The sequence below is a fragment of the Nostoc paludosum FACHB-159 genome, from assembly GCF_014698835.1.
GTDB classification, from domain to species: domain Bacteria; phylum Cyanobacteriota; class Cyanobacteriia; order Cyanobacteriales; family Nostocaceae; genus Nostoc; species Nostoc paludosum.
This window is the reverse complement of the sequence record NZ_JACJTU010000010.1, coordinates 115,344-217,896: the sequence shown is the minus strand read 5'-3', so window position 1 is coordinate 217,896 and position 102,553 is coordinate 115,344. Positions and strand designations below refer to the sequence as shown.

Below are 102,553 nucleotides of genomic sequence, written 5' to 3'. Positions count from 1 at the left end.
GGATGGGGAAGTGTGGGGGGATGGGGAAGTGTGGGGGGATGGGGAAGTGTGGGGAGAAAGAGAATTTATGCCCTCGTCTCTTCCCACACCTCCCACACCTCCCACACTCCTGTTTGCCCAATGCCCAATGCCCAATGCCCCATGCCCCATGCCCCATGCCCTTAGAGATCGCTCATCTTAATTCTTCTGTTGTTGTGGGATAATCCCGTTTAAATAATCATGAGATTTTCGATCTGTGTTCTGCTAAGAATGCTGCTACAGTTTGGTTAAATGGCTCTGGTTGTGTCAAAAATGGCCAATGATTGCCGGGAACTTGGGAAATGCGTAAGTTTTTCAGATAGGTTTTGTAGGGTTGAATTTGCCAATTTTGGCGGTTGAGTCCCTGTTCTGGTTGGATGAAGAGGGCAGGGGTATCAAGGGGAATTGTAAAACCAGGCACTTGCATTACTGCTTCAAAAATTCCATCGCGGGCGGGAATAGTAAATTTGCTCCCCCAACTACCATCGGGTTTTTGCTCAATTCCGTCTTGGAAGACTTGCTGTTGTAGAAAACTCCATCCTTCATATTGCTTTAATTTTTGTGCTTGCTGTTCGGCTTCTTCCTGACTGGCAAAGGGACCCATGCTTTTAAGAAAAGGCAAGAAGCGATACAACATTGGAAAAGTTAGCCTGAAGATGCTGGGCATTTTCCAAATAAAAATTGGATCGATTAAAACCATACTTCGTAAACGCTTTGGGTTTTGTCTTGCCCAAATGGCGGCTAATTTGCCTGTCCAAGAGTGACTAACAATATGGGCAAAAGTCCATCCGAGGCTCTCCATGAGTGCTTCCAGGTCTGCGATCGCACTCTCAAAGCTATAATCTTTATCTGGTTTACTACTTTCGCCATGTCCACGCATATCTGGTGCGACTATGTGGTAATCTGCCGCCAAGTAATCTGCCAAATTAGACCACACAAGAGCATGGTCACCTAAACCATGTAACAACAGTAAAGGTTCTTGACCCTGGTTCCACTCTAAATAAGAAAGTTGGATATCAGGTTTTGATAAAGTCTGACGTACAGGCATCATTGCACATCCATCTGTGGCGAGATATCTTTGCGTTTATATCGTACTGCGAAAGAAGGGATATGGGGCATTGGAGGCAGGAGGCAGGAGGCAGGAGGCAGAAGGCAGGAGGCAGGAGGTAGAAGGCAGAAGGCAGGAGGCAGGAGGCAGAAGGCAGAAGGCAGAAGGCAGAAGGCAGGAGGCAGAAGTTGTTTAATTTTGAATTTTGAATTGATTTGTCTCCCCATGCCCAATGCCCAATGCCCCATGCCCCATACCCAATTCAGTTACCAAATACCACTTTGTGAGTCTGAGGATTGTACTAATTGACACGAAATAATGAGACTGATGAATGCCAAGATCAAAGATAAGGATGCCCTAAGGATATTAAAAGTACTATGCCAGAATTACACCAATCAATTGCTCAGCATTATCACGAACGGACTAAATACGACCCTGAGACTCTGGCTTTGAAAACTCAAAGGTTAGACTGGGCTAAGCAGCCAGTACCTTTCAAGGAATACAAAATTGGCTCTACTTACGATCTCAAACCTTATATCCAAGAAAAACCAGAGGCATTTGCTAATAATCGAGATGCTCAATGGTGGCAAAGACTGTCGCGGTTGCTGTTTCGCAGCTATGGACTAACGGCGAGAATGCCTTCTATGGGAAGTGCGGTTTATTTACGTGCGGCTCCAAGTGCTGGTGGGTTGTACCCTGCGGAGGTGTATTTAGTTTCCCGTGGTACGCCGTTATTACCTCCAGGCCTGTATAATTACCAGTGCCGGACTCATTCGCTGATGCATTATTGGGAAAGCAATGTTTGGCAAACTCTACAAGAAGCTTGTTTTTGGCATCCTTCCCTAGAAACTACGCAATTGGCAATTATTGTGACGGCGGTTTTTTATCGTTCTGCTTGGCGCTATGAAGACCGGGCTTATCGTCGGATTTTTCTGGATACGGGTCACCTTTTAGGTAATATCGAGTTAGCTGGTGCGATTACTGATTATCGCCCTCATTTAATCGGCGGTTTTGTGGATGAATCAATAAATGATTTGCTTTATATCGATTCACAACATGAAGGTGCGATCGCTATTCTACCTCTGGCAGATTTGTTAGATATTAATCAAAATCTGCCTTTGGGATGCACTGCTTTACCTTCTGCCACTGAAACAAGTTATCCACAAATTCCCGATGGCGAACTGCTGACGTACTTCCACAAACACACCCAAATTCAACCAGGTGTAACTGGCAAACTCAATTTACCAACTATCAAACAAAAAAAATCTTTGGAGGATAAATATAATTTTCCTTTCTGTTTGAAAATTCCCACCACCACTACACCTATACAGTGGGGAGAAAAACTTTCAGACTTGGAAATGACTATGTATAAGCGGCGTTCTACCCGCGCTTACAATGGTGATGATTTAACTTTTGATGAACTGAAAAGTTTACTTGATTTCACTTATCAACCGCAAAGTTACATTGACCAAAATTTAGATATTTCTCCAGATTATTTTGACCTGAATTTAATAGAAACATTTATTGCTGTTTGTGGAGTCAAAGGACTGGAAGCCGGTTGTTATTATTACGCGCCCAAAGCTCAAGAATTACGCCAAATTCGGTTTAAAAATTTCCGCCGAGAGCTACATTTTCTCTGCTTGGGACAAGAATTAGGACGAGATGCAGCAGCGGTGCTGTTTCATACAGCCGATCTTAAGGCTGCGATCGCTCAGTATGGCGATCGCGTTTACCGTTATTTACATATGGATGCCGGCCACTTAGGACAACGGCTGAATTTAGCTGCAATGCATCTAAATATAGGCGTTAGTGGCATCGGTGGATTCTTTGATAACCAAGTAAATGAAGTTTTGGGTATTCCTGCTGATGAAGCTGTTTTATATATCACTACATTTGGACGCCCAAGATAGAACTAACCGCTCCCACCAGAGGTGACAGAAATTTTCTGATTTCTTTGCCTCTGGAGCGGCTCGATTTCGTCGCCAAATTTTTGGTGGCAAATATTTTTGTATATCATTTTACTTTTATTTTTCTCAGCACCTTAATACCTTGATAATAGGCTGATTTTTGTAATATAAATAACTTTGTAATACCTAAAAAGTACTGATGAAGATTGTTTGTTTTTTTATAAAAGTTGTTTAACTGATTAAAAATTTATTTATAATCAAGTACAATTAATATTTCAGAAAGGCTCTAGAGCATAAATTATTAATTTTTCAAAAAGTATATTAATTAAAAAGTAATATACTTTTTAATTAATATAAGACAATAAAATAAGTATTTTATAAAAAAAATAATTACGAATTAAAACTGATTTTTCAATTTGATTATATCCAAATCAAAGATAAAAAAGGTCTTTATAAATAAAAATTGATGCTATCTGCTGAAAACGAAAGTCAACGATTAGAAGTACTTAATCAGTATCAAATTTTAGATACACCTCCAGAAGCAGTTTTTGATGGACTAGCTCAACTAGCTGCTAACTTTTGTGAAACACCAATTGCTTTGATTACTCTAGTGGATGCAGAGCGCGAGTGGTTCAAATCAAAAATTGGAGTAACTACATCGGAAGTGGCTCGAAATATTTCCTTTGGTAATTATACAATCTTGGAAAGTCAAATATTAATTATTCCCGACACTTTGCAGGATGAACGGTTTGCCACAAATCCCTTAGTAACATCAAATAATGGTTTTCGCTTCTATGCAGGAGTTCCTCTAATTACCTCTGATGGCTTTGCATTAGGTACTCTTTGTGTGGTTGATTTTGCTGTAAGAAACTTAAATCTTAAGGAGCAAGTAGCTTTAGAAAATTTGGCTCGACAAATAATTATTCATTTAGAGTTACATCGGCAAAAAATTATTGATGATAACTCAATAAGGTTTAATCTTATTTTTACTAAAAATCCTAATCCCATGTGGATATTTGACGAAAATAGTCTGCGATTTTTAGATGTAAATGAAGCTGCTATTGTCCACTATGGTTATTCGCGAGAAGAGTTTTTACAAATGCGAATAACTGATATTATTTTTTCACAATATGTGCCGATAACGTCGGAATATTGCGACCAAAAAGATTGTAGTTTCGATTTTAGTGAACAATTGCAACATCGTCAAAAAGATGGAAACATCATCGATGTAGAAATTGCCTCACATCCAATAGACTATGCCAATCATAAAGCTCAGTTAGTTAATATAAAAGATGTTACAGAACATAAACGAATAGAAAGAAGTCTTCAAGAAAGTGAAGCTAGATTTCGAGCTATTTTTGAAGCTATTCCTGTTCCATTAATTATTTCCCGTGTAGCTGATGGTTTAATTTTATATGCTAATCAGGAATTAATTCAAACTTTTCAATTTTCTCCAATAGATTTAATCAACCATAAACATTTATTGGATTTATACCAGAATTTAGGAGATTTTAGAACACTGTTAGAAGTGTTAAATAAACATGGTTATATTCGGAATTATGAACTTGAATTAAAAAGAGCAGATGGTACTTATTTTTGGGCGATCGCTTCACTACAATATTTAAATTTTAACAATGAAGCAGCAATCTTAACAGTACTTTATGATATCAACGATCGCAAAAATATTGAAACAAAACTTCAAGAAAAAAATGAATTCTTGCGGTTAATTTTTGAAAATATACCGTTGATGATCGCACTCATTAATCCTAATGGTAAACTTCAGTGGGTGAACCAAGAGTGGGAAAATGTTCTAGGTTGGAAATTCCAAGATTTTCAAAATGCTGATGTTCTAGAAGTCTTATATCCTAATCCCGAATATCGTCAGCATGTGATTAATTTTATTCAGTCTGCCCAACGCAATTGGGGTGACTTTAGAGTTCGGCTGCGGGATGGCCATTTACTAGATACGTCTTGGACTAATGTTAACCTGCCAAATGGTCAAATTATCGGTATTGGGCAGGACATCACAGAACGTAAGCAAAGTGAACTTGCGATTATTGCTCAAGCCGAACGAGAGCAATTGATGAGGACTGTTGCTCAAAGAATTCGTCAATCTTTGAATTTGCAAGATATTCTCAATGCAACAGTTGAAGAAGTGCGAGATTTGCTCAAGGTTGAACGAGTAGTGGTTTATCAGTTTAACCGAGAGATGATCGGCACAATTATGGCAGAATCTGTAGAGCCTGGATGGACGGTTTCCTTAGGTGTAGAGATTCATGATACTTGTTTTCAAGAAGGCGCAGGAGTAGAGTATTATCAAGGACGCAAACGAGCGATCGCTAATATTTATCAAGCTGGACTAACTGAGTGTCATATTGAGCTATTAGAACGGTTTGATGTCAAAGCAAATTTAGTTGTACCCATTTTACTAGAAGTAAACTCTCAAAACCCTGGTTCACGCATTTGGGGTTTACTAATCGCTCACCAATGTTCTCGCTTTCGGGAGTGGGAAGAAAATCAATTAGATTTGCTCGATCAAGTTACAGTACAGTTGGCGATCGCCATTCAACAATCTAGCATCTTTGAGCAAGCTCAAACTGAACTTATTCAAAGACAAAAAATTGAAGTCAAGCTCAGAAGCGCTTTGGCTGAAAAAGAAGTTCTCTTAAAAGAAGTACATCATCGAGTTAAAAACAATTTGCAGATTGTCTCTAGCTTATTGCAACTCCAGTCTCACACAATTAAAGATCCAGAAGTTATTAAAGTTCTCAGAGAAAGTCAAAACCGCATCGAGTCAATATCTCTAATTCACAAAAATTTATATACTTCTACTAACATTGGGCAAATTGATGTTGGTGAATATATCCATAATTTGGCAGCCAGTCTGCTAATTTCTTATCAAATAATTCCCGGTAGAATTACTTTAGAAACTGATATAGATTCAGTTAGTTTGAATGTTGACCAAGCTATTGCCTGTGGGCTAGTGATTAACGAATTAATCTCCAATGCCCTCAAGCACGCTTTTCCTAACCAACAAGCAGGCACAATTCATATTACTTTACGAAATCTTAATAAGAGTATCGAGATGACTATCCAAGACAACGGTATTGGTTTACCGGATAATTTAGATTGGAGAAATACTGGTTCTTTGGGCCTCTCTTTAGTGTATGACTTAGTTACAGAACAACTCGAAGGTGAGATTACTCTAGAACGCGATCGTGGAACAGTATTCAAAATCCAATTCACCCAGTTAACTTTGGATTAGTAAATATCAAATGCCTCAAGCTAGGATTTTAGTCGTTGAAGATGAAGTGATTGTGGCTAGAACTATTGCCAGCCAACTCAGCCAATTAGGATACACCGTCACAGGTACAGCTTCCTCCGGAAAAGTTGCCATTGCTAAGGCGTGGGAAACTCAACCAGAACTAGTACTAATGGATATTATCCTCAAAGGAGAAATGGATGGTATTGCTACTGCTGCTCATATTCGCGAACAGCTAGATGTTCCCGTGATTTTTCTCACTGCCTATGGTGATGAAAATACTCTAGACAGAGCAAAAGTTACTCAACCTTTCGGATACATTGTTAAACCATTTACGACAAAAGATTTAAGAATAGCTATTGAAATCGGTTTGTTAAAACACCAGTTAGAACGCGAATTGCGGGAGAATCGAGATCAATTAGCAACTCTTTTAAACTCCATGAGTGATGCTGTAATTGCCACCAACGAGCAAGGAATGGTGACATTCATGAATCCCGCAGCTGAGGCAATAACTGGATGGCAGCAAGAAGATGCTTTAGGAAATGAGGCGTCAAATATTTTTCATATTGTCGATGAAGTTACAGAAGCTACTTTAGAAAACCCAGTCACAAGAGTACTGCGAGAACAACAGGTTGTTTATTTGGGAGAATTCACATCTTTGATTACTAGGGACGGAAAAAGAGTTCCCATTGGTGATAGTGCTTCACCGCTGAGGCGGCGTCCCGACCAGATAAATGGTGTAGTAGTTGTTTTTTGGGATCTTAGTGAACGGCGTCAAGCACAATTGCTAGAGCAAGCATTACAAAAGGAGCAAGAACTTAACCGTCTTAAGTCTTTATTTATCTCGACTGTATCTCATGAATTCCGTAATCCCTTAACAGTTATTCAAACGGCAGTAGAACTCATAGAAATTCAAGGTTCGCATTTGACAGATGTTAAAAGACGCACTTATTTAAACCGCATTCAAGGAGCAGTACAATCCATGAACCAACTCATGGAAGAGGTACTATTTATGGGCCATGCGGAGGCAGGAAAACTCGTATGCAATCCTGCTCCAATTAACTTAGAACAATTCTGTAGAGAGCTAATCGACGATTTTTCTACTGTTATAAATAGTGTAAGTCAAATTATTTTTACTTGTCATACTGAAAATACGAACGCTGTGATGGATGAACGGCTTTTACATTACATGTTCGGAAATTTACTGTCAAACGCGGTCAAATATTCTCCCAAAGGTAGCAATATTCAATTCGATTTAATATGCGATCCTACGGATAAAGTAGCAATTTTTTATATTCAAGATAGAGGCATTGGTATTCCTGAAGCAGACCAAGCCCGACTTTTTGAATCATTCTATCGAGCCTCAAATGTCCAATCAATTCAAGGCACTGGATTGGGGTTAGTTATCGTTAAAAGATGCGTTGATGCTCACGGAGGTCAAATTAACTTTACAAGCCAAGTTGATGTCGGTACTACATTTACAGTAATTTTGCCTTTAAATCCCGAATCATTGGAATAGGGCATTGGGCATTGGGCATTGGGCATTGGGCATTGGGCATTGGGCATTGGGCATTGGGCATTGGGCATTGGGCATTGGGCATTGGGCATTGGGCATGGGGAGTGCTGAGTTAGGAATTATTCTCCCTGTCCCCGTGTCCCCGTGTCCCCTTGTCCTCTTCCCATACCCAATGCCCAATGCCCCATTGCAATTTTGATTAATAATTCTGTTGCACGCCGCCGACTACTGGTTTAATTTCAGAAAATGGATCGGTGCCACCACTCCAGTTAAAATCACTAATTCGGAAGCTTACAGCACCTAGCTCCAGTACCGGATTGTAACGCAAGGTAATGCCATAGGTGCGGCGGCTATATTCCACTATGTAGTCAGTGCTAGTTTCTTTACCTGTATCTAAGTTAATTGATGTTTGAAAGCCTAAACGTAGAGGCCCATAGATTTGCTGTGTAATGCCAGCAGTCAATATTTTGTTATCAACGGAGCGATCGAATAAAAAAGGTGATAATCCGTTATTTAAAGCTTGAGAATAACTAATATTAAAGGCAGTATAGTCGAAAAAGGGTCGAGAAAAATTACCAATTTGTCCTAGTAAGCCAATTCTACCAGTTAGGGTGCTTTGGTTATCTCCATTGCTGTAATAACTGCTGGTACCGGTGACGCCAGCGATCGCTTGTAAGTAAGGAACTACAGGGGTAGCTGTGTATCGTAATCCCTCACTGGATGTCGGTGGTAACGGTTTTCCCTGCCATAGCAGGAACCCAGTACTGAGGTCAGCACTGGCTTGTAGGCGACCTAGTGAGATGCGATTGTTTTCCCGCACTGGTTCTAGTAAGTCTAAGCGATCGGTATTGGCATCAATATACTGGGCACTTGCTTGATAGGTAAGGTTGATGCCACTTTTCCCTAAAGGAATCACAGGAGAGGTAATCAGACCACCAAAACTACTCTGAACGTCTTGAAAACCAAGGCTGCCATTGTAGAGACGATCGCGGTAATTGTATTGCAAATTCAACAAATGAGGAAGGCGATCGCCTAATATTTGGCGCAATCCCAAATTCGCCCGAAAACTGTCTTCTACATTGTCGAAGTCAAAACTGGTTAACTCTCCAGTACCTTGAATTACAGTTCGTGGACTCAAAACAGAATTTATCCTGGTTCTGACACCAAATATTCCGCTTAAGTTATCCGTTCCTTCTATAGCCCTTTGTACAAATAACTGGGGCGTGATTGTCCAGCGTGTCTGCTCTGTATCGATGACTTGAAAGCCACGCTCAACATAGAAACCACCTCGGTCTTCTCCGTCGTAGCCGGGAGAGACGATAAAGGGTGTAACATCCCGCTCTCGACGGTCAATCGTCCGCTCATTTAGGGGAATTGGTAAGGAAATCGTTTGATCTAATACCAAACGCTGTCCGCGTGTCTGGATGCGCTCTACCAAGGGTGATTCCCGCGTGGAAGTGACTTTATCTGCACGTAACTCTAGTTCTGGGGGCGAAAAAGGGTCATTAGTGATGCGGACATCGCTTGCTTGCCAGCCTTGGGGATAGAAGTCAATTTGTTGGGCTTCAAACCTCAAGCGCTTGACTGCACCCCCAGCTTTCGGGGGGGGGAGATTGCTAGCTTCTGTCTGACCAGCACCAACTGTGATATCGATTCCTCCGGGACTGCTGACACTTGAAAGCGGCTGATTAGCTGTAATGCGATCGCTCGGCAGGCGTTGTGGAACTCCACCAGCAGTTATGTTTGTGGATGAGAAAGCAAAGTCTGTACTGGCTGAGGGTACGAAAATTTCCCCTCTACCATTTAGCATTTCCCCGCTATCTTGAACAAAGTTATAGGTAAAACGTTGTCCCCGCAGTACTTGATCGCCCCGTGTGAGAATGACATTACCTTCCCCCGCAGCAATCAAGTTATCCAAATTGACTTGTAGGCGATCGGCATCTACTACCGCTCCATCAAATCGGACAACCACATTACCAACAGCTGTAATAATCCGCCGTTGTTCGTCATACTCCTGCCGATCTGAAGTTACTTCGACAATTCTCGGTGCGGCGGCTGGCGGCGTAGTAGCTGGCGCTTGTGGCTGATTTGTTGTGTCTACTTGTGGCGTAGGTCTTGGTGTTTGGGTTTGGGAATAGAATTCTACCGTGAAGGGGGCAGAAAGTTTGTTTGTTGGGTTGCGAGACTTGAATTGGATTAAATTTTGTACTGATTGAGAATTGGATGCAGAAACAGGAGGAGGGGACGCGGGGACGCGGGGACGCGGGGACACATTAGAGTCAGGAGAGTCTAATGAGGTTTGTTTTTCTTGGTTATTGGAGTCGGGATTTGGCGATCGCTTTTGAAGTTCTTCAGACCCTCCAACTTCTGTTTTTCCCTGTCCCCGTGTCTCCCCGTCTTTGCGTCTGTCTACCTCTGTATCTTTTTTTTCAGCAAGATTAAAAGTCTCAACTTCCTGCGTGGGATAACCAACTTCTAGAGATTGTCCTAGAAGTGCCGCACTTTGGGAGGCGCTACCAGAAGAAAATTCTGGCGGGAAAGTTTCTGGTGGATTGGGTGGAGATGGAGTTTCGGCAACTAGCACCTCATCAGCAGTTGAGTCGAGCGAAGTTGGCGATCGCGGATAACTTTTCGTCTCACCTGCGATCGGCAACTGAGCTAAATCCTTATCATGCTTGGATTTGCCTTTCTTTAAGAGTATCCGAGTTTTTACACCTGAAGTAGACTTAGTGTCACTAACAGATAAGACAGGATTGGCAATTTGTAAAGGTTCGAGAATAGGAGGCGGATCGGGCGGCAGAACTGGATGAAGCATATTTGAGCAAAACCGAGCTAACAAACAGCCAAATGGCGAACAAAAGCATGAATATACATTTTGCCTTTCGACTGTCGCCTTCTGCTACTTGGAGCAGGAAACTTACTAACTTTAACCTAGTAAGTTTCCGTGGCGTTGAGTATTTTCCGCCTTCCAAAGTTGTGGATAATTTATCGCTGTTTTACTCCAAGTCGCGACGGCCGGGGTTACGAGCTGGGTCGTTCGACAAAAATCCGAAGACGAAGATAGCTACAAAGAAGGCAACAACAATATAAACAACGATTTTTAAAGTCACCATACAAACATCTCCAAAGGGTATAACAAAGAGAGCTTTTGTTTCAGTATCTGCCATGCAGAAAAAGTAGCTACTTTATATTACCCACATCTCGTCCCTTTTTGAGACCAGATTCTGGGGAGTGTTGGCTGTTGACTGTTGAGTGTTGACTAGAGGATGGGAGGAAATCAGGGGTGTAGAAGATCTTACGGCTATTTTCAGATAAATATACCACGGGCTAGGGGCGCAAGGCCTTGCGCCCCTACGACTCCTAACCCAGCACTCCCAATACTCAAGTTTATTGAAAATGGTGCGTGTCTGACTTGCTAAATGTCTCTAAAAAATAACTCAGAGACTGGCTATTCTTGAGACGTTGACTAACAATATAAGTTTCCCAAAAAGTAGAGTTTAGAGAAAACACTTACCATATCCAGTTCTCAGTCATTAGTCAACATTTACCCTAAAGTTTTGCTAGTTCCTTACCAATTCGATTTTTGATTACTCGTGCAGGTATGCCTACAGCAACTGAGAAAGGGGGAATATCTTTATTCACAACTGCTCCCGCACCAATCACACTGCCTTGACCAATGGTAACGCCATCTAATACTGTTACTCCATGCCCTAGCCAACAGTCATCCTCGATCGCAATTCCCTTACGAGTCACACCTTGGGATTTTATCGGTTGCATTGGATCGGTAAAGTTATGACTATTAGCATATATACCTGAGTGGGCTGCAATCATACAGTGTTTGCCAATTTTAATGTCTCCTGGCCCTTCAATACATACGTTGGGGCCAATGAAGGTGTCTTCATCAATATGTATATACGTATTTTCCAAACACCCGATATCTACGTAACGTTCAATAGCGACTCTATTTCCTAGATGAATTCTATTATTTTTGTGTCCACTAGCGTCCAACCGCACACCTTTAAAAATATATACTCCACTGCCAATTTCAATACAAGAAGTACCGTTAAATTCAACACCATTTTGGATATAAACTGGGTTGCCTATTTTGGCAAAAATAGTACGATATACTAAATTTCGCAACTTTGGGCCGAGAATGAGTGTCGGAATATCTCCGAAGACTGTAGTTACTAAAAGTTCTTGGGCGCGTTGAAATTTTGAGAAATATTGGTCTTTATGCATGGTTACATATCTCTTCAATCAATTGTTGTTGAGGTTTTGAAGCTTTTTTTGGGCTGTATCCTAATCTCATGCCCATACCATTAGTATTGGTATGTCTTAATACCTAATTTAAGTTACCGCTATTACTGTATTCCCTAGATTTTTTACATGGCTTTCCAATTTGGAACAACCAAAGTCTGACTTGAACTATACAAGCAATTTTTTAACTTTAATGAAGTATGATTACTCACCTAATATGCTTTGGCACTAGTAAGCTTACGCAAAAGTTTTGCTGATTTTTCAAAAAATGCATTGCAGAGTCAAAGTTCAGACTATTAAATTGTCTAATGGGAATATTTTTTCCTTGAGATAGGTTACTGTTTTGGTTCTGGGGCAAAAAATTTTAAAAGCTTGTTACACAACTACGTATAGAGTTGCTTACCTGAAGGTTATTCTCAGGCTGTGTGAGTGTTTTCAAACAACTCAGTCCTACAAGCTATTTGGCAACAAAAATACATTTGACTAGACTATTTCAAAGCTCAAAGACAATTTATGTCTAGCAGGATATGTAATTATTGTTGGATTTTCATGGGTAATTCTGCCCAAATCAAATCCAATTTAAGGTGGATTATCTCCCACATCGGCCATCACATTGAAGTTAACCATCGGTGCAAACAAGTAAGCGCTTCCCCGACTGCTATGACGGCTTTCTTGCAACGAATTTCTAGAGTATGCTGCTCCAATCATGTTGCACACGGATGATTTACAGACTAACCAATTCATCCTTATTAATTAGATGAATGGCTTTTAATTACAATTGTTTTTAACGATAACACATTTTATTTTTAGTGGCGCAATCTTCCTGAAATCAGTTAATTTTCAGGCTATTTACTGATAAAAATTATGAAAATCAGCTAAGTTTTTTACGAGCTAATTAGGGACTAGAGGCGCGGGGTACAGGGGCACAGGTAACAGGGACAGAGGGGCAGAGGGTAAATCATGACTAATGACTAATGAGTAATGATATTTATACCGTCACTGAACTCTAAAAAAAATTTTAGTTTTTGTTAAATTTAAAATGATATCTACTATACTAAATCACACCCTCTTTTTGGCAAAAACAAAAACCTAAAAATTAGCTTCTTCCCTGTTACTTATATCTCAAAATTTGTAAATCACCCAAATGGGTGAGCCAAGCGGGTGATGCGTGCTTGGGTTTACTTGTTATAAATTTTATGGAAAGCTAAAACGTATCCGAGTTTCAGGGAAAAGTTGACAAGGCAAGATGCAATTGGAGAAATTCAGGTATCGGTTTTAAATCACACACTTGGTCTAACATTATGGCTTTAATTAAACAACTTGTAGAAGAAGCTCTAGCTACTGGTTATTTGAGTATTGTAGCTGAAGAGGAAATTCGATCGCTAATTCAAAGTGATTATGATTCCGAAGATCTAGATGCGTGGATATTATTACAGCGATCGGTTGTTGCAGGTGATGTAAAGCAAGAATCACGGCGTAAAAAAGTTTCGCCTGCTCCTAAAACCAAGGACGCTTCATCAAGTATTAAACATGCTTATCAAGTGGCAGCGGAGATTGCTTATGCCGCAGCTATAGCTCTCACAATGTCAAAAAATACTAAGGATCAGCCTTCACTAGGTGCATAAGATAAGTAACTGGGCTTAAATAATTTTCCTGGGGATAAGGCAATAGGCAATAGCCAATAGGTAACAGTAATTAGCACTTTAGTGTAGTTTATTTTTTTCACATAGTTTGGTTTTATTGTGTCAACTTAACAGAAGAGTGAATTGTTTTACTGTTGTAGTATCAATGTTTGTTTGATACTAAGTGGTTGGCGTAGGCGTAGCCCCTCGTAGACATCGCTTTTTCTGCTGAACTCCTGACTACAGTTTTCCTCAACAACAGCTTACGGCTGGGTGAAACAATGTCATGCGATCGCATAAATTTAGGTTAACCTAACTTATGCATTGTGATGACTCTAATATCAGGAGGATTTTATTAAAAAATAATTAATTTTTTCTGAACGTTACAATTGGGATGATAATATCTAACCTCCGATAAGGCACGATAATTGATCCCCAAAAGGAATAATAAAATAAATCTAAATAATTTATTAAAAACTCAATTATATTAAATGATACATGCCAGTAAATGGTTAAATTTTCATATACCAAGTACATGGCTGAAAGTAACGCATAGAATAAAAAATACCTTGGTGTAAACTATAGCAACGAGGTTAAGAAAAATTCTCAATGCTTAACAAAGTCATGGCTTTTTCACAAACTAGGCTATGGAGAATTGGCAACATTGGTAAAGAAAGTAAACAATAACCATAGCTAAACTTGGAGTTTTGCCAACCTATGCAGCCAATTCGCACATTCAATGTCTCCCCCTCACTACCGCCGCGACTCGAACCGCTGCGGCGGCTGGCATATAACTTGCACTGGGATTGGAACGTTGAGACTAAAGATTTATTTCGTCGTTTAGATCCTGACCTGTGGGAATCTAGCCGTCATAACCCAGTATTGATGCTGGGTACTATTTCTCAGGCGCGACTTTTAGAAGTTGTCGAAGATGAAGGCTTCCTCGCGCAAATGGATCGAGCTAACCGTCAGTTAGAAGATTATTTGCAAGAACGCACCTGGTACCAGAAACAACGGGAAAATAAACCAAAAGAATGCTACGCCTATTTCTCGGCGGAATTTGGACTTGTTGATTGTTTGCCCGTCTATTCTGGAGGCTTAGGCGTTCTGGCGGGGGATCACCTCAAATCTGCCAGTGACTTGGGTCTACCCCTTGTAGGTGTAGGTTTACTTTACCAGCAAGGCTACTTTGCCCAGTATCTCAATGCTGATGGTTGGCAGCAAGAACGCTACCCCATCAACGATTTTTACAATATGCCCCTGCACCTAGAGCGCAATGCCGATGGTTCAGAACTACGGATTGCGGTAGACTATCCAGGGCGCAAGGTCTACGCCAGAGTTTGGCGCGTACAAGTGGGAATGGTGCCTTTATATCTGCTAGACACCAACATTGAACCCAATAATCCCTACGACCACGACATCACAGACCAACTCTATGGTGGCGACATCGACATGCGTATCCACCAGGAAATCATGTTGGGGATCGGTGGCGTGCAAATGCTCAAAGCCTTGGGGCTAAACGTAACCGCCTACCACATGAACGAAGGTCACGCTGCCTTCTCCGCCCTAGAACGCATCCGCTTGCTGATTCAGGAAGAAGGATTGAGTTATGCCGAAGCTAAACAGGTGGTGGCTTCGAGCAATATCTTCACCACTCACACGCCAGTCCCCGCAGGTATTGACTTGTTTTCTCCCGATAAAGTTTTGTACTATCTGGGGTACTATGCAGAAATCTTTGGCTTGCCCAAAGAACAGTTTTTAGGACTGGGGCGGGAAAATACGGGTGATTTATCTGCGCCTTTCAGTATGGCAGTGTTGGCGTTGAAAATGGCAACATTTTCCAACGGTGTGGCACAACTGCACGGCGTAGTGTCGCGGCAAATGTTCCAAGGCTTGTGGAAGAAAGTGCCAGTGGAAGAAGTACCCATCGCCGCCATCACAAACGGTGTCCATGCTCGGAGTTGTGTTGCCAAATCAACTCAAGAGTTATACGATCGCTACCTGGGGCCGAGTTGGTCATCAGCACCAGTGGATAGTCCACTGTGGGACAGGATGGACGCCATACCTGATGAAGAATTGTGGCGCAATCACGAACGCTGCCGCTTAGACATGATATTGTACGTGCGGGAGCATTTGGTCAAGCATTTACGCGATCGCGGCGCTTCACCCTCAGAAATTGTCCAAGCCCAAGAAGTTTTAGATCCCTACGCTTTCACCATTGGCTTTGCTCGTCGCTTTGCCACCTACAAACGCGCTACCCTGTGGATGCGCGATGTAGAACGCATCAAGCGGATTTTGTTAGCCAATAAAGACCGAAAGGTGCAATTTGTCATCGCCGGTAAAGCACATCCTAAAGATATTCCCGGAAAAGAACTCATCCGCGACATCAATCACTTTATCCGCGAACAGCATTTAGAAAAGCAGGTAGTGTTTGTTCCTAATTACGACATTCACATTTCGCGGTTGATGGTAGCAGGTTGTGATATCTGGTTAAACACACCGCGTCGTCCACGGGAAGCATCTGGTACCAGTGGCATGAAAGCCTCCATGAATGGATTGCCGAATTTAAGTGTACTAGATGGTTGGTGGGATGAAGCTGATTACGTCCGCACGGGCTGGGCAATTGGACATGGAGAGAATTACGACGATCCCGCCTACCAAGATGAAGTAGAAGCAAACGCCCTCTACGATTTGCTAGACAAGGAAGTCGTACCGCTATTTTACGAACATCGGGATAGTGATGGCTTACCGCGGCCGTGGGTTGCCAAAATGAAGGATGCAATTCGCTTGAATTGCCCATTCTTTAATACAGCGCGGATGGTAGGAGAATATGCACAAAGAGCTTATTTTCCAGCTAGCGATCGCTATCATACCCTGACCATTGATAACTATGCCCCAGCCAAAGAACTAGCCGCTTGGAAAGCAAAACTCAGCGACCACTGGTTCAACATCAAAATCAAAGATATTGATGTATCCACACCTGCGGATATTGAAGTTAACCAAACTGTGGCTGTCAAAGCCAAGGTTGACTTGGCAACTTTGGACAATGATGATGTGCAGGTAGAGTTATATCAAGGTGCGATCGATGCCAATGGTGATATCGTCAACGCGGTGACAGTGGTGATGGATTACCAAGGCGAAGATAGCCAAGGATTGAGTACTTACACCGCTAACATTACCTACACCACCTCCGGTTTGCAAGGCTTGTCTTTGCGCGTATTGCCGAAAAATCAATATTTGGCTAATGCCTATGAGCCAAGGTTGATTGCTTGGGCAGAATAAGACTACTAAATAGTTTTTGAATACTCAAGATTAGGCGTTGCTGATTTCAATTTAGCAACGCTTTTTTTTACATAATTTCAGGTAGATAATTAATATCTAATAGCTGTTCTAAGGTATAAGTGCAAGATTGGGGTAAGTTATTGAGTTTGCCTTCAGTTTTCTCAAGAACATACCCTAAAGCATCATCATAAATTAATGGTAATTCTTTTTCTAAAAATTGATATAAATTCGTTGTCAAGTTACGTTTTAGCTGAGTTCTAAAACTTCTAATTTCTGCTCTCGAATGTCCAGAATTATATTCAGATTCTTCTTTCCAATATTGCAGCAACAAAAGATGTCTAATAACTTGCTCTAATAAACTAGCAACCCTGGCTTTGTCTCTGCGTCCCAAATTTTCTAGCTCCTCAATTAAATTTTCTAAATCTAATTCTTCTAAATGATGAGCTTTCAATAATTTAATTGTTTCTTCTAACCAGAGATGTTCATCAATTTCATAAAGCTCTTTTAAACTCAAATTAGAACTAACTTCTTGCATAAAACCTCGGTAAAAAAGACTGGAGATTGGGTTTGCAGCAATATATAGCTCATAATCTAACACGCCTTTTCTGCACCTGGAGCGTGAGATAAAATCTTATTTTCGACAACGCCATTTTAAGTTAAAATTCTTTGGGGAATGACAATGTAGCCAGTGGTGCGATCGCCAAGTACTAAATTACGTTCTTCTCCCCAATACCACCAGTATGCAGCAATATAAGCGCAAACTAGGGCATCTAGTTTATCTTCAGTTGCTTTCAAGGCTGCGCCTGTGATGGGGATTTCTGGAATGAACGAACCGCAGAGGCGCAGAGGACGCAGAGGGGGGGAGAGAGAGGGGAGGATATCGACAAGATAATTTTGCAGTTTGATTAATTCTAAGCGGCGTTCGCTGAGGCGTCCTTTTTTGTATTTGAGGATGCGTTCTAAGTTAAAAAGATGAACAATGGCTGGGTGGGGGAAGACTTCTATTTGATATCGGCTAAGTTTTTGTGGTTCGATGGTGGGTGCGTGTAAGTAGCCACGAGATTCTAATTCTAAGCCAAAGTTGATGGTGCGATCGGCAAAGGGTAGGTTTTTGTTAGCTGGGTAACATCCGGCATGATATTTACCAAAGTATTTGTGGGTGAGTTTGTCGGGAAGGCGACTTCCAGTGTCGTTGGGTATGAGGGTGGGTGCATCTACGGCGATGATGGCTGGTTCGTCTGGTTGTACGCTGTTATCAATCCATATCAGGATGTCTGCAATGGCTTCTTTGCGGTCTAAATCCAGTAGTTGCAGTTGTCCATCTATCCATTCTAAACAGCATAGTCCGCTTGGTTGGGATTTCCAGCCTAAATCAATGCCAATAAATTTCATGGTCGTTAGAAGAATTTCCAATTATTTTCGCATTTCACAGCAACGGCTCACCAAAACAGCACTCAGTTACATTCAATGGGGAAGCCGTAGGGTGGAAGATGTGACTTGGGACAAATTAGTATGAGTATTCAAGAACAAATTAGGTTAACTAATATTGAATTGCGAAAAAATTCTGGCAAATAATCTTATAATCTTAAAAACATTACCAAAATTCAGGAGCCAGAATAATTGACCAATTTGCAGAAATTATGATGAGCCAAGAACAGCATAATTAATTATTGTTGAAAGAAAATATTTCACACTTATTTACAAATTCGGGAATATATGATTTTACAATTGTAGAAATACAATAGCTTGCTTATGTACTAATCATTATTAACTACTTACAAATTCTGTCTTCTGTTTTATTTTACCTCACAATAAGCTAATTAAAATTATTGCGATGCAGATTTTATTTTTACATCCCAACTTCCCCGCGCAATTTCGTAACCTCGCCATGTTTTTGGGCAGGGATAAAAATTTCAGAATTGTGTATGGCACAAATCGTCGCGAAGGAGAAATATTTGGCGTTCATAAAGCTATTTACACTCCTTCTCGTGAAGCTGCTCCCCAAACCCACCACTATGTTCGTAGCCTGGAAAATGCTGTACTCACTGGTCAAGCTGTTTATCGCATAGCAGAAAAATTAAAAGCTGAGGGTTTTGTCCCAGATATAGTTTATGGTCATTCTGGTTGGGGGCCGACTTTATTTATGAAAGATGTGTTTCCCAAAGCAGAATTGTTGTGTTATTTCGAGTGGTTTTATCATGCTCATGGTTCCGATGCAGATTTCGATCCCAATGAACCATTAAATGCTGATGATGTATGCCGAATTCGCGTGAAAAATACGCCGATTTTGACTGATTTATACAGTTGCGATCGCGGGCTTTCTCCTACTCATTGGCAGCGGCAACAATTTCCTAAAGAATTTCGAGATAAAATCACTGTCTGTCATGATGGAATTGACACTAAATTTTTTGCTCCCATACCAGATGCAAAGTTAGTTTTACCAAGAATAAATCTCGACCTTTCCCATGTGGAAGAGTTAGTAACTTATGTGGGACGAGGAATGGAACCTTATCGAGGTTTTCCGCAGTTTATGGAAGCTGTAGCCCTACTTCAACAACGGCGACCCAAATGCCATGTAGTAGTTGTGGGAGAAGATAGAGTTGCTTATGGTAAAAATCTCCCGGATGGCAAGACTTATAAACAATTAATGCTAGAAAAATTATCTTTAGATTTATCAAGGCTGCACTTTACAGATAGCCTACCTTACCATGAATATCTCCAGGTATTACAAGCATCTTCGGCTCATATTTATTTAACCCGTCCTTTTGTTTTATCTTGGTCGATGTTAGAGTCAATGTCAGTTGGATGTCTGCTAGTAGCTTCCAGAACTGCACCAGTTTTAGAGGTTATACAAGATGGCGTTAATGGACTGCTTGTAGATTTCTTTTCTCCCAAAAATATTGCGGATCGGGTTGAAGAAGCGCTGGATAATCCTCAAGAAATGAAAGCGATTCGTGCCAACGCACGAGCGACAATTCTCAAACATTATGATGTGGCAAAACTCTTACCAGAGCATTTGGAATGGATGTTAAGTACTAAAAATGCTGAGAGTAAAAAGCGCCAAACCACTAAAGTTTCCAAAGGATTTGGCGGAAATTAAATATTGGGAATAGGGCATAGGGCATAGGGCATTGGGCATTCGGGAATGACCAATGACTATTGTACAGACAAGGGTTAATCGCGTCTCTAATAACTAATAACTAAATAACATTAAAAATGCGAATTCTTCTTACTATTGCCCATTTTTTTAAACCTAGCGATGAGGGCCGTCACGCTTCCCAACGCAAAGACCCCAAACCTCGTTTGCAAGCCTTAAGCCAAAGCCTTACTGCCTTGCACCAATTATTTGGGAAATCTCAAAGTATTATTAACATTGCTCAGCGATTAGCTTTTCCTGCTAATCAACCCCAATCTCACGAATTAGATATTGTTATTTGTACAACCCAAAATCATCATCTTTTGAATCAGCTTCCTGTACCATCTCATTTATATAAGCATCATTCTAGTAATGTAGAACCTATGCTTTTAGGATTTGAGTGCCAAGCTGTTCTGCAAAGTTGTCTTGGTAAATACGACTACTATTGTTTTTTGGAAGATGATTTGATCGTTCATGACCCTTGGCTTTTTGTCAAATTAAACTGGTTTACCCAACAAGCAGGTGACTCGAACTTACTCCAGCCAAATCGCTATGAAATCTCGCTTCATGGTTTAGTTCACAAAGCTTATATTGATGGAGATTTGGCATTGCGAGTCACTGCTCCCTTTCAAAATGTGCAGGAACAACAAGAACTCAAGGGTACAATTATGAATACACCTATTACTTTTAATCGTGCCCTCAATCCCCATTCAGGCTGTTATTTTTTAAATGCAAATCAGATGGCTCATTGGGCTAATCAACCTTATTTTCTTGACCGAGATACAAGCTTTGTTGGCCCTTTAGAAAGTGCTGCTACTTTGGGAATTATGAAAACATTCAAAATTTACAAAACCTCGGCAGAACAAGCAAGTTTTTTGGAAATTCAGCACTTTGGAACAGGATTTTTGGGGTTAATAGGAGGACAGGTAGGTTTAGCAGAAAGGTAAATCGAATTTAAGAGTTTGATTTGTTGGAGTACAAACAATTGGTAGGGGCGCACAGCTGTGCGTCCCTACTGTGTATCTCATCGAAATGAAAATTGCTATATATCAATACGGTTCAGTTAAGGCTAGCACTCTTTGTCAAAGTCATTTTTTTTAACGTAGACGCGCAGCGGCTTGCCGCAGGCTACCACAGAGGCGCAGAGTACACAGAGAGAGAAGAAAGAGAAGGAAAAAATTGCTTAACTGAACTGTATTGTGCTATGTATTGCTGCTTTTTTCTTAAATTGTGACTAATGGTTTTTCAACAGGGGTAGGCGTGGTTAGCGGGTCAAATCCTAACTGCTCAGTAATGCGTTCTCTGGCTAAAATACGGTATTCCCAAAAATGTTCGCCAGCTGCACATAAACCCAAATACATATTCACGAATTGGGGCTTGGTGCGGAGGATAGTCCAAAGCTGTTGCCAAAATTGACCGCGAATTTCCTGCCGTTGCCAGCCTTGTCGCCAGAGCAAGTGTGCAAGTAGTCGCAGTCCTTTGCCAGGAGGAAAATACATCGTCTGCTGTAGTTGGGGATTAGGGGTAATCTTCAGACATTGTTCAAAACAACGTCGGAGATAATTTTTGGGTTCGTACATTCTCCAAATTGCCTCTAAATATTCTTTAGCAATTTCAGCCATCGGACGGCTAGGAACAAAATTCATTAAGGAGTTCTGATCCCCCACCTCCAAACCTCCAAATCCTTCTAATAATCGCTCCTCTTGTTTTAGCCTTTGCCACAGGGCAGTATTGGGTAGGGCTTGCAGTATACCTAGCATCGGTTGAGGAATGCCAGTTTCTTCGACAAAAGCTTGAATTCGCTCACCAGCACCACTTTTTTCTCCATCAAAACCAATGATAAATCCTGCATAAATGAGTAATCCTGCTTGATTGATGGTACGGCAGGCTTCTAATAGGGGATTGCGGGTATTCTGAAACTTGCGAGTGACTTGCAGGCTGTCTTGATCTGGTGTTTCAATACCTAAAAAGACTGCGTAGAAACCAGCTTTAGCCATTAGTTCTAATAGCTCAGTATCTTCTGCTAGGTTGACGGAAGCTTCGGTAAGAAAGGTGAAGGGATAATTGCGTTCCTGCATCCACGGGATTAATTCTTGTAAAAGGCGTTTAACATTGCGCTTATTGCCAATAAAGTTATCATCCACTACGAACAGAGATCCGCGCCAACCCAAGTCATAGAGGGTTTGGAGTTCTGCTAGGGTTTGGCTGGGTTCTTTGGTACGTGGTTTGCGACCGTATAAATTGATGATGTCACAGAATTCACATTCAAAAGGACAACCGCGAGAAAACTGGATTGCCATCATTAAGTAATCATCTCGCTTGAGTAAATCAAAGCGAGGTATGGGGCTTTGGGTTACATCTGGTTTTTCAAGGGCGCGGAAGGTTCCTTGTTCTTCACCTTTGGCGATCGCTTCTAAAAATTGTGGAACTGTAATCTCCCCTTCATCTAAAATCAAGTAGTTAGCTCCTGCTTTTCGTGCAGGTTCTGGTACTGAAGTTGGATAAGGACCACCCACAGCCACTTTTTTCCCTAGCTGCGCTGCTTTGTGAATTTGGGCGAGAAAGTCTTCTTTCTGTGCAAGCATGGCAGAAAGAATCACGATGTCACACCATTCCCAATCAGTATCTGTTTCTTGGTTAACATTGCGGTCATAAAACCGAACTTCCCAGTCTGTTGGTAGCATAGCGGCAACAGTCAGAATTCCTAACGGTGGAATAAATGCCTTCAGTCCCGCTATTTTCATGAATTCATCGTAAGACCAAAAGGTTTTGGGAAAGCGGGGGTAAAGTAAGAGTACTTTCATTGCTGTAGTCCTTGAATTAAATTTTGTTTGCAAGATTTTTTACTTTTGATAAAATCGTGTTTTGGATGCTTATTGCAGAGATGATGCTAAGATCCCACTACCGCATTCTTTCTCTATCTGTCTGTAGACAGACATTTGCATCGGCAAAGATGATTTTTTTTTAGTCAGTTGGCAGGATTACCGCCCTTGTCATAAAAGCTAATGGCGGAACGGAAATTCAGAGCAAACCTGCCGCCATGACTAAATTTCTAATTCCTCAACGGCGAGTTGACCTGGAAAATGTCAAAATTAAATGAGTTTTGCGTAAGCGCGTTTGGGTTAATGCAGCCTCTTGTAGAGAAGAGAAGCGAATTGTCACCAGACCGCCATTTAATTAGCGCAGATTTGAGATAACTAAGTTGAGAATTTATGGGCAAGCAACGTGTTCTTTCTGGAGTTCAACCAACCGGCAATTACCATCTAGGCAACTACTTGGGAGCCATTCGCAACTGGGTAGAAGGTCAGAGCGAATACGAAAATTACCTCTTTGTGGCTGATTTACACGCAATTACCGTGCCACATGACCCAACACAGTTGGCAGCTGATACTTATACTCTTGTTGCTTTGTATCTAGCTTGTGGTCTTGATTTAAATCACTCCACCATTTTTGTGCAATCCCACGTTTCGGCCCACAGCGAACTCACCTGGTTGCTCAACTGTATTACACCCCTAAACTGGCTGCAAGATATGATCCAGTTTAAGGAAAAAGCCGTCAAGCAGGGAGAAAATGTCAGTGCAGGCTTGTTGGATTACCCGGTGCTGATGGCATCTGATATTTTGCTTTACCAAGCCGATAAAGTGCCAGTGGGTGAAGACCAAAAGCAACATTTGGAATTGACACGGGATATTGCGGCTCGATTAAATCACCAATTTGGGAAACCAGAACAGCCAGTTCTGAAGTTACCAGATCCTTTAATTCCCAAACAAGGAGCAAGGGTGATGAGTTTGGCGGACGGTACGCGTAAAATGTCGAAGTCCGATCCTTCGGATTTAAGCCGCATCAATTTGCTAGATTCACCAGAGCAAATTCAATACAAAATTAAGCGTTGTAAAACCGATCCGATTCGTGGTCTGACTTTTGACGATCCAGAGCGTCCAGAGTGCAATAATTTATTAACTTTGTATACATTGCTTGCTGGGAAAACAAAAGAAGATGTAGCAGTTGAATGTCATGATATGGGTTGGGGACAATTCAAGCCTTTGTTAGCAGACACAATTATTGAGGCTCTCAAACCAATCCAAGAAAAATATCAGGCGGTAACTGAGGACAAAAGCTATTTAGAGTCAGTGTTGCGGGATGGAGCCGAAAAAGCTAGAGCGATCGCCAATCAAACTTTATCACAAGTCAAAATAGCTTTAGGCTACTCTCTACCTCTATGAGTTTTACCTTTTGGGTGTGATTTGTTATACCATTTAACAAGAAAGAATTCAAGCGTTAGTCGCCAGAATTCTTCAATTGAATTCTGAATTCTGATTTCTGAATTCTGAATTCTGACTTGTGACTTGTTTTTTAAAAAATCGAGATTTCTAATGATATGCATCACACCCATAGCCCCACTGCCTTTCGTAGAGCCGTGCAAGCAGGTGAATTTTTGGTTACCGCTGAGGTAGCGCCTCCAAAAGGGGGAGATCCAACCCACATGATTAAAATGGCGGCGACCCTTAAGGGGAGGGTTCATGCCGTCAATATTACCGATGGTAGCCGCGCCGTGCTGCGGATGTCTTCATTAATGGCATCAGTCATTTTATTACAAAACGGTGTAGAGCCAATTTGTCAAATTGCTTGCCGCGATCGCAACCGCATTGGTTTACAAGCTGATTTGATGGGCGCTCATGCTTTGGGCATACAAAATATATTAGCCCTAACTGGCGACCCAGTAAAAGCAGGCGATCATGCAGATGCCAAAGCTGTTTTTGACTTAGAAGCTGTGCGACTCTTACAAGTGATTCGCAAGCTCAATCAAGGCGTTGATTGCAACGATAAACCCCTAACTGATGGGGCACTAGATTTATTTCCTGGTGCAGCAGTAGATCCACAATGTAAGAGTTGGTCGGGTTTGCAAAGTCGATTTGAACGTAAAATCGAAGCCGGAGCGCAATTTTTTCAAAGTCAATTGATTACTGATTTTGAACGCCTAGAAAAATTTATGGATACAATTGCGGCTGGCTATAAAAAACCAATTTTGGCAGGAATTTTTCTGTTGAAATCGGCTAAAAATGCTCAATTTATTAATAAGTGTGTTCCGGGTGTAAATATTCCCCAACATATTATTGATAGATTGGCCAAAGCCAAAGATCCTCTCGAAGAAGGAATGAAAATTGCTGCCGAACAAGTGCAGATAGCACGGCAATTGTGTCAAGGTGTCCACATGATGGCAGTGAAACGCGAAGATTTAATTGCCCCAATTTTAGATTTAGCTGGAGTTGCTACAGTTAATCAGTTGGTATCAAGATAAACGAAGTAACGCATTTTTGATGAAAGCAGTTGGTGATTCCATCTGCTTTTTTTCATGTTGACAAAGAAGCGGAGCGCTATTTTTGATAAACTTCCAATACACACTTTCACTGTTAAGTAAATCCCAGTGCAAACTGATAAAATATTTTATAGCTTATTTCAAACTTTTCCCAGTATATTTTTTGCCATCATTGGGGATACATCTGTTAATGTAAACGCCTATGAATTTATTTCTGTTGAAGTGAAAGAAACTGCGTTTCGTATTGATGGTGTGTTTGTTCCTACAAGTGAAACTATAGATCAACCACTATACTTTGTTGAAGTTCAGTTTCAACAAGACTCGAATTTTTACAGACGCTTATTTGCAGAAATCTTTGTTTATTTGCGGCAAAACGAATCAGTAAATTATTGGCGTGCTGTGGTTATCTATCCGCAAAGGAGTTTAGACCCAAGCGATCGCCTGCCGTATGAGTTCCTGCTAAACAGTTCGCAAATACAACGTATTTATCTAGATGAATTAGATGCAGCAGAAAACTCGTTGCAAGTAGCGATCGTCAAATTAATTATCGAAAAAGAAGAGACAGCTCTCAATCGAGCCAGAGAATTGATTTTACAGGCAAGACAACAACTGGCAGACGAAGCAACCCAAAAGCAAATTGTAGAATTGATAGAAACCATCTTGTTGTACAAATTTACCCGGTTAAGCCGAGAGGAGTTAGAAGAAATGTTGGGCATAGACGAGGAATTCAAAAAAACAAGAATGTATCAATCAATTAAGCAAGACGGCTTAGAAGAAGGTCGCCAGCAAGCTAAATTAGAAGCTGTTCCGAGGTTGTTGTCATTAGGGTTAAGTGTGGAACAAGTAGCAGTGGCTCTTGATTTAACAGTTGAGCAAGTACAACAAGCGGCTGAAAATCAGTCTAGCTGATTGTGTGCTTTACCTTTGGTAGCACTTTAGTGTATATGGCTCAACCAACTGACTCACATAAGTAAAGTCGAGGGGAATATTACTACTCCTCTCGACCGTACTTTTATCGTGCCCAAAATTGTCTATTTGTATTACTGCTAGCGATTACATTTTGCACATCATCGAGTGGTTACTAAAGGCGATCGCTACTACATCCTTCAACTATCAAACACTTCTCCATAGCAGCATAATATCACTAATGACATAGAATACTAAGCCGCTTAGACAAGTCCATTGTATTTGGGCACTCTCAAGTTGGGTTACATCTTACCGTGTTGCAGCACTTCTTGTAGATGGTGACGAATTTCTCTTGCTTGCTCAATATCAGATTGTCGCAATTTCTGGAACAACTCTACGCAAGGCTGGGAACCGACTTCTTGTGCATCTTTAATGTAAGTATCATAAGCCTTAACAGCTTCAGCCTTGTTGTGCAACACGGTGACAAAATCGTACTCTAAGTTGCTAATTGGTTCTTGAGACTGTCCATTACCTGTATTTGTAGCCATTGTTTAAACCTCTTTGTAAGATTTCTAATTAACTTATACTGAGGCTTAAAGAGTAATTCATCTTCCAAAAAGGGTATAGTTCAATACGTCGGAAGTACCTTGTAAAAGCCGATTATATACCAAATGACTAGTCGGCTCTTTTAAGAATTTTTTGTTAAATGTCTTAAAGGCTTATTTGAAAGTCCTTTTAATTATGATTTCTGTTAGCACAGCGGGGCGTAGTCCATTCTGGATTCTGAATTGTTATACTGCCTTTTTAGCTTGCCTGGTTTTTGCAGAGATTTTGGGCTGGTTGAATTTGCTAGCCTTTACAATCATCGTGCTAGGTATTTACTTTGTTCTAAGCAGTGAAGGAGAAACTGAAGAATAACCCAAGGAATTCAAAGACACTTCTTTACAACCGATTGGTCAAGCATAGTGATTTTCAAATTTATTCTGTTATCATCATTATGAATTTCTGTTTATTTATTATTGATATTCAAAATGGATTTATAAACCAAAATACAAGTCATGTCGTAGAAAATATTAAATTTATATTAGAGGAAAATATATTTGAATACGTTGTATTCACCCGATTTATAAATACACTTGATAGCCCTTATGTAAAATATTTAAATTGGCATCAGCTTTTTTCCGAAACAGAGCAAAAAATTGTTGACGCTATTAAACCATTTGCTAAGGTAGTTTTTGATAAAAACGTGTATACTGCCTGCAATCAAGAAACTTTGAGATTTCTAAAGAAAAGAAATATTCAGATAGTGTTTATTTGTGGTATTGATACTGAAGGTTGTGTGTTAAAGACTGCTATTGATTTTTTTGAGAATAATATTATTACTTATGTTTTAACATATTACTCAGCATCAAATGGAGGCGATCGTTACCACCAAGCAGCAATCTTAGTTTTAAGTAAACTAATTGGAATGAGCAATATTATAACTGAACCGATAGATCAAGATAAATTAAATAAATATTTAGAAAAAATTCAACAAATTTGAATTATCTGATTTGGCACAGAGATTTTCAGCGGTAGCCTCAAGCAAAGGAGCAGGGATATTAAAAAGTCAAAAGGCACTATAGGAGTCCGATTTGATTATTGAAAAAATCTAAGTATCTGTAGGGTGCGTTATGCTTCTCAATAACGCACCATTCTTAAGGATTTGGTGCGTTAGCCTTTGGCGTAACGCAACGCCAGTCCGCTCAAGTCGGGAAACCCGCCCACACGGCTGGCTCCCCTACGTATATTTCAAAAATCAAATATGAGTCCTATATCTCTAGTTTTACCTTTTATCTTTGTAATTTCTTACTTCACTGCTCCTTTTTTTAACAGGAATTTATGCAATAGGTTGATTTTCGTCACATTGACGTGAATACTGAAATTGCAGATCCTTTGGTCGTTCCCTACCTCCTTTATAGACAATAGGGCACAACTTAGTGTTAGCACTTATACAATCCATGTGTGGCGTTTTAGCACAGACTACCAGTAAGCAACCCAGAATAAACAATAAGCCGCAAATTGCAGCTGTTTGAAAGTAAGAAATCTCTAATACCCCGTGAACTACTATTTCTCGGAGAACAGAAACAATTGTTACCTCAACTGCTACTCCTACAGAAATACTATGTTCTTGTAAATAAACCATTAATAGTCGAAATAACTCGACTAAAATCAACACAAATAGTATTTTTGCAGTCACGTGTTTATAGTCTAGTGGCTGCGTGAGGGCAATAGCTATCCCCCACAATTGGATTAGCATAACCGCAAACAAACCCAAACACAAGACAATCACAATTAAGTCTTGAAAGGCTTCCATGTTGCGAACAATTGAGTGGCGATCTAGCCAGCGATCGCAAAATAAAAATCGACTCTTCAGGCGCTTTTGCATGTAGGTTTCATTCCAGTCGGGACAGGTTCAGACAACACCAGCGAGTCAACCCAATAATTTTATGTTACGCAATATTAAACTTTTGTGCCTCAGGGAGTTTAATAATTTATCAGTTATCAGTCAACAGTTATCAGCTAACACTAATAACTGTTCGCTATTCACTATTCATAGATTTAAATTTTGTGCTTGTTGCAACAATTGTTCGGTATTTTTTGCCCATTGAGAATTACCCTGAGCATTGTATAAATCTCTGGCAAATTGTAATACTTGGACTGCATCCCTATATTGTTGTAACTGCATAAAAACTAATCCAGCACCATAATAGGCATTGGGATAGTTGGAGTTAGCTTCGGCTGATTTTCTAAAAGCCTCTAACGCTTCTTGGAATTTACGTTGGTTAAACAAAATTGAACCAATATTATAATAAGCTTCTGGATATTTAGGATTAATTTTGATTGCTCGCTCAAAGGCTTCTCTAGCTCGATCGCTTTGACCTTGCTGTAGATAACACATCCCAATATGGTAAACAGGCTCTGGTGCATTTTTGCTATATTCTATGGCTTTTTTGAAAGATGCGATCGCCCGATCGCAATCTCGTTGCTGTTCTCGTAGCAAGCCCAAGTTATAGTGGGCAAATCCTAGTTTGGGATCGAGTTCTAACGCATGTAGCAAGTAATCATTAGCTAACTCTAAATTATTCCCTTCTAATAACGTACCGCCTAAATTAGCAAACGCTGGAGCAAATTTAGGATCGGCTTGTGTTGCTCGATAAAATGCGTCCGCAGAGGGTTGTAATTGTCCTGTTTGCCGCAATGCTAGCCCTAAATTATAATGTGCTGCTGCCAATGTGGGATCTAATTGAGTTGCTTGTTTAAAAGCAGCGATCGCATCTTGTACTCTTCCCGCCTGAATCGCCTGTAAGCCTTGGTTTAACTTGTCTATGGCAGTTTGACTATTAGACTGTGCCAGCTTTGAGGGAAGAGGAACAGGGGAAGCAAGGGAAGAGGGGGAGATGATACCCACTACTATCAAACTTACTAGAGTTGCTATGCGATATTTATATAGTAATAATTTCATAGATTTTCTAAATCACAACAATTTCCAGTTAGTTTACTTAACAAAAACTTTGGGGAATGCTGAAGTTTTTTACAAAACTTTTTGATTGAGTATTTAACTTTGTGTTGCTTAACTTTTCTTAAGCTAAATCTTACGACAGGCTACAATTTTTTTAACTTTGGATTAAAGGTAGGATAATAACAAATTAAAGAAGGGGTAATTTTGACTCCAGAGAACCATTTTTTATCCCTGATAAAGATAGCGTAATGCGGTTAGTAATGAATTACCGCAAGGGAGGTTTTATGAACGAAAAAGTAAAATCGGGTTCGCGGAATGTTGCAATTGTTGGGCCTTATTTGAGTGGAAAAACAACTTTACTAGAAAGTTTGTTATTTGTCACAGGGGCGATTTCTCGCAAAGGAAGTGTTAAAGAGAGTAACACAGTAGGAGATAGTGCTGCCGAGTCCCGCGATCGCCACATGAGTGTAGAAGTCAGCGCTGCTAGCACTGAGTATAACGGTACTCGTTTCACTTTTGTTGACTGTCCCGGAAGCGTAGAATTTGCCCAAGAAACATACAATGCTTTAATAGGAGTCGATGCCGCAATTGTAGTTTGCGAACCGATACGCGAAAGAGTCCTCACCCTCGCCCCTCTATTTAAATTCCTCGACGATTGGGAAATTCCCCACATAGTTTTCGTCAACAAAATGGATAGGGCAAATATTCATGTTTTAGAAACATTACACGCCCTCAAAGCAGTTTCCAGCCGTCCCCTAGTAGCCCATCAATATCCCATCATGCAAGGGGAACAACTCACCGGCTTTATCGACATGGTGAGCGAACAAGCATATCAATATCATCCCGGCGCACCCGCAGACCCCATCCCCTTCCCTGAAAATTTAAAAGAAGAAGAACATATAGCACGGGCAGAAATGCTCGAAGCCCTAGCAAATTTTGACGACCATTTACTCGAAGAACTTTTAGAAGATATCGAACCACCCCAAGAAGAAATCCTCAAAGATTTAAAAATGGAATTAGGGGCAGATTTAGTAGTCCCGGTTTTCTTTGGTGTGGCAGAACAAGATTATGGTGTTAGACCTCTAATAGATGCTTTGTTACGGGAAGCCCCCGAACCAGAAACCACAGCAGAACGCCGCTTAAAAAATATCAAAGGCAATGCTCCCATAGCCCAGGTACTCAAAACTTACTACACTCCCCAAGGCGGCAAACTCTCCCTAGTGCGCGTTTGGCGGGGCAAATTAACCGATGGTCTTGTCCTCAATGGCGTTCGCACTGGTGGAATTTATCGTCTCATGGGACAACAACAGCAATCAGTTAATGAAGTTACTGCTGGTGAAATTGTTGCCTTGAGCCGTTTAGAAGGAGTCAAGACCGGCGATACAGTTTCCACAGAACAATCCTCAGCGATACAATTACCCAAAGCTCAACAGTTGGAACCTGTGTTTGCCCTCGCCATCACGCCAGAAAAACGCAACGATGAAGTTAAACTCAGCGCTGCCATTACTAAGCTATTAGAAGAAGACTGTTCGCTGGCTTGGGAACAACACGGCGACACCCATGAAGTTATCCTTTGGGGTCAAGGCGAAATTCATCTGCAAGTCGCCTTAGATAGACTGCGCCGCAAATATAACTTGCCGATGACAACCCACTTACCGCAAGTACCTTACAAAGAAACCATCCGCAAACCGGTGGCTTCAGTTCACGGACGGTACAAACACCAAAGCGGCGGTCACGGTCAATTTGGCGATGTTTTCCTCGACATCAAGCCCCTACCACGCGGCGAAGGATTTAACTTTAATGAAACCATCGTCGGGGGTGTGGTTCCGAGACAGTACATTCCTGGTGTAGAAATGGGCGTGCGGGAATTTCTGGTACACGGGCCTCTGGGTTTCCCTGTGGTGGATGTCGCCGTAACTTTGACCAACGGTTCTTATCACACCGTTGATAGTTCCGAACAAGCCTTTAAACAAGCCGCCCGCTTAGCAATGCAAACGGGGATACCCCAAGCACAACCCACACTATTAGAACCGATTCTGCGGGTAGAAGTGACAACACCGAGCGAATTTACCTCAAAAGTGTTGCAACTGTTGAGTGGTAGACGCGGGCAAATTTTAGGCTATGAAGGTAGAAACGATTGGCAAGGTTGGGATAATGTAGTTGCATACTTGCCACAAGCAGAGATGCAAAACTTTATTGTAGAGTTGCGATCGCTCACTTTAGGCGTTGGTTCCTTCCACTGGGCCTATGACCATTTACAGGAAGTACCAGAAAAACTCGCCGAACGCGTTATAGCTGGCAATGGCAACGGCGGTAACGGCAACGGCAAGTAATTTTAGATTTTAGATACTTCGACTTCGCTCAGTACAAGTTTTGGATTTTTGATTAATCTAAAATTAACCATAGCCCGAAACTAAAAGTTTCGGGCTAATAACTAGTTTTCAATAAATCTTTGTTAGTCTATATCTTCTTCGCTAAGACCTGCATCCTTGAGCAGTCCTTTGAGTGTTCCAATGGGTAAATCACGATTACCATGAACAGGAATAGAGAGAATAACACCTTCCTTGGCATAAATATGGTGACTTCCAGTAATCCGTTTCAGATTCCAGCCATAGCGTTCAACAATTTTACATAAAGCTTTGCCGGAAACTGATTTCATAGGGATAGTTCAATCAGCTGTTTATCGGGTTCAAGTTCTTCTTGCTGGCTAGCAACTTCAAGCCAACCCTGGATTGCATCTTTAAGCATTTCTAACAGATGTTCGTAGCTTTCTCCCCAAGTGTGACATCCTGGTAAAGCTGGTACAGAAGCACACCAAACACCGTCTTCTTGCCAGATAACCGCCTTAATTTTCATAATCAATCTGTTGCATTCTCGTGTTGTCAATCTTAGCGTAACTACATTTTATAGTTGCGATCAGTTTCAAAACCTGGCATTGCTGAATCTAGGGATGATTTTTACCTCACGCAAAGGCGCAAAGGCGCAAAGAATCTACCTTTAGCCTTCGTCAAAAATCTTAATTCATCCCGCATTTATGCAACGCCCAAAACCTAATATTCTACGCAAAGCTGTACAAAGTCCACTCAATCTATAACGAGTGTTAACTTTATACGTAGACGCAAAGCGGCTTGCCGCAGGCTACCACTCCAGGCGCAGCGAAAAGTCTGAGCGGAGGTTTCCTCCGTTGGCGTAGCCCGCCGCAGGCATCAGAACTTTTCAAGACAGAGGACACGGAGAAATCAGAGTTTGAGAGATATTTTGCGTAAGTCCTAATAAAAATGAATTAACCACGTTAATAATATGCTGACATAGCACATTACGATCTAAATAATACGAGGTCAAAATTTTGGAGGTAAAGATATTGATGGAAATATCAAAGTCACTGATAGGAGCAAGACTTAATAACAAGCAAAACACAATTAAAATAGGCTCTACCGACTTAGCTAATACTACTCCAGCAATTTCCTTAATATCTTTAGACTTTTCAACTGGTAAAAATGAATTTATTAATCAAATTCGACCTAAAACAGTTAATAAAATTCTTCCTACAACTGTAGATAACACCGATACAAAAACTGAGATTGCCAATCTATCTGTATATACTCAACCGACTGAGCGAGTAACTAGTTTAGCGACTCTATCTGATGACACATTGGTTTTTGTGACCACAGTCTCAACACAAAAGGGTCATCATAGTAATTTACTATTTTTTGATGGTAAATCTTCTAAATCTAAAAAAGTATCAGGATTTAAACAATGCAATTGTAGTGTTGAAAATCTCCTAGCGATCGCAGGCGACAAACTCATTGCTGTAGTTAGTTTAGCTGGAGGTATTCCTCCTTTTGAACTAGTAGAAATTGACCTGAAAAATGGAAAAATAAATTTTGATTCTGATTTAGGTTTGCCACAGTTGCCACCAAATATACGGCTCAGCAATCTTGCTTTAGGCCCGGATGGAAAAATTTATGCAACAACTCTCGGCATGGAAGGTGTAACAAGATTGGTGCAACTAGATCTGGATAACAGGTCTATGATTACTGGGAAAGGAAAGATTGTCAGCTTGTCACCATTGACTTTTGACAAAAAGTTTTTGCAAAAAGACTTGCTCAGCCTAGCCTTTTCTCCCTCAGGCGAAGTATATGCGCTTGCCAATCCTGAATATGAAGAAGCCAATTCTCTTTTCTCGGTAGATATGGACGCTGGGAAGATGACGCTGCTGTCGAAAGCGGAAGTAGATAAGATTACCTATCACTAGTTTTTGAAGATCAAGATTTAATTGGTAGAGGTGAAATAAAATTTAGATCGGTGATGCCTGCGGCAGTAAACTACGCAACACCAAAAAAACTGTAGAAACGTAATTTATAACGTTTCTACACTATTAATCATCTTTTAGATGAATCAATTATTCAAAATCATCGCTTGCTGTCCTTGGGCGGAAGTTGCGTAACCTAAAAATGCTTGAACTCCAAGATTGGGAGGATTTTTATAGACATAATAAAGCTGCCGTTGGAAAGGATAACCACTTGCATCTGGTGTCAACCCATCAATTGGAATAACTCGCACTGTTTGTTGATTGGCAACTTGAGCAAAAGTAGCATAACCGATACCATCAGTTCCTAAAGCTTGGAGTAGCGGAGTTGTAGCATCACGTTGCAATGTTGTGATGTTTGGTGTTGTGCCAAAACTAACTCCTTTTAGCACCATTTCTTTAAAAGCTTGATGAGTTCCACTAATTGCTGGCCGATTAATAACTCGGATAGTTCCATTGTTACCACCTACGGCTGACCAATTGTTAGTTTTGCCCTGAAAAATATCTGCGGCTTGGGCGCTGGTTAATCCCCCATTGAAAGGATTTGCTTTCCCAACTACAAGGGCGATCGCATCTGTTGTTATAGCTACCGCCACTAATCCCTGGCTTTGTTCTTGTGCGGTCAAAGGGCGAGATACCGCCGCAATATCCGTTCTACCCGCTAGCAAATCGGCGATACCATTTTGAGAACCATTAGCACTAGTAACAACATTTGTACCGGGAAACTGTCTCTCAAAAGTTCTTTTGAGATTTTGATTAATTGTCACCATACTAGTAGAACCATCTATTCTTACAGTAGTACCGCTTGGTAGCGAACTTGGGGATGAAAAACTTGTAGAAGGTGTATTGATTGAAAAGGCAACCTTACTTGGTGCTGATTGCCGATTGAAAAAGTACCAGTAGCCGCTACCGATTAAAGCGAAAAAAATCAAGATAAAAACAATTGGAGGAGGAGCGTTTTTTTGAGTCATAAATTTTTCTGGATAAAAATTCAGAATGATCCTGTACGACTGGATTCTAAATATTGTTTTAAAACTTTACCTGTTGTGGTCGAAATTCAAATTTCCTGATTAAAATTCCGTCACTTTATGGGCAGATGATTCAAAATTCTGAGTCCTGTTTTTCAAGACTCGATTCAGATAACATCTGCAAACGACGAGAAACTTCATCATCTAAAGTCATGCGTTCGATTTCAGCCTGGAGTTTTTCCGCTGGATTTTCAGACATTTCAGCTAAAGCGCCTGTTTTTAAATTTCGCCGTTCAACTGCACTTTTAGCTTTTTCAAAATCACTTTTTGCTGAACCAATGTCAAATTCATTATTGACTTTGGCGATCGTTGCTAATGCTTCGTTTACTTCTGACATATCTTTCATATTTTGCATGTCAGCTTTGTAGGTTTCTAGCTTCATGCGCTCTCGATTTAACTTATCTTTGGAAGCATTTACAGATGTTTGGGCTTGGTTTACCATCTCTTCCAATTTGGACAAAATTTGCTCTGTCTGAATTGCTTTAGTCATGGCAATCCGCGCCGCTTCTTGATTACCACTGCGCTGAGCAATATTAGCTTGCTGCTCCAAAGTTCGTAATTCTTTGACTTTTGTCTCGTATTTGTTTTTAGCTGTTTTGTAGGAAGCTTCTTGAATAGCAACGGCTTCAGCCAACTTTTGCACCGATTCCTGCATTGATTGAAGTGATTCTTCAGCTACCGCCACAGCCACCTTACCACCAGATTCTACCGGCATTCCCCATAGCCAATTCCAAGTACCGACTATGGTTCGTCCTGCTTTTTCACCCATTAACCAGTACATAAATTTTTTCATATATCACACCTATCTCACTGGGAGTGGTTTTGATTCAGATACAGCAACTTTCATGGTTGCCACTCTTATTAGACTTACAGACGGTATTTTTATTTTTATGAAATAATTTTCTCTAGAGGCTGAAATTCCCAACTTCTTATAGAAGTCGGGAATCTTGTTGTTAACGAGAAAAGCAAGGCAAACCTTGAGCTAAAAGGCTTTTGGGTTTTGGTTTTAGTACCTGACAAATAAAAAATATCTAATCAGCTATTGTGGGGCGGGCATCTTACCTGCCCTAGTAATTGGGCGGGCAAGATGTCCACCTTACAAAATTGGATAATTTATTTCTTGGAGTTTCCTGAGTTCGTGTGGTGCGATTATGAATTTTTCTCTAGCAACGTAATAAAAACTTATTGATATTTATAAGATACACAAGCAATAAGTGAATTAAAAATCAGGTAAACTCAAGCTGCAAAAGCTTTTTTGTCTTTCCGGTAAGTAATTTATAGCCCCATCGCAGCTTGGGAGAAAAATCTTTGTGGACGAACAACTTAAAAAACTGATTGATGAGGTATGCTGCTACCCAGACCCCAGTCCAGAGAGGCAGAAAGCATTAAATAGGCTGCTTATAGTTATTCAACAGCTGCCTGGAATTTATAAGTCAGGGCATCAAGACTATTTAGAAGCTTTAAATCTAACTTGGGAATGGGTGAGCCGGAAGATTTGTGCATTTGAAGCGCGTTCACGAAGTGACTCCAAAGGAGTATCGCCTTCACTACAACAAAGTCTAGTAATCTGGATTAATGGCTATCTCAAATGGCGGATTAAAGATTTATACATACCAGACAGTAATTATACTATTAGTTTAGACAGACTCACCCGTAACGATGAGGGCGACCAAACAAGCCTGCTAAATATCCTGCCAGACCCTCAATCACCAACTATCACCTTAGATTTGTTGGATATCAAAATTGCCCAAATCCAAGAAAATCAGCGTCAGTCCCTGGGAAAACGCATCAGACAATACATTGAGCAAGATGAAGAAGGCAAATTAACAGCTAGTTGTCTGCGAAAAAACCCAGAATGCCATTGTCAGCTGTTGACTATGCGCTTACTTCTGGAAAATCCACCTCATAAAATTTCTGATATTGCTAGAGATTTAAATATAAGCAATCAAACTCTTTACTCTCACTGGAAGAAAAATTGTCTGCCTTTGTTGAGAGAAATTGGTATAAATTTCGGATATGAGTAATGACTAACACACAACCAGATATTTTAAGCGTTCCCCTCCCCCAAAATGCCCACCGCTGGGCTGAGGAATTTGCCGCCGAACAAGATAACCCCCAAAAAGGAAAACAAGTTTATCTCAATACTCTGGCTGTTTATGCCGTTCACAGTTATCTCAAATGGCTAAACATTGAAACGGCGCTAAATCAAGGCGATAGCTGGCATCGCGGTTTAAGGGCGATTTTTGATGTTGCTGATTTAGTTTTGCCTGGTGTTGGTAAGCTTGAATGTCGTCCGGCGTTACCAGGTGAGGTTGCCATAGTCTTGCCTGCAAACATGACGCAAGACCGCATTGGTTATGTAGCAGTTCAGTTTAGTCAAAAATTAGATTACGTAGAATTACTGGGATTTCTTCCCACAGCAGCGATGGCTGAATCGCCACAAATATTGGAAATAGCACAGCTGCAATCTTTTGATACTCTTTTTGAGATTATACATAGGCGTTCCCTATTGGTAAATTTGCGTCAATGGATGACGGGAATCTTCCAACCCGATTGGCAATCTCCAGATTTAGTGTTTGCGAGTAATTTCAGAAGCATTAGTACAACTACTCGCCCTGCAACAAACTCCATCAGTCGAGCGAAAGTGATTGATTTAGGCAGACAAGTGCTGTTGTTAGTGCAGTTAACTCCCACAAACAGTGAAGTTTTCGACATTCGCCTGCGAGTTTATCCAGGTGATGATGCTATTCATCTACCGGCTTCTTTACAACTGATAGTCCTTGATGCAGCGGGAAACACTAGCATGGAAGCGCAAGCAAGAAGCGCAGATGATTGGATGCAACTAGAGTTTAGCTGCGAACACGAGGAAAAATTCAGTGTCAAGATAGTGCTAGGGGAAACAAGTCTGATAGAAAAGTTTGTTGTTTAAAACAAACAAAAGGAGACAGCAATGGCGATCGTCAAGTTGAAACTCAGACGCAGTTCGCAAGATGGATTTCTGGTAATTCTGACGGTAAAAAATTTAGATGAAGAAACAGAAGGGTTTCTCCCTCCTTTGCCACTAAATTTAGAATCATCTTTTAATCAATGGCAGTCAGCCTATCGTCAAATCGAGGCTGTGCGTTCTTGTGTTGCTCCTGCGCCAGGGTTACGTCTCACACCCAAAACTGTAACAATTCATTCCCACGCCGAACATACTCTGGCAGTCAAAGACGAGCTAAATCAATGGCTGAATACTTACGATAACAAATGGCTACCAATTAGGGATAAATTAATAGCGATCGCTCAGCAATTGCATCAATCAAATGAAGAAATTCGCGTTATTATCGATGCCAAAGATATCGATTTACGTCGCCTTCCCTGGCAAGAATGGAATTTATTTGAAGAACATTATCCTAATGCCGAGATTGCTCTGAGTGCGCCTAAAAACAAAAATAAACACAGTGATAAACTAGTTCCTCAAAGCCAACATATCAGAATTTTAGTTGCTGTTGGTAGGAGCGATGGCATTAATACAAAAGATGACTTAAAGCTAATTCAGGATTTAGAAAAAGATGGCGTAGAAGTATTGTGTTTAATGCAGCCTACGCGCAAAGATTTATGTGAAGCGCTTTGGGATGAACAAGGTTATCATATTTTCGTGTTTACAGGGCACAGCGGCAGTCAAGAAGATGGACAAATAGGTTGGATTGAACTCAATGACAAGGATAGTTTGAGTATTGAAGATTTTAAGGAGGCTTTAAAGCAAGCTATTGAGAAGGGTTTACAGTTAGCAATTTTTAATTCCTGCGATGGTTTGGGATTAGCTAATCAATTGGCACAACTACATTTACCTCAAGCGATAGTGATGCGGGAACCCGTGCCCGACCCCGTAGCAATAGACTTTTTAAGGTACTTTTTCAAAGAATTTACCCATAATCATAAATCACTATTTAGTTCCGTTAAAAAAGCACGCAAACGCCTAGAACATTTTAAGTCGGATTATCCTGGTGCAATTTGGTTGCCAACAATTTGTATTCAGTCCAATGTTGAACCGTTGACTTGGCAAGGATTGTGCGACAGTTCTCCGCCAAAGCCGACTGTAATCAAATCAGACAATTCAACTCATCAACCAAAGAAAAATATCAAACCGTGGTTATTAATTGGTTTGCTTGGTGTAGTTGCCAGTGGCGGTATATTATATTTTCTTCCTGGCAAAAAATCTGACTCTGATTTTAGTTCCGTTGCTGCTCCCGAAGGAACGTGGTTTTATGGTGGTAGTACATCTTGGGCATCCATTCGGCAATATGTAGATCCTGAAATCACAAAAGTTCATCCGAAATTTGAATTACGCTATACCGATGCGATTAATGCTACGCCAGGTTCGGGCACCGGAATTCGGATGTTGTTGGAAGGACAACTCACCTTTTCTCAATCCTCCCGCCCCATCGCCGACAGAGAATATCAACAAGCTCAACAACGGGGATTCAGCCTCAAACAAATTCCAGTGGCTTTAGAAGGATTAGCGATCGCTGTTCACCCCAGTCTGCAAATTCCGGGGCTAACTTTAACACAAATTAAAGATATTTACACTGGTAAAATAACTAACTGGAAACAGATTGGCGGCCCTGACCTCAAAATTACTCCTTACTCCCGCCACTTTGAAGATGGAGGCACTGTAGAGTTCTTTGTTAACAACATTCTCAGTGGAGAAAAAATTGGAAGTAATATAGTATACGTTTATGATACAACAGATGCTCTGAGAAAATTAGCAAGCGATCGTGGTGGTATTTACTACGCTTCAGCACCAGAAGTTGTTCCCCAATGCAAGGTTAAGCCAATACCAATTTCCAGACAAGGAAAGAGTTTTGTCGCTCCCTACATAGAACCTTTGATTAAAGCCGAGCAATGTCCAAATCAGCGCAACAAGTTAAACATCGATGCTTTTAAAACAGGTCAATATCCAATTACACGCCAAATGTTTGTCATAGTTAAGCAAAATAATGGCAGTTTAGAACAACAAGCGGGCGAGGCATACGCCAAAATGCTACTTACAAATCAGGGACAAAAACTCATGAATGAAGCCGGTTTTGTGCGTATCCGTTGAGTAGCAATTCTCATAATATTTTCATAAAATTTTCTGGGAATAATGTGATTAAGTATATCCGTCTTAACCACACAGAAAAAACTCATGGGCTTTATAGTCTCTCTCCTAACTAACCTGATTGCAATTCTCGTTTATCTCAATACAGGTAAAATATCTGGTGAAAGGTCACGTTTAGCAATACGTACAATTACGATATTGATTGGCGCTATTGCAGTACTAAATTGTATTTCTAGATTTTTGGTGATTGTCCCACCAGGCAATGTTGGTGTCGTCAACTTTTTTGGTGAGGTTTCCGAAACTACTCTTAGTCCTGGTGTTCACTTGCTTAACCCGTTTAGCAAAGTGCTGAATTTTTCCACTCGCCTGAAGGATGTAAAGGAAAACGTAGATACAACATCCCAAGAAGGTTTGAGCCTAAATCTTGATGTCAGCCTTCAGTACAAGCTCGATCCGCAGAAGGCAGCTACAGTATATAAAACAATTGGAACTGACGAAACACAACTGGTGATTTCTAGATTCCGTTCTACTGTCCGCGCTATTACAGCAAACTACCCAGCCAGCGCTATTTACTCTACCAAACGTCAAGAAATCGCCCAAAAAATTGACCAACAACTCTCCCAGGAGATACCCGCTTTAGGTTTCATAGTTGAGGAAGCTCTTTTACGCAACATTAAAATGCCTGATACTCTACAAGCAGCAATTCAAAACAAACTCAACGCAGAGCAAGAAAACCAACAGATGAAATTTGTTTTAGAAAAAGAGCGCCAAGAAGCAGAACGCAAGCGTATTGAAGCGCAAGGCATAGCTGATTCTCAAAAAATTATCTCTAATGGACTTACGAATCAAGTGCTACAACTACGAGCCATTGAAGCCACAGAAAAACTAGCTCAATCTGATAATTCTAAAATTGTAATTCTCGGTTCTGGAAAAGGCGCAGTACCTATTATGATCCAACCAGAAACAGAAATCTCAAAGCCGTAGAATTTCTTTTGTATTGAAGTGTTAATTTTTTATCTTCACTTAACGTAAACCTTGCTGTTGCAATAATTCATTTGCCCAAACTGCATCAGCTTCAGAAAGGGGCAAAATTGGTTTGCAAGTATAATGTTCCTACTTCCCGCACCTCTAGGTATCCTTCTCGCACTTCCTCTGGCATCGGAACATTAACAGTTATTGGTTTTTTAGGTGGTGAAGCTACTGCAATATTAAATTTTTCTTTATCTGTGTTTGTTAGAGAACGTCCCACAGTCACATCAGGAATACCAACGAGAATAGAATTTTCATCTATCATTTGGTATACTCGTTTTTCAACTGCCACTCGATATTTCGGTCGTAGTTGAGGAGCAATTGCATCAGCGATCGCAATAACTAACCAACTTTGAACTTCAGCCCACAGTTCTGGATTATCTAAATAAGGGTTCATCCCTGGAAACGGTGAAGGCATAAGCTTGACAAAACAATATTCTTAATGTACTTCCTCGCAATCTGCTTTGTAGAATTCTGACTATAAAAACCAAATTTTCACTGCCACTATGGAAAATACACAAGAATGGTATATTGTCAAGCGCTCTGCTGGTAATTGCGAAATAGTCTCTAGCGACCAGATAGGTGAGGACGATGCAGAAATTATAGAACAGTGGGGGCCTTATACTTCCCAAGAAGAAGCGATCGCCCGCCGTGTCGGACTCATTAGAAGTGGGAAGTGTCAACCAGTTTGAGTTGGGCATGGGGCATGGGGCATGGGGAAAGCAGGAAGTGTGGGAGGGGTGGGAGGTGTGGGAGGATAGGGAAAAAATCTTTCCCCCCTCTCTCCCCACACTCCCCACACTTCCCCATTCCCCATTCCCCAGTCCCCAGTCCCCAGTCCCCAGTCCCCAGTCCCCATTCCCTTAGAAGCATACTTATTTTTCTGCTGTAGCTGTGCCTTTAGCAGCAAGTTGTTTACCCATCACTTCCACAGCTTTAGCGAATTGGGGGTCTTTTAGGGTAGCGAGTTTGTCACGTTCGTTGAGCCACAAGTCCTGTCGCTGAGCATCAGTTAAATCTACCTTTACATCTGGATCGATGCCATGCTTATTAATATCGCGATCGCTCGGTGTGTGGTATTTTGCAATGGTCACAGCTAACCCCGAACCATCTTCTAGGGGACGTACCGATTGTACTAATCCTTTACCAAAGGTTTGAGTACCAACTAAAACTGCACGCTTATTATCCTGCAAAGCTCCTGAGAGGATTTCACTGGCACTAGCTGAACCTTTATCTACTAATACCACCAACGGTTTATTTGTTAGCGCCCGTCCGTTTGCCACCTCTCGTTCTCGCTCACCCCCACGGTCAATGGTGGAAACGATTGTGCCTTTATTTAACCACATCCGGGCAATTTCTATACTGGAGAATAATAAGCCGCCTGGGTTACCACGTAAATCGAGGATATATCCAGATACCTTTTTGCTTTCTAAATCTCTGATAGCTGCTTGCATTTCTTTACCAGCATTGGCACTGAATTGGTTCAGACGAATGTAACCAAGGTTACCTGCTGGAGTTTGCTTTTGAGAATATTTAACTGGATGAATTTCGATCCGCGCCCGTTTGATGTTAAATTCCTTTGTCTGGCCGTTTCGCTGAATGGTTAGAGTGACTTGGGTTCCGGCTTCACCTCGAATCAAAGATACTGCCTGATTTGTATCCATCCCCTTAGTGCTTTTGTTATCAATTTTGAGGATGACATCCTTAGCTAGAACACCAGCTTTAAAGGCTGGCGTATCTTCGATTGGAGCAATCACAACCAGTTGCTTGGTTTTTTCATCTTGACTGATTGTGATACCAATTCCTGTTAATTCTCCAGAGGTATCCACTTGCATATTCTGGAATTCCTTTGGATCCATAAATCGGGTGTATGGGTCATCTAGCTTTTTGAGCATTTCCCGAATGGACTTATAAGCTTCCTCTTGATTACTGTAGGACTTGTTCTTCACATACTCGTTACGAACAGCCTGCCAATCTACCTGGTTAAAGGTACCGTCTACATATTGGCGTTGGACAATTTGCCAAACTTCATCTACCAATTCTTTGGGACTTGCTTTAAATAAAGCCTGACCTCGTGAATGAATGCCAAGGCTAGTAACTGCGATCGTGGAGAGTGTTACTACCGTAGCACCCAAAACAAGCCTATTTTTTGTAATCACCATAATGACAGCTGCGTCAGAGGGAAAATTTATAGTCAGTATGCTCAATCTAACACAGGGTATTAGTGTAGAGGTCAAGCATGTATTTCTAATTTCACCAAAATACTTGACAATCAGGCGATGTTGGTCGTTATCTATACAAAAGTTTTATAAATTGGATATGGGGCATTGGGCATGGGGAGGTGTGGGAGGTGTGGGAGGATAGGGAAGAAATCTTTCCCCCCACACTCCCCACACTCCCCACACTCCCCACACTCCCCACACTCCCCACACTCCCCACACTCCCCACACTCCCCCATCTCCCCAGTCCCCAGTCCCCAGTCCCCAGTCCCCAGTCCCCACACCTCCTACGGCTCTACCCAGCGTCCATCTGCCTTAATCAGATTGATTAATTCCTCTACACCTTTGTCTTCTGGGACTTTTTTAATTTCTTCTCTGCCACGATACAAAGAAATGTAACCAGGTGTTTTACCGACATAACCATAGTCGGCATCTGCCATTTCTCCTGGGCCGTTGACGATGCAGCCCATAACTGCTATGTCCAGACCAGTTAAGTGTTTGGTGGCTTCCCGGACTTTGTGTAGGACTTCCTCTAAATTAAACAAAGTCCGTCCACAAGAAGGACAGGCGACGTATTCCACCATTGTTTTTCGCAATCCCAAAGCTTGGAGAATGCTGTAGCAAACGGGAATTTCTTTTTCTGGTGGTTCTGTGAGCGAAACACGAATGGTGTCGCCGATGCCATCAGCAAGTAATGTCGCAATTCCAGCGGTGGATTTGATTCGTCCATATTCGCCATCACCGGCTTCGGTAACACCTAAATGTAGCGGATAATCCATACCTAGCTCATCCATGCGCTTGGCCATGAGGCGATAGGCGGCTACCATCACCGGTACTCGTGACGCTTTCATGGAAATTACTAAGTTGCGAAAATCTAAAGATTCACAGATGCGAATAAATTCTATGGCTGATTCCACCATTCCTTCAGGGGTGTCACCGTAGGTAAATAGCATTCTCTCAGCGAGAGAACCGTGATTTACCCCAATTCGCATCGATTTGCCTTGGTCGCGCAAAGAAACTACTAGAGGTTCTAGAGTTTCGCGGATTTTTTCGCCGATTTCGTCAAATTCGGCTTGAGTATATTCGGTTCTATTAAAGTTTGGCTTTTCAAAAACGTATAACCCTGGATTAATCCGCACCTTCTCTATGTGCTTGGAAACTTCCAAAGCGATTTTCATGCCGTTGTGATGGACATCAGCCACAATTGGCACGTCTTGATAAGTTTTAATTAATTTTTGTTTAATTTCTGCTAAGGCTTTAGCATGAGCCATACTTGGCACTGTGACGCGGACAATTTCGCAGCCAATTTCGTGCAGACGACGAATAGCAGCCACGGAACCATCAATATCAAGAGTGTCTTCGTTAATCATCGACTGCACCACAACGGGGTAGCCACCCCCAATGGTGACATTACCTACCTTTACCGGACGGGTTTGACGCCGCTTGATAGTTGTATCAAAGGTAGGTTGGGTTGATGTAGTCTTTGCAGTATCCTGTGTGGGCAGAGTTTGCATAACCTGTAATGGCAAATTTGCTGTAGTTAAAATATCAGATTTGATAAATCTCTGTTTCCCAGATTGCCACAGTGGGGGTATTTTTGGGTAATGGGATTGCAAAAAAGAAAATAAAGAAACAAAAGCGATCGCCTTAAATTTTCTTAACTAACCACAGTTTTTAGCAGAAACTTTAGTCATCAAGAGCTTTTACTCTAGACGAATGGACAATTGCACAGCTTTCCTTCAACCTAAACCTGACGGATACGGCAAAAAGCATAGCTTGGAGGAAGAAACTGTGAGATTAATAGTAGTGTGCAGGGAACAACAGAAGGGATCGCCAGCTAAATCAGACTTATCACCAAATGCTTGAAGCCCCATGCTAGAAAAAACATCCACATTCCAGAAAGCTATAGAGGCGGTAGAAGCACTAGACCCAGAAGCTCAGGCTATTCTTGTAGATATTATCCAAAAACGCCTCAAACAACAGCGACGGGATGACTTATTAAAGGCGGTTGCAGAAGCTCGTGAAGCCTATGCTAAAGGGGAAGTACGTAGTGGAACTGTTGCTGATTTAATGGCGGAGTTGGATGATTGATGCAACTGCTTTGGAGTGCAAGATTTATTCTGGATTTTAAGCGTTTAGCCCGTCAACACCCGCAATTACGTTCTGTAGTTGAGCAAACATTACAACAACTTGCTGAAGATCCGTTTTACCGTAGCTTGCGTACTTATAAACTTAAAGGTGATTTATTAGGTACATAGACTTGTTCCATAGACTACAACAATCGTATTCTATTTGAGTTTGTTCCTCATCCCGATTCTGGGGAATTAGTAATTTCTTTGCTAACCTTAGGTTCTCATGATGATGTGTACTAAGGTAACACTAGGCTTGAAAAAACTTGGGTATTGAAATTATTGATGTTATTACAGAATAAATCAAACTGTAATTATGAATACCCAAACAATAACCCAACTACCAATTCCGCCGCACTTCAACCCCGATAAAGTTGGCGAAGTCTGGCGCGTACCTTACCAAGAGATTGCAGCCGTAGCTGAAACATGGGCACAACAACACAAAATTCAACCTGCATCTTCAGACAAAACCCGCATTTGCCTACTATTAATTGATGTCCAAAACACCTTTTGTATTCCTGAATTTGAATTATTTGTCGGAGGAAGAAGCGGTACTGCGGCAGTGGATGATAATCGGCGATTATCTGAATTTATCTATCGCAATTTGGGAATAATTACAAAAATTATTCCCACCTTAGATACTCACACTGCAACTCAAATTTTCCATCCTATCTTTTGGGTGAATCCCGCCGGAGAACATCCCATCCCGGCAGCTACTAGCATCACTCCTAGAGATATTGAACAAGGTATTTGGAAAGTCAACCCAGCAGTTGCTAATAGTGTCACTAATGGGAATTACGAATTATTAGAAAAACATGCTTACCATTACGTTAAACAACTCAGCCAAGATGGAAAATATCCTCTGACTGTTTGGCCTTATCATTCAATGTTGGGTGGCATTGGTCATGCTTTAGTTTCATCTGTAGAAGAAGCAATCTTTTTTCATGGTATCGCTCGTCAAAATCAAACACAATTTGAAATTAAAGGCGAAAACCCTTTAACCGAAAACTATTCTATTTTACGCCCAGAAGTTTTGGAAGATTTTGAAAAACGCCCACTTGGTCAAAAGAATACGCGGTTAATTAAGCAACTTTTAGAATTTGATGTTGTAATTATTGGTGGCCAAGCTAAAAGCCATTGTGTCGCCTGGACAATTGATGATTTATTAACAGAAATTAAACAGGTAGATGCCACCCTTGCTCAAAAAATTTATTTGCTGGAAGATTGCACTTCTCCTGTGGTTGTTCCTGGTGTTGTAGACTACACAGAACAGGCAGATGCGGCGTTTGCCAGATTTGCTGAGGCAGGAATGCACGTCGTTAAATCTAGCGAAAACATAGCATTTTTTTAACGCAAAGGATCGCAAAGGTTCCGCAGAGGAACACAGAGATTTTCTCCGCGTTCCTTTGCGTTTTCCTTTGCGTTCCTTTGCGTTTCAAAACAAACCTCATTTCTTCAAATAACCCTTGGGATCTTGCGCTACCCAACCCAAAGATGAGCTAGAACGGATTTCAAAATGGAGATGGGGTTGACTGGCGCTTGGTGTTCCACTGCTGCCTACAGTTCCTAATAAGTCGCCTTTGTTGACTTTTTGACCAACACTGACATTGATAGTATCAAGTTGGGCGTAGCGGCTTTGAAGTCCGCCACCGTGGTTAATGATGACCAACTTGCCATAACTACCTTGATCGTCGGCAAAGGCTACGGTTCCAGGCGCGATCGCTAGCACATCTGTACCTACTGGCGCTAACAAATCAACGCCGCTATGGAAGAAAACTTGACCTGTACCAGGATTTATCTGCCAGCCATAAGCTAATGCCACATTTGCTACTTCTGCCAAGGGATATCCGGACAGAGATACACGGTTTTGTGTACTCGTATCAGTAGATACAGGAGCCTTGGTGACAACACCATCGGGCGACCAATTTACCCCTGGAACAAAGACGATTCTGGGGTCTTGTTGGCAACCATTGACCTCAAAAAGGCTATCAGCACGAACCTTGTATTTTGCTGCTACTTGCCGCCAAGTTTGACCGCGGGGCACTTCGACTACAATCCCATTGTAGGGAGGAATTTGTAGTACAGTACCAACGGTAGCGATCGCTCCATTATTCTGCAAAGCTGGATTCATCCCGATAATAGTTGTGGGAATCAGATTGTAGCGCTGCGCTATAGTCTCCAAAGTTTCACCACGAACTACTTTATGGCGTTGAAAGCGAGAAAGGGCTGGAGTTGGACAACCACCTACAGCAGCATTGGCGCTGTTAAAGTTTGGCAGTATGAATACTAACCCCAAGGCGCTAACTAAGCTACAGAGAAATAGTTGACGAAAAGGTAAAGTCATGTATACAAGTCAAAAGCGCATTAACTTTAGATCTTAGATGGAGATTTTAAAAATTGGCCAAACAGGGCATGGGGAAAGGGGTAAGGGGTAACGGGAAAGATTAAATTTATTCCTTTTCCCTTTAACCTTTAACGTTTTCCCCTGCCTCAAGAGCTCCCCCTGCTCAATCCCTAATTCCTCCTAAATTGATCTGTCCACTTGCCGTTGGCTTGACTACACTTAGAAATTAGCAACTGCATTGCTGTCCTTGAGCAGAATGATTATGAAGTTATCCTTAAAGCAACTGGCCGTTTATCTGTTTTTACTGGCGATCGGTGGTGGTGCAGGTTTGTTTGGCAGTCGTTATCTGCTGCAACAAAATCCTTCGTTCCAACAGTTAAAAAATGTAACAATAGCTTTGCCTCCAGAATCGGTAGTTCCCAATTCTCCCAACGGAGCTATCGGGAGTACTGGAGGCGATAATGTAAATTTTATTGCAACGGCAGTGCAAAAAGTTGGCCCAGCTGTGGTACGAATTAATGCCACCCGTAGAGTAGCCAATCCCATTTCTGATGCTCTAAAAAATCCCCTCTTGCGCCGATTCTTTGGAGAGGATGAGCAGCCGATTCCCCAGGAACGGATTGAACGGGGTACGGGATCGGGATTTATTTTGAGCGAAGATGGACAATTACTCACCAACGCTCATGTTGTAGCTGATACAGATACAGTATTAGTTACCCTCAAAGATGGTCGGACTTTAGAGGGTAAGGTGGTGGGAGTTGATTCGATGACTGATGTGGCGGTAGTGAAAATCAAAGCGAACAATCTACCGACGGTGAAATTGGGAAATTCGCAAAATTTGATACCAGGACAGTGGGCGATCGCTATTGGTAATCCTCTGGGTTTAGATAACACTGTCACCATTGGCATCATCAGCGCTACAGACCGCACTAGCACTCAAGTTGGTGTCCCAGATAAGCGAGTTAGCTTTATCCAAACTGATGCAGCAATTAACCCTGGCAATTCTGGCGGCCCTTTGTTAAATGCCCAAGGCGAAGTGATTGGTGTTAACACTGCCATCCGCGCTGATGCCCAAGGACTCGGCTTTGCCATCCCCATTGAAACCGCCGCCCGCATTGCCAATGAGCTTTTTACCAAAGGGCGTGTAGAACATCCCTTCTTGGGTATTGAAATGGCAGACCTTTCTCCAAGCAGAAAGCAGCAGATTAATCAAGAAAATCAGCTAAATATTCAGCAGGAAGTGGGGGTTGTCATTAAAGAAGTAACAGAGGACTCTCCAGCCAAACAGGGAGGACTTCTTGCTGGAGACGTGATTCAGAAAGTCAACGGTCAGCCAGTCAAAACCTCAGCCCAAGTGCAGAAACTGGTAGAGTCCAGTAAAGTTGGGGATATTTTAGCGATCGAAGTCAACCGCAGCGGTAAAATTCAAACCTTCAAAGTGCAATCAGCAACTTACCCCAAAAAATAGCTATTAGTAGAGACGCGGTTAATCGCCTCTGTGCAGAAGTTATGAGTGAGGAGTGAGAAGTTAGGAGTTAGAAGTTAACAATTTTCCACAACTCCTAACTCATAATTCTCGACTCTCAACTCATTACTCATAACTTTTGCTCTAATTGCATTCTTTGTTCCATTTGACGCAGAAAATAACCCGTCATCATAGCCGATGCTAGAAGCCCAGCTAAATTTTCCCGATCTGTGGTAATTTGTACATTGAAATTTTCTGCTGGGAGCATCCCCACTAGCCCTTGGACATTTTGCGAGATAATTTGTTTAATTTCAGGGCTGACAGACTGGGCGACCCGAGCTAAAACATCAGGAGACTGATGTTGTAGATATTTCAGTAATTGATTGGGGTATTCCTCAGAGTGATCCGAAAGAAGTTGATTAGGGTGTTCCTCAGAGTTGTCATTCAAAAAGTCAGGATTAAACACCATTGGCAGTTTTATTTAGCTTAATTGCTAACTCTACTCTAAACCATAGTACAAGGGTAACGCATTCACCACGGGTATAAGTCATTAAGAGGAGGCATTGGGCATTGGCCAAACAGGGCATGGTGAAAGGGAAAGAGTTAAGGGGAAAAGGGGAAAAGAGGAAAGATTAAATTTATTCCTTTTCCCTTTAACCTTTGACCTTTTCCCCATGCCCCATGCCCCATGCCCTATTCCCTACTCCCCACTCCCTTGAGTTCTAGTTCTAGTTCTAGTTGTTCTTCCTTTTGGTTGGTAGAAAGTATTTGCGGAAGTTCTTCAATTTGGAAATATTGATGAAATTTTGGGGTTACTTGCAACGAGTAGGAGCGAGAATCGCTGTCTCGCCGCTTGCGAACGAAACCAAGTTCAACTAATTCTGGAACGTGCTGATAGACTCCTGAACCCCGTAAGTTAATTAAGTCGCTCTGGAGTATGGGATTATTGAGAGCGATCGCCGCCAATGTTCGCAATGCACCTACACCCAATTCTACTGGTATCATTGTTTGCACTAAATCATGAAAATCAGATCTCAGTTGCAAACTGTAACCATCTGGGGTTTCTACCACCTCTAGGGCACTATCTCGGTGGGCATAATTGTCCATTAGTTCAATGATGCCTTCCTTAACAGTGGCGCGATCGCAACCGGCATACTCGGCGATTTCGCCGAGCGACAAGGGTTTACCCTTTAAATAGAGAATCGCTTCTATCTTAGTCGCTGTGGCTGTAATCATTTAGTCAATAGTCAATAGTCATTGGTCAGTAGTCATCAGTCATTGGTCATTAGTTGTTCACAAAGGACGAATGACAAATCACAACTAACAATCAACAAGTCTCTGGGATCATATCCTAAAATGTCAAAAATATTTTGACAATCTCAAAATTAGGGAATGGGCATTGGGCAGGGGAGCAGGGGAGCAGAGGGGAAAGAGGTAATTTTTCATTTGCCCCCTTGCCCCCTGCCCTTGGAGCCTCTTAACTATGCCCAATGCCCAATGCCCAATGCCCACTTCTTCAAAAACCCCTACTCGTAAGGATAAATTCTGCGATCGCTAAATCTTGTGGGGTGGTAACTTTTAAATTTGTCTCTTCGCCTTCGACAATTCTGACTTGAATGCCACATTTTTCAAACAAAGCGGCATCATCTGTTACTTCCCAACCTTGGCGCACGCCTTCGGCATGACACTGCTTCAATAATTTGACATCAAATCCTTGGGGAGTTTGTGCTGCCCACAGCTTTTGTCTGTCGGGCGTACTTTGAATTATTCCTTGTCCATCGACAACTTTGATGGTGTCTTTGACGGGTATCGCAGCAATTAAACCGCGACATTCGCGGATGGCTTGGGCACAAGAATTAAATAAATCTGGTGTAATCAGACATCTGGCTCCATCGTGAATCAAAACTTGTTCTGCATCCGCTGGGAGCGCCTGTAAGCCATTGTAAACAGATTCTTGGCGGGTGGAGCCGCCGAGAATAAATTCCACTGGTTTGGTGAGCTTGAGATCGGCGATAATTGCCTTCAAATCAGGCCAGTCAGTCGGTTGGGAAATAATTCCGATCCAAGTGATTGTACTGGCGGCTTGGGCGGCTAATAAAGTCCAAGCAATAATCGGTTGCGATCGCACTTTCAGTAGGAGTTTATTGCGGTTACTCCCCATTCTTTTTCCGATTCCGGCAGCTGGAATTAGTAAATACACAGAATTCCTCAATCTTTAAGCTATATATTTTCCCCTAAAATAAGGAGCGAGTAAGCGTCAATAAATATTATGCGAGTAGTAGCCCTTGTACCTGGCGGGATTGGCGACCAAATTCTCTTCTTTCCGACTCTAGATGACCTGAAGCGCTATTACCCAAACGCTCAGATAGATGTCGTTGTTGAACCCCAAGCAAAGGCCGCCTACCATGTCAGCAAGTCAGTTCACGAGGTACTGGCTTTTGATTTCAAAGACCGTAACAGTCTGGCAGATTGGGGCAACCTGGTGGGCACAATTCGCGATCGCGAGTACGATGTTGCCATCACTGTTGGGCAAAGTTGGTCGATTGGTCTTTTACTCTGGTTGACGGGAATTCCCATACGCATTGGCTACCAAGGCAAGGGTTCGGTTTTTCTAACCCAGGCTGTGCCGTTCAAACCATCCCAATATGGCGCGGCGGTATATCACGAGCTGCTGCAACCTTTGGGTATCAATACTCCTGTACCAGAGTTAGCCGTAAATGTGCCAAAACCAGATATTGAGTGGGCACAAAAAGAACAAAAACGCTTAGGGGTACATGAAACAGGCTATGTCCTGATTCATGGCAGTTCTGAGCGGTTATCTCAAGCTAAAGAACAGGATAAAATCTATCCTGTGGAGAGTTGGCGGCAAATTATCCAAGATTTTCAACACAAGCAGCCGGATATGCCTGTGGTGCTAATTAAGGGGGCTGAAGATGACCAGTTTGTGCGATCGCTTCTGGGGTCTTCTCCAGATGTCAAGGTGACTGCCCCAAGCGATATTGGCAAGTTAACTGCCATGATTGCCGGAGCAAATTTGCTGTTGTCTACTGATAATGCAGCACTACAACTCAGTGTTGCAGTACAAACTTATACAATTGCTCTGTTTGGCCCCACCGATCCAACTAAGTTATTGCCGAAAAACGATAAATTCCTAGCCATTAAATCCCCTACGGGCAAAACTGCGGATATTTCACCAAACGCTGTTTTACAGAAAATTTGGGGTGGTTGAAGAAGAATACAGAATTCAGAAGTCAGAATTCAGAATTCAGAATTCAGAATCAATCCAGTGGAGAATTGTAACCGACTACCTACCTAGAACACCGTGCGTCTATCATCTGTGTCAACTTCAGGTGAAGCCTTAAGGTATTGCCTCGTTCCCAGCCAATGACTGGGAACGAGGCAATATTAAAAGGTCGCGGCTTTCTACTCAATCCGCTACTTCAAGGACTGCTAAATTCTGAATTCTGAATTCTTTAAAATATCTGAAAAAAAGCGTCATCTAATTCATAGCCCAGCATTTGTGCCATAGATTTCAGGCGCGATAAGCTGGGAATGTCTTGCTGTTTTAGCCAATCGCCCAAGACAAAGATTTTGTGCATCAAAAATATTTCTAAAGCTTCGGGATTGTACTGTATGCCTTCTTGGGAACTGAATTGATGTGGTACTAGCATAGCGGCATAACGAGCGAATTCTCCAGACTTCCAATCTAGTAAAAATGGTAACCACGGGTATTTGGCATCTAGGCGCACAAACCATAGCCGAATCTCTGGAATTTCTGAGAGTTCCCGTGGATCGCCAGGTTCTCGATCGTAATTGACTTCAAATCGTAGCTGCTGTTCGTGGGACGCGACCCCATCTTGCAGCAGTTGTTCGATCGCCACTGACGCAGGCGACAGATCTAAATTGTTAATCAATTCATTATTGAGTGCGATCGCAATTGGTTTTGACTCAGCAGCCACTTTCTTTATGCTCAACTCTAGGATCGAGAATACACAGTAGCAGTTTTGAGCCATTGATGCTAGATTCCGCAAAAAAGTCCTCAGTCATAAAAGTTGTAATGTCTCGCGATCGCCGCTCACAGCATAATTTTGATCAATTGAAATATTACTTTCACACCTGCTATAATTACACACCTTTAACTCAAAAATTAGTACATCATTAACATGGCATCCCATCAGAACAAGGGTCTTTTGTCAAGGCAATGCCTACTCTCAGGTGGACATTTATGACATTTTTAAGCTAAAGTTGTAATGAGTTTGTTTTAGATTAAGGTCTGACAAAGTAGGCATCAAAAGCAAAAAAATCATTATTGCAACCTGTGACTTCCGCAGCATCAAAAGCCAAAACACAAGTACAGGTATAAAAATTGTGTGCAATAACCTTGCATATATTGAATAACCATAAACATTGAGATGGGAAAACTCCCCTAACAGTTAATAAGCTGTATGCAAAAACAAACAATTTCTACAAGACCAATTCGTTCCCTAGAAGATGCGCTAGAGCGGTGTCAAGTACTGGGTATGCGCGTCAGTCGCCAGCGTCGCTTTATTCTGGAACTACTTTGGCAAGCAAACGAACATCTTTCTGCTAGAGAGATTTACGATCGCTTAAACCACCAAGGCAAAGAAATCGGTCATACTTCGGTGTATCAAAATTTAGAAGCATTATCAAGTCAGGGAATCATCGAGTGTATTGAACGCTGTGACGGACGTTTGTACGGCAATATTAGTGATTCTCACAGTCATGTCAACTGTATAGATACCAATCAAATTCTGGATGTTCACGTACAACTGCCAGAAGATTTTCTCCGCCAAATCGAAGAACAAACAGGAGTGCGAATTACTGACTATAGTATTAACTTTTATGGTTATCGTAATTCAGAAGAAAGTTAATTTGGGCATGGGGCATAGGGCATGGGGCATAGGGATAAGGGAGACAAGGAGACAAATTGCAACAATTCTTTTCCCTTGTCCCCTCCCAATGCCCAATGCCAAATGCCCAATGCCCAATGCCCTATTCCCTAATCGAATTATTGCCAAAAACAGTTTCATCAACTGCGTCATCATCATATAAACCTACTGGTAAAATTGTGCCTTCGCAGCTTTCAATTAGTCCGATTGTTGCGGGATGGTTCCAATTAACATCTGTGTTAGATGTGATTTTTTTAGCGTTCAATAAGGGTTGCTGCGCTTGCAAATTTTTTAGTTTTGGAAATGATTCTTTGACAAACAAAGCACCATTATCGGCGGCTAATTTTTTGTCACTCTCACTAAGAATGGCATCGAATAAACAAGCATTTGTGAGATTAGCAAAATTCAGATTTACTCCCATTAAGTTTGCTTGTTGAAGATTTGCGCCTGCGAGATTGGCTTGTTGGAGATTTGCGCCTGCGAGATTGGCTTGTTGGAGATTTGCGCCTGCGAGATTGGCTTGTTGAAGATTTGCGCCTGCGAGATTGGCTCCCATTAATTCCGCATTAGATAAGTTTGTTTGCTCAAAATTTATTTGAGTTAACGTCACTTGCAATAAAGAGGCTCCTGATAAGTTGAGTCCAGCCAGAGATTTGATTCGGGTTGTGAAGGTAGTTTTGTGCAAAACAGCTGTCCTAGCAATCAGCAAACTTAACGCCTCTGGATTGAATTCTGTCAAATTTACTGGATTGCCACAAGGCCAAAAAGGAATTTTTGTTTCCCGGTAGCAAGCACAAAGTAATAAAAATACATTTAATCCTACCGCAGCATTTACCTGTTCAACATTCACAGGGTTTTGTAATGCATGAAAATTAGTCAAAGCTTTGTGTGCTATTCCCTCATCCAACCAACGCCCTTGACAGTAACCACGCCAGAAAGACAAAAGGCGTTGAAATAAAACTTCAAAAGAAAATCGATATTTTTGCTCTTTGCGTAATCCTTCGATCGCCAGTTCTTCAATTTCCTCACTCAGTATCCCATAACCCAGTAAATTATAAATATGTTGGGCTACACTACTGGGAGAATCAAGCACAAAACTAAGCGCCCCATAACCCTCATCTTGGTACTGAGTCAACAATTTCAACTCACCAGCAACAGCTTTTGCACAAAGATATTCTCCCAACTTGATATGGGAAAACTCAACCAAATTACTTTGCGCGGCAGTCGCTATAACAGGGGGAACCCCTGCAACGCGCTGCCTTGTCTTTGCGTCTTTGCGTGAACTTTCCCAATCCTTAACTTCAAAATAAAACCCTGGTAAATCCTTCCATTCCCCATTGATTTGATAACGCTGCGATTGTAAAATTTTCAAAGCGATCGCTTGCATTTGTTCGAGTAAATCTTGGGCATGGTGATGGCCAAGTAAATTAGCGATCGCTTCTGGAGTCCGGTGAATATGAGCAAATCCGGATCGCAACAGCATAGTTTTTATCCCACCAGTTAGCGGATAGCCTAATAACCAGCGACTCAAGCGATGATGAATTTCCCATAACAAAGGAGCCTTGCTAGTTAATTGCAATAACTCATCATCTAGCAGCCCTTCACGGTGCAAAATGCCTAATAAATGCAACATTAAAGGTTGACGCACAAAAACAGATAGTTCTGGAAACTTTGATTTCCCAAACAATCCCGCCTGTTTTAAGAATGTAAAGAAATTTTGAGCGATCGGTAAGGATTGTACTTTTGTCCACTGCTGAAACCATTGTTTGAATTCTTCCACATCAAACGGCTGGATAGCAATTCGCTTGAATAAAAGTAATATTTCTGGGTCAATTTCCTCCAACCCCTTTGGCCGACTTGTTAACACAATTTTGTGGCGATGCTGAGACTGAAAATTTAGCAATTGCTGGATAAAAATTGCTTTTGCTCTTATACCCTGAGCAGAAGGCGGTAGTTCATCCAGACCATCTAGCAACAACAAACAGCGAGTATTTTCTTGTTCTAACCAAGTTGAAAGATTAATATGAAAAGCCGAATTGAGAGTTTCAGTAAAAGTTTTGCTGTATGTTATATCTCGCAATCTAATTATTATCGGCATCCAATCAGGGTAAAGTTTTTCTGCTACTTCTGCCGCCCAGAGTTGGCAAAAACTAGTTTTTCCATAACCCGGTTCTGACTCAACAACAGCGATGGTTTCTAAATCAGCTAGTTGTTCTTGTACCCATGTTTTTAAATCAACTGGCGTCAGAGTTTTTTTATCCTGTTCAGAAATGCTTTCTTCTACAATTAAGCCTTTTTGTGCTACATAAATATCTTTAAGAGCAAAGTATTCTGTGAGCAATGGTAGACTCAAATTTTTAATCAAACTTGCCCGATAACTTTCTTGGTGCAAGTCAATTTTATCGCTGACCGTAGAATTAACTAATGAAATCCCCAATCGGACAAATTTTTGCAGTTGGGCTAAGGGGGCGGCATTTTCGGTAACTACTACCAACAAATGACCAGGAAATGAGTTTAGCAAACGCTGTGCTATCAATTTAGCTTCAGCTTCTTCTGCACCATTGGTAACCAACCAAGCTATGGCGGCATTATTTATTTGTTGTACCAGTAATGAGCCGGCAAGCAAAGACAGTGCTTGTTCAGCTTGAGTGTCAGTCAATTTACCAGGACTGAGAGTTTTCAGTAGTCCTTGCAGTTGAGGATCTTGGAGGATGTTTGGTTGGCTGGGTATTCTTCCTCGGTCTAGCCAAGGTCTTTGCAAGCTTGATTCTTGGTTTAAAATTGCTTGCAAAGCTTCAAGATAGGCAATTTGAAAGGCTAACCATGTACCTTCGTTACGCTTTAAAGGTTTTTTTTGGCTGAGGCCACGCAACAAGCTTGCTGTCAACTCAGAAATAACCCTGATTTCTTGGTAAACAATAGTTAAGGGTAGTTCTAAAATCTCTACCAAAGTACAGATATCAAAAGGCATCAGACTTTTGACTTCCATATCCTGAACAATACGGTAGGCAATACCCGCCAATTGCCCCGCAGAAAATCCGCTGATTCCATTGATTGCGATATTATGTTCTGCCAACCAGTGCCTAATACTCAGGTTCATTTAATTACAAACTGAAGGCTGCTATGGCAATTATGATCGATTTATTCAGTTTGCGAAAACAAGTCACAATGGGTAAGGCAAAGTTTTGTATCAAAACTGTTTTTTACTAATTAAAAAACAGTACTTGTATAATCGAGCAGACTATGAGCGATCGCCCTTTAAAATTACTGCTAATTGACCAAGACCCGATTTTTCGTCTGGGATTACGGGTAGCTCTAGAAGCAATTTCTGACTTGCAAATTACAGCAGTGGTAGAAAGTTATACGGCTGCTTTGCAGATTTTAGTAGAAATTGCTGGGCAAGACCCTAACCAAGTGAATTTGGTAGTTTTGGAATTAGGTAATGGTCGCTCTACCACCAGTCAGCAGCTAGGATTGCAATTCTGTCGGCAACTGATAGCTTTGTACCCCAACTTACCAATTTTCCTCCTCAGTTCTATTCAAGAGCAAGGATTACTATTAGCTGCCAAATCCATTGGTGTAAATGGCTACTCTCCCAAAGGCACGCCTGTTTCTGAGCTAGTTATCGCCATGCAACAAGTTGCAGCTGGTGGTTCCTATTGGTTTGACCCAACCCAAACATCAATAACAGAGGCGATAAATCGCGTCTCTACCCACCCCCCATTCCCTCTGTTCAAACTGCGAAATAATTTACGTTTGTCAGGAATTGGTTACATTAACGCTACCTTAGCGGCAGTAACAACACAATTACAAGTACCCGGAATACCAGTATTAGATCGGGCAATTCTGGCTGGACAGCGGCGAGAACTGCTAGCAGCTCGTTGGTTGCTCAATAAATTGCTGGTTTCGCCACAAGAAAGGCAAGAAGACAAGATTCCGGTTACTGATGAGCCGCCTGCAAGTCCTTCATTGAGTAGTGCTATTCAACAAAATCAAATGCCGCCACCTCTCTTGACCACAGCAGCGTTACAATCTGCTTTGTTTGCATCTTGCATTACTAAACTTCAATTTCCTTTAGAAAACGTTACAGATACCCCTTTAGAAATTGACATTTTGCGCGAACAAAAAAAGCGGGAATTACTTTATTTGATCCTGCAAAAACTGGCTCAACAATTGGATGAATTGCGGGTTTCTCAAATTGAGATAAGTCAATTATCTGGAGTAAAAAGCACCTTAATAAGTGATTTATGGCAAGGAGCAATAACAGATTTTTTTGGTAAATTTTCTTTGATTAAATTAGGGAAAGAAAATATAGAAATTGTAAATCTCTTGTTGCAAAATACTCAAGTTGTGCAAACAGAAATTCTCAATAAAATTCCTTTAATTTTTGAATTGTATAGTTATCTGCTATTTCAAACAGAAATGTACATTGATAATGCTTCCTATGCAGCAGTCAGCGTTGAAGCAAAAACCCAAGCATCAATGATTTTGGAGAACTTTTTGATTCAAATAGCAAATGGAGTTGTGCAACCACTACTGAATTCTTTAGCAGATGTAGAAATTATTAAGCAAAATTTTTATAGTAGCCGATTGATTTCCACAAGGGAGATTGAAAGATTTAGGAACGAATTATCATGGAAATATCGTTATAATAATTATATTAATGAAGCCCAGGCAATTTTTGAAAGTCGCTACGAAATATTTGTAATTGCACCTCGTGGTATTGCCAAAACTTCAATTTATGCGCCTCGAAATCAGGAATTAGCAAAACTTTCTAATATTCCTTTATTCGTCACACTGATTTTAGAATTTAGTGATGCGATCGCACCGCGTCTAAAATCACTAGTAGCCTTTTTAGGTAGCGGCATTGTCTTCATTTTGACCCAAATAATCGGTCGTGGTTTAGGTTTAATCGGACGTGGTATTCTCCAAGGTATTGGTAGCGTTTCGTTAATAGAAAAGAACTTTAAACGAAAATAGCGGATGACAGATGATTAATGGCTAACGACCAATGACAAACAACGATATTATCGGGTTAGTAATTTCTTACGTATACGCAACTAGTTTACTCGTTATTGGCGAGGGACTACGTAGGCTGTTTGGCGTCAAGCCGGATTTGACTCGTAAGGTAATCCATATTGGTGCGGGAATGTGGGTTTTTGGTGTCCTGCTGCTATTTAATCGTTGGGAAATCGGAATTATACCCTTTGCTACGTTTATCGCGCTCAATTACCTGTTTTACCGCTACCGGGTTATTGGCGCAATGGATACCGAAGATAGTTCGCCTGGTACAGTTTATTTCGCTATTTCCGTGACATTACTGTTTGGGTTACTGTGGCGACCAAGTGGCCCTGTAGATAACGTTCCAATTGCTGTAGCTGGTGTCATGGCTATGACTTGGGGTGATGCACTAGCAGCCTTAATTGGTAGGCGCTTCGGGAAGCATAAGTACCAAATAGGTAATTCTGTGCGTTCTTGGGAAGGTTCAGCAGCGATGTTTGTAGCGAGTACAGTAGCGATTTTCTTGGTGCTGTTGCTACTTCCTGGTTCGTTTCTTAGCCCCCTAGCAATCCCTTTTACTTTAGGATGGGCTTTATTGACAGCGATCGCAACTGCTATTGTTGCGACCCTAGCTGAAGCAGTCTCACCCCACGGTACAGATAACCTCAGCGTACCATTGGTAGCAGCGACAGTAGTTTGGATAATAATGCAGGTTTTAATAATTCGTAGTTAATTACATATTTTGACTAATCACTAATGACTAGTTCACAAATTCCAATTGCGGCGAAAATGGAACAAACCTTCCATAAAATCTTGCAAAGCAAGATTATTATTTAATTTTTGTTTCCTCCACTCTGTGACAATTTGCTCCACGATTTCTGAGAAACTTAAATAGACAGGAGAGAAATTTACTAAATCTTTGATTTTCATTTTTTCAGACATAGCCAAAGCAATCAAATTAATTAATTCTCCAGCTTCTGCACCTAATATTGAAGCTCCTAAAATTTCGCCATTGCGTAGGACAATTAATTTACACATACCCGTGGTTTCATCCCGGAGTTGGGCTGCTGTTACTGTTTTAAAATATTGTCGTAAAACTAAAAATTCATCAGGGCGAAATTGATGCTTTGCTTGTCCCTCAGTCAAACCCACTTGCGCCATCACGGGTACTGAAAATATTCCCCAAGGAATACAGCGATAATTTACTTTTAATCTGGGGAAAAATAGTGCATTTTTCAGAGCAATTTTAGCTTCATAATTAGCGATATTTGCAAAGTCGTAACCACCAATGACATCACCACAAGCGTAGATGCGGTGGTTAGTGGTTTGTAGTTTCTCATTCACCACTAAACGGCGTCCATGCCATTTCACACCTACCGCTGCCAAATTTAGAGATTCAAGGTTTGGCTGTTGTCCAGTCGCCACTAAAATTTCATCAGTTTCAATGGCTTTATCTCCTGCCTGTAGCCACTTTTTATCATCAATTCGCCTTACTTGAGTCACTGGTTTAGCGGTGAGGACGCGCACACCTTCAACTTCCAACTGTGCTTGCAGCAATATGGCTATTTCTGGGTCAATATGAGGTAAAACATAGGAATACTTGACTACCAACGTCACATTACAACCAAACCGCGCTAAAGTTTGAGCGATTTCAATACTTTGGGGAACCCCGCCAATAATTACCCAATTTTTGGGTAAGGACGCTTTATTTAGGGATTGCCAAATGTTAGCTAGCGTAACGTAGCCTGTAGCTTCTAATCCTTCAATTTCCGGAACTTCTGGACGAGAACCACTAGCTAGCAAATAGGTGCGTGCGCGTAATAATCGGTTGTTAACAACAAAAGCCAGTTGGGCTGAGGATTGAAATTGCCCAGCACCAACGATAACATCGACTCCCTGCGCCGCTAGAATGCCGGGAGAATATTGTTCTTCGAGATTTGAGGCAACGGCTTGAGCATACAGCATCGCTTCCTGCCATGCCAGAGATATGTGGCACTCTTGTGAGGTCTGAGTGTGTCTGGCATGAATACCAAAGCCAGCAGCATTACGCAATTTTTGTGCCAGTTTAGCAATTTCGCTCAAAGCGTGATGATTAATAAACCCATAGTCTACTTTGGGTTGCACCAAGGCAACTGTAGCACGTAGTTGGCTAGCAGCAAGGGCAGCATGGTATCCAGCAAGACTGCCACCAATAATTACGACATCGTAATCAATAGTCATTTGTTATTTGGGCATTGGGCATTGGGCATTGGGCATTGGGCATTGGGCATTGGGCATTGGGTATTGGGCATGGGGAAAGGGAAAGGGGTAAGGGGAAAAGGGGAAAGATTAAATTTATTCCTTTTCCCTTTAACCTTTAACCTTTTCCCCTGCGTCCCCAGTCCCTAGTCCCTAGTCCCTACTCCCCAGCCCCTACTCCCCACTCACTCAGCGCTGTGAGTAGGCGTTGGTTATCGGACTCTTCACGTACAGCAACCCGGAAAAAGCGATCGCCTAGTTCTTTAAAGCTAAGGCAATCGCGGATTAAAATCTGATGGTGCTTGAGTAATTCTTGCTGTAACTGGGAAGTGGATTTTTCAGACTCAACCAGTAAAAAGTTAACAGCACTTGCTTGGGGTTGCAATCCGGGAATTTTAGCTAAACCCTGAAAAAGTTGTTTTCGTGCAGGTGGTAGCCATGTCCAGGTTTGCTGTTGAAATTCCCTATCTTGGAGTGCCGCAATTGCCGCCGCTACCGCTAGCGTGTTTACTGGCCAGGGGTCGCGCCATAGCTGCCACTTAGACAGGCTGTCGGGGTGAGCGATCGCATATCCTAATCGCAGTCCTGGGAGACTGTAAAATTTAGTCAGCGATCGCAATACTACTAAATTCGCATATTCCTGCACCACCCCAATTAAGCTTTGCTCCTCATTGGGTGGCACAAAATCCATAAACGCTTCATCCACCACTACCAAGGCAAATTGCTCCAAGTAGGGCAAAATCGAGTCCCGCGAAAATAGCTTGCCCGTTGGGTTATGCGGGTTATTCAGCAACAGTCCTTTGTCCTTAGTTTTTTGTCCATTGTCAAGAACTAATGACAAAGGACTAATAACCAATGAATCTTGACCAGCTACTAATGACAAAGGACACTCCAGCACTTTAGCCTTGTACGCTCCCAAGGTTCGGTAGTAGTCGCCAAAGGCTGGAGTTATTAAAATTGTTGCCGCCAATTGTGCTAATTCTCTACCTATTAAAGTAAGTAATTCTGCTGAGCCGTTACCAGGCAGAATCCATTCAGGCGGCAATTGATGGAAGTGACTGAGAGCTAGTCTCAGTTCACTATAGTTAGGGTCTGGATAGTGCTTAATATTACCGATTTGGGACAGGATCGCAGCGATCGCGCTGTTTGGCGGCCCCAAAGGGCTGATGCTAGCAGAAAAATCCAGAATAGCATCAGGGGGACAGCCAGCCAGTGCTGCTGCCCAGGCTAAATTTCCCCCGTGTGCTGGTTGCCGCATCAAAAAAAGGTTTCCTGAAACAGAGCCTATGATTTTGGGGGTGCTACCCTTTCTCTAAATAGCTTCCCTGCCGAGAAGGCAGGCACCTTCGTCGCCGGAATTTCCATTTTTTCATTTGTTTTCGGGTTGCGACCTTCACGAGCTTTACGTTCCCGTGATTCAAAAGAACCGAATCCCACCAGCGTTACTTTATCGCCAGAGGAAACCGCCTCAATAATCGTTTCCAGTGCGGCAGTTAAAACTGCATCGGCTTGTTTCTTGGTAACACTAGCCTTTTCAGCAACGGCATCAACTAATTCACCTTTGTTCATGTCAAACTCCTAAAGTTTAGCTGAGATTTTTTTACCGATGTATGTTGATACATCTGTACTGAAATCTCTGTTCTTAGAAATACAAAAATCATCCTTTGGGAGTATATTTACTCAAAACGGCTGTACATCCCATCGGCTCGACTTTTCAATGAATCATTCTAAGGTGTTGTAGCCTGATGTGGATAGATGAAACCATTAATTTATATAGATTTCAGGATTTTTTGTAGTTTTAGGGTACTTGTTACACTAAAAACCACCCCAAAAGTAGGAAAAAATACCTAGTAAAACCCCTAGTTATGACAGGAACAGGAGAGGTGGGCAGACAAGGGAACAAGGGGGTAAGGGGACAAGGGGGAAAGGAGATGAGGGTATAAGCAGACAGGGGTCTGGGCGAATTTGTGAGTTGGTAGTCCGCTTTCATTATCACTTCACCTTGTTGTAGGCGTTCTCAAACATCTGAAAATGTAGCTGTCAGAATCTGCCAGAGATTACGATTTATAAACTTCATCAAGGTAAAAGTTTAAGTGACAACAGAGAACGGGCAACACTTCTGTTTTGCTGTTATCGCCCCGTTGCGGCAACCTTCCCGCAGATTAGAGGCTGGTAAAAAGGCAAAAAACAGACTTAAGCTCATCCCACCCCTTTTTAGGGATGGGATTTCACGTTGACTGTTAACTGTTAACCGTCAACATTTGTTACTTGACAAATTGGGGCATAATTTCAGCAGCGGTAAATATTCCATGAATACCGCGTTGGTGGAATTGTCTACCAGCTTTGAGATAGCCGAAAGCGGGGCCGCAGACATTAGCTGCCATACTGGTTTCATCTCCCAAAGTAAAGGTATGGGTGGAAATTTTACCTTCAAAGGTGCGTCCTGTGACCTTAACGTTGGTGCTGAGGGGCTTTTTAGGGTTGCGAGTATCAACTACACCACCAACAGTAACGCGATCGCGCCCCACTATTCCCGCTACTTCTAACATCACATCATCCGCGTGTTCCATATTCTCTAAGGTCAGCACCCCATTAGTTTTATCTAATAGTGCTTCCACCTCAGCATCAGTCATCGCCCTAGCAGTTTCCACTGTATAACCAGGCATGTGGCCGATATCTTCCCGAACAGTAGCGCGGTAAGCTTCCCAGTTGGCAATTCCTACACCAAAAGTAATTTCTACCTTGTGAATTTCGGCATAGCTTTGGGCGGCTAAAGCGGCGGCAGCAGTTAACAGTCCAGGCGTAGCACCGCATCCTGTCATGTAAGTAATTCCGGCTGCTTCCAATTCCTCTTTCATCGCCAGTAATTGTTCTACAGCACTGGTGCGCTTAATTGCATCCACTAGCACACCCCGCCAACCAGATTGAATAAACTGCTTGGCAACAGAGGGAATAAAATCATTTGGTAAGTTGGGTAAAGCCAGAAAATACCCATCTACAGGCTGACTGGAAGCGATTAAATCTTGAATACTGTTATTGCTTAATGTCCCAACTGGCTCTAAGTAGCCTACGGAACCTTGAGATTGATACTTAGCGATACATTCTTGAGTATTTAAACCTTCAGCAGCGTAAGCGTAGCCTTTTTGATCTGCTGCTGCGACTAAAATCATTTCGCGTTTGCCAGCAAGTAGCTTGGCGGCAGCTTGTCCGAGTCCACCAAACCCCAGTACTCCGACGCGGATAGTTTTGTTCGCTTGTTCTGTATTCATAGTCAATTTGTTGAGTTGAATTAAAAGCCTTTAGCATTCGGCATCTCAGTCTCCGAGTTATAACTGACGGCTGATAGCTGATAGCTCAAAGCTATAGAGGTTAATTATGATTCATTATCCTGGTTCTTTGGCGGACTGATGTTTTTTTTATGTAAGCTACTTGGACAGTATAAAAATTTAATTAAAAGTAAACACTTGCAATGCTTTGTTCTGGTTTGGGAACTTTAAGAATAATACTTAAGTACTGAAGACCGTTTGTATGGCAATAAAGGATGTTCTCACAGATTTTGAGGGAGATGATTTTGTTCCTCCCAGAATTATTCGTGCTACTCGCAGTTTTAATGGTCAAGGTACTTCACTTTATTACTATATTTATGGTAAAGATTCTGATGGATTTGTTGCTGGTTTAAAACTAGACTTCTTTCAAGAAGTTCGCTTCACTAACTTTAAAAAACCTCATCCAACAACAAAATATGAGCGTTATTTTGATAAATTCATTGCTGGGTGGTCTTGTAACCACGAGGATGTGTTGCAAAGTTTTACATCATCGAATTCAGCAACAAAAGTGCAATTAGACAAGATGGCTAGACATTGGGAAATTTCTGTAGAGCGATTTATCAATACCTTGTTAGTTGCGTATATGTTATTGTGGGATGCTAAGGATGATAACTGGCTTGATGGGTCTGATTGGAATGGCGGGGATTTCACGGGTTCCTTACCTTCACCAAAGCGATAAAACAGATACAGCGCGACCATTGGGAGTAGTTAGATTATCGAAGAATAGACCTCTTGCATGAATAGTGTAAGCATGAAAAAATACAGTTCAAAAAACAAAGAGCAATGAGCTACGAACAGATAAAAGACCTGCCACCACCAGAATTTAAACGGTTACCGAATCAGTACCGGAAATGGTGACAGCTTAAACGATAATATGCAGAGCGATCGCAGCACTAAAATAAAAAATACAGCAGATTTAAAGTTGCTGAATTACGAACTATGAATATAATGCGATCGCTTAACTTACCACTTTAGCTTTTGGTGCAGGTGCGCCACGCAGCATTCCTTCTGTGCTGAGGTCTTCATCGATGTCTTCCCAATGAATCCCATAACCACCGCCGCAAGTTTCCCATTTTAATCTTTGTTCAAGCGTAGCATTGAGGAGCCTGGGATACCAAACTAATGGCACTGTGATTGTTCGCCCATCCATTAAGTCAACACTGATAGTTTCATCGGTAAAGCGGACATCTTTAACTCTCTCATCCGCCCGAATTGCCAAAATACCCATCCCAAGCCTCCAAAAGTTTTGCTTGATTTTCTTGTACTAACACTTCTAATTTTCGCAGTTCTTTAGAACTGAAGCCAATGCTACTTGATAAACTCACTTGCTCAAGCCAAAATTTAGCTGTTGAGTCATCCCGATCTATATGAATGTGGGGTGGCTCATTAGGTTCATGACTGTAAAAGTAAAATCGGTAACTTTTTGGTGCTGATTTTGACTATTATCTCAAAAGGTTTAGAACTGCGAACGCATACCTACCATTTTGCTGTAGCGCTACCTACGCTGAATTTCACCTCAGCGATCACCAAGCTTAACGATAATGATAAACTTTTTCAATAAATTTATATTTTTGTAACTCATTTGGCTAGCTATAGTACCTCTAAATGTTTATTTTTAGGACTTTTGCTGCTTACCTAGCAAACTGAATTATTACCTTGACTAATCAAAGAGGTTAAGAGAGACTAACTAAAGACTGATGTGTGTGATAGCAAAATTAATAATTTTTGTAAAGATTCTGAGATATATATATTGAAAGATGGAACATTGGTTAACAAATGGCAAGTTTGTATCTAAGTAAAAATGTTCCGATGGCTATATTTGTAGCCTTCTGCTAAGGCAGTAGAATTCAAATGTACTTATCGTGGTTGGCCAAGAGTATGGAGACATTAGAGTTCATAATCTATCCAGATGGTCGGGTACAAGAAAAAGTCACTGGCATTGTGGGTGCTTCTTGCGCTGAGGTTACAGCAGCAATAGAGGCGCAGCTGGGGCAAGTACTTAAGCATGAGCCAACCTCAGAATACTTCGCCGCCAAGGTGCAGGAATCGAACGTGGCGAATACCCAAAACACTTACAGCGATTGGTAAGTTTTCACAGTAGTTTAGTCTCATTTAATTCAAACCACCATGTCACACTTTAGCCAAATTAAGACTCAAATCCGTAACCTTGATTCTTTGAAAGATGCTCTGACTGAATTAGGCATAGACTGGAAACCAGGCCCACGCGAAGTACGCGGTTATCGCGGCCAAACTCATCCTGCGGAAGTTAGCATTGAGCAGGAAAATGGCTACGACATCGGCTTTAAATGGAATGGCAAGGAATACGAACTGGTGGCAGACTTGCAATATTGGCAGCAAAATCTTTCTGTAGATGGATTTTTACGCCAGGTAACACAGCGTTATGCTTACCAAACAGTGATGAAAGAAACTGCTCGTGTTGGCTTTCAAGTTGCTGAAGAACAAAAAAATGAAGATGGTTCAATTCGCCTGGTAGTACAACGCTGGAGTGCGTAATGGCTGATTTTCTGCCGTCGCCGGAAGAACAACAAGACAACCGTTCCGGTTTGGAGCCAGAATTAGGGGGTTTTTTGCGGGATGCCCCAGAGCGTTCTGGTTTAGAGCCGGAATTGGGTGGTATGCTTCGCCAAAGGGGTGTTTATGTTGACGAAATCACCTGTATTGGTTGTAAGCACTGTGCCCATGTTGCGCGTAACACCTTTTACATTGAAGCAGATTATGGGCGATCGCGAGTAATTCGCCAAGATGGGGACGCCGAAGAAATTATCCAAGAAGCAATTGACACTTGTCCGGTTGATTGCATCCATTGGGTTGATTACACTGAACTCAAAAAGTTAGAAGAAGAGCGCAAATATCAGGTAATTCCTGTAGTAGGTTATCCGGTAGAACAGGCCGTGGCTGCTAGCGAACGGCGACGTAAAAGGCAAAAATTAAGGAGTAAGAAATCCCGTTATTAAGATAAAAAATTTAAACGAATATGACAAAGGACTGAATCTATCAGTCCTTTTATTTTTCTTAGATTGCATAATTGAGAATAAATAATTGGAATGAATATTGTTGTTTGATATTCTGAAAGTAGCTTATTGAGTGAATCTTTTTAATCCGAAATATACAACTTATTTTAGTAAATGAAATACACAGGTAGGGGCACAATATTTTTGTGCCCTTACAGTTATCTGTACCTAACGCAGTTGCAATTTGCTGGAAAATCTAAAATCTAAAATTCAAAATTGTTCTAATCTTCTTTATTTGAAATTTAGAGGATCGTGTTGTGAAAGCAATTTTTCTACCTTGGCTTCGTCGATTCTAGCGGTTATTTTTCTAGTTTCGTGCAAGTCTCTAGTAGTCTTTGCTAAGGTGAAAGTGGAGCCAACAGAAAAAGCCAAACCCATACCCATAAACCCTTTGACCCAGCTATCCACTGGCAAATTCACAATACCAAAGGTAGTCATAGAAATAGAAAGTAGAAAAGCTGCCCATGTTTGAATAATCCAAGCTAGACTGTCTTTTTGAGTACCAGTTGTTTGCATATTCCCTACCTTATTACTTGAGTAATTGTTAGCAACTTTTGAAAAAGAATTCAAAATCCAGAATTAATTTGAAAAGAGGTTTTTTACCTCTTGCCTACAATGCAAGGGGTTGTAATTAGCTTTTGTCGAACTCACATTAGAGTTTTAAAACTTCTATTTTTAGTTTTTTGGGGAGAATTCTTATTAAAAATAATTGTATTGATTGGTAAGTTTACTGTTATCAATATCCAGACCAGTTTGCTAACTGGACTCAAAAAGCCTAGCTTCAGAGCAATTAGAGCAAACAAAAACTGGCACAAGGTTTGTACCAGTTACATAAGTGTCAACCAACGGATAAATTTACTTACTCATCTGGAAAAGTCTGTACCTTGCCATCAGGACTGAGAACAACTCGAATTCTGACATTTTGTCCGCGGGTATTGGCGGAAACGAAAGGTTGACCAACTTGCGGCATCCCAGCGCTATCAACGTATTCTCTTGCTGCTTTATTCAGGGGAAAAATTCGTTCAACTGTGCCGTCAACACTGACTATCAAACTGTATTCTAATGTCTGTCCCAATCCCGCAGGTGGTTGCCAGCGCTTTGTAAGATATTCTCTGGCTTCTGCTACCTGAGGTGTATCAAATAATGTGCCAGTTGCCACTTGTCTGGATGTGGGGGCTTTACTTCCGTCCCCTAATTGATCGATAAATGGATTAGTAGTAGCAGTTGCAGAGGCGGGCTGTTCTGAAGAAGGTTTATTTGCAGGAGAAGCTGCCTGTAGGGCACTGATTGTTTCGTCCAGTTGTTGTGAATTTAATGGAGAACCTTGGGTTGGGATATTGCCACGCTTGCTATTGGGTATGGTGGCAACAGAGGGGGGAACTACTGGCGAGATGTTGGGTGAGAAGTTGGGTGTGTTAGAAGATAGGCTGGGGGGTAAATTGCGTCTCTTCGGGAGAGCATCAGCTTGGGGATTTGGGGCTGTGAGATTCTGTCCCAAATTTGGTAGTATGGCGATTTCCTGTCCGGGGATTTTGCTAGACGGTGCGTTAGCGAAGCTCGCCGGAGGCATCGCTGAATTTTTTGGTAGGGTTGGAGTCTTACCCAAAGTTGTAGGAGGTATAGCCAGTGAATTGTTGGGCAATACAGGCGGTGTCGTAGTCAAACCAGAACCAGTGGTTGTTAGCGGTGTTTGGGGCAAACTAGACGCCGCAGGTGGAGGTGTGGAACCGAGCAAATTATCTGCTGGGGTGGTGAGTCCAGACTGGGGTGCGGGAAAGGTTAGAGAGGGTGAAGGTTGTAGCGCAGTCTTGACCTCTGTCGGGTCTGCTGTTTTGGCTGTCTGTTGTTTTTGTCTGATGTTATTAGCATATTGCCAAGTAACTGGTAAAAAACCGACAGCTAATACTAATACTGCGGCAATAGGCGCCCAAGCGGGGAAGCTCATATCTGAACTCCTAGTGTTAAGAGTTGGGAGTGCCATAACATCGGTTGAGTATTCATCTAAAGCAGTTGCCAAATCGAATAGTTGCAACAAACTCAGTTGAATCACTGGGCCGGATGTTTGGTTGGCGAGAGAACCAAGAAATAGATTGTGAGTTAAATAGCTGCTGGGTTCTAAATATATATTTGCGCCTGGAACTTGGGTATTAAAAGAATTTAATGTTTTTGTTGATAACTCTAATTCTGGTTCATCCAGTACCGCGCTTGATTCTTGGTTACCTGAGAAACGAACCCAAAAGGTTTCTGGAGACTGTTGGAGGAATTGCTGTACATAGCTGGTGACTGCATCACACAAAGCTTCTAGTTGGTTGCGATCGCCTCGAATAGGAACTCTGTGTTCTTCTGGGAGTCGGGGATCGTCAAAACGTAGTTCAAAGCTTAGCTGCTTGAGGACAGTTCTCCCCATCCAACGAGACAAAGGCGAGCTTTGTGCGAATACTTCTAGCGTACAAGTAGGAGGTGTGTAGCGACGAATCACAGTATTTGATAGAGGCATGGCAGGAACAGCAAGGAAGACTATTTGGGATTTTGCGTACTCCTAGATCGAAGCAAGCTACGCATAGCGTGTCGGAGACAAAAGTTGAGTCAGTTGCTTGCAAATAAAAGTTGTGACTTATAACTTTGTTCGATTCTTTTTTTTGTGCAAACTGATGTGCAAGGAAGAACCAATGTTGATAACGCATTGCCCAAGGGCTAGCGATCGTCAAAGAGGTTTCTTGACCTAGCAAACTTACATCGGCGGATTTCGGTTGAGGAATCTCAAAAGTCAAATTTAAAATTTTGTAGAACGGTCTATAAGTGCTAGCCAAAGACGGCGATGCCCACCAGGGGCACTGTAAAAAAGTAAATCTACAAGCAGTTTTAGTGCCAGGTTGGTAAGTAAATCTGTTGAGATTTGCTCGTCCTCTTCCATCCGCTCTTGGTAAGTGTTGCAAAAAGCATCAATATAGTCTCCAAGTAAAGCAGCCTGGTGAGGTTCCCGGTTACTTTCTGCCATTTGTTCTAACAAACCAACAGCCCGGCGAATCAATTCCTGGTGCTGTTTGGCTAGGTAGCAGGTGATAAGAACAAGCGATCGCGCTTCTTCTATATCTAGCTTTTTTCGCCCTCCTTGACCTTTGCGTAGCGGATTTGATTGGCGCAGCCGCCATAAAGCTACGCGGTCTGGCACTCTTGACTCTAAATTCAAATCAGTTGCCGCCGAAAGCATAGCCTCAGAACCAATCCCAGTTAAGGTTTCTAGCGCCAACAGCACCAAGTCTAATTGGGTTTTGATATTGTCCCATTGAACTGTGTTTGGGGCTGGAAGCTTGATTAAATCCTCCCACTGGGCATTTGGAGTGGCTGAGTTGGTGGCCGAGTGCATAACTTTTAGCATAGGTGATCAAGCTGATGGGGAATGGTGCTGTTACCCATTTTGAAACCAGACTCTCAATAATTAAAGTTGGTTTCCTAAAGCTAGAAGCCAGAGGCTCGATCTAGCTTTTATTTCTGTGGTCACAGCAGGTATCTTTGTCCTACTCTAGATGAAAATTTATTTTCTACAAAGTAGAAAATTATTAATCCCAGTTAAGGTTTACCTGATTTTTGCTACTTGCACAGTACAAAAGTATAAATAATGTTAAGAATGCTCATCACTATTCACTACTGGGTAATTATGTAGAATACTCCTAATGTTTCCATAGGAGTTGAAATTTCTCGATTCTTATTAGTTTTTATTTGATATTCGTGTGCTTATAATTACTACACAAATATTTCATAAATTTGTCATGCTGTTTTCTCAACCATTACCTTGTGCTTGCGGCAAAATCAAAGAACTCATCCCGCCGCGACGAAAACACCGATCGCCCTCGTTTTCTTCAATTGCCCTGCAACTTCAAGTCATTAGTACCGATCGCCAATGACTAAATGACTAATTTTTTCAAATCAGACATTGCGACAACAACCATAAGTTGTCCAAAGTGACAACCAATAGTTGACCAAGACTGTCACTTAAAGGATAAAGTGACCGTTATTAAAAGATAAAGTGGCCGCAGAACAGAACCTATGACAGAAGCGTATTTGAAACAATTGAATGCGATCGCTTGTAAAGTATGGCGAAAATAGGGTAACGCAAAAATAAGTATTCCAGGTTTTAAGTGCGGCCACTTTATCCTTTAATTCCGGCCATCTTTTCCTTTAAGTGACACATACTGGTAACTAAATGTTTTAAGTTTAAATGGAGCTAAGCGGATTCGAACCGCTGACCCCCTCAATGCCATTGAGGTGCTCTACCAACTGAGCTATAACCCCTTAAGTGCCTGAACTAGCTTAGCCTATTCATCGCTGCTTTGTCAAGATTTTGATATTAAATTTTAATTATCTCTCATAATACTGAGCAATGCTTAAGATACTTGCAATAAATAAGCCATACAGTGACCCATTAAAAAGTAAACTACTAACATAGCAGCTGCGGCCAGTGCGACCAATGTACCAGCTAACATCAAAGAGAATTCCTTATTCTCGTAGGCTCTTTCCATCAGATGCAGCGACCATGCAACCAGGGCTACATCAAAAATTAAAATAGGAAGCAACATATTTCTTAATATTTATTAATAGATGTAAACTAATATTAACATCCTTTAGTGGAAGTGTGTCTAACTAGAGATAGATGCAATTAATAGACAAATACTTACTGATTAAAAGGAACGTACTGGGAGTTCGCGATCGCGCAAATAATTTTTGATTTGAGCTACGCTTAGTTGACCGTAATGTAAGAGCGATGCCAGTAGTGCTGCTTGGGCTTTGCCTTGGGTTAGAGCTTCATATATATGTTCGCAATTACCTGCCCCACCAGAAGCAATGACTGGAATTTCCACAAGTTCAGCAATTGTCCGGGTTAACTCTAGGTCATATCCGGCTTGGGTTCCATCAGCATCCATACTTGTGATTAGCAGTTCTCCGGCCCCCCGTTTTTCAACTTCTTGTGCCCAAAGTAGGGCATCTAAGCCTGTATTTTCCCTGCCACCGCGGACATAAACGTCCCAACCTGGATTTTCTGGGTTAACTCTGCGTCTGGCATCAATAGCAACGACTATGCATTGATTACCAAAGCGATCGCTTGCCCGATTAATCAAGTCTGGTTCGCGCACTGCCGCAGAATTAATACTAACCTTGTCTGCTCCAGATCGTAACAAAGCTTTAACATTTTCTAAGGATTGAATACCGCCACCCACAGTCAATGGAATGAAGACTTGTTCAGCAGTGCGGTAAACAACGTCTAAGATAGTAGCTCGGTCTTCATGAGTGGCTGTAATATCCAGAAATACTAACTCATCAGCACCGGCTTCGTTGTAAACCTTTGCCAGTTCTACAGGATCGCCTGCATCTTGCAGGTTGACAAAATTAACTCCTTTTACAACCCGTCCCGCCTTCACATCTAAGCACGGTAAGATTCTTTTAGATAACATAGTAATTTTTGTACTTCTAGGTAATTGACCGGAATTTAAATTTTAAATTGGCGCGGGTATTTGCAAACGAAAATTTTCTCAAGTATGGGGAATGGGGTATGGGGAGCTGTGGGAGGATGGGGAAGAAATCTTTCCCCCCACACTCCCCCATCTCCCCAGTCCCCAGTCCCCAGTCCCCAGTCCCCAGTCCCCTAAAAAGTAGACAGCTGAATCATGGCGATAATCTCCTCGAAAAAACAGCCTCCAGAACCCAACGGAGAACCAAAACAGCGTCGGGAATCGGCGAAAGCAGCATCCACGAACAATATTTTGCAACCTGAAGCTGCTATTGATGAACAAGACAGGCAGGAAGAAAGTATTAGACCACAGCGATTTGCCGATTACATTGGGCAAAAAGATTTAAAGGATGTATTAGACATTGCCATCAAAGCAGCTAAGTCTCGTGGTGAGGTGCTGGATCACTTACTGCTGTATGGGCCGCCAGGATTGGGTAAAACCACAATGGCAATGATTTTAGCATCGGAAATGGGGGTAAATTACAAAATTACTAGTGCGCCAGCCCTAGAACGTCCACGAGATATTGTTGGGCTACTGGTAAACATGAAGCCAGGAGATATTTTATTTGTAGATGAAATTCATCGCCTCTCGCGAATGACAGAAGAAATTCTCTATCCGGCGATGGAAGATTATCGGTTGGACATTACTATTGGTAAGGGTTCGAGCGCTCGGATTAGAAGTTTACCGCTGTCAAAATTTACCTTGGTGGGAGCTACAACCCGCGTGGGTGCTTTAACTTCACCACTGCGCGATCGCTTCGGCTTAGTTCAAAAGTTACGATTTTATGAAGTTGATGAACTGAGTAAAATTGTACTGCGAAGTGCGGAATTACTTAAAACCCCAGTTACAGAAGATGGTGCCGCAGAAATAGCCCGGCGATCGCGCGGAACACCACGTATTGCTAATAGACTACTCAAACGAGTACGTGATTATGCACAAGTAAAGTTATCTGGAGAGATTAATGAAAACGTCGCATCTGAGGCATTGCAACTATTCCAAGTAGATCCTTGTGGTTTAGATTGGACAGACCGCCAGATGCTAAGTGTAATCATTGAACAATTTAACGGCGGGCCAGTGGGGTTAGAAACAATGGCAGCCGCAACAGGTGAAGATACCCAAACAATTGAAGAAGTCTACGAACCTTACCTGATGCAAATTGGTTATTTAACCAGAACTCCCCGTGGCAGGATGGCGACAAAAGCAGCATACAAACATTTGGGATTTACGCCGCCTAGCGAACAATTGTCGTTATTGTAATTACGATAAATTGGGCATTGGGCACTTGTACTGAGCTTGTCCTGAGCGTAGTCGTTGGCGCAGCCTCTCGTAGAAAAGGGCGCAACCGTTGGCGCAGCCTCTCGTAGAGAAGTATGGGGCATTGGGCATTGAGAGGAGCTAGAAGCATAAATTCTCTTTCTCCCTACACTCCCCACAGTCCCCCATCTCCTTTGCTCCCCATACCCTATGCCCTATGCCCCATGCCCCATGCCCTACACCCTACTCTCCACTCACTTACGGTAAATCCAGATGATGAAGTTGATTTGTATTTTTCTCAGTTTGTTACTTGTGTTTGGCTGGGGTACACCAGCGATCGCACAATCTCAATTGCCAAGTATTACTCAAGAGCAATTAAAACAAGGTGATGAGTGGGCAAATCAAGCTTTTATCGCTACAAATAATGGTGATTTTGCCACGGCTGAAACATATTGGACAAAGATTATTGAGCAATTTCCCACCAATGCAGGGGCGTGGAGTAACCGAGGAAATTCGCGGGTAAGTCAGAACAAGTTACAAGAGGCGCTGGATGATTATAACAAAGCTATAGAACTTGCCCCAAATGCTACAGATCCTTATTTGAATCGGGGTGCGGCTTTGGAAGGATTGGGAAAATGGCAAGAGGCGATCGCAGATTATAATCGTGTTCTAGAACTCGATCCTAACGATGCAATGGCATATAACAATCGCGGTAATGCCGAAGGTGGTTTAGGAAAATGGGATTTGGCGATCGCTGACTATAAAAAATCAGTAGAAATTGCTCCAAATTTTGCCTTCGCCCGCGCTAACTATGCCCTAGCCCTTTATGAAACTGGTGAAATAAACCAAGCAATTCGAGAAATGCAAAACATCGTCCGCAAATATCCCAAATTTGCCGATATGCGTGCCGCCCTCACAGCCGCCTACTGGGTGAATGGAAAACAAGGGGAAGCTGAAAGTAACTGGGTAGCAGCTTATGGACTGGATAACCGTTATAAGGATATCAACTGGGTAAAAAATATCCGTCGTTGGCCTGAGAGTATGGTAGTAGCTTTAGATAAATTCTTAAAACTCCAGTAACATCTGTGATTGAAGAAGAATACAGAATTCAGAATTCAGAATCAATCAGTTTTCAATCGACCACCGATTAATTCTGAATTCTTATTTAATTACTAATAACAATCTCTCCAATCATACCTGCTTCTGTATGTCCAGCTATTGGACAACGTAAACCATAAGTGCCAGATTTCAAAGGCACAAACACCCATTCTGCCTCAGCACCTGGCTTGAGTTCTATTTCGTGAATTGCTCCTTTAATTTCTACCTTCCCTGCTTCAACTTTTTGTGTCCAAATGCCATCGGCAAAATCTTTAGCAGTAAAATAATGTTTCAGTTGGCTGGGATTGGTTAGCCGTAAATTGTAGCGTTTGCCAGCCTGCAATTCTAGATGATTTGGCTCAAATTTGAGTTCGTTAGCTGCATTACCCAAGCTAACTGTAATTTCTGTAGCTGGTTGCTTGAGCAAATCATTAGACACATTCGCCGCTGCTGCTGGAGTTGCATTGATGAAATTCAAGCACAAAAGCAAAGTTAATATTATGTAGTTGTGCCGTGGTGCTTGTAGGCAAGCAGAAGCAGTGAAAGCCAGGATTGTTTTTAAGAACTGGTATAAATATTTGCACATTTTCAACGGTAGTTGTTAAAGGTAATTGTGGCGATCGCCAGTGTAAATAGGTAATAGTTTATTGAAAGAAATACTTTACTTATTATCTATACCAAATACCAGATTCATTTTAGCCTTTGAATCAGCGATCGTGGTCTATCATGTCAAATTTATATCATGCCTTTGATTGAAGAGCGATCGCTGTTTTTAATCAACCACAGAGATACAAAGAACACGGAGGAAGAAAAGGTGCGATCGGTGAATTAATAATGCTTACTTCCATCGGGCTACAATTAGATACTCTGTAAGTATGAGGGCTTTATCAGGAAACTAAAATACTGATTGACGCTAAAATACAATATAAATACCAATACTAAAACCAACCTGTTTTATCTCACGCAGAGGCGCAAAGAACGCAGAGGAAGGAAGAAAGGAAAGATAGCTGGGTTAGGCTTTGCTGGGTAGACCTAGGGTAAGCTACTTTAGCACACGCTCGGAAATAACAGAAGTAATGTTAAGATTATATATCTGTAAACGAGAAGATTATGAGCAATCAATCTGTTCCTCAAACCAATAATCTCTATACAGAAGATTATAATCTGTGGTTAGAACACACAGTTTATTTATTAAAAAATGAAAATTTTTTAGAATTAGATTTAGAAAATTTAATTGAAGAAATTGAAAGTATGGGTAGAAGCGATAAAAATGCTTTAAGGAGTAATCTTAGAGTGCTTTTAATGCACCTACTCAAATATAAATTTCAACCCCAAAACCGATCCAATAGCTGGTTATATACAATTTACGAACATCGTCAAAGATTACAAGAAGCATTTTTAGATAGTCCTAGCTTAAAATTATACTACACCGAAGTTTTTGATATTTGTTACCAACACGCTCGAAAAGAAGCATCGATTGAAACAGGACTTCCTCTGTCTATTTTTCCTAAAGAATATCCTTTTTCTGTTGATGAAACTTTAGATTTTGATTTCTTCCCAAATTAATCGCGATCGCTTTTTTCTCTCACGCAGAGGCGCAGAGACGCGGAGGAAAAATTATTCGAGTCTGGAATGAGTTAGATAAAGAATAAGAACAACAAGAAACCTTAGAGATTATTGAATATTTAAAATCGCTCTACCAATGTTATGGAAGTATTCATTTGGTAAAGCTCTAGGAAATTTAGCCATCACAAATACAGTTTTATTATTTCTACTAATAAAGAAATCTTCTTTAGAAGATTCTGAAGGTTTTGTAAATTCAATATTTGTTATATTCTCAGTTATTTTTCTCCAAAAATATTCAAATGATCTACCGTAGAAAACAACTGCTTTAGGTTGATGTTCTTGTATTCTCTGTCTAATATGATTAATTCGAGTCTCAACACAATAGTCTTCATAAGTTTGTCTAGTAGATAAAAAAGGAAGTTGAGAAAATTTATTATATATCCAATACTTATCATAGCTCTTGCAATTTTATTTATGAAATTAAATTTGGCTAATCAAAAATAATTAACTACGCGCAGAATGTCAAGAAAAGGAATAAAAATTTATCCATAATTTTCGGAAATAAGTTTTCTAATCTTTGTGCCTTTGTGTGGAGTAGTTCCCCAACAAAAAACTAGCCTTGGAAGCATTACACTCCCAAGGCAAGCCAACTAATTCTTTACTCCGCGCTCTCTGCGCCTCTGCGGTTCGTTAAAGTTGCTTCACTTCCGAAACCAACTTCGATACCATATCTTTCGCGCTACCAAAGAGCATCGTAGTTTTATCCTTGTAGAACAACTCATTATCTACACCGGCAAAACCCGTACTCATCCCACGCTTAATGACAATTGTCTGCTTCGCCCGATCTACTTCCAAAATTGGCATACCATAAATCGGGCTATTGGTATCACTCCGCGCCGCTGGATTTACTACGTCATTTGCCCCAATTACTAAAGCCACATCAGCTTGTTCAAATTGGGGATTAATATCATCCATGTCGTATAACTGCGTATAAGGCACATTGGCCTCAGCCAATAACACATTCATGTGCCCCGGCATTCTTCCAGCTACGGGGTGAATGGCATACTTGACATCTACGCCCATCCGTTCTAATTGATCTGACAATTCGCGGACGCTATGTTGTGCTTGGGCAACCGCCATGCCATAACCAGGTACAATCACCACAGAACGAGCGTATCCCAACATCATCGCTCCTTCTTCGGGATCGATACTGCGGACAGTTTGATCTACTGCACCACTACCAGCAGCACCACCGCCAGCAGCACCAGCTGTACCAAAAGCACTGAACAGCACGCTGAAGAGGGAACGGTTCATTGCTTTACACATAATTTCGGTGAGGATTAACCCAGAGGCTCCCACCAATGCCCCGGCGATGATTAACATATTGTTCATCACCACAAAACCAGCCGCCGCCGCCGCCACACCTGACAAGGAGTTCAACAGCGAAATTACCACGGGCATATCGCCACCACCAATAGGGATGACGAACATCACACCCAGCACCAAGGAAACAGCAACTACTCCCAAGAATATGGGTAGGCTATCTGGTGTGATGATTAAGTAAACACTACCAGTTACGTAAGCAGCCAGAAGCAGCAGGTTAAATGGTTGCTGGAAGGGAAATGTAATCGGGGAACCACTGATTAAACCTTGCAATTTGGCAAAGGCGAGAAAACTACCCGTGAAGGTAACACCACCGATTAACACATCCAGCAGCATGGAGATGTTCACATCAAGGGGTACGGGTGCGCCAGAATCTAATAACCGCCAGAATTCGGCAACGGCGACTAAAGCCGAAGCCGCACCACCCAAACCGTTGAGCAAACCCACCATTTGGGGCATTTCCGTCATTTGGACTTTGTAGGCAACGATCGCACCAATGCCAGATCCAATTGCCAAGCCTAACAAAATCATTTCATAGTTCAACACGTGTTGATCTAGCATTGTGGCCACAATTGCCAGCAACATCCCCACTGCCGCAATGACATTACCATTTCGTGCTGTCGCTGGCGAACCCAGCTTTTTCAAACCAAAAATGAATAAGGATGCAGCGACTAAATATGTCAGCTGAATGCCAGTTGGTAAAAAGTCGCTCACGCCTTAATCTCCTTCTTCTTGAACATAAGCAGCATTCTGTCTGTGACGAGGAAACCACCAACAACGTTGACAGTTGCCAGTACCACAGCAATTAAACCGAGAATCACTGACACACTCGTTTCTCTAGCACCTGAGGCCACAATTGCCCCAAGTACCGAAATGCCAGAAATTGCGTTTGAGCCTGACATTAAAGGTGTGTGTAACGTAGGTGGTATTTTGTTGATGACTTCAAAGCCAATAAAAGACGCCAGAACAAACACAAACAAAGCAGCGAGTAATGCCTCTGTCATTAAATAAAACTCCTTGTGTAAATGGGAATGGGGCGATTCGATTTTGGATTTTAGATGGAAATTTAATCCAAAATCTAAAATCTAAAATTATTGTCCCCAGCCCCTAATTAACCGCCGGTTCTTGAGTATTCAAAGCTTGTAGCGCCTCATGCACTCGTTGATTGCGAATTTCACCTGCGTGGGTAACGCAAGCTGCATCAACGATGTCGTCGCCAAAGTCAACTTGCAAAGCTTTCTCTTTGTTAATCAATAGTTGGATTAACGATGTCACGTTCTTGGAATACAATTGGCTGGCGTGGACTGGCATCGAGGATGGTAAATTGATGGGGCCAATAATTGTGACGCCATTCCAGACAATATCTTTGCCGGGTTCGGTGCAGGCGCAGTTACCACCCTGTTCGGCTGCTAAATCTACAATCACTGAACCGGGTTTCATCTGTGCCACCATTTCTTCTGTCACGAGTCGTGGTGCTTTTTTGCCGGGTACTTGGGCAGTGGTAATCACTACATCGCTATTTTTGATGTGTTCGGCGACAACTTCTTGAGTACGTTGTTTGCTAGCCTCAGAAATTTCTTTGGCATAACCGCCCGCAGCCACAGTTTCTTCTTCGAGTTTGACTTCGACGAATTTGGCGCCCAAGCTTTGCACTTCTTCTTTGACAGCAGGACGAATATCAAAGGCTTCTACCACTGCTCCCAAGCGTCTAGCGGTGGCGATCGCTTGCAATCCAGCCACCCCGGCACCCATAATAAATACTTTCGCTGGAGCGATGGTGCCTGCGGCTGTTGTCAGCATCGGAAAATACTTCGGTAATGCAGCTGCGGCAATGAGTACTGCCTTGTAACCTGCTAGTGAAGCTTGCGAGGACAAAGCATCCATGCTTTGCGCCCTGGTGGTACGGGGAATCAGTTCCATACTCAAGGCTGTGACTTTGCGATTTGCCAATTGCTGTGCCACCACAGGATTTCCTAAAGGATTCAGGAAGCTAACTAATACAGCTCCTTCCTTTAACAAATCAACTTCTGAGCGTCCATCTTCTCGTTCTTGGGGTGGGCTAACTTTGAGCAGAATGTCTGCTTCGCTCCATAATTTGACAGAATCGCTAATAATTTTGGCTCCTGCTGCTTCATAGGCAGGATCGCTGAAAAAAGATCGCTCTCCTGCACCCGATTCCACCCAAACTTCTAAACCTTGCTTTACCAATCGGGCAACGATGTCAGGAATTAATGCTACACGACGTTCGCAAACTTCAATTTCTTTAGCAACTGCTATTCTCATGAAATCTCCTGAAGATAAATACTTAATCTCTGCCCAGTAAGCGATCGCTCAGATGAGGGATATTTCGCACTTTTAATACTGAGGCAGGAACATCAGCCATGACTTTTTCTACTAGATTGAACCTTGAATCTTTCCTCTCCCACTCTTCGTTCTTTCCGCAAAGCCTCACTTTGCGGCTTGCAGATGTTACATTTTCAGATATTTGCAAATAGGGTTACGTATTGCACATGCTATGTTAATTCCCAAATTTTGCATCTTTATCTTCAGCTTATTTTCGGGATTGAGAAATTGGCTATATCCTTTCTTATAGAGTAATATTGACCAAATTTTGGAAGCTTGATAATTTTCAAATCAAATTTTAATAATTCCTACTTTCATTTCAAGCTTATTTTAATCAATTTATCTCAATTTCACTGGCGATCGCTAATCATACGGCTCAATTTTTATAACAAAAATCTTAAATTTAGATACACTTATACATATTCGGAAACACAATCTCATCTCAACTGTGTTTTTATTTAGTTCCAAATTTGACTAACCTAGCAATCAAACTAAGTCTCTGTAAGAATAATGGAGTGAATTGATTTAAAGTTAAATATCTGACTAAGCAAAATTACTTTCAGCCAAAAGTCACCAAAAATGGCACTTTTTTTCCTATTCAACGTCTATTGTCAGGAAGTCCGTAGTAAAGTTTAGTAAAGAATACTAACATACAGTTATTTAGATAACAGAGTTTATATTTTGGTGGAGGGAGCCTAAATATGCGACGTTTACTTTCTGCTTTAGCCGTAACTAGCTTTTTGCTAACTGGATTTCCAGTTGTGAGTTTGGCGCAAAGCTTACCTGGATTTACGCTGTTTAGCGGTGTCAAAGGGGAAAATCAGCTGCCCTTCCGCTTAGATTTTGGCGGACAAAGCAATGGTTGGGATCGTTATAGATTGAGGATTCCAGGTCAAAGAATGAAATTGGCAGTTGCTCAATTTGCCATCACCTATCCTGATTATTACGAAGGAATTTTTGACCCCAAAAAAATTGAGGTACGAGTCAAAGGTAAAAAAGTTAAGCTTTCTGAGGTCAAGTGGGACAAAGAAGGTAAGCTAATTAGTATTTTTCCCGAAGAACCGGTACCAGCAGGTAGTGGAGTTGAGTTAGTTTTTTCTAACGTCAAAAACCCCTCCTTTGGTGGGATGTATTATTTCAACTGCCAAGTTCTCTCCCCTGGCGATGTGCCACTACTGCGATACATGGGAACCTGGATTTTGAGTATCAGTTAAGTTCGGGGAGATGAGAGAGATGGGGAGACACGGGGACGACGCGAGGACGCGGGGAATAATCAATGCCCAATGCCCCATGCCCAATGCCCAATGCCCAATGCCCCATTTCCTATTTCCCATTCCCTGTTAAAGTGATAAAATTAGAGATTGTGAGTTTTTCTAAAAATCACCCAACAGGAGGATAGTATGCAAAGAACACTGGGCGGGACTTGTCGCAAGAGAAAAAGAACCTCTGGTTTTCGCGCTCGGATGCGGACACCAGATGGCAGAAATGTAATTAGAGCTAGGAGAAGAAAGGGGCGTCACCGTCTGAGCGTTTAGGGCATATAGAGTATCTGTGGCTTTGCCCAAAGCAAATCGGTTAAAATCCCGAAAAGATTTCCAGGCAGTTTTCCGGGAAGGAATTCGGCGTCATGGCTCTTATTTAACATTGAGAGCCTTAAAACCTTTATGTTTAATAAATCCTTCGTTGGAAATCGCCGCTGAGACTAAACAAGCAACTGACTCAGGACATCTTGCCAGCACAAAAATTGGCATTTCGATTAGCACAAAAGTCAGCAAAAGAGCAGTGGTTCGCAATCGGATAAAACGGCAAATTACTGCTGCTTTGTATGACTTACTGCCCAAATTGTCACCAGGATGGCGGCTAGTGGTAGTTGTCAAACCTACAGCAGCAGAATCTAAGTGCGTAAGCCCACAATTTCTGCAAGAATTAGAGCAGTTGTTGGCACAAGCCGAGGTGTTCGATGGGCATTCGTGAAGAAGTTTATTATGAAGGCGGCCCCCATGTTGGGGATCTAATTATAAACCTGCTAATTGGGCTAACCGTTGTTGGCATACCCTTGACAGTCGGGGCAATTGTCAGAGCATTATGGCTGCGCTTCCGCATCACCGATCGCCGAGTTACTGTAACAGGAGGTTGGCAAGGGCGCGATCGCACTGACGTAATTTACTCAGAAATTGTGAAAGTTGTCAAAGTCCCACGCGGCATAGGTCTTTGGGGAGATATGGTACTAACCCTGAAAAACGGCAGCCGTCTGGAGCTGCGTGCTATTCCCAATTTTCGGGAAGTCTATGACTACATTAATGAAAAAATTGCAGCCAAAAACCCCCAATATACCGCTGCTGCCAACAAGTAATGGAAAGGGACTGGGAACTGGGGACTGGGGACTGGGGAGATGGGGAAATGTGGGGAGAGAGGGGGGAAAGATTTTTTCCCACACCTCCCACACCTCCCACACCTCCCACACTTCCTGCTTGCCCAATGCCCAAAAATTGTGCGGCTATCCGTAGCAAAGGACAGTCGCACATAAGTCATGATTTAGATAAATTAGATTCAGTCAGTTTACAGTAACTCAGGTTAAATTCAGAATAATGGATTTTGGTATCGGCTTTCTCTCGAACAACGTGATGCTGCCAATCATAGATTTTTTCTATGGAATTTTTCCTAGCTATGGATTGGCGATCGTTGCTTTGACACTGATAGTCCGCTTTGCGCTCTATCCCCTGAGTGCTGGCTCAATTCGCAACATGCGGAAGATGCGAATTGTACAACCTCTGATGCAAAAGCGGATGGCAGAAATCAAAGAGCGCTATAAGGACGATCCGCAAAAGCAGCAGGAAGAAATGGTCAATGTCCAAAAAGAATTTGGCAACCCTTTAGCTGGCTGTTTTCCATTGCTGATCCAAATGCCTGTCTTATTAGCGCTGTTCGCCACTTTGCGGGGTTCACCTTTTGCAGGTGTGAACTACAGCGTTAACTTACAAATCTTTCCGGCAGAACAAATCGAACAAATTCAACCGCAAGCCTTTGCCACCCCTCCTCAAAATATCTATATTGCTGATGGCGAACACGTTAAGGTAACTGCAATTCTCCCCAGCGGTAACAAACTCGCTGTGGGCGAACAAACCAAAATACAATATCAGACCATCGAAGGCAAACCATTTCAGGTACTTTTAGCAGAACACCCAGAAACTAAGCTGATTCCTGAGTGGAAAATCACCAAAGGCGAAGAAAGGGTAAAAATTGATGCCCAAGGCAATTTAGAAGCCTTGCAGCCTGGAGAAGTGACCATTCAAGGAACAATTCCTGGGCTAGCAGCCGATAAAGGGTTTTTATTTATTGATGCTTTAGGTAGAGTTGGCGCACAAGATCCAGATGGCACAATCCACTGGGATATTGTCGCCATGATTGTCTTCTTTGGAATCAGCCTTTATGTCAGCCAAATGCTTTCTGGGCAAAATTCCAGTGGTGGTAATCCGAACCAAGACACAGTTAACAAAATCACCCCAGTCATTTTTTCTGGAATGTTTTTGTTCTTCCCCCTACCAGCTGGGGTATTGATGTATATGGTGATTGGTAATATTTTCCAGACACTACAAACCTACATTCTCTCCCGCGAACCATTACCAGAAGAACTGCAAAAAATCGTAGAAGCTCAAGAAAAAGAAACAGCAGTCACAGAACAAAAAGCATTACCATTTGAGCCGAAAAGTTCTAAGAAAAAGGCTACAGGGGGTTCATGAGCAATATTCCCATGCAGCGAGGTCAGCAGTGGTTAAAAACACTGCTGGAACTCAGTGGGATATCTACTGAGATTCACGGTAATTTAGAAGCTGCCCAACCTCAAGACGAGGATTTCCCAGAATCAGATAGCTACTGGTTAACAATTGATGAAACGAATTTGACACCAGAACAAATCCAGGTATTAATTGGGCCCGATGGTTCTGTGCTAGATGCAATTCAATATCTAGCAAATTCGGTTCTCAACTTGAGCCAATCCGAGGAAGGACAAGCTTCTTACACCATTGAGTTGAATGGCTACCGTGTCAAAAGACAAGCCGAAATTCGCGCATTAGCAGAAGCAGCAGCCGATGAAGTGCGCTTTTCTGGTAGAGAAGTGGAAATTAAATCTCTCAGTTCTGCGGAACGGCGTCAAGTACATACTTTCTTGAAAGATTTTGGAGATTTAGAAACCTTCAGTCGTGGCAAAGAACCACATCGTCATTTGGTTGTGCGTCCGGCTGCGTTGGAGTAAGTTAGGGATTAGGAGTAGAGACCCGATTAATCGCGTCTCTACATGGGTTAAGAGTGAATTGAGAACTCTAACAACATAATTTCAAAATTTCTATTATCCCTAAGAGATAAAATAAAAAATGTACTATCAGACCAATTGCTGATAATCAAGATAAATTTTCGTGAGGATGTCTCACAAATCCTATGGACGCAATTTATATTCCGCAGCTAACTAGAGCATCGGAGCGGACAGAGGAAGTTCAAGTTAAGGAATTTCTGCCTGGTCTGGAAACGTTGACACCAGTTCGCGGTCGTGTACGCGTACAGCATCATGGTAATTATCTGGAAGTATCCGGTCAGGCAGAAGCTATTATTACTTGTACCTGCAACCGCTGTTTGCAGCAATATAATCAACGCTTGGGGATTGATACGAAGGAAATCATCTGGTTAGATGAAACTGCAAATCAGTTAAAAGACTTGCCTTTAGAAAGGGAAGTAACTGTGGAAGATTTGGTAGAAACTTTACCACCCGATGGTTATTTTTCTCCCAGCGAATGGCTGTATGAGCAAATGTGCTTAGCAATGCCTCAACGCCAACTGTGCGATCGCAATTGTCCAGGTATTCCTCCAATTAATGCTGATAGTTACGAAAAGTCAATTGATAAGCCAGTTGACAACCGCTGGGCTGGTTTAGAAGCTTTGAAAAAGCAACTTCCAGGACAATAATCTATATTACTGCACATCACTTTTTCACTTTAAGTCTTACAAGTTATGCAGTAGTTTACTAAGCTAATCGATAGCATTTCCATAGAACCCAGTTTCTTAAAGAAGCTGGGTTTTTAGGTTTTACTTGGCAAAATAAATCAAATTGCCAATAATAGAATTAAGTAAATCAATAAATGATACAAAATGTTTATTAAGAATCTGCAAGTATTTAACTATAAATCATATCTCGATTCTGGGCTAATGGAATTTTCGCCAGGTATTAATATTATTGTTGGGCGAAATAATTCAGGAAAAACGTCTTTACTTGAGGTACTGACCCTAAATTTTGGAAATCATCCTCACAGAAGTTTAAATACTTTACCGAACAAGCTTTCCAGTATACAAAAAGAATCCAAAATAGAAATTAATTTGCATATTAATAAAGAAGAATTGCGAAGTTTTTTAAAACATTGACCTTCAGTTGGAATTCCTAGAGCAGCAACTGAAAAATATTATTTTATTGCTGATAAATATGACTACGATCCAGATCGCTATCATGACGAATATATGAGTGCTATTGACGAATCTGTAAGATACGCCGCTAAAAAATTTCAAGATTTTTTAGACAATCCTGGTTTTGTAGATATAAGCATATCTTTGCAATCCAATATAAAAATCGATAATGATAGTTTAATAAAACTACTTAATTTTGAATTGTACAAGCAAGCTTTTCAAAAAGTTTTTTACAAAATTAAATTTGATGATAGCAATAAAATAGTTATTGAAGAGACTACTTATTCTGATGATGAAGTACAGGAACCTTTTGTTAAATATAGTGGAAAAATTCAAGAAAGTATAGGTTCCAAATTGTTTGATAAATTTCAGAATCGTATTTATCGATTTCAGGCTGAACGTCTAAACGTTGGAATTTGTAAATGCGAGAATAAAGCTGATACAGAACTAAAATCAAACGCTTCTAATCTTGCAGAAGTACTTTTTATATTGCAGGGTAAAATTCCAGGGATGTTTGCTCATTTCAATAAATTAGTTTCAGACGTATTACCGGAGATCAAATGGATTTCTGTCGTAATGAGAGATGACGCAAATATTGAAATTATGGTTTGGAATACAGATAATCTTCACAGAAATGATTTATCACTTTCTCTTTCCTTATGTGGAAGTGGAGTTAGTCAAGTACTAGCAATTTTATATATTCTAGTTTCTTCTGAAGAACATAGAACAATCATTATTGATGAACCACAATCTTTTTTACATCCAGGTGCAGCTAAAAAACTTATAGAAACTCTTAAACAGTTTCCCCAGCACCAATATTTTATTGCTACTCATTCGCCAGAAATTATTGCATCAGCGAATCCATCTACTATTATCAAACTCCAATATCAAGATTGCCAAACAACAGCATCAGTAATAAATACAAAAGAGATAGAATCGCAAAACGAAGTTTTAGCTGAACTTGGAGTTAGATTATCTGACGTTTTTGGTGCTGATAATATTCTCTGGGTAGAAGGACAAACTGAAGAAAAATGTTTTCCATTGGTATTGGAGAAAGTTGCAAAGATACCATTAATGGGTATTAAAATTTTATGTGTCAATAGTACTGATGCTCTTTTGGATGGAAAACGCTCTGACCTTGTTTTTGATATTTACAAAAAACTCACAACGGGAGCAAGTCTGTTTCCGCCAGTAATTGGATTTATATTTGATAGAGAAAGTAAGACAGAAACAAAAATTCAAGAACTAAAGAAGAGAGGCGTGACTTTTTTACGCCTACCTATGTACGAGAATTATCTACTTGATACTGAAGCTATATCACTGATAATTAATGAAGAAGCTATATGGCTAGAAATACCTATTAGCATTACTCAGGTACAAGAATATATCGATAAAATTAAACACGAAAAATCCTATCTGCTTCAAGGTGTAAAAAGAGAAGAAGTTTTAGATAATAATTGGTTATCTAAGGTTCACGGTGCAAATATCCTTGAAAGTATGTTCCAAGAATTTTGTGACAATAAGTTGGAATTTAGAAAAACTAAGCACTCTTATAAGCTTACAGAATGGTTAGTTGAGAATAAACCTGATTTTTTATCTGAATTGGCTGAAGAATTAGGATATTACTTAAAGAAATGTCATTAATCATATACCTGAAAGCAATTTATGGTATAAGTACGACATAAAATTTGAGTAATATAAGTTACAAAACTTATGTTTTACACTTAGATAAGCAATAGGCTTGTTAAATCGGTAAACTTTAACTCATACCCTCCTATCTGGAGGGTTTTCTTGTGTAGAGAAATTATTTAGATAAAAGAGATATTAGGAATTAGTACAGTAATTGAAGTTGAAAAAATTTTTGTATTTTATTTTTAAATAAATTTAAAAAAGCTGGAGTTCGTCAGATTGATAGGAGTGAGTTCATGAGCTTTCGTGATGAGTTTAAACTACTGCTACGCGCCCGCTATCCTTTGATTTATATTCCCACTTATGAAGAGGAGCGAGTAGAAGCATCTATCCGGGAAGAAGCAGCAAACCAAGGTAATCGCCCAGTGTATACTTGGGATTTTGTCGATGGTTACCAGGGAAACCCTAATGATGCAGGGTTTGGGCGGCGTAATCCGCTGCAAGCTTTGGAATTTGTGGAAAAATTACCAGCTTCCGCACCTGCGGTATTGATTTTACGAGATTATCATCGCTTTTTAGAAGATGTGGCGATCGCTCGCAAACTCCGCAATCTCGCCCGACTCCTGAAGTCGCAACCAAAAAATATTGTACTGCTTTCGCCACGCATCGCCATTCCTGACGATTTAACCGAAGTGCTGACAGTCGTGGAGTTTCCCCTACCCAGCGCCCCAGAAATTAAAACTGAGGTGGAACGCTTACTGCAAAGTACTGGGAACTCACTTTCTGGAAAAGTTTTAGATGACTTGGTGCGCTCTTGTCAAGGACTTTCGATGGAACGGATTCGGCGAGTTTTGGCAAGAGCGATCGCTAGCCACGGGGAATTGCAGCCAGAAGACGTGGATCTGGTTTTGGAAGAAAAACGCCAAACTATCCGCCAAACCCAAATCCTCGACTTCTACCCCGCCACTGAGCAAATTTCTGATATCGGCGGGCTGGATAACTTAAAAGACTGGCTGATTCGTCGGGGAGGCTCATTTAGCGAACGGGCAAGGCAGTACGGATTACCGCACCCCCGTGGTTTAATGTTGGTGGGTATTCAGGGAACTGGTAAATCGTTAACGGCAAAAGCGATCGCTCATCACTGGCATTTACCCCTGCTACGTTTGGATGTCGGGCGGTTATTTGGTGGTTTGGTAGGCGAGTCCGAATCTCGCACCCGCCAAATGATTCAGGTAGCTGAAGCCCTCGCCCCTTGTATTTTGTGGATTGATGAAATAGATAAAGCCTTTTCCGGACTTGGTAGCAAAGGTGATGCGGGCACTACTAGCCGTGTGTTTGGCACATTTATTAACTGGCTAGCTGAAAAAACCTCACCCGTGTTTGTCGTCGCCACCGCCAACGATATCCAAGCCCTACCGCCAGAAATGCTGCGTAAAGGGCGATTTGATGAAATTTTCTTTGTCGGTTTGCCTACCCAAGAAGAGAGAAAAGCAATTTTTAATGTTCATTTATCCCGACTGCGCCCCCACAACTTAAAAAGTTATGACATCGATAGATTAGCTTATGAGACACCTGATTTTTCTGGGGCAGAAATTGAGCAAACTTTAATTGAAGCCATGCACATTGGATTTAGCCAAAATCGTGATTTTACTAAAGACGATATTTTAGAGGCTGCCAGTCAAATTATCCCCTTAGCACGAACCGCCGTAGAGCAAATTCAGCAACTTCAAGAATGGGCTGCTGCGGGGAGGGCGCGTTTAGCATCGAAACACAGCCCTTTGAGCGATAGCTTCGGTAAGCTACGCTGATACCATTTTGGATTTTAGATTTTAGATTTTGGATTGGAAATTTCTCTGTGTTAAAGGGTTCTATCAATCCATCTGTTGCATTCATTTTGCAAATTGGTATAACAGAGTGGCAGCTAGAATAATCGATTGGAATAGACCACACTGCGTCCCTTTGTGGTCTCTTTACAATCCAAAATCCAAAATCCAAAATCTAAAATTGATTGACCCGTAGATAATCAGGTATTAATTATGTTTTCTGGCTTAATAAAGTATTTACTTGGCTTTTTCTTAGCGATCGCTGTATTAATTGGTAGCGGTGTTGCAGTTGCACTCTATTTCATGAATCGCACTGGCATACCTCCTGCCAAACCGATTTTCTCCAATGATAGCCCCTTGGTGAAAGCCCAAGCTCCAAAAGCAACTGAGCCTGGAGGTAAACCCACCCCTACACCCAGCCCCACTAAATCACCTTCCAGTCCAACCCCTACACCCACCCCCACTGAATCACCTCAACCTACCCCATCCCCAACACCATTACCATCAGGAGCTTACCGAGGGCGTGTGAGTTGGGCTGATGGTTTGAGTTTGCGGGCACAACCAAATCAAGACGGTGAACGTATTGGTGGCGTTGGTTTTAATCAGAAAATTATTGTCTTGGAAGAAAGCGAAGATAAAGCTTGGCAAAAAATCCGTTTGGAAGATAGCGGACAAGAAGGTTGGGTGAAAGCAGGTAATACTGAAAAAACTGATGAACAATAGGTATGGGGCATTGGGCATTGGGCATTGGGCATTAGGAGTTATTCCCCTATGCTTGCCCTACTTCCCAACTCCCTACTCCTCTAGTTGTAAAGAATCATACAAAAATAAATATTACACAGAGTGAATGGTATAATCTTGTATGGTCATAACTTGAAAAAAACAAGTGGAAACAGGGGTAGATAGCTCTTTAACTGAGCTAGCCTCAGCCTTTGAGGCATCTGAAAGTATCAAGGTTGTTCATCTGCCAGTTATTTTAAAATTTTTGAATTGGAAAAATTTACCTAGCTCTGCTGCAATGCGTCTTTTGTCTGTAGCATTGACTATGGGAATTCTCAGTGTTGCTGGGGAAGTTTTAGCACTTCAGAAAATTGGAAGTAATGGTTCGCAAGTCGCCAGTAGCCAAAGATGTTTAAAAAAGTTAGGCTACTTCAAAGGCCCGGTGACAGGCAAGTTTGCTACTTTGACTCAGAATGCTGTAATCAAATTTCAGCAAGCTAATAGATTACCTGCGGTTGGTTTTATAGGCCCTAGTACTCAAAGAGCGTTGCAAAGAGCGTGTCAGAGTCAAACCTCTAGTAGGAATGTTAATCGAAATTCGCCATCGGCAGTAAATCAATATCCTACTCTCTCTCAAGGTAGCACTGGTGCAGCCGTGACCAAGTTGCAACAACGTCTAAAGCAGCGCGGTTACTTTAATGCTAATCCCACAGGAAATTTTGGGCGAATTACTAAAGATGCTGTGATTGCATTCCAGCGAAATGCCGGTATATCTGTCACTGGAGTTGTCGGTCAGCAAACTTGGAACGCACTAGTAGGTTCTTCTCCGGCTCAAGCTAAATCGAGTCTTTCCAGTCAACAAATCAGAGAACTGCAAGAGCGTTTACGACAACTAGGTTATTTTAAAGCTAATCCCACTGGGACTACTGGCCCAATTACTAGAGAAGCGATCGCCAACTTTCAACAAGATTATAAACTACCAGTTAATGGCACAGCCAATGCCCAAGTTTTAGCAGCAGTACGTAGAGCCTCAGCTGGTGGATATGCTACTCAACAACCAGCTAGAAATTATCTCACTGTTGGCGATCGCTCAGATAATGTCAGATTAGTTCAAGACCGTTTGTTCCAATTAGGCTTTTTTAATGCCAATTCTGATGGCTATTACAGTGATTATACTAGAGACTCTGTAATGGCATTCCAGCAATCTTCTCGACTCAATTCTACTGGAAATGTAGATTGGCAAACTTGGGAAGCATTAGGATTGAATAACTTAAATGGGGGCAATTCTGTTGAAACTAACCGCTATGTAGTACCCGTTACTAATGGCTATTTATCACCTGAAACTAACGGCAACATCTTAGTTGGTAACTCTCGCTATACAGTTATTGTGCCAATTTTCAGTAATGAAACTCTCACTAAAGTGCAACAATATATACCTAATGCTGTGGCAGAGGAATCAAACCTGGGGGATTATGTGAATGCTGGAGCATTTAGCGATCGCGCTGAAGCAGAAAGGGTAACGAAAATGCTCCGTTCCTATGGTCTGGATGCACGGGTTAAATACAATTAAAACTATTCGTAATTAAATCGACAAACTCAACTGCGAACCTTGCTGAGTTTTATTCACCTCAATCCTCGCTTGGAAAGCTTCTTTGAGGTGGGGCATGTGGGTGACAGTGAGAATGCAAGCAAAATCAGAAGCGATTGCATTAATCGCTGCAACTAAGCGATCGCATCCTTCAGCATCCTGTGTCCCAAAGCCCTCATCCACAATCAACAATTGCAACGCCGCCCCCGCCCGTTGCGCTAATAATTTCGCCAAGGCTAAACGGATAGCAAAGTTAATTCTAAAAGCTTCTCCCCCAGAATAAGTTTCATAAGCCCTCGTTCCTCTGGAATCGGCGATTAAAATATCCAAGGTGTCTATTAACTTGGCATTTTTCTTAGTTGATTTTCCATGACGCCCAGCTTTTTGAGTAATAAATTGTACATGAAATTGATTAGCACTCAAACGCGAAAGTAATTGATTTGTCTCGGCTTCCAGTTGCGGCAAGACATTTTCAATCATCAGTGTTTGGATACCATTTTTACCAAAAGCCTGGGCTAATTCCTGATAAACACGTTGTTCGTGCTTGCAAGATTGTAGTTGTTTGTACTGTTGTTCGTATTGAATTTGCAGCGTTTGGAGTTGATGCGCCAACTGTTCTAAACGCCCCAACTTGGCAATTTGCTCGTCGAGTTGGCGTCTGCGTATTGCTAGCTGCTGCTCTAGGGCTTGAATTTGGGCAGATGGGTTGGCTGTTGCTTGTAGTTGCTCGATTATGCTTTCGATTTGGTTGGCAAGTTTTTGTCGCTCCGTTATTCTGACGCCTCTAGATTCTTCTAGTTCTTGCAATCTCGTCTGGAGTTGGGGATATTGCTGGTGGGCTGCTAAAAGTTGCTGATACCGCAAATGCCAAGATTGAGCTTGCTTAACACCTATACGGAGGTTGTTGTGCAGTTCCGAACTGTAGCCAATTTCAACAATGTGACGTTCCAGAGCCGCAATTTGTTTGGCACATTCAGAGTTAGTTTGTTCTAGCTGAATTCTGGCTTGTAATTCGGCAATAGTAGCTATTAGTTCTGGCTTTCGGGCTACTAGCTGTGCTTGTCGCTTAGTAGCGTCTTTAATCTGGCTTTGTTTAATTTCTGCCCAACGCCAGCGCTCAACTTCGCTGCGAGCTAGGGCATGGTCTTGCTCATTATAATTAACTTGTTGCAGATATTGGTCTAACTTTCGGAGTTCGGCTTGTTGTTCGGGAGCGTAATCACCAGCTTGTAGCGATCGCTCTAAATGTTGTTTTTCAGCAACAATTTGTTGTAATTGATGTTGGACATCAGTTGTCGCTTCTAACTGTGCTGCCAATTGTCCCCGCTGTTCGCGCAAACCGTCATAAATCGCTAATTGTTGCGATATTTCTCGATATTCCTGCCTAAGTACTTGAATTTCTCTATCTGACACAGCCATTTGTTCCCGCACTACCCAAAACTGCCCTTGAGTATCATCCAACTCAGTTTGGGTTTTTTCCACCACACGGCTCCAGTGATGTTCGTCTAAAGGACGTTCGCACAACGGACAAAGAGCATCGGGATTTTGCAGCATTTGGAGTTTTTGCTCTAATTCTCCCAACAGTTTTTCATAATCCCGTTGATGAGCTTGTAGGCGTTCGATAAAGTGACGCCTTTCTTGCCCTTTTTCCTGGACTCTTTGCAGATAAACCCGCTTTTTGTCCAGTTCTTCAATTTGGATTGCGACATCCATCACCGCTTGTTGTAGTTGCGGTTGGCGTCGTTGTTGGCGTTGCAATTGATTTTCTGTATTTTGCAATTGTTCGAGTCGCGCTACCAAGCCAGCATGAGTCCGATCTAATTGGCTTTGTAAAGCTGCTCGTTGTTGCAACAAAGGAGTCACCTGCATTTGCAACTGATCTAAATGAGCAAGATGGTGACGTGCTGCGCCCAGTTGTGACAAAGCAGCTTCGACTTCACCTGATTTGGTGAGAGTTTGCTGAATTTCTCGCTCTTGTTGCTGCAAAGCTTCGAGTTGGGCTTGGGCTTGTTGCAGTTGTCGTTCGATTTCCTGAATTTGTTTGGTAAGCTGTTGTTGCTTTTGTTGGCGAGTCTGCCCAGCGCGGCTATATTCTTCAAATTTGGCGCTCATCGCTTCTTCTTGAGATTGCAGACTTTGATATTGGGCGTATCCAGCCTTAATCTCGGCTTCTCGATCTAAGATTTTCTCTATTTCTGCTAGCTGACTACCAACCACTAACTGTTCTTGTTGTAGGCGATCGCAGTCTTGGTTAAGATTTTGATATTGCTGCTTGACAAAGTTCAGTTGTTGTTCCCAGTTTTGACGCTGGTGCTGGACAACTTGCAAACTTTGTAATTGAATATTGTCAAAAGCTTGTACTTGTTGTAATTGATTGAGTTCAGCTTCTAACTGTTCTCTTTGCGCCTCAGTTGTCTTTTGTTGTTGCAGCTGAATTTTAATCGCATCCAAAGAACGCTCTAGTTCCTCCCCCCGTGCTTTGAATTGACGAGAAGATTCCTTTGCCCGTTCTTCCAAATCATCGTACTGATTGAGTTTTAACAACTCTGCTAAAATTTCTTTGCGTTCCGTAGGTCGTTTGAGCATGAATTCATCAGCACGACCTTGACGCAGATAGGCAGAATTAATAAAAGTATCGTAATCGAGCTTAATGTGTTCTAAAATCGAATCTTGGGTTGCCCTTACCCCTTTGCCGGTGAGCGGGCGAAATCCTGAGGGTGTTTCTATTTGAAATTCTAGGACGCTAGTAGCACCCCGAATTCGAGTGCGAATCACCCGATATGTTTGCTGGTTACTTTGGAAAGTAAAATCAACCCGGACTTCTTTTGCACCAGAATAAATAACATCGTCTTCAGCACTGGCGCGGCTTTCACCCCAAATTGCCCAAGTGATTGCTTCTAAAAGAGAAGATTTACCCGCACCATTGGAACCAGAAATACAAGCCGTATGCAAACCACGAAAATCTAAAGTTGCATCACGGTAACTAAGGAAGTTTTTGAGGATAAGTTGTACTGGGATCATTCACGCTATGGCGCCACATCTACTTTTAATCATTAAGAGTACAGATGCACTGTTTGTTAGTTTAGCTATCTAAATATCAGGTTTCTAGTCCTGAAGACATCAATTTTACAAAAATTTACAATTTGATGAGCGAATTTTTCTTATTGCATGAATAATTTTTGCTTTATTCACAAAAAATTAAACAGTCCTGGAGACTCCCCTTTATTTCCTGGTGCTGATAAAGAAGAAAAAACGAAAAAAGATGAGGGAGATATTAGTTCCCCATACTCTTTATATTATTTCTAAATGCAAATTAGTACAGGACTTCACAAGTCCGTAACGAATTAACTTCAAAAATACTCTGCGTGACTCTGCGCTGACTTTGCGTTCCTCTGCGTTTAAAAACTCGCCCTCATCTGGATTCCCCACTCCCAACTCACTACTAGACACCAAGATCGCTATTACTTGACGAGGTATCAACAGTCCAATATATTTACCTAGAGCAATGAGGAAGTTCAATATGCGATGGGGATAAATCGCCAATTTGGCAGTAAAAATCAGCACAAATGTAGCGCTGAGATGATATCCTGGCGATCGCTTTGCTATTTTCTAAGTTGCTAAACTAGGCAGAATTCTGAATTCTGACTCCTGACTCCTGAATTCTGTTTTGTTAAAATTTCCAATACTCAGGCAGTAATCCGATGATTGAAAAAACAGTAAAAGTAATAAAAGGCGAATTATTGCCAGAGGGAGATTATGTTTCACCAGGATTTTCCATTATTCAGCCAGATTCATGTTTTCCTAATATGATTTTGGGAAATACATACGATAGTTTTTGGTTTTATCTGCGGCGTGATATTCCTCACAACTGGTACGTAGATCGGCGACAGCCGGGTACAGGATTTGTTAGCAGAGATGAAGCTCATATTCTTTACAATACAGCCTTAAAATTTCAGGGTAAAAAAGCTTTAGAAATAGGCTGTTGGATGGGTTGGTCAGCTTGTCATTTAGCTTTAGGAGGAGTTGAGCTAGATGTTATCGATCCGATGCTATCCACAGAATTATTTTATGAAAGCGTCACAGATTCACTAAAATCGGCCGGCGTCAAAGAATTTGTAAATCTTTTACCAGGATATAGCCCCCAAGCAGTAGAAGAATTAGCAAATAAATTTCAACGTAAATGGTCATTGATATTTATAGATGGTCATCACGAATCGCCAGCGCCACTCAATGATGTAATGATTTGCGAACAATTTGCCGAACCTGATGCATTAATTTTATTTCACGATTTAGCTTCTCCCGATGTTGGTGAAGGATTGGACTATTTGAAAAACAAAGGCTGGAACACAATGGTATATCAAACTATGCAAATCATGGGAGTTGCATGGCGCGGAAATATTGAACCAGTAATACATCAACCAGATCCTGAAATTAACTGGCGCTTACCTCCACATTTACAAAAGTATTCTGTTAGCGGTTCAATCCCAAATGTGCTGGAAGATAAATCTAGAAAAATGCTCAAATCAGTCCGATCAAATACTTTATTAAATGAAGCGAAGTTCTTATCGCTGTATAGTCACGCAGACCAATTATATTATTATCTTTCTTGGCTGCCACAAATGTTAAAACAGGCGATCGCCAAAAAGAAACCCCAGGAACGCTACTGATTATCAAATCCTAAGAACATCTTCATGGGATGGGCACAATTGCCCGTCCTAGTATTGTGAAATGGTTAATGGCGATCGCGATCGTTTCATCTAGACCGAGGTATCAACAGTCCAATATATGTACCCACAGCAAATTTAGTTAAATCTAAAAATTGCGGGCGACTCTTTTCGTCAATGACTGCAAGTGTCAGAGAGCCAATAACCATAATTAAAGTCACAGCAGCCAGTACTTCATCTCTTGAAGGAAATTTTTTAGATAACATAATAGATTCCCCAAATTGTTTGAATCCTCACATCACTATCTTTGCAGTCCTCTGATTGCTTACAAGCTTGCAAGATGAGTGAGTTGTGTATGCGATGAGGATGAATTGCCAAATTGGCAGTTAAAATCAGCAAAAGTGTAGTGGTTAGGTTATGAGTGGGCGATCGCTTTGCTGTTCTCCAGAAGGTATCCAAAAAGCAAAAAGAGCTTTAATTCGTTATTCCTTAACTCAAAAAGCATTAGCTGATGAGCTAGAAGTAACTCGCCAGCCAGTAGGAAAATTCTTTACAGGTAAACCTGTTGACCGCAATCTCTTTGTCCAAATTTGCGACAGGTTAGATTTAGAGTGGGAAAATATAGTTGCTCAACCAGCTAGCGAACTAGAGGTAAATCAAGATAACAACATTGATATTGATGCCCTAGTTCAAGAAGTACGCGAAAAGATAAAGCCCCTCATTCAACAACGCTGTGGCACAATGCGCGTACTAGATATGACTCAGCCTATTGGATTGAATGACATTTACACCAGCGTTAATATTTTAGAAAAAATTACTGGGCGGCAATGGTTAGGAATTGATGAATTATTTCAACAGTGTGCTAGTGAGGATTTTGACCGCTTTGGACTTGGCAGAATTACCCAAAAAAGAGTGCCAGGGATGGAAGCGGTTGAGAAATATATTAAGCTAATGATCTTAGGAAAGCCAGGGGCAGGTAAAACTACATTTTTGAAGTATTTAGCAATTCAATGTATTGAAAGCGAGTTTCAAGCCGAACGAGTGCCAATTTTCATCACACTCAAAGATTTTGGTGAAGCTGCAAATAAACCTGGATTACTAGAATACATAAGTCAGCTATTATCTAGTTACAAAATAGTCACTAATCAAGTAGATAATTTATTCAAACACGGTAGAGTATTGGTTTTGCTTGATGGGCTAGATGAAGTAAGAGAAGAGGACAGTGCCAGAATTATAGATCAAATCCGAGAGGTTTCTGATAATTTTTATTTATCTGAAGAATTTAAAAACGACTCTCTAAAATACTCTCAAGAGTTTAAAAAAGATTTAGATAAAAACCAAAGCATTCACATTACACCATTTCCTAACGGCTTGCTAAAGTGGTTGTGTAAAAAATTTCCGGAAAAGCTTTATACAAATTATTTTATAACCACTTGCCGTATTGCAGCGAATGACTATACTTTTGAGAAGTTTACAGAAGTCGAAGTTGCTGATTTTGATGATAGTCAAATTACTAACTTTGCCAATAACTGGTTTAAGGATAAAGCTGTCAAACCAGAGACTTTTATCAAATCTCTCGAAGAAAATAACCGTATCAAACAACTTGCCACAAGCCCCCTACTGTTGACATTACTTTGTTTAGCATTTGAAGAGTCAGGAGATTTTCCTGCAAATCGTTCCGAGTTATACAAAGAAGGATTAGATGCATTACTGAAAAAATGGGACGCTAAGCGTGGAATTCAGCGTGAGCGAGTTTACAAAAAGCTATCAGTACAGCGCAAGGAAGATTTACTCAGCAAAATTGCTCTAACTACATTTGAGCGGGGCGACTATTTTTTTAAGCAGAAAGTAGCCGAGCAATATATTACAGAATATATTCGCAACTTACCTGATGCGAATCTCGATCAAGAAGCACTGCAAATGGATAGTGAAAAAGTTATTAAATCTATTGAAGCACAACATGGGTTATTAGTAGAACGAGCTAAAGGGATTTACTCCTTTTCTCATCTTACATTTCACGAGTATTTTACTGCTAGAGATTTTGTGGTTGTGAAACAGTCTTCAAAAGAAGCTTTACAAAATCTAGTTAGCCACATCAATGAAAAAAGCTGGCGTGAAGTATTTTTACTTGTAGTTGGAATGTCGCCAAGTGCAGATAACGTATTGCTATTAATGAAAGAGAAAGTAGATGAAATTATAGCTAATAATAATAAGTTGCAGAGATTTCTTATATGGCTAAATCAAAAATGTCTTAATTTTAAACTTCCCTATAATTTAGCAGCAGTTCGAGCATTTTACTTTGACCTTGCCTGTTGGCATATCACAAGTACCAACCGTATTTTTTCTCTTTCTAACCTTCATAATATCCGAAATATTAACCTCGATTATAAGTTTGAAAATAGCCGTAAATTTGCCCTTGCTCATGCCCTTGACAAGCACTTGAAATGTACTAATGCCGATGCATTTTATCGCGCTCTTGAGCATACCCTTGCCCTTGTCCGTTCCCTTTATCGCTATACACTGGAAGATGCTTTGTCCTATGAACGTGCCATTGCTCTTTCAGAGACTCTGACTTTTTCTCATAAATGCGCTCTCGATCTGATACGTGCCCATGACCTTGCGCTGGTGCCTGAGTTAGAAGAAACATTACAAGAACTACAACAGCAACTTCCCGATCCAAAAAGTGACGAAGAGAGATTTAAGCATTGGTGGCAAACTAATGCTCAGATTTGGAGTGAAAAATTACAATTAGTGATGATTAAACATCGTAATATTGGCCATGATTGGCAGTTCACTGATAAACAAAAAGAATTGCTTAAGCAGTATTATGAAGCTAATAAATTTTTAGTGGATTGCCTAAGTACTGATTGTTATGTCAGTCGTGAAGTACGAAAGCAAATAAAAGATACCTTGCTATTACCGATCGCAGAAATTAAGAAAATAGCTCAGAGATAACTTTGATAGTAATTTCTTTTTTAGTAATCATGGCCTATTCGCTTGCATAATTTATCATCTTTCATCATTTTAAGCAGCAATCTTAAACACTCATCTAGCAGAGCAGATAGTTTATTTTTATGTTTGACAAATAATACCAATTGCTCATATCTTCATCATAGAACTTATTACCGAGTAAAATAGAAGTAATAGTTCGCAATGGCGTAAGTATGTAGACGTAAGCAATAAAACAAAGTCAGGAAACAATTAAACTAATTTGGCGTCATTAAGAGTATCTTGCCTCCTATTTAGTAACGCAGATTAGGAGAGTAAAAATCCTGACAAGCTCTATCTCCGAGTGGGTACACTTACGCACATACTTCTAGTCAAATAAGTGCTTTTACCTTCGGAATATGACTAAAGTCATGTTCAAGAATAGTCTGAAACAAACTCAGTAAACCCTCGTCATTACACATATCACATACGTAAAGGTCAACTCATCTATGACTCCTCTACTTCGATGGAAATCCGGAACTGCTGCACTCATGGCAATGGCTGTTACCACCACCGTCATTGCTCCCATGATTCCCTTTGCTCCTGCTAATGCACAATACAATGTTGGGCAATATGGAAACGTGACAATTCCTTCTGGAGTGAATCTTCCTGTTAACTACGAAAAAGAAACAATTACTATTGCTCCTGGGGAAAGTAAATCCATAACCTTGAAAATCGCGAATAACATTACTGACAGGAATAGAAACGTCTTAATTCCTGCTGGTACTAAAGTAATAGGACGCTTAGAACCCGTTGATTTAGATGGTTATTCACAAGATGATGATAACAAAGGAAAAGGCGTGCGCTTTGTAGCCCAAGAATTAGAATTTTCCAATGGTCGCCGTCAGTCAATTAATGCAACTTCTCGGACATACACCACAACTCAAAGAGTAAAACAAGGGCCTAGCACAGGTCAAGTGTTAACTGATGCAGGTATTGGTGCAGGTGCTGGTCTTTTGGGTTCACTAATTACTGGTAATAACAGAGTTGATGATTTAAAACCCGTGATTGGTGCGGCTGCGGGTGCAGGAGCAAGCGTCCTGTTGCGGAAAAAAGAAACCAATGCGTTTGTTATCAGACCTGCACAAGATTTGAGGCTGACGCTGAATTCTAACTTAACCTTATACCGCTAATAGGTTTAACTTGATTTAAGTTGTGAATTTAATCATCAATGAATAGGCGATCGCCACTTTAACTTATAGTGTGCGATCGCCTTCATTTTTAACCTCAAAAAATCTATTTCTGTGCAACTATTCTATCTCTGCATCGTCTTAAGAGATATCTAGAGTTTTGGTAATGATTACAGCATAATTCAGCCTCTAGAAGTAAAACCAGCTTTATCCCTATCTATCAGACGCATCGTTGTGTAGTTCACCTTCGTTGAAATCTGGTTTACTGAGTAGAGCTAATCAGCAAAAGGCTAATTACCCTATTATTTATTGCTGAGAAATTGGATTAGGGATTGTTTAATTTTAATTGTATTTTTCAAATAAATACTCTTTAGAAAAAATTCAATTAATGGGAACATAAATTTTTAGCAATTGTCTAATTAATTAACAGTAGAAAACATAAATTTAATGGAGTAAAAAAACAATGTTTACTTTAAATCGTTTGCAATCTGGAACAGCTGCACTCATGGCTTTAAGCGTCACAGTTGCAACTGTAGCACCGTTCATGACAGCTGCACCTTCTTTTGCTCAAACTACTTTTTCTGATGTTTCATCTAATTATTGGGCAGCACCATTTATTCAACAATTATCACAACGAGGTGTAATTGCCGGATTCCCTGATGGTAGTTTCCGCCCTGAAGAAGCAGTAACACGCGCTCAATTTGCCGCTATGGTGAATAAAGCCTTCCAAAAAGCACAACAGCGATCGCCAATCAATTTTACTGATGTGCCTAGCAACTATTGGGCAGCCGGCGCCATTGAGCAAGCTTATACCATTGGTTTCTTATCAGGATATCCCGGCAATCGCTTTGAGCCTAACCAAGCTATTCCCCGCCAACAGGTTTTAGTTTCCCTAGCTAACGGTTTGGAATATAGTGCCAGCGGTAATACCGAAAGCACTCTGCAATACTTCAACGATGCTTCTAACATTGCTAGTTACGCCCGTAGCCCCATCGCTGCGGCAACTGAGAAGCAAATCGTGGTGAACTATCCCAATGTGAAGTTCCTCAATCCAACTGCAACCGCCACTCGCGCCCAAGTAGCAGCTTTTATTTACCAAGCATTGGTTAGTTCTAATCAAGCCTCAGCGATTAACTCGCCCTACATCGTAGCTCTTGGGAATACTACCCCAACACCTGTATCTGTGACAATTCCTCAAGGAACTGCTATCCCTGTCAAGTATGACAAGGCAGAAAAAATTCTGGTCACCAAGGACGAAACAGCACCTTTGACGCTGACTGTATCCCAAAGTGTAGTTACCCAAGAAGGATCTGTGGTGATTCCTGCTGGTAGCCAAGTAATTGGTCAACTCAAACCTGCTACAGGCGGTTCTCAATTCGTTGCTGAAAAACTAGTTTTGACCACAGGTCAAGAATATCAACTTAACGCTAGTTCTGAAGTGATTACCAAGACTCAAACCGTTAAAAAGGGTACTAGCGCCGGATCGATTATTCAGAACACCGTGTTGGGCGCAGGAGCCGCCGCTG

General features: G+C 41.4%; 96 protein-coding genes, 1 tRNA gene and 2 pseudogenes (1 of these 99 running past the window's edge). 55 read left to right on the top strand and 44 right to left on the bottom strand.

Features of this window, described 5'->3' with window-relative positions; all coding sequences use genetic code 11:
• Positions 1-217 precede the first annotated feature (217 nt).
• Complete coding sequence (locus tag H6H03_RS13285) at positions 218-1,069, bottom strand: alpha/beta fold hydrolase (protein WP_190955560.1); 852 nt, start codon at positions 1,067-1,069, stop codon at positions 218-220.
• Between the two features lie 374 nt (positions 1,070-1,443).
• On the opposite strand from H6H03_RS13285, the gene H6H03_RS13280 reads away from it, so the two are divergent.
• The 4 genes from H6H03_RS13280 to H6H03_RS13265 all read left to right on the top strand — a co-directional run bounded on the left by H6H03_RS13280 (position 1,444) and on the right by H6H03_RS13265 (position 7,950).
• Positions 1,444-2,976, top strand: a complete 1,533-nt coding sequence (locus H6H03_RS13280) for a SagB/ThcOx family dehydrogenase (RefSeq protein ID WP_190955559.1) — start codon at positions 1,444-1,446, stop codon at positions 2,974-2,976.
• 463 nt (positions 2,977-3,439) lie between these two features.
• Positions 3,440-6,238, top strand: a complete 2,799-nt coding sequence (locus H6H03_RS13275) for a PAS domain S-box protein (protein ID WP_190955558.1) — start codon at positions 3,440-3,442, stop codon at positions 6,236-6,238.
• Between the two features lie 10 nt (positions 6,239-6,248).
• Positions 6,249-7,754: a hybrid sensor histidine kinase/response regulator gene (locus H6H03_RS13270; RefSeq protein WP_190955557.1), complete on the top strand. Its 1,506-nt coding sequence runs from the start codon at positions 6,249-6,251 to the stop codon at positions 7,752-7,754.
• Positions 7,755-7,758: 4 nt separating this feature from the next.
• A complete protein-coding gene (locus H6H03_RS13265) occupies positions 7,759-7,950 on the top strand; it encodes a hypothetical protein (protein ID WP_190955556.1) in 192 nt (63 codons plus the stop codon).
• On the opposite strand, the gene H6H03_RS13260 is transcribed toward H6H03_RS13265, so the two are convergent.
• The 4 genes from H6H03_RS13260 to H6H03_RS41270 form a co-directional block, all read right to left on the bottom strand.
• Positions 7,951-10,566, bottom strand: coding sequence for a DUF3769 domain-containing protein (locus tag H6H03_RS13260; protein ID WP_190955555.1), 2,616 nt, complete (start codon positions 10,564-10,566; stop codon positions 7,951-7,953). It lies immediately after the preceding gene.
• 181 nt (positions 10,567-10,747) lie between these two features.
• Positions 10,748-10,864 carry a photosystem II reaction center protein I gene (locus H6H03_RS13255; RefSeq protein ID WP_190955567.1) on the bottom strand — a complete coding sequence of 39 codons (117 nt, stop codon included), beginning with the start codon at positions 10,862-10,864 and terminating at the stop codon, positions 10,748-10,750.
• Between the two features lie 436 nt (positions 10,865-11,300).
• Entirely contained in the window at positions 11,301-11,990 is a 690-nt protein-coding gene (locus tag H6H03_RS13250) for an acyltransferase (RefSeq protein ID WP_190955554.1), read from the bottom strand.
• Between the two features lie 597 nt (positions 11,991-12,587).
• Positions 12,588-12,716, bottom strand: a complete 129-nt coding sequence (locus H6H03_RS41270) for a hypothetical protein (RefSeq protein WP_256091202.1) — start codon at positions 12,714-12,716, stop codon at positions 12,588-12,590.
• Between the two features lie 593 nt (positions 12,717-13,309).
• On the opposite strand from H6H03_RS41270, the gene H6H03_RS13245 reads away from it, so the two are divergent.
• A complete protein-coding gene (locus tag H6H03_RS13245; protein WP_190955553.1) occupies positions 13,310-13,633 on the top strand; it encodes a hypothetical protein in 324 nt (107 codons plus the stop codon).
• Between the two features lie 714 nt (positions 13,634-14,347).
• Entirely contained in the window at positions 14,348-16,912 is a 2,565-nt protein-coding gene (gene glgP, locus H6H03_RS13240; protein WP_190955552.1) for an alpha-glucan family phosphorylase, read from the top strand.
• Between the two features lie 67 nt (positions 16,913-16,979).
• Here the strand turns inward: glgP and H6H03_RS13235 are convergent, their stop codons facing one another.
• Both H6H03_RS13235 and H6H03_RS13230 read right to left on the bottom strand, forming a co-directional pair.
• The gene (locus H6H03_RS13235) at positions 16,980-17,447 is read right to left on the bottom strand and encodes a DUF29 domain-containing protein (protein WP_190955551.1); all 468 of its coding nucleotides are present in this window, start codon (positions 17,445-17,447) and stop codon (positions 16,980-16,982) included.
• A 116-nt stretch (positions 17,448-17,563) separates the two neighbouring features.
• The gene (locus tag H6H03_RS13230) at positions 17,564-18,304 is read right to left on the bottom strand and encodes a DUF429 domain-containing protein (protein ID WP_190955550.1); all 741 of its coding nucleotides are present in this window, start codon (positions 18,302-18,304) and stop codon (positions 17,564-17,566) included.
• Between the two features lie 442 nt (positions 18,305-18,746).
• Here H6H03_RS13230 and H6H03_RS13225 point away from each other — a divergent pair, with 442 nt between their 5' ends.
• Complete coding sequence (locus H6H03_RS13225; protein WP_190955549.1) at positions 18,747-20,012, top strand: glycosyltransferase family 4 protein; 1,266 nt, start codon at positions 18,747-18,749, stop codon at positions 20,010-20,012.
• Between the two features lie 116 nt (positions 20,013-20,128).
• Positions 20,129-20,995, top strand: coding sequence for a calcium-binding protein (locus tag H6H03_RS13220; protein ID WP_190955548.1), 867 nt, complete (start codon positions 20,129-20,131; stop codon positions 20,993-20,995).
• Between the two features lie 276 nt (positions 20,996-21,271).
• On the opposite strand, the gene H6H03_RS13215 is transcribed toward H6H03_RS13220, so the two are convergent.
• Positions 21,272-22,852 (bottom strand): B12-binding domain-containing radical SAM protein, encoded by a 1,581-nt coding sequence (locus H6H03_RS13215; protein WP_190955547.1) that lies wholly within the window; start codon positions 22,850-22,852, stop codon positions 21,272-21,274.
• A 408-nt stretch (positions 22,853-23,260) separates the two neighbouring features.
• Between H6H03_RS13215 and trpS the strand changes: the two genes are divergently transcribed.
• The 3 genes from trpS (at position 23,261) to H6H03_RS13200 (ending at position 26,274) form a co-directional block, all read left to right on the top strand.
• Positions 23,261-24,271 carry a tryptophan--tRNA ligase gene (gene trpS / locus H6H03_RS13210; RefSeq protein WP_190955546.1) on the top strand — a complete coding sequence of 337 codons (1,011 nt, stop codon included), beginning with the start codon at positions 23,261-23,263 and terminating at the stop codon, positions 24,269-24,271.
• A gap of 155 nt (positions 24,272-24,426) precedes the next feature.
• Complete coding sequence (locus tag H6H03_RS13205) at positions 24,427-25,347, top strand: methylenetetrahydrofolate reductase (protein WP_190955545.1); 921 nt, start codon at positions 24,427-24,429, stop codon at positions 25,345-25,347.
• 126 nt (positions 25,348-25,473) lie between these two features.
• On the top strand, positions 25,474-26,274 hold the full coding sequence (locus H6H03_RS13200) for an Rpn family recombination-promoting nuclease/putative transposase (RefSeq protein WP_190955544.1): 801 nt from the start codon (positions 25,474-25,476) through the stop codon (positions 26,272-26,274).
• 299 nt (positions 26,275-26,573) lie between these two features.
• Here H6H03_RS13200 and H6H03_RS13195 read toward each other — a convergent pair whose 3' ends face one another.
• On the bottom strand, positions 26,574-26,819 hold the full coding sequence (locus H6H03_RS13195; protein ID WP_096539085.1) for a hypothetical protein: 246 nt from the start codon (positions 26,817-26,819) through the stop codon (positions 26,574-26,576).
• Positions 26,820-27,268: 449 nt separating this feature from the next.
• On the opposite strand from H6H03_RS13195, the gene H6H03_RS13190 reads away from it, so the two are divergent.
• Complete coding sequence (locus H6H03_RS13190; RefSeq protein ID WP_190955543.1) at positions 27,269-27,814, top strand: isochorismatase family cysteine hydrolase; 546 nt, start codon at positions 27,269-27,271, stop codon at positions 27,812-27,814.
• A 336-nt stretch (positions 27,815-28,150) separates the two neighbouring features.
• Here the strand turns inward: H6H03_RS13190 and H6H03_RS13185 are convergent, their stop codons facing one another.
• The gene (locus H6H03_RS13185) at positions 28,151-28,699 is read right to left on the bottom strand and encodes a phosphate-starvation-inducible PsiE family protein (protein ID WP_190955542.1); all 549 of its coding nucleotides are present in this window, start codon (positions 28,697-28,699) and stop codon (positions 28,151-28,153) included.
• A gap of 165 nt (positions 28,700-28,864) precedes the next feature.
• Positions 28,865-29,776 carry a tetratricopeptide repeat protein gene (locus H6H03_RS13180; RefSeq protein ID WP_190955541.1) on the bottom strand — a complete coding sequence of 304 codons (912 nt, stop codon included), beginning with the start codon at positions 29,774-29,776 and terminating at the stop codon, positions 28,865-28,867.
• A gap of 281 nt (positions 29,777-30,057) precedes the next feature.
• Here H6H03_RS13180 and H6H03_RS13175 point away from each other — a divergent pair, with 281 nt between their 5' ends.
• On the top strand, positions 30,058-32,106 hold the full coding sequence (locus H6H03_RS13175; RefSeq protein WP_190955540.1) for an elongation factor G: 2,049 nt from the start codon (positions 30,058-30,060) through the stop codon (positions 32,104-32,106).
• A 122-nt stretch (positions 32,107-32,228) separates the two neighbouring features.
• Here the strand turns inward: H6H03_RS13175 and H6H03_RS13170 are convergent, their stop codons facing one another.
• Both H6H03_RS13170 and H6H03_RS13165 read right to left on the bottom strand, forming a co-directional pair.
• Positions 32,229-32,432, bottom strand: coding sequence for a type II toxin-antitoxin system HicA family toxin (locus H6H03_RS13170; protein WP_190955539.1), 204 nt, complete (start codon positions 32,430-32,432; stop codon positions 32,229-32,231).
• Positions 32,429-32,629 carry a type II toxin-antitoxin system HicB family antitoxin gene (locus tag H6H03_RS13165; RefSeq protein ID WP_185569709.1) on the bottom strand — a complete coding sequence of 67 codons (201 nt, stop codon included), beginning with the start codon at positions 32,627-32,629 and terminating at the stop codon, positions 32,429-32,431. Before H6H03_RS13165 ends, H6H03_RS13170 begins: the two co-directional genes overlap by 4 nt.
• 508 nt (positions 32,630-33,137) lie before the next feature.
• Here H6H03_RS13165 and H6H03_RS13160 point away from each other — a divergent pair.
• Positions 33,138-34,028 (top strand): hypothetical protein, encoded by an 891-nt coding sequence (locus tag H6H03_RS13160; protein WP_190955538.1) that lies wholly within the window; start codon positions 33,138-33,140, stop codon positions 34,026-34,028.
• 143 nt (positions 34,029-34,171) lie between these two features.
• Here H6H03_RS13160 and H6H03_RS13155 read toward each other — a convergent pair whose 3' ends face one another.
• Both H6H03_RS13155 and H6H03_RS13150 read right to left on the bottom strand, forming a co-directional pair.
• Positions 34,172-35,053, bottom strand: coding sequence for a phosphate ABC transporter substrate-binding protein (locus tag H6H03_RS13155; RefSeq protein WP_190955537.1), 882 nt, complete (start codon positions 35,051-35,053; stop codon positions 34,172-34,174).
• A gap of 130 nt (positions 35,054-35,183) precedes the next feature.
• A complete protein-coding gene (locus H6H03_RS13150) occupies positions 35,184-35,903 on the bottom strand; it encodes a PspA/IM30 family protein (protein ID WP_190955536.1) in 720 nt (239 codons plus the stop codon).
• Positions 35,904-36,420: 517 nt separating this feature from the next.
• Here H6H03_RS13150 and H6H03_RS13145 point away from each other — a divergent pair.
• From H6H03_RS13145 to H6H03_RS13130, 4 genes are all read left to right on the top strand, one after another.
• Positions 36,421-37,134, top strand: coding sequence for a helix-turn-helix domain-containing protein (locus H6H03_RS13145; protein ID WP_190955535.1), 714 nt, complete (start codon positions 36,421-36,423; stop codon positions 37,132-37,134).
• A complete protein-coding gene (locus tag H6H03_RS13140) occupies positions 37,134-38,039 on the top strand; it encodes a DUF1822 family protein (RefSeq protein WP_190955534.1) in 906 nt (301 codons plus the stop codon). The genes H6H03_RS13145 and H6H03_RS13140 overlap by 1 nt, the downstream gene beginning before the upstream one ends.
• Before the next feature lie 21 nt (positions 38,040-38,060).
• Positions 38,061-40,196, top strand: coding sequence for a substrate-binding domain-containing protein (locus H6H03_RS42005; RefSeq protein ID WP_190955533.1), 2,136 nt, complete (start codon positions 38,061-38,063; stop codon positions 40,194-40,196).
• A gap of 84 nt (positions 40,197-40,280) precedes the next feature.
• Entirely contained in the window at positions 40,281-41,177 is an 897-nt protein-coding gene (locus H6H03_RS13130) for a prohibitin family protein (RefSeq protein ID WP_190955532.1), read from the top strand.
• A 124-nt stretch (positions 41,178-41,301) separates the two neighbouring features.
• Here the strand turns inward: H6H03_RS13130 and H6H03_RS13125 are convergent.
• A pseudogene (locus tag H6H03_RS13125) lies at positions 41,302-41,640 on the bottom strand (DUF4058 family protein); the annotation flags it as partial.
• Positions 41,641-41,728: 88 nt separating this feature from the next.
• Here H6H03_RS13125 and H6H03_RS13120 point away from each other — a divergent pair.
• Together H6H03_RS13120 and H6H03_RS13115 are read left to right on the top strand one after the other, a co-directional pair.
• Positions 41,729-41,914 (top strand): transposase, encoded by a 186-nt coding sequence (locus H6H03_RS13120; RefSeq protein WP_190955530.1) that lies wholly within the window; start codon positions 41,729-41,731, stop codon positions 41,912-41,914.
• 7 nt (positions 41,915-41,921) lie between these two features.
• Positions 41,922-42,089 carry a hypothetical protein gene (locus tag H6H03_RS13115; protein ID WP_190955529.1) on the top strand — a complete coding sequence of 56 codons (168 nt, stop codon included), beginning with the start codon at positions 41,922-41,924 and terminating at the stop codon, positions 42,087-42,089.
• A gap of 8 nt (positions 42,090-42,097) precedes the next feature.
• Here the strand turns inward: H6H03_RS13115 and ctpC are convergent, their stop codons facing one another.
• Complete coding sequence (gene ctpC, locus H6H03_RS13110; RefSeq protein ID WP_190955528.1) at positions 42,098-43,384, bottom strand: carboxyl-terminal processing protease CtpC; 1,287 nt, start codon at positions 43,382-43,384, stop codon at positions 42,098-42,100.
• Between the two features lie 37 nt (positions 43,385-43,421).
• Here ctpC and H6H03_RS13105 point away from each other — a divergent pair, with 37 nt between their 5' ends.
• Positions 43,422-43,586, top strand: coding sequence for a hypothetical protein (locus tag H6H03_RS13105; protein WP_190955527.1), 165 nt, complete (start codon positions 43,422-43,424; stop codon positions 43,584-43,586).
• Positions 43,573-43,773, top strand: a complete 201-nt coding sequence (locus H6H03_RS13100; RefSeq protein WP_190955526.1) for a hypothetical protein — start codon at positions 43,573-43,575, stop codon at positions 43,771-43,773. Before H6H03_RS13105 ends, H6H03_RS13100 begins: the two co-directional genes overlap by 14 nt.
• On the opposite strand, the gene ispG is transcribed toward H6H03_RS13100, so the two are convergent.
• Positions 43,729-44,955 carry a (E)-4-hydroxy-3-methylbut-2-enyl-diphosphate synthase gene (gene ispG / locus H6H03_RS13095; protein WP_190955525.1) on the bottom strand — a complete coding sequence of 409 codons (1,227 nt, stop codon included), beginning with the start codon at positions 44,953-44,955 and terminating at the stop codon, positions 43,729-43,731. The two genes, H6H03_RS13100 and ispG, sit on opposite strands and share 45 nt — an antisense overlap.
• A gap of 358 nt (positions 44,956-45,313) precedes the next feature.
• Between ispG and H6H03_RS13090 the strand changes: the two genes are divergently transcribed.
• The 3 genes from H6H03_RS13090 (at position 45,314) to H6H03_RS13080 (ending at position 46,921) form a co-directional block, all read left to right on the top strand.
• Positions 45,314-45,532, top strand: coding sequence for a hypothetical protein (locus H6H03_RS13090; protein WP_190955524.1), 219 nt, complete (start codon positions 45,314-45,316; stop codon positions 45,530-45,532).
• On the top strand, positions 45,532-45,699 hold the full coding sequence (locus H6H03_RS39810) for a plasmid stabilization system protein (protein ID WP_199338923.1): 168 nt from the start codon (positions 45,532-45,534) through the stop codon (positions 45,697-45,699). The genes H6H03_RS13090 and H6H03_RS39810 overlap by 1 nt, the downstream gene beginning before the upstream one ends.
• 187 nt (positions 45,700-45,886) lie before the next feature.
• Positions 45,887-46,921, top strand: coding sequence for an isochorismatase (locus H6H03_RS13080; RefSeq protein WP_190955523.1), 1,035 nt, complete (start codon positions 45,887-45,889; stop codon positions 46,919-46,921).
• A 96-nt stretch (positions 46,922-47,017) separates the two neighbouring features.
• Here the strand turns inward: H6H03_RS13080 and H6H03_RS13075 are convergent, their stop codons facing one another.
• Positions 47,018-47,914 carry a LysM peptidoglycan-binding domain-containing M23 family metallopeptidase gene (locus H6H03_RS13075; protein WP_190955522.1) on the bottom strand — a complete coding sequence of 299 codons (897 nt, stop codon included), beginning with the start codon at positions 47,912-47,914 and terminating at the stop codon, positions 47,018-47,020.
• A 262-nt stretch (positions 47,915-48,176) separates the two neighbouring features.
• On the opposite strand from H6H03_RS13075, the gene H6H03_RS13070 reads away from it, so the two are divergent.
• Entirely contained in the window at positions 48,177-49,382 is a 1,206-nt protein-coding gene (locus H6H03_RS13070; RefSeq protein ID WP_190955521.1) for an HhoA/HhoB/HtrA family serine endopeptidase, read from the top strand.
• A gap of 127 nt (positions 49,383-49,509) precedes the next feature.
• On the opposite strand, the gene H6H03_RS13065 is transcribed toward H6H03_RS13070, so the two are convergent.
• From H6H03_RS13065 to ispD, 3 genes are all read right to left on the bottom strand, one after another.
• Complete coding sequence (locus H6H03_RS13065; RefSeq protein WP_073638899.1) at positions 49,510-49,848, bottom strand: DUF760 domain-containing protein; 339 nt, start codon at positions 49,846-49,848, stop codon at positions 49,510-49,512.
• Positions 49,849-50,072: 224 nt separating this feature from the next.
• Positions 50,073-50,615: an SMC-Scp complex subunit ScpB gene (scpB, locus tag H6H03_RS13060; protein ID WP_190955520.1), complete on the bottom strand. Its 543-nt coding sequence runs from the start codon at positions 50,613-50,615 to the stop codon at positions 50,073-50,075.
• Between the two features lie 280 nt (positions 50,616-50,895).
• Complete coding sequence (gene ispD, locus H6H03_RS13055) at positions 50,896-51,579, bottom strand: 2-C-methyl-D-erythritol 4-phosphate cytidylyltransferase (RefSeq protein WP_190955519.1); 684 nt, start codon at positions 51,577-51,579, stop codon at positions 50,896-50,898.
• A 69-nt stretch (positions 51,580-51,648) separates the two neighbouring features.
• On the opposite strand from ispD, the gene H6H03_RS13050 reads away from it, so the two are divergent.
• Positions 51,649-52,608, top strand: coding sequence for a glycosyltransferase family 9 protein (locus tag H6H03_RS13050; protein ID WP_190955518.1), 960 nt, complete (start codon positions 51,649-51,651; stop codon positions 52,606-52,608).
• A gap of 244 nt (positions 52,609-52,852) precedes the next feature.
• Here H6H03_RS13050 and H6H03_RS13045 read toward each other — a convergent pair whose 3' ends face one another.
• Entirely contained in the window at positions 52,853-53,338 is a 486-nt protein-coding gene (locus H6H03_RS13045) for a CRR6 family NdhI maturation factor (protein ID WP_190955517.1), read from the bottom strand.
• Positions 53,339-53,824: 486 nt separating this feature from the next.
• Here H6H03_RS13045 and H6H03_RS13040 point away from each other — a divergent pair, with 486 nt between their 5' ends.
• A complete protein-coding gene (locus H6H03_RS13040; protein WP_190955516.1) occupies positions 53,825-54,271 on the top strand; it encodes a Fur family transcriptional regulator in 447 nt (148 codons plus the stop codon).
• Positions 54,272-54,392: 121 nt separating this feature from the next.
• Here H6H03_RS13040 and H6H03_RS13035 read toward each other — a convergent pair whose 3' ends face one another.
• Positions 54,393-57,389, bottom strand: coding sequence for a pentapeptide repeat-containing protein (locus H6H03_RS13035; protein WP_190955515.1), 2,997 nt, complete (start codon positions 57,387-57,389; stop codon positions 54,393-54,395).
• 143 nt (positions 57,390-57,532) lie between these two features.
• On the opposite strand from H6H03_RS13035, the gene H6H03_RS13030 reads away from it, so the two are divergent.
• Both H6H03_RS13030 and H6H03_RS13025 read left to right on the top strand, forming a co-directional pair.
• Positions 57,533-59,269, top strand: a complete 1,737-nt coding sequence (locus tag H6H03_RS13030) for a DUF3685 domain-containing protein (RefSeq protein WP_190955514.1) — start codon at positions 57,533-57,535, stop codon at positions 59,267-59,269.
• A gap of 31 nt (positions 59,270-59,300) precedes the next feature.
• Positions 59,301-60,023 (top strand): diacylglycerol/polyprenol kinase family protein, encoded by a 723-nt coding sequence (locus H6H03_RS13025; protein WP_190955513.1) that lies wholly within the window; start codon positions 59,301-59,303, stop codon positions 60,021-60,023.
• 32 nt (positions 60,024-60,055) lie between these two features.
• Here H6H03_RS13025 and H6H03_RS13020 read toward each other — a convergent pair whose 3' ends face one another.
• The 4 genes from H6H03_RS13020 to bioU all read right to left on the bottom strand — a co-directional run bounded on the left by H6H03_RS13020 (position 60,056) and on the right by bioU (position 64,797).
• Positions 60,056-61,510, bottom strand: coding sequence for a dihydrolipoyl dehydrogenase family protein (locus H6H03_RS13020; protein ID WP_190955512.1), 1,455 nt, complete (start codon positions 61,508-61,510; stop codon positions 60,056-60,058).
• A 178-nt stretch (positions 61,511-61,688) separates the two neighbouring features.
• Positions 61,689-62,786, bottom strand: a complete 1,098-nt coding sequence (cobD, locus tag H6H03_RS13015; RefSeq protein ID WP_190955511.1) for a threonine-phosphate decarboxylase CobD — start codon at positions 62,784-62,786, stop codon at positions 61,689-61,691.
• 26 nt (positions 62,787-62,812) lie between these two features.
• Complete coding sequence (locus H6H03_RS13010) at positions 62,813-63,097, bottom strand: HU family DNA-binding protein (RefSeq protein WP_015111786.1); 285 nt, start codon at positions 63,095-63,097, stop codon at positions 62,813-62,815.
• Positions 63,098-63,792: 695 nt separating this feature from the next.
• Positions 63,793-64,797: a (S)-8-amino-7-oxononanoate synthase BioU gene (bioU, locus tag H6H03_RS13005; protein WP_190955510.1), complete on the bottom strand. Its 1,005-nt coding sequence runs from the start codon at positions 64,795-64,797 to the stop codon at positions 63,793-63,795.
• Positions 64,798-65,056: 259 nt separating this feature from the next.
• Between bioU and H6H03_RS13000 the strand changes: the two genes are divergently transcribed.
• The gene (locus H6H03_RS13000; RefSeq protein WP_190955509.1) at positions 65,057-65,533 is read left to right on the top strand and encodes a hypothetical protein; all 477 of its coding nucleotides are present in this window, start codon (positions 65,057-65,059) and stop codon (positions 65,531-65,533) included.
• 279 nt (positions 65,534-65,812) lie between these two features.
• Here H6H03_RS13000 and H6H03_RS12995 read toward each other — a convergent pair whose 3' ends face one another.
• Positions 65,813-66,082, bottom strand: coding sequence for a DUF2442 domain-containing protein (locus tag H6H03_RS12995; protein ID WP_190955508.1), 270 nt, complete (start codon positions 66,080-66,082; stop codon positions 65,813-65,815).
• Positions 66,054-66,260, bottom strand: a pseudogene (locus H6H03_RS12990) (DUF4160 domain-containing protein); the annotation flags it as partial. The gene H6H03_RS12995 and the pseudogene H6H03_RS12990, both read right to left, overlap by 29 nt.
• 472 nt (positions 66,261-66,732) lie before the next feature.
• Here H6H03_RS12990 and H6H03_RS12985 point away from each other — a divergent pair.
• Genes H6H03_RS12985 through H6H03_RS12975 form a run of 3 tightly spaced genes read left to right on the top strand, consistent with a single transcriptional unit; the run spans position 66,733 to position 67,829 of the window.
• Positions 66,733-66,942 carry a DUF2997 domain-containing protein gene (locus tag H6H03_RS12985; protein ID WP_190955565.1) on the top strand — a complete coding sequence of 70 codons (210 nt, stop codon included), beginning with the start codon at positions 66,733-66,735 and terminating at the stop codon, positions 66,940-66,942.
• Between the two features lie 39 nt (positions 66,943-66,981).
• Complete coding sequence (locus H6H03_RS12980) at positions 66,982-67,368, top strand: DUF1257 domain-containing protein (protein WP_190955507.1); 387 nt, start codon at positions 66,982-66,984, stop codon at positions 67,366-67,368.
• Positions 67,368-67,829: a ferredoxin gene (locus tag H6H03_RS12975; protein WP_190955506.1), complete on the top strand. Its 462-nt coding sequence runs from the start codon at positions 67,368-67,370 to the stop codon at positions 67,827-67,829. The genes H6H03_RS12980 and H6H03_RS12975 overlap by 1 nt, the downstream gene beginning before the upstream one ends.
• A gap of 288 nt (positions 67,830-68,117) precedes the next feature.
• Here H6H03_RS12975 and H6H03_RS12970 read toward each other — a convergent pair whose 3' ends face one another.
• The 3 genes from H6H03_RS12970 to H6H03_RS12960 all read right to left on the bottom strand — a co-directional run bounded on the left by H6H03_RS12970 (position 68,118) and on the right by H6H03_RS12960 (position 71,265).
• Positions 68,118-68,402, bottom strand: coding sequence for a YiaA/YiaB family inner membrane protein (locus H6H03_RS12970; protein ID WP_190955505.1), 285 nt, complete (start codon positions 68,400-68,402; stop codon positions 68,118-68,120).
• 343 nt (positions 68,403-68,745) lie between these two features.
• Complete coding sequence (locus H6H03_RS12965; RefSeq protein ID WP_190955504.1) at positions 68,746-70,383, bottom strand: DUF4335 domain-containing protein; 1,638 nt, start codon at positions 70,381-70,383, stop codon at positions 68,746-68,748.
• Between the two features lie 276 nt (positions 70,384-70,659).
• On the bottom strand, positions 70,660-71,265 hold the full coding sequence (locus H6H03_RS12960) for a DUF3038 domain-containing protein (RefSeq protein WP_190955503.1): 606 nt from the start codon (positions 71,263-71,265) through the stop codon (positions 70,660-70,662).
• Positions 71,266-71,656: 391 nt separating this feature from the next.
• Between H6H03_RS12960 and H6H03_RS41265 the strand changes: the two genes are divergently transcribed.
• Positions 71,657-71,791, top strand: a complete 135-nt coding sequence (locus H6H03_RS41265; protein WP_277926151.1) for a hypothetical protein — start codon at positions 71,657-71,659, stop codon at positions 71,789-71,791.
• Positions 71,792-72,106: 315 nt separating this feature from the next.
• Here H6H03_RS41265 and H6H03_RS12955 read toward each other — a convergent pair.
• The 3 genes from H6H03_RS12955 to hisF all read right to left on the bottom strand — a co-directional run bounded on the left by H6H03_RS12955 (position 72,107) and on the right by hisF (position 73,336).
• Positions 72,107-72,179: transfer RNA gene (locus H6H03_RS12955), tRNA-Ala, on the bottom strand.
• A 92-nt stretch (positions 72,180-72,271) separates the two neighbouring features.
• Positions 72,272-72,463: a hypothetical protein gene (locus tag H6H03_RS40285; protein WP_096535022.1), complete on the bottom strand. Its 192-nt coding sequence runs from the start codon at positions 72,461-72,463 to the stop codon at positions 72,272-72,274.
• Between the two features lie 102 nt (positions 72,464-72,565).
• Positions 72,566-73,336 (bottom strand): imidazole glycerol phosphate synthase subunit HisF, encoded by a 771-nt coding sequence (hisF, locus tag H6H03_RS12950; RefSeq protein WP_190955502.1) that lies wholly within the window; start codon positions 73,334-73,336, stop codon positions 72,566-72,568.
• 213 nt (positions 73,337-73,549) lie between these two features.
• Between hisF and ruvB the strand changes: the two genes are divergently transcribed.
• The 3 genes from ruvB to H6H03_RS12935 all read left to right on the top strand — a co-directional run bounded on the left by ruvB (position 73,550) and on the right by H6H03_RS12935 (position 75,727).
• On the top strand, positions 73,550-74,650 hold the full coding sequence (ruvB, locus tag H6H03_RS12945) for a Holliday junction branch migration DNA helicase RuvB (RefSeq protein ID WP_190955501.1): 1,101 nt from the start codon (positions 73,550-73,552) through the stop codon (positions 74,648-74,650).
• A 113-nt stretch (positions 74,651-74,763) separates the two neighbouring features.
• The gene (locus H6H03_RS12940; protein ID WP_190955500.1) at positions 74,764-75,036 is read left to right on the top strand and encodes a hypothetical protein; all 273 of its coding nucleotides are present in this window, start codon (positions 74,764-74,766) and stop codon (positions 75,034-75,036) included.
• Positions 74,921-75,727: a tetratricopeptide repeat protein gene (locus H6H03_RS12935; RefSeq protein WP_190955499.1), complete on the top strand. Its 807-nt coding sequence runs from the start codon at positions 74,921-74,923 to the stop codon at positions 75,725-75,727. The genes H6H03_RS12940 and H6H03_RS12935 overlap by 116 nt, the downstream gene beginning before the upstream one ends.
• Before the next feature lie 85 nt (positions 75,728-75,812).
• On the opposite strand, the gene H6H03_RS12930 is transcribed toward H6H03_RS12935, so the two are convergent.
• A complete protein-coding gene (locus H6H03_RS12930) occupies positions 75,813-76,331 on the bottom strand; it encodes a cupredoxin domain-containing protein (protein ID WP_190955498.1) in 519 nt (172 codons plus the stop codon).
• A 524-nt stretch (positions 76,332-76,855) separates the two neighbouring features.
• Between H6H03_RS12930 and H6H03_RS12925 the strand changes: the two genes are divergently transcribed.
• The gene (locus H6H03_RS12925) at positions 76,856-77,311 is read left to right on the top strand and encodes a DUF29 domain-containing protein (protein WP_190955497.1); all 456 of its coding nucleotides are present in this window, start codon (positions 76,856-76,858) and stop codon (positions 77,309-77,311) included.
• Between the two features lie 690 nt (positions 77,312-78,001).
• Here the strand turns inward: H6H03_RS12925 and H6H03_RS12920 are convergent.
• The 3 genes from H6H03_RS12920 to H6H03_RS12910 all read right to left on the bottom strand — a co-directional run bounded on the left by H6H03_RS12920 (position 78,002) and on the right by H6H03_RS12910 (position 80,977).
• A complete protein-coding gene (locus H6H03_RS12920) occupies positions 78,002-79,408 on the bottom strand; it encodes an NAD(P)(+) transhydrogenase (Re/Si-specific) subunit beta (RefSeq protein ID WP_190955496.1) in 1,407 nt (468 codons plus the stop codon).
• A complete protein-coding gene (locus H6H03_RS12915) occupies positions 79,405-79,698 on the bottom strand; it encodes an NAD(P) transhydrogenase subunit alpha (protein ID WP_190955495.1) in 294 nt (97 codons plus the stop codon). The genes H6H03_RS12920 and H6H03_RS12915 overlap by 4 nt, the downstream gene beginning before the upstream one ends.
• A 103-nt stretch (positions 79,699-79,801) precedes the next feature.
• On the bottom strand, positions 79,802-80,977 hold the full coding sequence (locus H6H03_RS12910; protein WP_190955494.1) for a Re/Si-specific NAD(P)(+) transhydrogenase subunit alpha: 1,176 nt from the start codon (positions 80,975-80,977) through the stop codon (positions 79,802-79,804).
• A gap of 761 nt (positions 80,978-81,738) precedes the next feature.
• On the opposite strand from H6H03_RS12910, the gene H6H03_RS12905 reads away from it, so the two are divergent.
• The 4 genes from H6H03_RS12905 to H6H03_RS12890 all read left to right on the top strand — a co-directional run bounded on the left by H6H03_RS12905 (position 81,739) and on the right by H6H03_RS12890 (position 83,390).
• On the top strand, positions 81,739-82,251 hold the full coding sequence (locus H6H03_RS12905) for a DUF2808 domain-containing protein (protein WP_190955493.1): 513 nt from the start codon (positions 81,739-81,741) through the stop codon (positions 82,249-82,251).
• A gap of 186 nt (positions 82,252-82,437) precedes the next feature.
• Entirely contained in the window at positions 82,438-82,572 is a 135-nt protein-coding gene (gene rpmH / locus H6H03_RS12900) for a 50S ribosomal protein L34 (RefSeq protein ID WP_073642693.1), read from the top strand.
• Between the two features lie 16 nt (positions 82,573-82,588).
• Positions 82,589-83,011: a ribonuclease P protein component gene (gene rnpA / locus H6H03_RS12895; RefSeq protein WP_190955492.1), complete on the top strand. Its 423-nt coding sequence runs from the start codon at positions 82,589-82,591 to the stop codon at positions 83,009-83,011.
• Complete coding sequence (locus tag H6H03_RS12890) at positions 82,998-83,390, top strand: PH domain-containing protein (RefSeq protein ID WP_190955491.1); 393 nt, start codon at positions 82,998-83,000, stop codon at positions 83,388-83,390. Before rnpA ends, H6H03_RS12890 begins: the two co-directional genes overlap by 14 nt.
• Here the strand turns inward: H6H03_RS12890 and H6H03_RS12885 are convergent.
• The gene (locus H6H03_RS12885; protein WP_190955490.1) at positions 83,335-83,562 is read right to left on the bottom strand and encodes a hypothetical protein; all 228 of its coding nucleotides are present in this window, start codon (positions 83,560-83,562) and stop codon (positions 83,335-83,337) included. The two genes, H6H03_RS12890 and H6H03_RS12885, sit on opposite strands and share 56 nt — an antisense overlap.
• Positions 83,563-83,625: 63 nt before the next feature.
• Here H6H03_RS12885 and yidC point away from each other — a divergent pair, with 63 nt between their 5' ends.
• The 8 genes from yidC to H6H03_RS12850 all read left to right on the top strand — a co-directional run bounded on the left by yidC (position 83,626) and on the right by H6H03_RS12850 (position 92,227).
• Positions 83,626-84,777 (top strand): membrane protein insertase YidC, encoded by a 1,152-nt coding sequence (yidC, locus tag H6H03_RS12880; RefSeq protein WP_190955489.1) that lies wholly within the window; start codon positions 83,626-83,628, stop codon positions 84,775-84,777.
• Positions 84,774-85,289: a Jag family protein gene (locus H6H03_RS12875; protein ID WP_190955488.1), complete on the top strand. Its 516-nt coding sequence runs from the start codon at positions 84,774-84,776 to the stop codon at positions 85,287-85,289. Before yidC ends, H6H03_RS12875 begins: the two co-directional genes overlap by 4 nt.
• 182 nt (positions 85,290-85,471) lie before the next feature.
• Positions 85,472-85,993 carry a YceD family protein gene (locus tag H6H03_RS12870; RefSeq protein WP_190955487.1) on the top strand — a complete coding sequence of 174 codons (522 nt, stop codon included), beginning with the start codon at positions 85,472-85,474 and terminating at the stop codon, positions 85,991-85,993.
• Between the two features lie 183 nt (positions 85,994-86,176).
• A complete protein-coding gene (locus H6H03_RS40280) occupies positions 86,177-86,446 on the top strand; it encodes an AAA family ATPase (protein WP_277926150.1) in 270 nt (89 codons plus the stop codon).
• A 93-nt stretch (positions 86,447-86,539) separates the two neighbouring features.
• Entirely contained in the window at positions 86,540-88,129 is a 1,590-nt protein-coding gene (locus tag H6H03_RS12865; RefSeq protein WP_242057841.1) for an AAA family ATPase, read from the top strand.
• Positions 88,130-88,410: 281 nt separating this feature from the next.
• On the top strand, positions 88,411-89,922 hold the full coding sequence (locus tag H6H03_RS12860; RefSeq protein WP_190955486.1) for an AAA family ATPase: 1,512 nt from the start codon (positions 88,411-88,413) through the stop codon (positions 89,920-89,922).
• Positions 89,923-90,150: 228 nt separating this feature from the next.
• Positions 90,151-90,660 carry an SH3 domain-containing protein gene (locus tag H6H03_RS12855; protein WP_190955485.1) on the top strand — a complete coding sequence of 170 codons (510 nt, stop codon included), beginning with the start codon at positions 90,151-90,153 and terminating at the stop codon, positions 90,658-90,660.
• Positions 90,661-90,823: 163 nt separating this feature from the next.
• Entirely contained in the window at positions 90,824-92,227 is a 1,404-nt protein-coding gene (locus H6H03_RS12850) for a peptidoglycan-binding domain-containing protein (RefSeq protein ID WP_190955484.1), read from the top strand.
• Between the two features lie 12 nt (positions 92,228-92,239).
• Here H6H03_RS12850 and sbcC read toward each other — a convergent pair whose 3' ends face one another.
• Both sbcC and H6H03_RS12840 read right to left on the bottom strand, forming a co-directional pair.
• Positions 92,240-95,266, bottom strand: coding sequence for an exonuclease subunit SbcC (sbcC, locus tag H6H03_RS12845; protein ID WP_190955483.1), 3,027 nt, complete (start codon positions 95,264-95,266; stop codon positions 92,240-92,242).
• 270 nt (positions 95,267-95,536) lie between these two features.
• On the bottom strand, positions 95,537-95,809 hold the full coding sequence (locus tag H6H03_RS12840; protein ID WP_190955482.1) for a hypothetical protein: 273 nt from the start codon (positions 95,807-95,809) through the stop codon (positions 95,537-95,539).
• Between the two features lie 137 nt (positions 95,810-95,946).
• Here H6H03_RS12840 and H6H03_RS12835 point away from each other — a divergent pair, with 137 nt between their 5' ends.
• Positions 95,947-96,912, top strand: a complete 966-nt coding sequence (locus tag H6H03_RS12835) for a class I SAM-dependent methyltransferase (protein ID WP_190955481.1) — start codon at positions 95,947-95,949, stop codon at positions 96,910-96,912.
• An 86-nt stretch (positions 96,913-96,998) separates the two neighbouring features.
• On the opposite strand, the gene H6H03_RS12830 is transcribed toward H6H03_RS12835, so the two are convergent.
• The gene (locus H6H03_RS12830; protein ID WP_190955480.1) at positions 96,999-97,175 is read right to left on the bottom strand and encodes a hypothetical protein; all 177 of its coding nucleotides are present in this window, start codon (positions 97,173-97,175) and stop codon (positions 96,999-97,001) included.
• A gap of 151 nt (positions 97,176-97,326) precedes the next feature.
• On the opposite strand from H6H03_RS12830, the gene H6H03_RS39805 reads away from it, so the two are divergent.
• The 3 genes from H6H03_RS39805 to H6H03_RS12815 all read left to right on the top strand — a co-directional run.
• Positions 97,327-99,864, top strand: a complete 2,538-nt coding sequence (locus H6H03_RS39805) for an NACHT domain-containing protein (protein ID WP_199338920.1) — start codon at positions 97,327-97,329, stop codon at positions 99,862-99,864.
• Between the two features lie 482 nt (positions 99,865-100,346).
• On the top strand, positions 100,347-101,030 hold the full coding sequence (locus H6H03_RS12820; protein ID WP_190955479.1) for a conjugal transfer protein TrbI: 684 nt from the start codon (positions 100,347-100,349) through the stop codon (positions 101,028-101,030).
• 460 nt (positions 101,031-101,490) lie between these two features.
• A protein-coding gene (locus tag H6H03_RS12815) for an S-layer homology domain-containing protein (RefSeq protein WP_190955478.1) crosses the window boundary here: on the top strand, positions 101,491-102,553 show its 5' portion. The gene runs 179 nt beyond the window's last position; 1,063 of the gene's 1,242 nt are visible here — the first part of the coding sequence; it begins with the start codon at positions 101,491-101,493; its stop codon lies off the right edge, out of view.

Bases quoted from the DNA above. Each gene is read 5' to 3' on its own strand.
- H6H03_RS12975 (WP_190955506.1), top strand. From the start codon at position 67,368: ATGGCTGATTTTCTGCCGTCGCCGGAAGAACAACAAGACAACCGTTCC.
- H6H03_RS13150 (WP_190955536.1), bottom strand. From the start codon at position 35,903: ATGAAAAAATTTATGTACTGGTTAATGGGTGAAAAAGCAGGACGAACC.
- H6H03_RS12820 (WP_190955479.1), top strand. From the start codon at position 100,347: ATGACTCCTCTACTTCGATGGAAATCCGGAACTGCTGCACTCATGGCA.
- H6H03_RS13115 (WP_190955529.1), top strand. From the start codon at position 41,922: ATGGGGCATGGGGCATGGGGAAAGCAGGAAGTGTGGGAGGGGTGGGAG.
- H6H03_RS12835 (WP_190955481.1), top strand. From the start codon at position 95,947: ATGATTGAAAAAACAGTAAAAGTAATAAAAGGCGAATTATTGCCAGAG.
- H6H03_RS12925 (WP_190955497.1), top strand. From the start codon at position 76,856: ATGAGCAATCAATCTGTTCCTCAAACCAATAATCTCTATACAGAAGAT.
- bioU (WP_190955510.1), bottom strand. From the start codon at position 64,797: ATGAATACAGAACAAGCGAACAAAACTATCCGCGTCGGAGTACTGGGG.
- H6H03_RS12890 (WP_190955491.1), top strand. From the start codon at position 82,998: ATGGGCATTCGTGAAGAAGTTTATTATGAAGGCGGCCCCCATGTTGGG.
- H6H03_RS12905 (WP_190955493.1), top strand. From the start codon at position 81,739: ATGCGACGTTTACTTTCTGCTTTAGCCGTAACTAGCTTTTTGCTAACT.
- ispG (WP_190955525.1), bottom strand. From the start codon at position 44,955: ATGCAAACTCTGCCCACACAGGATACTGCAAAGACTACATCAACCCAA.
- H6H03_RS13225 (WP_190955549.1), top strand. From the start codon at position 18,747: ATGCAGATTTTATTTTTACATCCCAACTTCCCCGCGCAATTTCGTAAC.
- H6H03_RS13280 (WP_190955559.1), top strand. From the start codon at position 1,444: ATGCCAGAATTACACCAATCAATTGCTCAGCATTATCACGAACGGACT.
- H6H03_RS39810 (WP_199338923.1), top strand. From the start codon at position 45,532: ATGCAACTGCTTTGGAGTGCAAGATTTATTCTGGATTTTAAGCGTTTA.
- H6H03_RS13075 (WP_190955522.1), bottom strand. From the start codon at position 47,914: ATGACTTTACCTTTTCGTCAACTATTTCTCTGTAGCTTAGTTAGCGCC.
- H6H03_RS13070 (WP_190955521.1), top strand. From the start codon at position 48,177: ATGAAGTTATCCTTAAAGCAACTGGCCGTTTATCTGTTTTTACTGGCG.
- H6H03_RS12875 (WP_190955488.1), top strand. From the start codon at position 84,774: ATGAGCAATATTCCCATGCAGCGAGGTCAGCAGTGGTTAAAAACACTG.
- cobD (WP_190955511.1), bottom strand. From the start codon at position 62,786: ATGCGGCAACCAGCACACGGGGGAAATTTAGCCTGGGCAGCAGCACTG.
- H6H03_RS13220 (WP_190955548.1), top strand. From the start codon at position 20,129: ATGCGAATTCTTCTTACTATTGCCCATTTTTTTAAACCTAGCGATGAG.
- sbcC (WP_190955483.1), bottom strand. From the start codon at position 95,266: ATGATCCCAGTACAACTTATCCTCAAAAACTTCCTTAGTTACCGTGAT.
- H6H03_RS40280 (WP_277926150.1), top strand. From the start codon at position 86,177: ATGTTTATTAAGAATCTGCAAGTATTTAACTATAAATCATATCTCGAT.
- H6H03_RS13235 (WP_190955551.1), bottom strand. From the start codon at position 17,447: ATGCAAGAAGTTAGTTCTAATTTGAGTTTAAAAGAGCTTTATGAAATT.
- H6H03_RS12980 (WP_190955507.1), top strand. From the start codon at position 66,982: ATGTCACACTTTAGCCAAATTAAGACTCAAATCCGTAACCTTGATTCT.
- H6H03_RS12940 (WP_190955500.1), top strand. From the start codon at position 74,764: ATGGGGCATTGGGCATTGAGAGGAGCTAGAAGCATAAATTCTCTTTCT.
- H6H03_RS13105 (WP_190955527.1), top strand. From the start codon at position 43,422: ATGCTCAATCTAACACAGGGTATTAGTGTAGAGGTCAAGCATGTATTT.
- H6H03_RS12970 (WP_190955505.1), bottom strand. From the start codon at position 68,402: ATGCAAACAACTGGTACTCAAAAAGACAGTCTAGCTTGGATTATTCAA.
- ctpC (WP_190955528.1), bottom strand. From the start codon at position 43,384: ATGGTGATTACAAAAAATAGGCTTGTTTTGGGTGCTACGGTAGTAACA.
- H6H03_RS12870 (WP_190955487.1), top strand. From the start codon at position 85,472: ATGGACGCAATTTATATTCCGCAGCTAACTAGAGCATCGGAGCGGACA.
- H6H03_RS13245 (WP_190955553.1), top strand. From the start codon at position 13,310: ATGGCTTTAATTAAACAACTTGTAGAAGAAGCTCTAGCTACTGGTTAT.
- H6H03_RS13010 (WP_015111786.1), bottom strand. From the start codon at position 63,097: ATGAACAAAGGTGAATTAGTTGATGCCGTTGCTGAAAAGGCTAGTGTT.
- scpB (WP_190955520.1), bottom strand. From the start codon at position 50,615: ATGATTACAGCCACAGCGACTAAGATAGAAGCGATTCTCTATTTAAAG.
- yidC (WP_190955489.1), top strand. From the start codon at position 83,626: ATGGATTTTGGTATCGGCTTTCTCTCGAACAACGTGATGCTGCCAATC.
- H6H03_RS13170 (WP_190955539.1), bottom strand. From the start codon at position 32,432: ATGAAATCAGTTTCCGGCAAAGCTTTATGTAAAATTGTTGAACGCTAT.
- H6H03_RS13175 (WP_190955540.1), top strand. From the start codon at position 30,058: ATGAACGAAAAAGTAAAATCGGGTTCGCGGAATGTTGCAATTGTTGGG.
- H6H03_RS13285 (WP_190955560.1), bottom strand. From the start codon at position 1,069: ATGATGCCTGTACGTCAGACTTTATCAAAACCTGATATCCAACTTTCT.
- H6H03_RS13130 (WP_190955532.1), top strand. From the start codon at position 40,281: ATGGGCTTTATAGTCTCTCTCCTAACTAACCTGATTGCAATTCTCGTT.
- H6H03_RS13140 (WP_190955534.1), top strand. From the start codon at position 37,134: ATGACTAACACACAACCAGATATTTTAAGCGTTCCCCTCCCCCAAAAT.
- H6H03_RS12910 (WP_190955494.1), bottom strand. From the start codon at position 80,977: ATGAGAATAGCAGTTGCTAAAGAAATTGAAGTTTGCGAACGTCGTGTA.
- H6H03_RS12865 (WP_242057841.1), top strand. From the start codon at position 86,540: ATGAGTGCTATTGACGAATCTGTAAGATACGCCGCTAAAAAATTTCAA.
- H6H03_RS13185 (WP_190955542.1), bottom strand. From the start codon at position 28,699: ATGCAAAAGCGCCTGAAGAGTCGATTTTTATTTTGCGATCGCTGGCTA.
- H6H03_RS13195 (WP_096539085.1), bottom strand. From the start codon at position 26,819: ATGGCTACAAATACAGGTAATGGACAGTCTCAAGAACCAATTAGCAAC.
- H6H03_RS12960 (WP_190955503.1), bottom strand. From the start codon at position 71,265: ATGCTAAAAGTTATGCACTCGGCCACCAACTCAGCCACTCCAAATGCC.
- H6H03_RS12855 (WP_190955485.1), top strand. From the start codon at position 90,151: ATGTTTTCTGGCTTAATAAAGTATTTACTTGGCTTTTTCTTAGCGATC.
- H6H03_RS13160 (WP_190955538.1), top strand. From the start codon at position 33,138: ATGGAAATATCAAAGTCACTGATAGGAGCAAGACTTAATAACAAGCAA.
- H6H03_RS13090 (WP_190955524.1), top strand. From the start codon at position 45,314: ATGCTAGAAAAAACATCCACATTCCAGAAAGCTATAGAGGCGGTAGAA.
- H6H03_RS41270 (WP_256091202.1), bottom strand. From the start codon at position 12,716: ATGATTGGAGCAGCATACTCTAGAAATTCGTTGCAAGAAAGCCGTCAT.
- H6H03_RS42005 (WP_190955533.1), top strand. From the start codon at position 38,061: ATGGCGATCGTCAAGTTGAAACTCAGACGCAGTTCGCAAGATGGATTT.
- H6H03_RS13040 (WP_190955516.1), top strand. From the start codon at position 53,825: ATGCAAAAACAAACAATTTCTACAAGACCAATTCGTTCCCTAGAAGAT.
- H6H03_RS13165 (WP_185569709.1), bottom strand. From the start codon at position 32,629: ATGAAAATTAAGGCGGTTATCTGGCAAGAAGACGGTGTTTGGTGTGCT.
- trpS (WP_190955546.1), top strand. From the start codon at position 23,261: ATGGGCAAGCAACGTGTTCTTTCTGGAGTTCAACCAACCGGCAATTAC.
- H6H03_RS39805 (WP_199338920.1), top strand. From the start codon at position 97,327: ATGAGTGGGCGATCGCTTTGCTGTTCTCCAGAAGGTATCCAAAAAGCA.
- H6H03_RS13260 (WP_190955555.1), bottom strand. From the start codon at position 10,566: ATGCTTCATCCAGTTCTGCCGCCCGATCCGCCTCCTATTCTCGAACCT.
- H6H03_RS13270 (WP_190955557.1), top strand. From the start codon at position 6,249: ATGCCTCAAGCTAGGATTTTAGTCGTTGAAGATGAAGTGATTGTGGCT.
- H6H03_RS40285 (WP_096535022.1), bottom strand. From the start codon at position 72,463: ATGTTGCTTCCTATTTTAATTTTTGATGTAGCCCTGGTTGCATGGTCG.
- H6H03_RS13020 (WP_190955512.1), bottom strand. From the start codon at position 61,510: ATGACTATTGATTACGATGTCGTAATTATTGGTGGCAGTCTTGCTGGA.
- rpmH (WP_073642693.1), top strand. From the start codon at position 82,438: ATGCAAAGAACACTGGGCGGGACTTGTCGCAAGAGAAAAAGAACCTCT.
- H6H03_RS13250 (WP_190955554.1), bottom strand. From the start codon at position 11,990: ATGCATAAAGACCAATATTTCTCAAAATTTCAACGCGCCCAAGAACTT.
- H6H03_RS12935 (WP_190955499.1), top strand. From the start codon at position 74,921: ATGATGAAGTTGATTTGTATTTTTCTCAGTTTGTTACTTGTGTTTGGC.
- H6H03_RS13120 (WP_190955530.1), top strand. From the start codon at position 41,729: ATGGAAAATACACAAGAATGGTATATTGTCAAGCGCTCTGCTGGTAAT.
- H6H03_RS12965 (WP_190955504.1), bottom strand. From the start codon at position 70,383: ATGCCTCTATCAAATACTGTGATTCGTCGCTACACACCTCCTACTTGT.
- H6H03_RS13155 (WP_190955537.1), bottom strand. From the start codon at position 35,053: ATGACTCAAAAAAACGCTCCTCCTCCAATTGTTTTTATCTTGATTTTT.
- H6H03_RS13065 (WP_073638899.1), bottom strand. From the start codon at position 49,848: ATGGTGTTTAATCCTGACTTTTTGAATGACAACTCTGAGGAACACCCT.
- H6H03_RS12995 (WP_190955508.1), bottom strand. From the start codon at position 66,082: ATGGGTATTTTGGCAATTCGGGCGGATGAGAGAGTTAAAGATGTCCGC.
- H6H03_RS13000 (WP_190955509.1), top strand. From the start codon at position 65,057: ATGGCAATAAAGGATGTTCTCACAGATTTTGAGGGAGATGATTTTGTT.
- H6H03_RS13255 (WP_190955567.1), bottom strand. From the start codon at position 10,864: ATGGTGACTTTAAAAATCGTTGTTTATATTGTTGTTGCCTTCTTTGTA.
- H6H03_RS13215 (WP_190955547.1), bottom strand. From the start codon at position 22,852: ATGAAAGTACTCTTACTTTACCCCCGCTTTCCCAAAACCTTTTGGTCT.
- H6H03_RS13190 (WP_190955543.1), top strand. From the start codon at position 27,269: ATGAATTTCTGTTTATTTATTATTGATATTCAAAATGGATTTATAAAC.
- H6H03_RS12915 (WP_190955495.1), bottom strand. From the start codon at position 79,698: ATGACAGAGGCATTACTCGCTGCTTTGTTTGTGTTTGTTCTGGCGTCT.
- H6H03_RS12885 (WP_190955490.1), bottom strand. From the start codon at position 83,562: ATGTGCGACTGTCCTTTGCTACGGATAGCCGCACAATTTTTGGGCATT.
- H6H03_RS13025 (WP_190955513.1), top strand. From the start codon at position 59,301: ATGACAAACAACGATATTATCGGGTTAGTAATTTCTTACGTATACGCA.
- H6H03_RS13035 (WP_190955515.1), bottom strand. From the start codon at position 57,389: ATGAACCTGAGTATTAGGCACTGGTTGGCAGAACATAATATCGCAATC.
- H6H03_RS13050 (WP_190955518.1), top strand. From the start codon at position 51,649: ATGCGAGTAGTAGCCCTTGTACCTGGCGGGATTGGCGACCAAATTCTC.
- H6H03_RS12930 (WP_190955498.1), bottom strand. From the start codon at position 76,331: ATGTGCAAATATTTATACCAGTTCTTAAAAACAATCCTGGCTTTCACT.
- H6H03_RS13230 (WP_190955550.1), bottom strand. From the start codon at position 18,304: ATGAAATTTATTGGCATTGATTTAGGCTGGAAATCCCAACCAAGCGGA.
- H6H03_RS41265 (WP_277926151.1), top strand. From the start codon at position 71,657: ATGCTGTTTTCTCAACCATTACCTTGTGCTTGCGGCAAAATCAAAGAA.
- H6H03_RS13030 (WP_190955514.1), top strand. From the start codon at position 57,533: ATGAGCGATCGCCCTTTAAAATTACTGCTAATTGACCAAGACCCGATT.
- H6H03_RS13180 (WP_190955541.1), bottom strand. From the start codon at position 29,776: ATGAAATTATTACTATATAAATATCGCATAGCAACTCTAGTAAGTTTG.
- H6H03_RS12985 (WP_190955565.1), top strand. From the start codon at position 66,733: ATGGAGACATTAGAGTTCATAATCTATCCAGATGGTCGGGTACAAGAA.
- H6H03_RS12830 (WP_190955480.1), bottom strand. From the start codon at position 97,175: ATGTTATCTAAAAAATTTCCTTCAAGAGATGAAGTACTGGCTGCTGTG.
- H6H03_RS13080 (WP_190955523.1), top strand. From the start codon at position 45,887: ATGAATACCCAAACAATAACCCAACTACCAATTCCGCCGCACTTCAAC.
- H6H03_RS13275 (WP_190955558.1), top strand. From the start codon at position 3,440: ATGCTATCTGCTGAAAACGAAAGTCAACGATTAGAAGTACTTAATCAG.
- H6H03_RS13205 (WP_190955545.1), top strand. From the start codon at position 24,427: ATGCATCACACCCATAGCCCCACTGCCTTTCGTAGAGCCGTGCAAGCA.
- glgP (WP_190955552.1), top strand. From the start codon at position 14,348: ATGCAGCCAATTCGCACATTCAATGTCTCCCCCTCACTACCGCCGCGA.
- H6H03_RS12860 (WP_190955486.1), top strand. From the start codon at position 88,411: ATGAGCTTTCGTGATGAGTTTAAACTACTGCTACGCGCCCGCTATCCT.
- ruvB (WP_190955501.1), top strand. From the start codon at position 73,550: ATGGCGATAATCTCCTCGAAAAAACAGCCTCCAGAACCCAACGGAGAA.
- hisF (WP_190955502.1), bottom strand. From the start codon at position 73,336: ATGTTATCTAAAAGAATCTTACCGTGCTTAGATGTGAAGGCGGGACGG.